This window comes from Synechococcus sp. PH41509 (assembly GCF_020514285.1).
Taxonomy (GTDB): Bacteria; Cyanobacteriota; Cyanobacteriia; order PCC-6307; family Cyanobiaceae; genus Parasynechococcus.
This window is the reverse complement of record NZ_VTLD01000022.1, coordinates 1-107855: the sequence shown is the minus strand read 5'-3', so window position 1 is coordinate 107855 and position 107855 is coordinate 1. Positions and strand designations below refer to the sequence as shown.

The window sequence follows — 107855 nt, the reverse complement described above, 5'->3', positions numbered from 1 at the left end:
GGGATGGCTGGCTCATCGACCGGGAGGGGTTCTGGATCTGCCGGTTTCACCGTGATGAGAAGGCTTGGATCCGTGATCCACGGGTGTTCGTCGATCACGGGCGGGAGATGCCCAGCGGCCAGCCAGCCCTGCTCAAGCGGCGGGAATACCTGCGTCGCGATGCTGCAGAGCAACGCTGGAAAGAGCTTCTGCGGTTGGGCTGGCCTGCCACTGCCCCGGCTTGGGGTGCAGAGGTAGAGCCGTGATCGATAACGCAACCTAAGAGCAAGCAGCTCTCCGATTTTTGTTGCTTTGATAGTTCACTTCAGCCTGAGCCTTCGCCCACAAGCGGGGGCTTTTGATTGGGAAAGCGCCGGGCCCTCGTTAAGCCCAGTGCCAACCCTTTGGGTGCAGCTCTGCAGCCCCGGCGGACACTACCTTCATCCTCTATATCGTCTAGTTCAAGTAGGCACTCTCATCCTTAAGTAATTGTGAACGGATTGCTCTTTTCGCTGTCACCCTCCGCACCGAAAGGAAAAGCGAGAATCATTACCTTTGCGATGCGAGCGTTTTGCTCGTGAGGGTCGGCCCCTCTATAGAGCTGCAGGGGCCTTCTTCTTGTGCCAAGCGAAGCCACCACTCCTCGAACAGGGTGACCTCGCCGCTCCGTGAAGTGCAAATCAAACAGAGCACCTATGTCTTAACCCTGGCCTCCGACAGCTTTACGCATCACCTGCTACTTAAGTGGCATCAACACTTGAGCTTGATCTCACCTCTGGAAAGAGCCTGCGGTTGGGCTGGTTAACCACTGCCCCGGCTTGGGGTGCTGAGGTGGAGCCCTGACTCTCCGGCATAAATAAACCCCGCCATTGCTGACGGGGTGTTGTGTGTGAGGTTTTATCGGGAGATAGATAGCGACATCACCACCCCGTCAATTTCCCATCCAGACCCGTCGTCATCACATGACGCCAGCCCAAATTCAGCCTGCGTCACGATCTGCGCCAATCGCACCGTGTCGCCCTTCTGCAGCTTAATCACCAAACACCAGGGCAACGAGATTTCATGGCCATTGATAATCCGCTGAAAAAAAGATTTGAACTATCAGGTCGACGTGTTGCGACACCTGCTTCGAATCGCAGTATTTGGATGTTTTTTACCCATTCATCATTGAATGCTGATATTGATTTTTTATTGGCCTCATCACCCCGATCACAGTGAAGTTGCAGAAGTTCTGGGTCTCCCTCTAAGAAGTCATCTCTGACTTCTTGCCACCCTTTTTGCTCTGCCCTGACAACGCTTATTGGCATTGCCATCAAGATCACTCCAAAAACGAGCAGGGAGGACTTCCAATAGCCGCGCTTGAAATCTTCGATAGGGGCTTTCATGTGGTCTATTCCGAATGGCTGACTGCTCTCATCGTGAGCAGAGATTTCAGGCCAGGCCACAATTTTCACGACCCCCTCGGGCCCTTCCCCACCTTCCACTTGTCTCGCCACCACTGCATCCCATACCTCACCGCATCCAATGAGTGGTTCTCGCAATCGTCAGCAATGCGTTCCACATCCCGCGGATGACGGGGCAATGTCGGCCAGGTCGCCATTAACCCCTCACACGCCTTCGTCCACAGCAGCCACGGCGTCTCCGGATCACGCCCCGCGGCCTGCAACATCGTCCTGACCAATTCCAATCCATTGGCCTCCCGTTGGTTCATCTTTCACGCCCTCACCAACGGACACCCAGCAGCCTTGAAGTCGCCCGTCGTTGACCCCCGATCACTCAGTGCAAGGTGAGTGCAAATGCCTGAGCGCATGAAAAAACGGACCCCGGAAAGCCCGAGATCTCTTGGTTTAACTGACGCCCCCTGATGGATTCGAACCATCGACCGACTGCTTAGAAGGCAGTTGCTCTATCCAGCTGAGCTAAGGGAGCAAGCGATCTCATTTTGGCAGGCTGCTTCAGGCGGGCTGGATTCCCATGCCTTGTGCCTCCTAAGCTGATGGGCTCTTGGTCGGCATCAATGGCGCCGCGTCGTCTCAGCGACAGCGAGAAGCAGGATCTGGTCGGTCGCTACAAGGCCGGCGAGTCAACAGCTGCTTTGGCTGAGGCCTATGGCTGCAGCCCCAATACCGTCAGCCGCACGGTGAAGTCACTGCTGCCAGCTGATGCTTATGCCGCGCTGAAAGCCACTCGCCTCAAGGGATCGACGGCCTCTCCCCCGTTCAAGCCCGTTATTCAGGCTGAACCGGAGCCCCCTGCTGTTGCATCCCCACAGAAGGAGCCCGAGGATGACGCCCTCATAGGTGAGGAAAGCAGTCTGGCCCTCGATGACGCTGATGATTTCGGCGAGGACGCTGAAGAAGAGCTCAACGAAGACGACGACATCGGCATCACTGAGACCTTCACAGAGCTCGTGCCCCTCGCCGGTGTTGGTGACCTCAGTGATCGACCGCTGAATCAGGCGCAACCGTTCAGTGTCGATTTGCTCCCTGACAGCGCCTACATGCTCGTCGACAAGGTGGTCGAGCTGGATGCCCGGCCCCTCAAGGAGTTTCCAGAGTTGGGCTTCCTGGATGACGCCGAGCAGACACGCCAGGGACTTTGTCTGTTTGCGAGTCCTCGAGAGGCCAAGCGCCAGTGCGGTCGCAGTCAAAGGGTGATCAAGGTCCCCGATACCGCTGTCTTTCAGCGCACCAGCAGCTATCTGCTTGCCCGAGGCATCACACGGCTGGTGTTGGATGGAACGCTGATCGCGCTTGACGCCTGAGCGATTCAGCTGAACACCACTAATCGAAGCGATCGCGTTGATCGGGAAGCAAGACAGCGGTGCTTGTTCCGCCACTGATCACGCCGATCACCAGCGCTATCCCCACGAGAAAACCGGTGGGAAGAGGAACGGAGCGCTGACCCCCAAGCTGGAGCGCTTGGCGATCCTGAAGGTTCTGCGCTCCAAGGCAGAGCAGGAGCAGGAGCAGCAGACCACTCCCCAGGCTGATCAGCAGAAGACGAAGGCGAATCAACACAGCACAACCGTCGACAGGCTCAGTTTGACGTGCCCTGGTGCAGGAGGGAATACAGCCGTCGTCTTGACAGACCTGTGGCCTGGGCCAGTTGCCGTGCCGCGTCACTGGCGGTTGCGCCGGCATCCTGCAACTCCTGCAGTTGCTTGAGCAGGTCACTGTCGTTGGGTTCCTCCGGCTCTGCCGGTTGTGCTCCCCCCAGCACAACAGTGCATTCCCCCTGCGGAGGGTGATGCTGAAAGTGCTGCAGGGCTTGTTCCACCGTCGGCCCCACCTGCTCTTCGTGGCGTTTTGTCAGTTCCCGTGCCACCTGAAGGGAGCGGCTTCCTCCGCAGTGGTGCTGAAGTTCCGCGAGCAGCGTGATCAGTCGGTGTGGTGCCTCGTACAGCACGGTGGTTCGGCTTTCGTTGCTGATGGCTTCGAGGCGGGCCCGTCGCTCTTTCCCCTTGGCAGGCAGAAATCCTTCGAAGCAAAAGCGTCCGCTGGGCAATCCGCTGCTCACAAGAGCAGTGGTGGCTGCGCAGGGCCCTGGAACGCAGATCACCGGATGGCCGGCCTGGTGCGCAGCGGCCACCAGTTCTTCTCCGGGGTCGCTGATGCCAGGTAGGCCTGCATCACTGATCACGGCGAGGCTTTGACCTTCAGCCAGAAGATCCAGAAGTTGGGGCAAGCGTGTGCGGGTGTTGTGCTGATGAAAGGACACCTTGCGGCCGCTGGCGCCAAGGTTGCTCAGCAGCTGTCCGCTGTGGCGGGTGTCTTCACAGGCGATCACATCGACGCTCTTGAGCAGATCGCGGGCTCGCGGGGATAAATCCCCAAGATGACCAATGGGGGTGCCCACCAGATAGAGGCTGCCGCCGCTTGGTTCATCCCGCTGCATCACAATGGCGACCGCCTCTGTTGATCATGATGCCCAGCTCTGCCGTCCTCCCCGCTGGCGTTAACCAGGAGGCTCTGCTGGCGGAACTTCGTCGCCTCAGCTGGGGAGCCGCCGACATCTTGCGGGCCTATGCACGCGGTGAGCAGCCCCCGCATGGTTTTCCCATGGCCTTGAGTGTTGATGAAGGCGGAGAGGGTCCGGTGTCTGCGGCTGACCTGGCCGTGAACAAGTGGTTGCTGGACGGTCTGTCCAGCTCTTTTGCTGATGCTGACTGGACGCTGTTGAGTGAGGAGACCGCCAAGGAGCAGCTCACCGAAGGCCAACCGCTACCGGCGGAGTGGCTCTGGATCCTCGATCCCCTTGATGGCACCAAGGATTTTCTGCAGGGCACAGGCGAATACGCCGTTCATCTGGCTCTGGTGCGCGACAAGCGGCCGGTGATCGGTGTTGTGCTCCTGCCGGAAGCCGATGAGCTGTGGATCGGCCTCGTTGGTGAGGGTGCCTGGTGTGAAGACCGTCAGGGTGAGCGGTCGCCGGTTCGCTTCAGCGAAAGAACCGCGGTTTCGGATCTGATCCTGGTGGCCAGCCGCAGCCACCGCGACGACCGTCTGGTGAAGCTGATTGATGCCCTCAATCTCGGCGGTTCCAAAGCAGTGGGCAGCGTTGGCTTCAAGGTGGCCACGATCCTGAGAGGCGAAACCGACCTCTACGTCTCCCTATCCGGCAAGAGCGCTCCCAAGGATTGGGACATGGCGGCTCCGGAAGCGGTTCTGCTGGCGGCCGGTGGTCGCTTCACGCATGCGGATCAGGCCGACCTCACCTACAACACCGGCGATGTTCGTCAGGCTGGCTGTCTGATCGCCAGCCATGGAAAAGCCCACGCCGAGCTCGGAGAGCGTGCGACGCGGGCCATGGCCGAGATTGACCCCGGTTTTCAGGTCTGAGACCTGATCAGCTGAGCGGTGCTACCGGGGTGGGCTGAGACTCCACCTCGGAGGTTTCGCCGGCCTGGGGCACACCGCGCAGTGTGAGGTTGATGCGTCCGCGATTGTCGATTTCTCGTACCCGCACGGTGACTTCGTCGCCCACCTTCACGACATCCTCGACCTTTTCCACCCGCGCTTCGGACAGCTGCGAGATGTGGATCATGCCTTCCTTGCCAGGAAGGATCTCCACAAAGGCACCAATCGGGATGATGCGGGTGATCGACCCGGAGAACACCTCGCCTTCGTTGACCTTGCGGGTCAGGCCTTCGATGATCTTCTGGGCTTCCTCAGCTGCAGCACCATCGTGAGACGCGATGGTCACGATGCCGCCGTCCTCGATGTCGATCTTGGTGTTCGTGCGTTCGGTGATGCCCTTGATGGTGCGTCCGCCGGGACCGATCACGGTGCCGATCAGCTCAGGATCAATCCTGAAGCTGAGCAGGCGCGGGGCGTGAGGAGAGAGGTTGTCCCGCGGAGTGTCGATCGCCTCGAGCATCTTCTCGAGGATGTGGAGTCGCGCTGGGCGTGCCTGATTGACGGCTTCGGCCACCGTCTTCACTGGCAGGCCGGTGATCTTCATGTCCATCTGCAGGGCTGTGATGCCCTTTTCGCTTCCGGCCACCTTGAAGTCCATGTCGCCGAGGAAATCCTCGATTCCCTGGATGTCGGTGAGGATCCGCACCTCATCGCCCTCCTTGATCAGACCCATGGCAGCGCCACTCACGGGGGCCTTCAACGGCACACCAGCGTCCATCAGGGACAGGGTGCTGCCGCAAACAGAACCCATGGAGGTGGAGCCATTGGAGCTGAGCACTTCGCTCACCACACGCACCACATAGGGGAAGGTGTCCTTCTCAGGTAGAACCGGAAGAATGGCCCGCTCGGCCAACGCTCCGTGGCCGATTTCACGACGACCGGGTGAGCGCATCGGCCGGGTCTCACCGACGGAGTAGGGAGGGAAGTTGTAATGGTGCAGATACAGCTTCTCGGTATTGGGATGGAGGTCGTCCATCTCCTGGGCATCGCTGGGAGTGCCCAGCGTTGCGGTGGACAGCACCTGGGTCAGTCCGCGCTGGAACAGACCTGAGCCGTGCACTCGGCGCGGCAGGACTCCGGCCATGGCACTGATTTGACGCACTTCGTCGAGGCCACGTCCATCGACGCGCTTGCCGTCCTTGAGGATCTGTTGACGCATCAACGTCTTGGTCAGCGCCTTGAAGCTGTTGCCGAGCAACTTCGAGCTGCTGGCCAGAGCCTGGCGGACGGCATGGTCGTCCTTGAGGGCTGCGATGGCTTCTGAAACCTCGCCCTTCACTTTCTCAAGGGCTGTATCCCGTTCCTCCTTGCTCTGATCAAATTTGCTGAGGACAGCGCTGATGGCTTTGGTGCATTGCTTGGCCAGATAGGCGGGAACTGTGCTGTCCTGTTCGGGGGTCTCCGGCTTCACCTGGGTGATGCCCAGATCCTTGAGGAGTTGTTCCTGAGCCTTGATGAGTTCGCAGATCGCTTCGTAGCCGAAATCAATCGCTTCGATCACATCCTGTTCCGGCAGCTGGTTGGCACCGGCCTCGACCATCACCACGCCGTCAGGGGTTCCGGCGACCACGAGGTCCAGATCACCCCGTTCAATCTCCCGGTAACTCGGATTGAGGACGAAATCGTCTCCCAGTAGACCCACGCGCACCGCCGCCATGGGGCCGTTGAAAGGGATGCCTGCCAGAAGGGTGGCAATGGAAGCGCCCGTTACCGCCAGAACATCGGCGGGGACCCTTTCATCGAGGGACAAGCAAGTGGCCACCACCTGCAGGTCATCTCGCATCCAGCTGGGGAATAAGGGCCGCATGGGGCGGTCAATCAGCCGAGCCGTGAGGGTGGCCCGTTCTGGTGGGCGGCTTTCACGACGCATGTAGCTGCCGGGAATGCGCCCAGCCGCATAGAGGCGCTCTTCGTAGTCGCAGATCAGTGGCAGAAAATCAATGCCCTCACGGCCCCCGGAACGGGTTGCTGTGACAAGCACGGCGGTGTCGCCACACTCCACCAAGACGGATCCTCCCGCCTGAGGGGCAAAGCGCCCGGTGGTCAGTCGAATCTCACGTCCGTCAAAGGAGATCGACTGGGTTTGTCCTTGCACGACGTCTTATGTCCTTTTGTCAATGCCAAGTCTGACATTTCATGGCTGCTCTTCACAAGAAAGGGGAGGTCAAGCCTCCCCGAGACAACGCCATGGCGAGAAATGGATCACCAGCTGGACTTGACCACGCCGGGCAATTCTCCTTTGTGGGCGCGCTCACGAAGCTGGTTGCGGCAAAGGCCGAAATCCCTATAAACACCGCGGGGCTTGCCGGTGGCCCAGCAGCGGTTGCGAACACGGATGCGCGCGCTGTTGCGGGGAAGAGCCTGAATCTTGCGGTGGATCTCCAAACGATCCATCGGATCTTCGGCTGCATTAAAAGCTGCCATCAGTGCTGAGCGCTTCGCCGCATAGCGCTCAACCATTTTCTTGCGCTTCACATCGCGAGCGATCATCGACTTCTTGGCCATGCAGCGGGGGGCAGCGAGCGATTGAATCGTCAACGATACACGGGCGCCCTCTCTGCTTCAGCGACCCATCAATTGCTGAACCACGGGCAGCTGACTGGTGTCACGCACGATCAGCACAAGGGTGAGACCCACAAGAAGAAGAAAACCAGATTGTGCAAAGGCCATTTGAATCCGTTCCGAAACAGGACGACCGCGAACGGATTGGATCGCGAGCATCATCATCTGCCAGCCATCGAGCAGTGGCAGCGGGAGGGAATTGAGTACCGCCAGATTGATCGAAATGAGTGCTGAGAAGAGCACCAACCCCGATCCCCCCTGCTGGCTGAGCTGAGCGCCCATTTCAACGATCTTCACCGGACCACTCACCTGGCCTGCCGTGGCTCTGAAGTTGGTGAACAGACCGGCGTAGCCACGCACGGTTTGCTGCAGCAGTTGGGTGAACTGCGAGCCGGTGGTGAGAAGGAGTTCCCCGGGATGACGCACTGGGCGCATCGCTCCGCTGATGTTGGCCTGCAGTTGGGCCCCGATTTTTCCCATGCCCTGCTGATCGTCGGGGATCAGTTCAACGGTGGTCGTCTCGTCCCCCCGTTTTCGCTCCACACGGATGGATTGTTGCGGTGCTGATTTCACATCCCGCACCATTGCCTCGACGCCGCGTTGACCTGCAGTTAGGGGATTGGTGTTCAGACTGAGGATCTGGTCGCCGGCACGGAGGCCGGAGCGGGCGGCGGCACCACCGGGTTGCACCTGAACCACCAGGACCCCCGGTTCCGGCGCGGCAGGGACACCGACAAAAGCTGCCTGACCCAACAGCACCACCAGAGCCAACGCCAAATTGGCCATCACCCCAGCTGCAACCACCAGGGCTTGCTGGGGGATCGGCCTGTTGCGCAGCAGATCCGGATCATCCGCCGGGATCGTGCTGTCTTCGTCGTCGTCAGGGAAGGCGACGAAGCCACCAAGGGGAAACAGCCGAAGGGCGTAGGTCACACCGCGACGTTGCCTCTTGATCAGTGCAGGACCGAAGCCGATCGAGAAGCCGCTGACGCGGATGCCCTGGAGCGTGGCTGCAAGGAAATGTCCTGCTTCATGCACCACGATCAGCAGAGCAAGGACCAGGAGGGCCGCCAATACGTTCATATCCCCGTCAGGATTCCGGTCGGATCATTCTGGCTGGAGTCGCTCTCGGCCGACGTAAGGCACTAGGGCTTTGGGCAGCAGAACGCTGCCGTCTGCCTGTTGGCCGTTCTCCAGCAGGGCCGCCATGGTTCTGCCGATGGCCAGACCGCTGCCGTTCAGGGTGTGGACCAGTTTCGTTGTCTTGCCTTCTTTGGTGCGGATGGAGGAACGTCGCGCCTGGAAATCGCCACAGACGCTGCAACTCGAAATTTCCCGGTAGGCACCCGCCCCAGGCAGCCAGACCTCGAGGTCGTAGGTCCGGCGCGCTGAGAATCCAAGGTCGGCGGTGCAGAGGTCTAAGACTCGATAGGGGAGCTCCAGGGCTTGCAGCACAGCTTCTGCATCAGCGGTGATCTGCTGGTGGGCTTCCTCGGAGTGATCCGGATGTGCAAACCAGTACAGCTCCACCTTGTTGAACTGGTGCAGGCGAATCAGGCCTCGGGTGTCGCGGCCGTAGCTGCCGGCCTCACGGCGGAAACAGGGGCTGTAGGCGGCGTAGCGCAGCGGCAGTTGATCCGCCGGGATGATTTCGTCCCGATGTAGGGAGGTCACCGGCACCTCGGCGGTCGGTGTCAGCCAGAGGTCGTCATCCGCGCAACGGAAGCTCTCCTCAGCAAACTTGGGCAGCTGTCCCGATCCGGTGAGGCTGGCGCTGTTCACAAGCACCGGGGGCAGCACTTCCCGGTACCCCTTGCTCGCATGGAGGTCGAGCATGAAGTTGATCAGGCCACGCTCCAGGCGTGCTCCCTGGCCCAGCAAGGTGACGAACCGGCTCTGAGCGATGCGGACGGATCGTTCGGTATCGAGCAGCTGCAGGCGTTCAGCGATCTGCCAGTGCTCTTCCAGGTTGTCTTCAACCCGTGGGCTGCCCCAGCGGCGCACCTCAATGTTGTCCTCCTCACTGCGCCCGTCAGGGCAGTCTTCGGCCGGCAAGTTGGGGAAACCAAGCAGCTGTTGCTTGAGCTCACTCGACAGCTGCTTTTCCTCGTCCTCAAGAACCGCCACCTTCTGCTTGATGGCATTGCCCTTTTGGCGCAGTTCGGCGACGTCCTCGCCTTTGGGATCAGCACCTGCCTTGATCCGCTGGCCGACCTCTTTGCCGATCTGATTGCCTTCCGCCTGGAGGCTGCTGCGTTGTTGCTCCAAATCACGCTGCTGCTGAGCGATCAGCTGCAGTTTGGTGAGATCAACGGCCTTACCTCGACGCCCCAGTTGCTGGGCGATCGTTTCGGGGTTGTCACGCACAAGGCGCTGATCGAGCACGGTTTCATGGGGGTCAGCGCCGGCAGCCTATGGCAGGCCGTTTCAGAGCACCTGGCCAACCATCACCGCTGCGATGCCTGAAAACAGGGTGATGCCAAGGGCGGTAAGGGGGCTCTGACCCTGGGCAACGGCCATGGTGGTGATCACACCAGCGCCGAGGCAGGCCACGCACAGCTGGGTGGCGATGTCGTTGTGGCGCTCCACGTGGGTCAGGCAATTGTTTGGACCGTAGGGAGAGTGCTGACTGCCGCCTTGAACCAGCGCCACGTTCGTTACGCCGCGTCAGGCTTCGTTACTTCCAGCAACAGAGGCGGGGCGGGCGCGGCCGCCGGCCGCCCACTGTTTCAGCTTCTCCAGCTGTTCGCTGGCTGTGCGTGAGAGGGGGATCAGCTGGGAGGCGGCACCAATCAGATCCGGTTCCGTCAATTCACGGTTGTCGGCAAAGGCCAGGTGCATCGCCTCGATCACGGTTTGCTCCAGCTCGGCTCCAGAGAACCCATCACTGCGGCTCACCACGGTCGCTAGGGGAAGCTTCAGCCCAGGTCGTCTCTGTTCCAGATGCAGCTGAAGGATGCTGTTGCGTTCAGCGCTGCTGGGCAGATCAAGCATAAAAATCTCATCGAAACGCCCCTTGCGTAGCAGCTCTGGTGGAAGTTTCTCGACGCCGTTGGCCGTGGCGACGACGAACACCGGTGACTGTTTCTCCGCCATCCAGGTGAGCACGTTGGCCAGAACCCGCTGGGTTGTGCCGCCATCGCTGCGGCCATCTCCCCCGAAGCCCTTGTCGATTTCATCGATCCAGAGCACGCAGGGCGCCATCGCTTCAGCGCGTTGGATCATTTCGCGGGTGCGTGCCTCGCTGGCCCCCACCAGACCTGCGAACAGACGCCCCACATCCAGACGAAGCAGCGGCATGGACCAACTGCAGGCGATCGCCTTGGCGGTGAGTGACTTCCCTGTTCCCTGGGGACCAACAAGCAGCACCCCACGGGGGAGAGGCAGTCCGAAGCGCCGCGCATCTTCCGAGAATGCCCTGTGCCGTTGTTGCAGCCAGGTTTTGAGACCCTCGAGGCCACCAATGGCTTCCGTGCCCGCGTCGCTGCGGCAGAACTCCAGCACTTCACTGCGGGCAATGGTCTGGCGTTTTTCCTCGAGCACGTCTTGAAGATCGTCCGGCCCCAGCTGGCCGCGGCGGGCCAGGGAGCGGGCAGCGACCTGGCGAACCCGCATCTCACTAAGCCCACTGCAGGCCTGCGCCAGTTCATCCAACACATGAGCTGGGAGGGGACTGCCGCTGCTGGTGCTGATGCTGCTGATCAGTCGGCGCAGGTCGTCGTTGTCGGGAAGGGGGAGATCCAGAAGGGTGAGGCTTTCTTCGAGATCTCCTGGGGGTGTCCATTGCCCACAGCACAGCACCAGCGTGTGTGGTGTAGTGCGTAGCGATCCTTCGAGATTGCGCAGCATCCGGGCGACGCCAGGGTCATCGCAAAAGCGATGAAAATCCTTGGCGAGCAGCAGGGTCGGACTGCCCGCATCCCTTTGCTGGAGCCACTGCAGCATGGCCATCGGTTGACGGCTTCCCTGGCCGTCGGCATTCACCGGCCCGCTGATGCCATCGATGAAATTCCAGCAGACCAGCTGGCGTGCAAGTCGCTGAGCGGCTTCAGCCAGCAGGCTTTCAACCCGTGCTTCCTCGTTGCTGCGGACCCAGATCAGTGGCGTGCGTGCACGGACCAGAAGGTCGATCTGGTGTCCCCAGGCTGCACTGCTCATTGCTGCTCCATCCGCTGTTGGAGCTGTTCAAGGGCCTGCCAGCGGGGATCAACCTCCTTCGATGTGGAGTCTGAGATCACGGGCTTCAGGTTTAGGCCCGGTGGGCCTGGACAGTGATCACCGCAGTGATTCACGACGGGCAGCATCAGATTGAGCTGCTCGAACGCCCATCGCTGGGGATCGAATTCGCCGCGTGGATCGAGAACATCCACCAGACCTTCCATCTGGGCGACCTCTTCAGAATGCTCTAGCTGGTCGGCCGTTGGTGGGGCTGCGCCCAGCCAGATCAATTCAGAGGGGGTGCAGCTGAGGTTTTGATTGAACTGGTTCAGACAGCGATCGCAACAGAGGGTCACGATCGTGCTGAGTTTCCCCTGAACCGCCAAGACGTTGCCGCGGTGCTCTGCTGAGACATGGCCTCGCACTGGTGTGAGAGAGGGGAGCTGTTCGAGCTCTCCCTGAACCTCCCAGACCTTCGGTGTGCCCAAGGCCCGGAGCTCCTGGAGGGGAACAGGCTCCAGTGCCTCGATCACTTGCCCTTCGGTTCAAACGGCAGCCGTGATCCGCCCGAGGTGGCCGAAACCGTCACCGTTTTCTGAGCCATTTGCTGGTCCAGGATTTTCTGGAGATTCTCGGGCAGTGCCTCTTTGCTGAGGATGAAGGTCTGCAGTGCCTGGAACACGTTGGCAATCAGCATGTAGAGCAGAACGCCGGCCGGTAGGGGGAAGAACAAGAACATTCCCGTGATCATTACGGGGGTGATTTTGTTGGCCGTGGATTGCTGGGGGTTCGCAGGCATCCCCATACCCGACAGCAGTTGCGACAGGAACAGAGTGATGCCGAAGCCGGCGACGAGAATGGCGATATCCCAATTGATCGCACCATCGGCATAGAAGCCGACCTGGCCCAGGGCTTTGATGAACAGGAAGCCGCTACGGGCTGCCAGGCCTGGAATCTTTGCTTCAACGGTGGCATCGCCGGCCGCGAGTGCGGTGATCGTTCCGTCATCGCTGACGCTCACGATGTCATCACCCTTGGTCACTTCCCACCTCGGCGCGAAGCGTCCAGAGTTTTCAACACCTGTGAGAACGTCACTGAAGGCTCGGCCATCCTTCGTGTGAAGGTTCACCGTGGCACTGTCGCCAACGCCGATCTTTGTGCCCCTCGGCAGGCTGGCAATCACCGGAACGTGGTCGGTTTCGCTAATGAAGATCGAATGGCTGGCGCTGTTGAACGGCTTGGGTTCAACCGCAGCGATCTGGTCCGCCGGCATCACCTTCATGTTCAAGGTGTACGGAACGTCCGCGAACGGCGAACCCCGCAGCGTTGCAAACAAAGCGAACAGGATCGGCATCTGCACTAACAGCGGCAGACATCCCGCCAGGGGGCTGCCGAACTCCTTCATCACATTGCCCAGTTCCTCTTGCTGCTTCTGAGGGTTGTTGGCAAACCGGCTCTTGATTTCAGCCTGGCGTTTCTGAATCACGGGCTGAGCGATACGCATGCGCCGGGCGCTGCGAATCGATCCTGCGCTCAGGGGATAGAGCGCGATCCGAATGACGAGAGTGAGGGCGACGATGGCCAAGCCATAGCTGGGCACCAATCCGTAGAAGAAGTCCAGGATTGGAATCAGCAGGTTGTCGGAGATGTATCCGATCACGTTGAAGAAACGGGGGGGCGGGACGTTGTGAGGCCAGTGTGCATGAACAGCTGCACTCAGGCGGCGAAACCTTCAGTCGATTTCTGCTGCGCATTTGCAGCCCGGCTGCTGATTCGCTCGAGGATGTAGGCCTCCATCTCCCGGAAACGAGGCATCGAGCGCATTTCGAGCCTGGCGCCATCCTGGAGAACCAACACCATGTCTCCCCAGGCGCCAAAGCCTCTGGGAACGGTGCGGACCTCGGTGATCTGGGAATAAACCACTTGGGTTTTGTCTTTTCCCATCCAGCCGCCCGTCACCGAGATCCGGCGACTGGTGATGCGGAAGCGCAGCCACAGGGCACGCACAACGGCGCCGATGGTGAAGGGAAGACCGATCAGCGTGAAGCCGAGCAGAATGTTGAAGATCAGGTCTCCGCGGGCTGGTCCACCGTCGTAGTGGACATCTTCCTGAATGCTGGTCATGGATCCAGTCCGGCGCTTCTCAGAAGACTGTCGCATTCTTCGAGCAACTGTGTGGGTTCGGCTTCCGCGGCTTCTGGACGAAGGCTGATCAAAAGCCAGCGCCCTGCCAGATCGCTACGTCGTTCGAAACGTCGACGCAGGTGCGTGTGCAGAAGTCGCCTGAGGCGGTTCCGCTTGACAGCGCGCTTGCTCACCTTGCTGCTGATCACCAGAGCGCAGCGGCAGGACTGATCCTGGATGCCCCGCATCTCTCGACGAAGCAGATTGGAGTCTCCTGCGGCAACGCGCAGAACCATCAAGGTTCCGTGTTGGCGCTTTGAGGATCGGTGCAAGCGGTTGAAGCATCGATGCCCGCGCAATCGCATGGAGGCGGGAAGGACCATCAACCAATCCTGTTGAGTGGGGTCGAAGACGGGATGAACCCCCTGGATTCATCCCCAACGATCAGGCTGCGAGACGAGCGCGGCCTCGTTTGCGACGCGTACGAATCACGCGACGGCCGGTGTGGGAGCGCATGCGTACACGGAAACCCGAGACGCGCTTCCTCTTGCGGCTTGTTCCTCCGAGGGTGCGCTTAGTCATGGACGTCTCCTGGCTACCGGCCGATCTGAATCTGGGATTTTATCAGTCAGTCCACATCAATCAGCCAGCTGCCGCGGTAGCCGGACATCGGCACATCTCCGGGAGCCTGCACCAGGGCGTTGAACTGATACATGCGCTTCCCCTGGGGATTGAACAACTTGATGGAAAGCGAGTAGTCGCCGTCTGAAGGCAGCGGTGTGTCGGGGAAGACCTCAATCGCTGTCTGGTCTTCGTTGACCTGGATGACGGCTGGGATCTCTTCGAGGCACTTGCTCCGGCTCATCATGCCGCCAACGGTGGTACGGCACAGGCGCATGCGGTGGGGTTTCAGCTTGGAGTCGAAGTAGTCCGGCACGGTGACGGTGAGTTTGAGGATCGCTGTCTTGCGGTCCTTTTCACGCAAGGTCAGAAACCATTCAGAGCGGTCGCTCTCGATGTTGGAGGTCTGGTAGTAGTACAGCTTGCGGTAGTCGCGGTCCGTGTCCCAGCGGAATTCCATCAGTCCAGGAGTGCCCTGGGCGCGCGCGGTCTGCTCTGAAATGCCGGTCAGTGTTGAGCCAATCAGCAGAGCCGCTGCAGTGCCGGCTCCAGCGAGCAAACGTCGTGTAGTGGAACGGGCCATAGGAAACGTCTCGATAAATGGGATTCTCCTGAGTCCAATCGCTGGGCGGTGAATTCAGGGGCCGGAGGGTGATCTGTCAGTTGTGACCAGATCTATCTGGTCGCAGCCGCTGTGCATCGCCTTGATAGGGGTGCATGGGCGTCTGGTCCTGAGGGATCCAGGCGTGGGCCAGAACACGGATGCAGCGAGGGAGATCTCCTTGGACGGCCATTTGTTGGCAGTCCAGCAAGGCCACCGTGTCCCAGCCGGGGCGCCGCCGGGCGATGGCGGCTGGGAAGCAGGCGTCCAGGTCGGCCGTAACCGAGAAGGTCACTGACACCAACTGGTCTGCGGTTAGCCCATTGAGATCCACCAGGGCGTCCATCAACGCGCTCACAGCCGCTTGGATGGCGTCCGTGCTGTTCTCCGTGCAGGTGGTGGCCCCACGCAGGCCTCTCAGAACGAGGGGAGAGCTGGTCATGGGCGGTAAAGCCAGAGCACCTGACCGCTTCCCATCAACTCGATCGACAGGCGCTGCTGAAGTTGATGCAAGAGCTGGGATCCCGGCAGCAGACCGCTGAGTTTGCGGCGTTGTTTGCCCAGGGTGACGGGACGGATGTCGTCCTCGTCGAGATCTGCCAGCTGCGCCGCGAGGCGCAGGGCATGGTCTTCGTCCCCGAGTTCATCAACCAATCCCAGGGCCTGCGCCTGTTCACCGCTGAACACCCGTCCATCGGCGAAGCGCTTCACCGTCTCCAGCTCAAGGTTTCGCCCCTTCGCCACAACGCCCACAAATTGGCCGTAACTGCTGTCGATGAGTTCCTGAAGCAGAGCGCGTTCCGCATCGCTGAGCGGGCGATCAGGGGAAAGGATGTCCTTGAACGGACCACTCTTCACTGTGTCGAAGCGAATTCCAATCCGTTCGAACACCTTGGAGAGGTCGTTTCCCCGCAGGATCACACCGATTGAACCGGTGATCGTGCCTGGATTGGCAACGATCTTCTCCGCTGCGACGCCGATGTAGACACCACCGGAGGCGGAGATGTTGCCAAAGCTGGCCACCACGCGACAGCCCTGTTCTCTGAGCCGCAGGAGGGCCGCATGAATTTCCTGGCTGTCTCCAACCGTGCCGCCTGGGCTGTCAATTCGCAGCAGCAAGGCTGGAAATTCCCTCTGCTTCACCTCCCGCAGAGCTTTCAACACCCGCTGCCGGGTGGCACCCGTAATGGGGCCGTCAACAACGATGCGAGCCATTCGTCGTCGGGATTTGCGCCGCCAGGGCCAGAACATGTTGCGCATCTGCATCACTCCAGATCTTAAAAAGAGCACCCAAGCGCCCATTCATGCCGTCACTGCGACTCTGGTTTCTGATGGTGCTGCCCTTCGCGCTCTGGGGAACCGCCATGACTGCCATGGCTCCTTTGCTCGATAGCGCTGGCCCATGGCTTGTCGCTGGCTTGCGACTGGTCCCAGCAGGTTTGGCCCTTCTGCTCTGGGGGCAGTGCACCGGTCGTGGCCTGACGATCGATCCCCGAGACCTGCTTTGGTTCCTCCTGTTCACCTTGGTGGATGCCACCTTTTTTCAAGGGCTTTTGGCGCGGGGGTTGGAGGGGACTGGTGCGGGTCTCGGTTCTGTCTTGATTGATTGCCAGCCTCTGCTGGTGGCCTTGATGGCTCGCGTCCTGTTCACGGAGTCGATCAATCCCATCGGCTGGATGGGGCTGGCCATCGGTCTGGCAGGCATCGTCTGCATCGGTTTGCCCGCTGAGCTGCTGGGTCACTGGTGGCTGCTGGCTGACCCTCCAGTGGTGCAGCAGCTGTTTCAGCCCGGCGAGGGCTGGATGTTGCTGGCGGCCGTCGCCATGGCGGCTGGGACGGTATTGATTCGCTTTGCATCACGCCACAGCGATCCGGTCACCGTTACGGCATGGCACATGTTGCTGGGGGGACTTCCTCTGCTTTTGGTCCATGCCCTGCAGCGAACTGATGCTGGTCTGGCCTGGACGGCAACAGACTGGACGCGTATGGGCTACGCGAGCCTTCTCGGAAGCGCTTTGGCCTATGGGTTGTTCTTCTGGTTCGCCAATCAACGCGACCTCACCAGTTTCAGCAGCCTGGGATTCCTGACACCGGTTTTCGCGCTGGCCACCGGAGGTTGGTTGCTGGGCGAGCGCCTTGATCTGCTCCAGTGGATTGGTGTTGTGATGGTGCTGGTGTCGGTGATCTTCGTGAGTCAAAGGCGAAGAATCTGGGAGCCGCTGTCGATCACGGACGCCTCTTCATGACGGCTGCTCCGCTCCACCTCGTCGTTGTCAACACGCCAATCGGGGCCCTCGGCAGTGGCGAGGGAGGTGGTGTGGAGCTCACCCTGCGATCGCTGGTTCAGGGGCTGGTACGGCGTGGTCACAGGCTCACCGTTGTGGCCGCCAAAGGCTCAACACTTCCCGACGACTGCAGCGGTGTTGAGTTGCTGGAGGTGGAGGGTGTGAATCAGCCGAGCTGGCAGCACGCCGCAGAGCTTGCACCGGTCGAGATTCCCCGCAACGGTCTTTTGCCTGCTCTCTGGGAGACCGCCCTCGATGCAGGTCAATCAGCCGATGCCGTGATCAACGGTGGCTATGACTGGCTGCCGATGTGGCTGACGCAACGGGTCAGAGCCAAGCTCTTTCATCTCATCAGCATGGGGGATGTGGCTGCGGTGATGCGCGATGTGATCGAAGCTGTCGCCGCCTGGGACCCCCATCGCCTCGCCTTTCACACGCATCGCCAGGCCGCTGATTTTCAGCTGCCAGCTCCCGCAAAAGTGGTGGGCAACGGATTTGATCTGACCAATTACACCTTTCAGATCCAGACCAATGGTCCCCTGGGTTGGGCGGGTCGCATCGCTCCCGAAAAGGGTTTGGAAGATGCTGCTGCTGCCGCTGCTGCCCTGGGAGAACAGCTTCTTGTTTGGGGGTTTCGTGAGGATGAGGCCTATGCCCGGCAGGTGGAGTCGAGCGTTCCCGCAGGCACGATCGATTGGCGCGGTTTTCGATCGACCACAGAGCTGCAGCAAGAGTTGGGGTGCTGCCGCGCTCTGATCAACACCCCGAAATGGAACGAGGCCTACGGCAATGTTGTGGTGGAGGCCCTGGCCTGTGGGGTTCCGGTTGTTGCCTATGACCGCGGCGGACCCGGAGAGCTGGTTTGTTCAGGCCGCACGGGCTGGCTGGTTCCTCCCGACGATGTCGACGCTCTTACGGAGGCCCTGCGACATGTCGGCAGCATTGAGCGCTCCGCCTGCCGCAGCTGGGCTGAGGCCCATGCCTCCTGCGAGGTCTTTAGCCAGCGTGTTGAAGCCTGGATTCGAACAGGACTGATGGCGGATGTCAGCATCACCCCCAGGCGCTGAGAGTTCCTTGTCGGTCAATGTTTCAGGACGACAGCGACGCCAGATTCTGGCGCTTGTTCTGGCTCTGGGACTCGTGGTCACGCTCTGGGGGCTGGGATCCACCGGCGTCGTGGATGAAACACCGCCATTGTTCGCAGCAGCGGGGCGGGCCATGGCCGACACCGGCGACTGGCTGACGCCTCGGGTCAACGGCTTGCCTCGTTTCGATAAACCGCCCCTGGTGTACTGGCTGATGGGGTTCGGTTACGCGCTGCCCGGACGTGAAGTTTGGGATCCTCTCGGAAGTTGGGCGGCAAGACTTCCTTCCGCCTTGGCCACGGTCGGGCTGATGCTTGGCCTCGCCGATACCTTGCTGCGCTGGCCGTTCCCCGGTGATGCGCGTCCCCGCTGTACGGCACTGATTGCATCGCTGGCATTTGCCTTCTCGCCCCTGGTGCTCGTCTGGAGCCGCACCGCGGTGAGTGATGCCCTGCTGTGTGGCCTGCTGGGTCTCAGCCTGTTGCTGCAGTGGCGGCGTTTTGCCGCCCCTCAAGAGGTGGCGTGGTGGCCGGCTTGGGTGATCCTCGGTTTCGCGGTTCTGGCCAAGGGGCCGGTCGCTGTTGTGCTTTCAGGACTCGCTCTGCTGATGTTCGCAGCGTTGCGACGGGATCTCGTTCAACCCTGGCAGAGGCTGCGACCGTTGCCTGGGTTGCTGCTCACCGCCCTGATCAGTCTTCCCTGGTACGCCCTTGAGCTGCTGGTGGAAGGACAGCCCTTCTGGGACAGCTTCTTCGGCTACCACAATCTTCAACGGTTCACGTCCGTGGTGAATGATCACCTTCAGCCCTGGTGGTTTTTCGGCCCGGTGATGCTCGTGGCTGCGCTGCCGTTCACGCCATACCTGTTGTTGGGGCTGGCGCGGGTGCCTCGATCGCGGACCGCCCCTGAGCATTCGCTGCATCAATTCGCTGCCTGTTGGCTGTTGGCGGTTCTGCTGCTGTTCACCACAGCAGCCACCAAGCTCCCCAGTTATTGGTTGCCCGCCATCCCTGCAGCGGCCCTCCTGGTGGCCCAGGCCACGCTGGGCTCATCCCGTTGGCAACGGCTGGCCTGGGTCACCAGCCTGGCTCTGATCGCCGTCCTGGCTGGTGGCTTTTGGCTGGGATCGCTCTGGGTTCCGTTGATCGACGATCCAGAGATGCCGACGTTGTCGGTGGATCTGTTGGTCAGTGGTCTTTTGGGACATGCCGCCATCTGGTTCAGTGCAGCAGCAACTCTTGGGGCTTTGCTGTTGCAGCAGCGACGCTCCGCTGGTCAGGCGTTGCTGGCCATGCAGGCCTGCCTGTTGGGCTTTCACCTCACGGCTCTAGTGCCGATTGCCGAACTCGCAGACCGTCTGCGTCAGCGTCCGGTCCGCGACGCTGCTGCATTAATGCTGTCGCAACAGCGCAGCCGAGAACCGATGGCCATGGTTGGAGCCATGAAGCCTTCGCTGCACTTCTACACAAGACAGGTGATCTTGTATGAGGGGCAATCCGATGGCGCCCTGGTCAACATTGCGGATCGCCTGGCCCATGAACAGCGGCGGGGCTGGCGGGGATACCCCCTCGGTAGCCCGGGTGCATCCAGCACCGTGCTGGTGCTGATCGATCGCGGCACGGCACAACGTGATCACTGGAACGACCTGCAACCTGAGCTGCTCGGTCAGATCGGGATTTACGACGTGTGGCGTCTGGACCGCAGTCGCCTTGAGCAACGGGCAAGAACCCTGCAGGACGAAGGTGTTGAGGCCGACTGGCGAGAGCCGCGTCCTGAGCGGTACTAGTCAGAGGGCCGAGTGCTTGGCTGAATATCCAGTTGCGTTGAAATCTTCTCTGTAGTACTCGACAACTTCTCGGAAATTCTTTTTTGAAAAGTTCCCAAGACTGGCTATGTCAGGTGATTTATTTGTGCGCTTGAGCTTGGATTTGATGCGTAGAATTTTTGAAAGAATAGCGAAGTCGGTGTTGATGTTTTCTACTCTTCCGATGAACTGAGGTTTGCCTTTTTGGAGCCAATGTTTTTGGTGTTTGAAGAAGAGTATTTTCTTTAGTTTTCCATCGGTGAGATCGTTGATGATTGAGTCGTAGTTTGAATTGCTGGTGATGAGGTGTAGGCGGTATTCCTTGGATGAGCTAAGGGATTTTGAATCTGCTCGCTCCAGCTGTTTGCGTATGGCGTTGGCCACTTTTAAGTTGTAGTTACAGGCGGATATGAAGCGTCGAACCGGATGTCTTGCAAAGGTGAACCGGAAGTAATTTTCTAGGTCGTCTGGTAGGTCGTTAACTTTGTGGTTTCGGTGATGGTGTTTGTATCCCAGGGCTTTTTCAATTGATTGACCTGCGCACTTCGGAATGTGCAGGAAGATCGCATTGTATTTGGGTAAGAATAAACTCATTTTCTTTGGGATCTAGGGGCTAAGTAAGGGTTTGTCTGTGGCAAAAACCGCAGTGCCCCCAGAGCTTCATTTCGCCGTTGGGTGCCGGTCTACCGCAGTCAGGGCAGGCCCCCATGCCATGGACATCCGTGCGGCTTGGATGTTGGGCCCAAATGCTGGCTTCACTTTCCAAGACAGGGGCTTGAAGGCAGTGGTGTTGCTGAATGCGCAGATCACGCACCGCGTGGCCGGCTTGATGCAGGGCGCTGATGAGCTGTGGTCGGTTGTAGAGGAGTGCCTGGCGCCACTGGGGATGGCTGGCTCCAACGGTCAGCACCCCACGTTGGAGGGATAAGGGCCGGCAGTGGGGAGCCAGTTGGGCGCCTGCCACCCGGGGCCAGTCCTGCCACAGCGCGGCCAGATGATCGTCCTTACGCCACTCCCTCTGAAGCGCGCCCAGACAGGTTTTCAAAGGTTCTGCAGGCGGCGGGGGCGCTGATTGGAGCAGTTCCAGGCCCGGCAGACGCCGCCGTTGGGAATCAGGTGCAACCGCCATGGCTTAATCCTAGGCAGAACCGTTGCGAGAACCTCGCTAATCTCAGCGCGTCTGAGGCCAAGTAATGGGTTTCTTTGATCGGCTGAGCAGGCTGGTTCGCGCCAATGCCAACGCTGCTGTCAGCGGTATGGAGGACCCGGCCAAGATCCTCGACCAGTCCGTCTCGGACATGCAGGCGGATCTGGTCAAGTTGCGTCAGGCCGTTGCTCTCGCGATTGCAAGTCAAAAGCGTTTGACCAACCAGGCTGAACAGGCCGCTGCCCAATCGAAGACCTGGTACGAGCGCGCCGAGCTGGCTCTTAAAAAGGGAGAGGAATCCCTCGCTCGTGAAGCACTCACCCGTCGTAAGACCTTCCAGGAGACGGCGACGTCACTGACATCCCAGGTGCAGGCCCAAGACGGGCAGGTGGAATCCCTCAAGAAGAGTCTGGTCGCCCTCGAAGGAAAAATCGCCGAGGCCAAGACCAAAAAAGACATGCTCAAGGCCCGAGCGCAGGCCGCTAAGGCTCAGCAGCAGCTGCAGAGCGCCGTCGGCAATATCGGCACCGATTCAGCCATGGCTGCCTTCGAGCGGATGGAGGAAAAGGTGGAGGCCATGGAGGCCACCGGCCAGGCCGCGGCTGAGCTGGCCGGATCTGATCTTGAGAGCCAGTTCGCAGCCCTGGAAGCCGGTGGTGGTGTTGATGAGGATCTCGAAGCGCTGCGAGCTCAGCTGAAGGGAGGCCCTGAAGCGGTCGCTCTGCCGGCGGCCGATGCGGCCGAGGCTGTGAAGCCCGTGCAGGTGGAGGAAGTGGATGCCGAGCTCGAAGATTTGAAGCGATCCATCGACAAGCTCTGACCATCCGGGGAAAGTCATCCGCTTTTCCATAGGATCTGATCAGTCATTTGAGTGCCTTGGCTGGAGCTGTTGCCGATTTCACCGATGCTGGTTTTGAAAGTGAAGTGCTGAAGGCTTCCGGCACGGTCCTCGTCGATTTCTGGGCTGCCTGGTGTGGCCCCTGTCGACTAATCGCCCCATTGATGGATTGGGTCGCGAGCGACTATGGCGATCGCCTGAGCGTTGGAAAGATCGAAGTTGATGCCAATCCGAAGACCCGTGACGCCTATCAGGTGCAAGGGATTCCCACGCTGATCCTGTTCCGTAATGGTGAGGTGGTGGCGCGACATGAAGGTGCCATCGCCAAAGCGCAGCTGCAGTCCTTCCTGGATGCCAACCTCTAAGCGGCTCGCGTCGCTGGGCAACGCCGTTTTCGCCCGCGTTGATGCTGCCAAGCATGCCTACCTGGTCGAGGCGTCGTCATCTGCGCGTCCAGATCTGGTGGATCTCTCTATCGGATCATCCGATCTTCGGCCACCTACGGCCCTGCTCGAAACGATGGCCTCAGCGGTCATGGATCCCAGCAGCGGTTCCTATTGCCTTCAGACCGGTCTGAGGCCTCTGCATGCCGCCGTCGCGGACTGGTGTCGCCATCGCTTCGATGTCGCTGTGGATCCCGAGCAGGAGGTTCAGTTCCTGGTGGGATCCCAGGAAGGAACCGCCCATCTGCCGCTGGCGGTGCTCGATGCAGGTGACGCTGCCCTGCATCTGGACCCCTGTTATCCATCCCACACCGGTGGGCTGCATCTTGCGGCAGCTAGTACCAAGGCCTTGCCGCTTTCCCCGGAACAGGACTGGCGACCGGATTTGACGGTCATCACCTCCCAGCTCTGGGATCAGCTCAAGTTGTTCGTGCTGGGCTATCCCCACAACCCTTCAGCCAGGGTTGGGGATCAGGAAGACCTCAACCAAATCATGGCCACCGGTGCCCGGCACGACGTGGTGATCGCTCACGACAATCCCTATGTCGATCTCGCCTTGGATGGGCAGCCTCCCTGCCTGTTGCATGCTCCGAACTGGAGGGCGTCCGGCATTGAATTTTTCTCCCTGTCGAAGGGCTGGTGCCTTGGAGGGTTCCGGCTGGGTTTCGCGGTTGGCGCAGCACCAGTGATTGCCGCATTGCGTCGCACCAAGGCTGTCATCGATTTCAATCAGAGCCTGGCTCTGCAGCAAGGTGCGATCCAGGCGTTGCAAGCCTTCCCTGATTGGCCGCAGCAATTGCATCCGATCTATCGCGAGCGCAGGGATCGTGTGGTGGAGACTCTCACTGCACGTGGATGGTCGGTTCCCTCTCCAGAGATGGCGATGTACCTGTGGTTCCCCTTGCCAGCCGCGGCCTGTGGTCAGGGCTGGAGTGATGAGGATGCCGCCAGGGAACTGCTCCAGCGCAGCGGTGTCGCGTTGACCCCGGGGTCGGGTTTCGGTGCCGGCGGTCGCCAGTGGCTGCGTATGGCGCTGGTGCGGCCCGTTAATGAACTGGTGGAGGCCGCATCGCGTCTCGCGGATGCAATGGATGACTGATCGATGGATGACCAAGCATCGACGCCCTCAACGGGGTGGTGGTCGTTTGATGGCGATCTACCGCCGTATTGCAGGTGCATCAGCGCGCCCATGGACCATTCGTCGTGTGCCTGTGTGCAGCAGTACAGAGGACTTGCTGGCGGTTTGGTTGCAGGATCAGCCCTCGTTGACGGGGCCGCGCGCTGTGATCGCCACCCACCAGCGCAGGGGCATCGGTCAGTGGGGTCGAACCTGGCTTTCCCCTGAAGGTGGTGTCTGGATCAGTGCCGCTTTGCCCTGGAGGAGTCATGCGTCTGGTCAAGCCGGTCTCCTGGGCTTGGCGCTGGCACTGTCTGTGACGCAACGGCTTGAGCAGCGGGGCCTTTCGGTTCAGATCAAATGGCCCAATGACCTGCTGGTTCAGGGCCGCAAATTGGCCGGTCTTCTCCCGGGGGTGGTGCAGCGTGGTTCCCAGCTGCGTTTGCTCCGTATTGGACTGGGCCTGAATGTGCGGAATCCTGTTCCTGGCGAGGGCATTGCCCTGCGGAGGCTTGAAGGGCAGCAGGCTGCGGATCCGATCCGTTGGACAGCGGAGGTTCTGCTTGCCTTGGATCACTGTCACGGCCTTGGAGGCGATGGTGCCTGGTGCATCGATGGAGTTCAGGCCCGTCTCTGGTCGGATCATCTCCTTCATCCTCAGGATGGTCAGATCTGGCAAATCACTGGCCTTGAAAACGATGGTGCTCTTCGGTTGCGTCAGGGTTCAAGGACCGAAAGCTGGCGCCGCTGGCCCTGAGTTCCGCCGCCGTCCATAGGATTTGTCCTAGACGATGTCTCATCCAGTGCTCAGCTGGTTAGCGGCGATCTGGATGCTGATCCCACCAGCGGTTGCTCAGGGTTTTGACCAGTCTCTTGATGCTCTGGAGCGCCAACGGGTGATCACTCCCCAGGAGCGCAGGATGCTCCAGCGCGGTGGTGCTCCAGCGGTTCCCATGGGCCGCAGCCGTTTCGAAGAAGCCTGTCGCAGTGGGGCTCTGTCGCGTCGGGAGTGTGCCTCCGGTGTGGCTAGGCGTTCGCCTGGGGCACCATCCTCTGCCCGTGTTCGCTTGATCCCCTCCAAGCAGCCGCTGCGTATTCCCGTGTCAGCGCTTCTCGCCCGCGATGGCGGCTCATTCCGGTTGGAATCCGTCTTTGCGGTCACGCCGCGTCCTCTGCCAAGCCCTGGAAACGGCAATAGCCGACTGCTCTTCCCTGTTGCTGGAGACGCCTTCAAGAGCAGTGGGTTTGGCTGGCGTCTGCATCCGATCCTGGGGAGTTGGCTGATGCATGCCGGTCGGGATTTCGCGGCACCTGAGGGGACTCCCGTCGTGGCGGCTCTCTCGGGCCAGGTTTTAACCAGTGGTCTTGCGGGGGGCTATGGCGTCGCCATCGAACTGGAACATGCCGATCCATTGCGTCGCACGCTCTATGGCCACCTCTCGGAGATCTATGTACGACCCGGTCAGCAGGTGCGCCAGGGAGAGGTGATTGGACGCGTTGGCAGCACAGGTCTCAGCACGGGTCCGCATCTACATTTCGAGTTGCGCACACCATCGCGGGCTGGTTGGCAGGCCGTTGATCCAGGGGATTTGGATCTGTCCTCTGTGATGAGTCTCGAAAATGATCCTGTCTCGGTGCTGCTTGGCCAGGTGTTGCGCAGCCTTGAACGGCAGCAGCCCTGAGAGCACCTGAGCGAAACATAGGTCTCAGCTCGCTTGTTCCCTGAGGATGAATCCAACGCCGCGGACGGTGTGGATCAGGGCTGGAGCATCGTCCAGTTCGACTTTTTGACGCAGATAGCGGATATAGACATCGAGAAGGTTGTCGTCCCCATAAAAGTTTTCTCCCCAGACCCCATGCATGATCTCCTGACGTTCCAGCACCCTGCCGGCACCTCGCATCAGGAAATTGAGCAGGTCGTATTCCTTCACGGACAGTTTGATGGATCGATCTCCACGATTCACATCCCGGGTCCGGGTGTTCATGGAGAGGTCGGCGACCTGGAGAACTTCGTTGACGTCGGATCCATTGGCAGGCCCTGAGAACGTTTCGGCGCGGCGGTGCATGGCACGCAGCCGAGCCATCAATTCGTCGATGGAAAAGGGCTTGACCAGGTAATCATCAACCCCGGCATCCAGAGCTTTGACCCGATCTGTGATTTCGTCGTGCCCCGTGAGCATCAGGATTGGGATGGTGATTCCCCCGGCTCGGATGCGCTGACAGATGTCGATGCCGCTGAAGTCCGGCAAGTTCCAATCAAGGATGATCAGATCGGGAGAGGGTTCGGAGCGGCTGCGGATCAGGCCGCTCGCTCCATCAGAAGCGACATCAACGTCGTACCCCTCGACATCAAGCTCCAGACGAAGCAGATCGGTCAGTTTGTGTTCGTCGTCAACAAGAAGGACACGGAGACGGGGCTGGGATTCCAGTGACATCCGGCCTCAAAACCTCAATCCACTCTAGGCACAGAAAGTAATTTCAAGGGTTTTGTCCCTACATTGAAATCGGCTGCTTTTCGGTATGTCGTCACCAGGAGCCTGGACAGAGGATCGAATCCGAGCACTCCGAGAGCAGGAAGACCTCCCGTTTGTTCGTGCTGATGCTTCGGGAATCGTGCAGGAAATCAACGAACCTTTTAAGGCCATTTATGGCTGGACCGAAGCAGCTCTACTCGGTCAATCCCTCGGTCTGATCCTGCCTCCAAGCTTTCGCGATTCCCATCACGCCGGGTTTGCTCGTTTCAAACTGACGGAGGTGTCGAAGGTGCTGAATCACCCGTTGAAACTGGCAACGTTTTGCTCGGATGGGCATGCCATTGAGAGTGAACATTTCATCGTGGCTGAGAAACACGATGACGGCAGCTGGTCGTTTGCAGCGACGCTGCGACCGTTGATGGAATCGAGCTGAGATGAGCCGTCTGGCATGAACAGCTCAGCCTCCTCTTCGTCATCCTCAAGTGACAGTGAACTGATCGCGCAACTGCGGCAGTCCCTTGGAATGCTGCAGGTCGCTTTCGATGCGGCCAGCGAAGCCATGGTGATCGTCGATGTAGATCGCAGGATCCATTGGGCCAATCAAGCCTCTGCTGAACTGTTGGTGGGAGGGGTTCCGATTCAGGTGGTGAATCAAACCCTGGCTGATGTTCTGAAGCTCAGGCCCTTGGATCCTCACTCCAAAACAGCTCTTCAGCTGTTGGATCCTCAGATGCCTTTGCCGCGAACTTCTGGAGAGAGTCGTTGTCATGTGCTGTCTCGTGATGGAGATGGATCACAGGTGCAGTTGTTGCGTTGGCGGCCGGTCGAGTTGATTCAGTCGTCGTTCCTGTTGCTGTCGTTGCGCGACCTCAGCCCTGAGGAACGGGCTCTGGTTCAGCAGCAGCGCTTCATGACTGATCTGACCCATGAGCTGCGCACGCCCCTGGCGATCGTGAGCGGAAATCTGCAACGGATGGCTCGGTTGAAGAACCTTCCCAACGCAGTGAGCTCCCGCCTCACGATGGCTCGAGAGGAAATGGCCCGGATTCAAAAGTTGCTCGGTCATCTCTCGCTGCTCACGCGCCTGGAGGTGGATCCGGATCTGGTCTGCTGTGGCGACCACCCCTTGGGGCCTCTGCTTCAGCGCTGGTCTGACGCTTCCCGAGAGTTAGCTCCGAATCTCAAGCTGCAGGGTTTGGAATGTGGGGATGACGTGGTGGTCCAAACCGATCCAAGGGCCTTGATGCTGGCGTTGGATCAGTTGCTCGACAACGCTTGTCAGCACGGCGATCGATCCATGCCGATTGAGCTCACCTTTGCTGGGGGCGACGGGCTGGAGCACTGCATCCTGGAGTTCACCAGTCAGAGCCTTGATGCCCCTGTGGCTTCCGAGGATCTGGAACGGTGGTCGTCACCTTTTTTCCGGGGCAAGCCTGACCGGGATGGCGACAAGGTGGTGGGCCCTGGTTTGGGGCTCGCCTTGGCGCGCGAACTGGTCAGTGGGTGTGGAGGAATGCTGACCCTCCACCAGCAGCCCTCATCGCAAGGAACATCGACGATCGTGCGGTTGCTTCTCAGGCTCAGGGCATCGAAGGCATCCGGAGCAGTTGAGGCAGTTGTTCGAACAGATCCGGCTTGAGCACGTAGGCCTCTGCTCCGTTGGAGAGAGCCTCGCGTCGCTTGTCGTCATCATTGAGAGCCGTCACGATCACCACCCTTCGGGCTGCTCCTGAGGCTGCCTTCCGCTGCAGCTGTTTCAGACAGGTCAAGCCGTCCATGCCCGGCAGCATGAGGTCCAACAGCACCAGATCAAAGCTGTCGGAGCCTGCTGCGTCGAGGAAGTCTTCTGCGGAACCGAAGCTGAAGCAGTTGTGCCCCTCATCGGTGATTTCAGCGCAGATCAGTTGCTGAATGCGCGGGTCATCCTCAATGAGTGCAACACGAAGAGCCTTAGGGGTCTCTTCCATTACTGCTCGAGCACTGCACTCATTGTGGTCATCACTTGAGCACCCGACCATCCTGGAACTGCGCAATGCGCTGCGCTCGGGCCGCTACATCGTCCTCATGGGTGACCATCACCAAGGTGATGCCCTGCTGGTGAAGTTCATCAAACAGCTCCAGCACCTCGGCGGTGGTGCTGGAATCAAGGGCGCCAGTGGGTTCGTCCGCCAGCAGAAGGCTGGGGCGATTGATAATGGCCCTGGCGATGGCCACCCGTTGTTGCTGCCCTCCGGACAGCTGGTTGGGCTTGTTCTCTAGACGCTGCGCCAGGCCAACGCGGCTCAGGGCCGCTTGGGCGCGCTCAATGCGCTCGTCCTTCGGAACTCCCGCGTAGATCATCGGCAGCATCACATTCTCCATGGCGCTGGCATGACCAAGGAGATGGAACTGCTGAAAGACAAACCCGAGCGAGCGGTTACGGACGTCCGCTAACGCATCGTCGTCCAACTGTTCAACGGCCACTCCATTCAGCCGGTAAGACCCACGAGTGGGCCGGTCGAGACAGCCAAGAATATTCATCGCCGTGCTTTTGCCAGATCCACTGGCTCCCATAACCGCCAGGTAATCCCCCTCCCGGACGGTGAGATTCAGTTGATCAAGTGCTTTGACCTCGAGATCACCGGATCCATAGATCTTGCTGATTTCATTGAGTTCAGCGACTGCAGCTTGTAATCCCTTAGCCAAGGCCTTTCAAGCTGGACAGAGCGATGGCTTGCTGCAGCAGTGGTGTGCCTGAAACTGCTGTGTTGGCCCACTGGAAGAGGGGGTTGGAGAGGATCCCTCCAACAGCGGTGATCGCCACACACCCAATCAGAGCAACACGCAGAGGCTGCATGCCCATCAAGGACCAGTTGACCTCTGGGTAGGCCTTGACGACATCGGAAGCTTCTTGGGGCTCCTTCACCACCATCATCTTGATGACGGAGATGTAGTAGTAAATCGAGACCACAGAAGTGACCAGGCCCACCACCACCAACAGGTATTGGTGGTTCGCCCAACCAGCAAAGAACAGATAGATCTTTCCGAAGAAACCGAGCATCGGTGGGATTCCACCCAGGGAGAGCAAACAGAGGCTTAGGCCAAGAGTGATAAGGGGATCTTTTTGGTAGAGGCCGGCGTAATCCGAGATCCGATCACTGCCCGTGCGGATGGAGAAGAGAATGATGCAGGCAAAGGCCCCAAGGTTCATAAACAAGTACGCCGCCATATAAAGAACCATCGCGGCGAAACCGTCTTCGGTGCCGCAGACCATGCCGATCATCACGAAGCCGGCCTGGCCGATGGAGCTGTAGGCCAGCATTCTCTTCATGGAGGTCTGTGCCAGAGCCACCACGTTTCCGAGGGTCATGCTCAGAACGGCCAGCACTGTGAATAACAGCTTCCACTGGCCATCGAAGGCACCAAAACAGCCAACGAGGATGCGGAGAGCCAAAGCAAAACCCGCAGCTTTGGAGCCCACGGAAAGGAAAGCCACCACAGGGGTTGGAGAGCCTTCGTAGACGTCAGGAGTCCACTGGTGGAAGGGAACAGCAGCGATCTTGAAGGCAACGGTGGCCAGCACAAACACCAATGCCAATGCGGCGAGAGGAGTGGTGCTGGTCTGCAGGGCGAGTCCGATGGTGTCGAGGCTTGTGCTGCCGCTTAGGCCGTACAGCAACGAAGAGCCATAGAGAAAAACAGCAGCAGCTGCCGAACCCACCAGTAAATATTTGAGCGCTGCTTCGGAGCTGCGGGCATCCCGCTTCATGTAGCCCGACAGCAGGTAGCTGGCCACGGAGAGCGTCTCCAGTGAAATGAACACACTCACCAGATCTGTTGCGCCGCAAAGCAGCATCGCGCCGAGTGTGGCTGCGAGAAGAATGGCGGCGTATTCGCCAACAGGCGTACCGCTTTTCTCGGCGTAGCGCCAGCTGATCAGCAGCGACAGCAGGGTGGACAGGGCGATGACAGCCCTGAAGGCCACAGCAAGGTTGTCGGCGAGAAAGGCCCCGAGGAACGAGGGCTCGAGCGGCGCATTCCACTGCAAGGCCAGCAGGACAAGGGAGCTGCCCAGGCCGAGGTAGCAAATCGGGGGTACCCAACGTGTGGCGACCTTTTCACCGGCCAGGTCCACCAAGAGGGTGGCAATCATCGCCAGAAGCACTGCACCTTCAGGCAGTACGGCGGAGGCATTGAGAGACAGATTCAGCAGCTCACCAGGGGCAGCCATGGCCTGGGTGGCGAGAAGGAATGCACCCATGTCGGGCATGGCAGCCTGGAACCGTTGCGCTGCGGCGACTGTAGCGGCGCTTGACGCGCAGACGGACATGCACAGCGATGCTTGGTGCGATAAAGAAGGAGAACGGTTCACTTGCCGCTAGTGGCGCACACCCTCGTCATCGTTGAAAGCCCCACGAAGGCCAAGACCATCCGTGGCTTCCTTCCCAAGGGATTCAAAGTTGAAGCCTCTATGGGGCATGTCCGCGACCTTCCCAACAACGCCAGCGAGATTCCGGCATCTGCCAAAGGGCAGAAGTGGGCCAACCTTGGCGTGAACACGGAAGCGGATTTTGATCCGCTGTATGTGGTCCCGAAGGACAAGAAAAAAGTGGTTCGGGAGTTGAAGGACGCCCTCAAAGGTGCTGATCAGTTGCTGCTGGCAACGGACGAAGACCGGGAAGGAGAGAGCATTAGCTGGCACTTGCTGCAGCTTTTGGCTCCAAAGGTGCCTGTAAAGCGGATGGTGTTCCACGAAATCACCAAGGAAGCCATCGGCAAAGCGCTGGATCAGACCCGCGATCTCGATATGGAGCTGGTCCACGCTCAGGAGACCAGGCGCATCCTCGATCGCCTCGTGGGTTACACCCTTTCTCCTCTCCTCTGGAAAAAGGTGGCCTGGGGGCTCTCCGCGGGACGTGTGCAGTCCGTTGCGGTTCGGCTTCTGGTGCAACGGGAGCGGGCCCGCAGGGCCTTCCGCAGCGGAAGTTACTGGGACCTCAAGGCCCAGCTCGAGCAGTCGGGCAGTGCCTTTGAGGCCAAGCTCACTCACGTGGGTGGACAGCGCATCGCCACCGGCAACGATTTTGATGAAAGCACCGGTGGGCTGAAGGCGGGCAGTGCCGTTCGGCTACTCAGTGAGAGCGAGGCCAAGGCGTTGGCTGAAACCGTGCGATCGAACGCCTGGACGGTGGATGCGGTGGAGGAGAAGCCCACCGTGCGCAAGCCTGTGCCCCCATTCACCACGAGCACTCTTCAACAGGAGGCCAATCGCAAACTGCGGCTTTCAGCGCGGGAAACCATGCGCTGTGCCCAGGGCCTCTACGAACGGGGCTTCATCACTTACATGCGCACCGACTCGGTGCATTTGTCTGATCAAGCGATCAATGCATCGCGCAGCTGTGTTGAGAGCCTTTACGGCAAGGAGTATCTGAGCAAGGGGCCGCGGCAATTCAGCACCAAAGCTCGCAACGCCCAGGAGGCTCACGAAGCGATTCGTCCCTCAGGCGAAAGCTTCCGCACCCCCGGCGAAACAGGCCTCGATGGGAGAGACCTGGCGGTCTACGAACTGATTTGGAAGCGCACCGTTGCCAGTCAGATGGCCGAAGCAAGGCTGACGATGCTGTCGGTGGATCTCAGCTCAGGAGAAGCCAGTTTCCGATCCAGCGGCAAGCGCATTGACTTTCCCGGTTTCTTCCGCGCCTACGTGGAGGGAAGTGATGATCCGGATGCAGCACTTGAAGGTCAGGAAGTGTTGTTGCCGGCACTGAGCGTTGGGGATGCACCAGAGCCGAAGGCTGTTGAGCCGCTGGGTCATCAGACCCAACCCCCGGCACGGTTCAGCGAGGCTTCCCTCGTGAAGATGCTGGAAAAAGAGGGCATCGGTCGGCCGTCGACCTACGCCTCGATCATCGGAACGATCGTTGATCGTGGTTACGCCACACTCCTGGGCAATGCACTTACCCCCAGCTTCACCGCTTTTGCTGTGACGGCGTTGCTGGAAGAGCATTTCCCCGAGCTGGTCGACACCAGCTTCACCGCTCGGATGGAGAACACTCTGGATGAGATCTCCCACGGCAAGGTGCAGTGGCTTCCCTATCTGGAGGGCTTCTATAAGGGTGATGAGGGTCTTGAAACCCAGGTTCAGCAGCGGGAAGGGGACATCGATCCCGGTGCATCTCGCACCATCGACCTCGAGGGTTTGTCCTCCGTGGTGCGCATCGGCCGTTTTGGCGCCTACTTGGAGGCCAAACGCGTCAGCGACGATGGTGAGGAGGAGCTGATCAAGGCCACCTTGCCCCGGGAGATCACCCCGGCTGATCTGGATGAAGATCAGGCCGAACTGATCCTCAAACAGAAGGCTGACGGCCCCGAATCCATTGGCGAGGATCCGGAAACGGGTGACCTGGTCTACCTGCTGTTCGGTCAGTACGGCCCGTATGTGCAGCGGGGGCAGGTGAGTGATGAGAATCCCAAGCCCAAACGCGCGTCCCTTCCCAAGGGACAGAAGCCTGAGGACCTCACCTTGGAGGATGCGCTTGGACTGCTGCGGTTGCCGCGTCTTCTGGGCGAGCACCCGGATGGTGGGCGCATTCAGGCGGGGCTGGGCCGCTTTGGCCCCTACGTGGTTTGGGATAAGGGCAAGGGCGAGAAGGACTACCGATCCTTGAAGGGAGATGACGATGTTCTGGGGGTGGGACTGAGCCGTGCTCTCGAGTTGCTGGCCATGCCCAAACGTGGTCGGGGTGGACGCACCGCCCTTAAAGACCTCGGCAAGCCGGAGGGCAGTGATGAAACGATTCAGGTCTATGACGGCCCCTACGGCCTTTATGTCAAGCAGGGCAAGGTGAATGCTTCGCTGCCGGAAGGCAAGGGTGCTGATGATGTGACCCTCGAGGAAGCGGTGGAACTGCTCGCCGCCAAGGCGGCCTCGAAAAAGGGCGGTCGCAAAACCGCCGCCAAAAAAACAGCGGCAAAGAAGCCAGCAGCCAAAAAGCCTGCGGCTAAAAAACCCCCCGCCACCACAAAGACCGGTCGTCTTAGGGCCAGTGCGGTGCGGGTGATCAAGCCAGCTGAAAACTGATGCCCCGTCTGCTTTGGATGCTGCCCGTAGGGCTTCTGCAGGCCTGTGCAGGGACACCGGTCGCCGAGCAGTTGGAACGTTCCTTTGCGGTGCCTGAAGACAGGCCGATGCAGGTTGCGCCAGTTCAGGCTTCCAAGACCAGCCCAACGGGGGACCTTCCCACTGGATCGGCACCTGAGGTTGCATCCCCTGCAGAGCCGAACTCCCCAACCCCAGCGATCTCAGCCCCTGTTTCTCAGGATTCGCAGGAGCTAGTGCGGGAGACAACACCTCGGCCAACCGCATCACAACGTCTGCCCCAGGCGCCTTACCGGATCACCATCCGTTTGGCCGGAGCCGATCCCGCGGCTCCTGCTGAGGCCGTCACCCGAGCGCTGCGTGAGGCGGATGTCGGCTTTGCGGTTGAACGGATTGAGCGGGTCGAGCCATGACTGCAGAAACCCCCCGGTTGAGTCGCCAGCAGGCACTGAGGCTGGTTGAGGGGGCTTATCTCGCTGCCGCGACGGGTCTGATTTGGCTGGCTCTTTACTACCTCCCGGTGGGTGGTGCTCTCTTCCGCCTGGCCCTGCCTCTTCCACTGATCCTGCTGCAGTTGCGCCGTGGCAGCCGCTCCGGTGCCGAGGGTCTGTTGCTTTCTGTGCTGCTGCTCACAGCGCTGATGGGTCCATTGCGTGGCCCACTTCTGCTATTCCCTTACGGGCTCTTATCACTGTGGCTGGGCTGGAGCTGGTGCCGGGGTGTCAGCTGGTGGCTGAGCTGGTCGGGCGGAGTCGTTCTTGGAACAGCAGGCTTCCTGGTCAGAGTTGTGGTGCTCTCGTTGCTGGTGGGAGAAAACCTCTGGGTCGTCATCACCCGTGCAGGTGCTGCTCTGCTCGACCGAGTGATCGTGGCGCTTCATCTTCCGATCACCCCCGATCTCACCCAGGTTCAGTTGATGGCTCTTCTCTTGGTGGTGGTTCAGGAGGTCATCTACGTCCTTTCGCTGCATGCTCTGGCGTACTGGATTTTTCCCCGCCTGAGATCACCGATTCCTGAGCCTCCGAGGCTGCTGCATGGACTCGTTGCCCTCGACCCCCTCTGATCCGTCCGTGTTGCCCCAGGGCTGTCAACAGCTGGGACGTCTCGGAGTAAGGCCTCTGCATGAGGAGTCCCTCCATCCTTGGAAGTCCAGGGATCAATCCGTGGATCTGTTACTGGTGCTGGCTGCCACGCAGACGGCGGAGCATGAGGGAATCTCTGCCGCAGGCTCCACTGCGGCCTCGCGTCGCTTCACGGCCCTTGCTGATGCGGAGCTCCTGATCCAAGGGCCGGCTGGGCATCGCAGTTGGCCTCTCCCGCCGCTGCCCGCTGGTGTCTCCCCCGCTCTGCTCAGCCACGTGGCGGCGCGCCGGTTGAAGTTGAAACCGCAGGTGGCGGCCCTCGGCTTAACGCAGAGACCCGATTTTCCCCACCTGGAGATTGAAGCTCTCGATCAGGGGCCATCGGCGTGTCTGTCGAGCGGTGCGGCGATGCCGTTGCCGCGGGTGCAGCACCTTTGGCGACGTGGAGAGCTTCTGGGTAGGCGGTTGCAACGCCCCCTAGTGCTCGCGGAATGTGTTCCGGGAGGGACAACAACCGCGCAAGCTGTGCTGACGGCCCTCGGCGTTGAGGTCGCTCATCTGATTAGTGGCAGTGCACGCCACCCCCCTCAGCAGCTCAAGCAAGAGCTGGTGACCAAAGGGCTGCAGCGCGCATCCCTCGGCGCGCATCCTTGCCCCGAGCAGATTCTTGCCGCTGTCGGTGACCCCTTTCAGGCCTTTGCCTCAGGGGTACTGGTGGGAGCCGTGTCGGCGGGACAACCGCTGTTGCTTGGTGGGGGGTGCCAGATGCTGGCTGTTCTGGCACTTGCGATGCAGGCCTTGACTGCAAGCCAGCGGGAACGCCTGGCGGCTCAGGTGCTCATCGGCACAACCGGCTGGCTCGCTGATGAGGGAGTCGCTGCAACGAGCCAGTCCCCCTTGGGGGGGCTTGTGGATGCCACCGCCGGCCTTGTTGATGCTTCGCTGTCAGTCCTGGCCTGTGGCGTCCGTTTTCGTAGCAGCACCCATCAGCCGTTGCTTGACTATGAGCGGGGATACGTGAAAGAAGGTGTGGGGGCCGGTGCACTGTTGCTGCTTGCCCAGCTGCGCGGATGCACTTGTTCCGAACTGGTGCGGGATTGTGAGCGTGCTTTGGAGCAGCTGCTCAACCGCCCCGTAACGTCAACGCCATGAACGTCTGGAGTGAGCGGTTGGGTTCCCTGAGCCGGCGCCATGTGCTCCAGATGATCGGGGCGACGGGGTCAGTCGTGCTGGCCGGCTGTCGTCAGGCGACAGCGGCTCCAACCCTGATGGCCCCGGCTGGAGTGTTGCCGAAACCGTGGGCTGATGCCTTGCCTAAACCATGGCGGTTGACTCTTGCTCCATCGCAGCAGGACTGGAAGCCGCAGGATTGGGCCCGCGCCGATCTGCTGGTGATGGGGGATGGGTGGCTTGACGCCCACCCGCCTGAAACGCTGCAGCCCATTGCGTCTGAACCGCTTTCCCGTCAGTTGGATGGTCAGGCCAAGTCTTTGCTGGAAGCGCTGGGGGGGGCGCTCCAGGGTCGGGTGTTGCCGCTGGCCGTTAGTCCCTGGGTGATGTTGCTGCGGGATGACGGCGCCTTGGCGCAGGAGGGTTGGCCCTTGTTGCTGGATTCCGCCTTGGCAGGGCGTGTGGTGCTGCCCGCCAGCCCCCGACTGGTGATGAGCCTGGCGGACCATTTAGGTGGGGGGAAGGCTTTGAGCCAGCTCCGTCGACAGGTGCTCACATTTGATGATCGTCAGGCCAGCAATTGGCTCCTCAAGGGCGATGCCCGGGTGGTTGTTCTCCCGCTCAACCGCTGCATTGCTCTGCTGAGACGGGATCCGCGTCTTCGGGCTGTTCTGCCCGAATCCGGCGCACCCTTGCACTGGACCGTTCTGCTTCGACCGGAAGCCAGCCGCGAGCCGGTGCCCCAAGGCTGGGTTGAACAGGGTTGGCGGGATCCCCTGCGCCGCCGCCTCGTTCAGCTGGGCTGGCGTGCCCCAATCACGTCGTCAGATTCGATGCCAGGGGCAATGGCGGATCAAAACGCTCTGCCTGCTCGTCTTCAGCCATTGTTGTTTCCTCCTTCCGACACCTGGTCACGCTGTTGGTCGCTGCCGCCGCTGCCGCCGCAAGGGAGGGAGGAATTGGAACGCCTCTGGAGTGATTCAGCTCCATAGACGCCGTCGCGGTGAAGCCACCAACCGTTGGTGGGTGTCCGCCAACAGATCAGGGATGGGCAGTTGATGTGGGCACCGGGGCAGGCACTCCCCACAGCGTTCACAGGCCGAGGCATCGTGCTCTTCCCACCAGTGGCCTGCACGGCCGATCAGGTTGTAACGCTCCTGTGCAAAAGCGGTGAGCTCATGGCCGATGGCCAGATTGCGCAGACGCAAGAGTTCGGGAATCGGAACCTGCTTTGGGCAGGGGAGGCACGCCTGACACTGCTTGCATTGCTCTTGGCCAAGCCGCGCTTCCTGTCGCACCTGTGCCGTTAATAAGGCCTGTTGCTCTGCATCGCTGAGAGGGCCATCCTCCTGCGCCAGCCTTGCAGCGAGTTGGAGATCATCGGGAACAGCAGCACCAACAGTCAGGGTGCTGATGCCCTGTGCCAGCAGGAATCTGTAAGCCAGTTGCAAGGGCGCAAAAGGGGTGCAGTCCTCCACCAGTGTTGGGCTTGGTGCCTGCAGGCGCCCTCCTTTGTCTGCTGGGGAGATCGCCATCACTCCAAACCCATGGCTCAATGCCCACTGGGCTAAGGGCAGCCGCTTGGGGTCAAGCCAATGCAGGTGCAGGCTGCAGAAGGTGAATCGCTGGCTACGCAGCGCCCGATCGATCAGCGGATTGCTGCCATGGCTGCTGAAGCCCACCTGGGTGACGCGGCCGCTGTTGAGAGCCCAGTCGAGAAGTTTGGAACCATTCCCCATCAGAGCCCAGTCAAGGTGTTCCTCACGGTTGATGCCATGGACGGCAAGGTTGTCGAGGTGTTGGCAGCCCAGGCGCTCCAGGATCTGGTCAAGGCGACGTTGCCCCTCCTCGAAGGTCAACCCCGGCAGCAGTTTGCTGGTGATCACCCAGTGGTCTGAAGCTCTCCGGGCGGTCTGGCGAAGAGCCTCTCCCAGAAAACGCTCGGCAGGTCCGTAGGCAGGGGCGGTTTCAAGGTGGTTGATCCCCGCTGCCGCTGCCGCGTTGAGCACCTCCGCCATCTGGGAGCCTGAGTCGAGGGCTCGCATCGTTCCCAGGCTGAACAGGCTGACGGGGCGGCCGCTACCAAAGGCGCGGGTTTTCACTCCTCCGAGGGCGCTTCGTTGTCCTGGTTGCGCAGATGGCGCACCAGTGCCGCTGGGCTGAGGTCGTCGACAAAACGGCTGAAGGCACTTTGATCTTCGGCATCGGCCTCCGCATCCACCGGAATTGATGCTTCAGCGACGACTTCCTCCAGCATCCAGATGCTGCTCCCAGTTCTGATCGCCAGCGCGATGGCGTCGCTGGGTCGGGCATCCACTTCAATCAATTCCAGCGCTTCGTCTTCGGCTAATTCCCCTTCGTCCAGATCAGGACGAAGCTTTAAGACTGCGTGAAAGGTGCTGTCTTCGATCGCATGGACAATCACGCGCTCCAGCTCGAGCCCTCCAGCCACCAGCAGCGCTGCCATCAGGTCATGGCTGAGAGGCCGGGGTGGTGCTCCGTCCTGCAGTCCGGCCATGATGTTGTGGGCTTGCGCCTGGTCGATCCAAATCGGAACTTGACGTCGGCCGCTTGGATCCCGCAGGAGCACCATGGGGGTTCGGTTGGCGGCATCGAGGGCGATTCCGGCGACGCTCATTTCGACCATGTCGGCGGCGCGGCTCTATCCGATTATGGCTACTTAGCTGCTGCGAGCGATGTTCACCGGGCTGGTGCAGTCAGTAGGAAGGATTGAGCGTCGTGCTGGGGCTGTCGTGGTCTGGGGCTGTGCTCCCTTTGCTCCCCTAGCGCTTGGCGATAGCGTCGCCGTTGATGGCGTCTGCCTCACGGCTGCTGAGCTGCTTGCGGATGGCTTCCGCGCTGATGTGAGTGAGGAGACTCTGCGCCGCACAACGCTGGGACGAAAAGCGGATCGAGGCGGAGCTGTGAACCTCGAGCCCGCGCTTCGGCTGAGCGACCGTCTCGGGGGGCATTTGGTGAGTGGCCATGTGGATGCCACCGGTGAAGTCACCTGTGTGGAGACCCTCCCCCATTCTTGGGCGCTGTCGATCCGCTGGTCTGAAGCCCGATTTGGCCGCTACATCTGTGAGAAGGCCAGTATTGCTGTGGACGGCATCAGCCTCACAGTGGCGGAGTGTTCAGCGGATGGAGCCACCTTCTCCCTCGCCGTCATTCCCCACACCTGGGATGCAACAACCCTGAGGAACCTGGCCGTTGGAGACACCGTGAATCTGGAAGCCGATCAACTGGCCCGTTATGCCGAGCGTCTGCTCCATGCCGATGCTTCTGATGGCCGCAGCACGGAGGAGGGCCTGACATCCGACTGGCTAGCCGCTCACGGCTGGTCCTGATCCATCTGCTGAAGAACGATCATTCCGGAGTCCCGCTGGAGCTCAATCTTGAATTCCTGTCCAGGCTCAAGGCCGAGCCGACGGGTGTAGGCGTGGCCGATCAGAAGATTCCCATTGCCATGAACACGGGTTCGGAAGTCGGCCTGCCGACCACGACTCCCGCCTGAAGTGCTGCTACTGCTTTTCGGCAATTGCCATCCCTGGGCTGCCGCTTTGGCCTCCACCAGGGCGCGATAAAAACTCTTTTTGAGTAGACGTCCACTCGGGCCGACGTAGCCACAGCCGCGGGCGATGTCGTCTTCCGGCCGATTGCTGAGCGATCTGGCCTTGTCGAGCAGTTCCTTGCCGACCAGCATTTCAGGATCTAATTCAATTGAATTCTGGCCATTCCCACCAATCAAGGCAAGGGATCAGAGCAGATAAAGGATCACGAAAAGAATCACCCAGATCCCATCCACGAAATGCCAGTACAACTCCGCTGCCTCCAGGGGGAAGTGGTTGGCTGACGTCACGCGGCCCTGCGGTTCTCTCGCTTGCCACCAGACAATCAGGATCATCAGTGCGCCGAGGGTCACATGGAGACCATGAAATCCCGTGGCGGCGAAAAAGGTGCTGGCGAAGAGGTTGTCTGTTAGGCCGAAGGGGAGCGTGAAATATTCGACCATCTGACTCACCAGAAAGGCCAGTCCGAGGCCTGCGGTGATCAGAAGCCAGCGTCGGCAGCGCCTGTGGTCGTCCTGGCGGATGGCCTGGCCGGCACGGTGGAAGGTGGCACTGCTCACTAGCAGCAGAACGGTGTTCAGGATCGGTAGGGGCAGCTCAAGTTCATAAATGGCCCCGTCCGGTAGTGGGTTCACGGCTTTGAAGGTGAGGTAGGCCGCAAAGAAGCCGGCGAAAGTCATGGCATCCGCCACAAGAAATGTGGCGAGGCCGAACATGCGGTGATCGGGATGCTCGGCATGCTCCGTATGGCCGTGGTCCTGATCCTTGGTGGTCACTGTGGTGGTCATTTGCCGCTGCTCCAGAGGTCACGACCGCTGGTTGCGGTGAGGTCAAGCTCGTCCGGTGGTACGCCATAGCCATAGGGCTCTTCCACGAGAGGGGCTTCGCCGATCCAGTTTTCAACTGGTGGCGGAGAACTGGTCAGCCATTCGGGAGTGAGCGCTTTCCAGGGGTTGTCTCCTGCGATATGGCCGCTCAGGGCACTGTGGATGACATTCCAAAGGAAGGGCAGGGTGCTGATGGCCATCAGCAGGGCTCCGACGGAGCTGATCTGATTGATCAGGGTGAATTGGGGGTCGTATTCAGCAACGCGTCGCGGCATGCCGTTGAGGCCCAACCAGTGCTGCGGGCCGAAGCACAGATTGAAACCGATGAAGGTGAGAGCACAGTGCAGCCGACCAAGATCCTCATTCAGCATTCGGCCAGTGAATTTGGGGTACCAGTGGTAAATCGACGCGAAGATCACAAACACCGAACCACCGAAGACGATGTAGTGGAAATGAGCGACGACGAAGTAGGTGTCGTGGACATGGATGTCGAAAGGCACCTGGGCCAAGGCGACGCCTGTGATGCCTCCAAGCACGAAGTTCACAATGAAGCCGCAAGAAAACAGCATGGCGCTGTTAAGGCTGATGCGTCCGCCCCAGAGTGTTGCCAACCAATTAAAGAATTTAATTCCGGTTGGAACAGCAATGAAGGCTGTTGCAATGGTGAAAAACAGTCGCATCCAGGGAGGTGTTCCGCTGGTAAACATGTGGTGGGCCCACACGATCAGGCCCAAAACAACAATGGCCATGATCGAGTACACCATGGTCACGTAGCCGAAAAGCGGCTTGCGGGCATGAACCGGCAAGATTTCGCTCACCAAGCCAAAGGCTGGCAAGACCATGATGTAAACGGCTGGGTGGGAATAGAACCAGAACAGATGCTGGTAGACGACAACATTTCCTCCAAGGGTTGGATTGAAAAATCCTGTGTGGGCAACAATATCGAAACTCAGTAACACCAATGTTCCGGCGAGAACCGGTGTTGAGAGAACCACAAGAATGCTGGTTCCCAACATCGCCCAGCAATACATGGGTAGCTGCATCAACTTCAGGCCGGGGCGACGCAGCTTGAGAATGGTGGCGATGAAATTAATGCCTCCGAAGATCGAGCTTCCGCCAAGCAGCAGCACGCTCAGGATCCAGATGACTTGTCCTGTGGCTGGCGTCGTGATGCTGAGGGGTGGATAAGCGGTCCAGCCAGATTGAGCAGCACCCGTTAGGAAATAGCTGGTGATCAGCATTAATCCGGCTGGAGGAATCAACCAAAATGCAACAGCATTAAGGCGTGGGAAAGCCATGTCCCGCGCTCCAACATAGAAAGGGATTAAATAGTTCCCAAAGGCACCATTCACCACAGGGACGATCCAGAGGAAGATCATCACAGTGCCGTGGAGGGTTAAAACCTGGTTGTAGACATCCCGTGCCATGAAGTCGGAAACGGGGCTGGTGAGTTCCGTTCGAATCGCACCCGCCAGTGCTCCGCCAATGAGATAAAAAGCAAAGCCGCAAACGAGGTACTGCAGCCCGATCACCTTGTGATCAACGCTGAAGCTGAAATACCGCAACCATCCGCTGGGTTGAAGACGTGGGGGACTGGATGTTTCAGGGGGCAGGCTGATGGTCATGTCAGGCATTCGCGATGTTGATGGGTTCTTCTTCCGGTGCTGCTTTGGCGTTTTGTTTGTACCAGTTGTTCCAGTCTTCTGGGCTTTCCACCACGACGGTGGAGCGCATTCCGCCGTGGTAAGGGCCACAGAGTTCGGCGCAAACAATCGGATAGCGTCCCGTGCGGGTTGGCGTAAAGCTCAGCTGGGTTGGTTGGCCTGGAATGACATCCTGTTTCAAGCGAAATTCAGGGACCCAAAATGCATGAATCACATCTTTTGCTTCCATGCGAAGGGTGATTGGTCGATCGGATGGAACATGAAGCTCGCCTGAAGTGATATCTCCCTCTGGGTAATGAAAGAGAAAGGCAAATTGCATGGCCGTCACTTCAACGGGTAGGACATTCGTTGCTGCCGCTGAGTCAATCGATCCGGAACTGATGCCTCCCCAGATCTGCTCCTCGTGGGCCCCACCCATGTGGTCATGGGCCAGTGGAACCATGCCACCCATCCGGTCGTAGATGTCGTAGCTGTACAGGCCAACAAACAGCACGACAACAGCTGGAACTGCTGTCCAGAAAATTTCAAGGGGAAGATTGCCCTCAATGGCTAACCCATCACCCAGTTGACCGCTTCGCCGTCGGAATCGAATCAGGCTGAAGACGAGAAGACCAGTAATTCCAACAAACAGAATGCTGCCAATCGTGAACAGAACCTTAAACAGTTCGTCGTAAATTGGCGCGTTCGCGCTCGCGTCGATGGGAAGGAGGTTGATGTTCTGACCGATCCAAAGACCGCCCAAAGCAAGGACCATCCCAATCACTAACGTGAGAATGGCGGATGGGATCTGCACCCGATGAATCCCAGGTTTTCATTAGCGTATGGGCCTGGCTGCGTATCTCCATGAAGTGATTGTTAAGGCCTCATTTCTGTCAGGGAAAGGGGATGATCTTTCCCCCTTTTGTTTCGCAGATGGCCATAAAGCATGACGCCATGTTCTGCATCGCTACGGTCCGAGCAATCCCTTCTGGGTTGCATCGGATGGAGCTTGTTCGATGATCCTTTCTTCAATGTCGACCCTTCGTCGACATCTTGGTTTGTTATCGGCGCACTTGGTAGTCGCCGTGATCGCTTTGGTGGTGATCGGTGGTGCGACGCGCGTGATGGAGGCCGGCTTGGCCTGTCCCGACTGGCCTTTGTGCTTTGGCTCATTTCTGCCGGGTCGCCAGATGAATGTTCAGGTGTTTCTGGAGTGGTTTCATCGCCTTGACGCTTTCGTCGTTGGCATCGCCCTGGTGGTGATGGCTGTGACGACGACGGTTCGACGGCGTCAGCTCCCTGCATGGCTGCCCTGGCTGGCGGCTGGCCTGATGGTTCTTGTGGCCATGCAGGGAGGGCTGGGTGCTTTGACGGTGACGCATCTGCTCCCATCGGATGTCGTGACTGCCCACTTGGCTCTTGCTCTCACGCTTGTTGCACTGCTGAGTGGGTTGACGCAACGCCTGCTTCATCCCGCTGCCGTCGCCGCTCCGCTCTGGTGGCGCATCTCGGCACTGCTTGGACTGTTGTCGGTCTTTGCCCAATGTCTTCTCGGTGGTCGACTAGCCACCTCTTGGGCAGGGCAGCGTTGCCTCGCTGGGGGCGAGGCCTGTCACCTGGTTCTCTCCCATCGCGTCACGGCGATGCCGGTGGCCGTTGTTCTGCTGGGCTTCGCGGGGGCGGCACTGCTGGCTGGTGGTTGGGCCCGCCGCCAGTGGCCCTGGCTTGCTGGGGTGGTTCTTCTGGTGCTGACTCAGGTGGCGCTGGGTGTCCTCACCCTTCGCCTCGGTCTCTCACAACCCGCGGTGACCGTTGCCCACCAGCTCGTGGCTGCCCTGTTGATCGCCCTGATGGCGGCGCTTCTGGTCCGATCTCCGGAGGGCCGCCCCTCACCGTCCCGTTCCGTCGTTCTCGACGACACCTCGTTGGAGGCCTGTCATGGCTGAACTCACAGCAATCGTTCGTCCGACCCGTGAGGAGGTGGTTCCCTCCCGCAAGCGGGTGAAACTTCCGGCCTGGCTGGAAGTCGCCAAACCGCGACTCATCCCTCTGCTGCTTGCCACCACCCTGGGGGGAATGGCTCTCAGTGAGGGCTGGCCCCTCTCCTCGCCGCGGCTGGTGTGCACCCTGGGTGGAGGAGCTCTCGCTTCAGCTGCCGCTGGAGTGCTGAATTGCCTCTGGGAACAGGATCTCGATGGCCGGATGGCTCGTACCAGCGGTCGGGCGCTTCCCTCCGGCCGGCTTTCGCCCACCAGTGCGTTCGCCGGAGCCATCGCCTGCACTTTGGCAGCGGCGATGTTGCTGGTAAGTGGCGTGAACTGTCTCGCTGCCGGACTGTCCCTGCTCGGTCTTTGCAGTTACGTCCTGCTCTATACAGCTCTGCTCAAGCCGCGGACGTCACAGAACATCGTCATTGGTGGCGTTGCCGGGGCGATCCCACCCCTTGTGGGGGCTGCTGCCGCCACCGGTCATGTTGGCCTCGGGGGCTGGTGGCTGTTCGCTCTTGTGATGGTCTGGACGCCAGCCCACTTCTGGGCGTTGGCACTGTTGTTGCGCGAGGACTACCGCGCTGTTGGTATTCCGATGCTGCCGGTCGTCAAAGGGCCTGTGGTGACAGCGCGGGCGATCAAGACCTACGGCTGGATCACCGTCCTGCTGAGCGGTTTGGGAGTGTTCGCCCTGCCCTCCGGTGGTGTCTTCTACGGTCTGATGCTGCTTCCCTACAACGGTCGGCTGCTGCAGCTCGTCGACCGACTTTCTCTTGATCCCGACAGCCTTCTGAATGCCAAGGCTCTGTTCCGTTGGTCGATTCTTTACCTGTTCGGTCTGTGCCTGCTGCTGATTCTCAGTCGAACGGATCTTGCATCAGGCTTTGCTTACCAGGTGATGCAGCTTCTCTCCCTGCTCATGGGGATTCAATGAACACTCTTTAGATTCCCTGGATTGCCCGAGGATGTCCCTGACGGTGCCTGATGGCGTTGATTGAACTGCGGAAGATTTCCAAGGCCTACGGCTCGGTTACGGCTCTATGTGAGCTTGATCTCACCGTTCCTGAAGGGTGCCTCTACGGGCTTCTTGGCCCGAATGGTGCCGGTAAAACAACGGCCATGCGCATTCTGGCCACCCTGCTCGCCCCCGATGGCGGTTCCGTGCGTGTGGGCGGTGTAGACGGGTTGGCGGAGCCAAGAGCCGTCCGCCAACTCATGGGTTATGTGGCCCAAGAGGTAGCTATTGACAAGATCCTGAGCGGTCGAGAACTGCTGCAGCTTCAAGGTGATCTATATCACTTGCAGCGGAAGGATCGCGAGACCCGAATTGCTGATCTGATTGAACGCCTCGCCATGGGCGACTGGATTGATCGCCGCTGCGGTACCTATTCCGGTGGCATGCGTCGGCGGCTCGATCTGGCGGCAGGTTTGCTGCACTGTCCCCGGTTGCTCGTGCTTGATGAACCCACCGTTGGATTGGACATCGAGAGCAGGAGTGCCATCTGGCAACTGTTGCGTCAGCTGGTTCAGGAGGGCACCACTGTTCTTCTGAGCAGTCACTACCTGGAAGAGGTGGAGGCACTTGCTGATCAGATGGCGATCATCGATGACGGTCGGGTGATAGCTGAAGGCACTCCGGACCAGCTCAAGCAAAGGCTTGGGGGTGATCGCGTCACCCTCCGGGTCCGAGAGTTCAGCACTGCTGAAGAGGCGGCCAAGGTGCGTGCGCTGCTTGAACCGCTGAATGGGGTGCTTGAGGTGGTGGTGAACCGAGCTCAGGGGTTTTCCCTCAACCTGGTGATTGAAGGTGGGCCTGTGATCGACCAGCTTCGTCACACCCTTGATGGTGCAGGCCTCCCTGTCTTTGCCTTGGCCCAGAGCCGTCCAAGCCTCGATGATGTCTACCTTCAGGCAACAGGACGCACCCTGATGGATGCTGAACTGGCCATCGCAGGCCAGCGCGACGTCAAGAAGGAAAAGCGTCAATCCATGCGTTGAGTGCCAATGATGACCTCCCCCACAGCATCAATTGCTCTCCAGCAGCAGCAATCCGGAGCCTTTGCTGAGCTCAGCCAGGAGACGTGGGCCCTCACCCGGCGTTTGTTTCTTCAGTTGATGCGTCGTCCCTCGACCTTGATCGCTGGGATTCTGCAACCATTGATCTGGCTGATTCTGTTCGGCGCGCTTTTCGCTAATGCCCCCGAGGGTCTACTGCCAGGTGGGATGAGCTATGGCCGTTTTCTTGGCGCCGGAGTCATTGTTTTCACGGCATTCAGCGGTGCCCTGAACGCCGGCCTACCGGTGATGTTTGACCGCGAATTCGGCTTCCTCAATCGTTTGCTTGTGGCACCCCTGCGAAGCCGCAGTTCCATCGTGCTGGCGTCGGTGATCTACATCACCGCCCTCAGCCTGCTTCAGAGTTTGGTCATCATGGGGACGGCAGCCCTGCTCGGCTACGGGTGGCCTGGCGTCAGCGGCCTGATCTTGGTGTTGGTGACGCTGCTGCTCCTGGTTTTTGCCGTGACAGCGCTCAGCCTTGGATTGGCGTTCGCGTTGCCGGGCCACATCGAGTTGATCGCCGTAATTTTTGTGGCCAACTTGCCCTTGCTCTTCGCCAGCACGGCCCTGGCTCCTTTGTCCTTCATGCCGACCTGGCTGGGGTGGCTTGCGGCCTTGAATCCTCTTACCTTCGCGATTGAACCCATTCGAGCGGCCTACCAAGGTCCTTTGGACCTGTCGGCAGTTTTGTTGGAGGCCCCCTACGGGAATGTCACCGGCACCACTTGCTTGCTGATCCTGCTGCTCCTCACCATCGGGCTGTTCCTTGTGATTCGCCCGCTGCTCAACCGCAAACTCTCCTGAATCCGTGCTTTCTTCTCCGTTTCAGCAGCCGTCGCGTCGACAGAATGCTCTGGCCCTTCAGATCCAGGAGGCCAGGACCACAAGCGATGAGGTCTTGCTTTTGCGCCTGATTAGTCAGTGGGTTCACCGCTATGGCTTTAACAGCTCTGCTGATCTTGACCTGAGCTTGCCTGAGCCGACGGTCTCTGATCGTGAGTTCAGCCCCACAGCAGTTGATGCCAGCGTGGCTCCTGCTTTTGAACCGTTGCCGATGTCGGTTGCTGAGGAGCCTTCCTTCGCTTCTGAAACCGTGGCAGTGGAAGAATTGGTGATTGAGGAAGAGGTCGTGGCTGAGGAGGAATTGGTGATTGCGGAAGAGCTACTAGCCGAGGAAGAGGTCGTGGCAGAGGAAGAGGACGTAGCCGAGGAAGAGGACGTAGCCGAGGAAGAGGCGTTGGTTGATCGGACGGCTCTCAAACAGAGCTTCACTGCTGGTCCTGTTCCGGCTCCCCCCATCACGACACCGCGTTCGCTTCGGCGCTGGCTCCCGCGTCGGGAGGATGACGGTTTCCAGAAGGCTGCCTGAACACCATGATTCCGAACCCTGAATCCCTGGATCAGGGGCTGATCGTTTCGGTCCAGGCACCCCAGGGATCGCCGATGCGCGATCCCGATGTGATCGCTGCCATGGCAGATGCCGCCTTGCGCAATGGTGCGGTGGGCGTGCGCCTGGAAAGCCCTGAGCACATTGGTGCGGTGCGTCGTCGCTGCCCGGAAGCCTTGATCATCGGCCTTTGGAAGTGCACCTTTCCCGACAGCGCCGTGTACATCACTCCGGGTTGGAAGGAGATTCAGGCGGTGTGGTCTGCAGGCGCCGATGTGATCGCCATTGATGCCACAGCCCGACAGCGTCCTTCGGGGCAGGATCTGGCAGCGTTGATTCAGCGCACCCGCGATGAGCTGCGGGCTCCCCTCATGGCTGATGTGGATTCGCTCGAGAACGGTCTGCGGGCGGCTGAACTGGGCTGTGACTGGGTTGGAACCACGCTCTACGGCTACACCGAGGCGACAGTGCAGCAACGACCCCCTGCGCTTGATCTTCTTCCCCAGCTCCGCGCAGACCTTCCCAGCTCTGTGCGCCTGATCTGTGAGGGGGGAATTTCCTCACCGGCCGACGCCCGTTCAGCGTTGCAGGCCGGTGCAGACACCGTGGTCGTTGGGACGGCGATCACCGGAGTGGATCTCCAGGTGACCGCTTATCGCAAGGGAATGATCAGCTGATCACATCATCCCGGGCATGCCCATTCCACCCATTCCACCCATGCCAGGCATGCCCATGCCACCCATACCGCCCATGCCACCCATGGGGTCGCCGTCGCCGGCAGGCGCAGGTGCTGGGGGTTCTGGCTTGTCGGCGATCACAACCTCGGTGGTGATCAGCAGGGAAGCGATCGAAATCGAATCCTGCACAGCCAGGCGCACCACCTTCGCGGCGTCGACGATGCCTGCAGCCATCAGGTCTTCATAAGCCCCACTGAGGGCGTTGAATCCCTGGCCACTGCTGCGCATGCCCGCGATCACAACGTCGCCGTTCTGCCCCGCATTGGTGGCGATCTGATGAATCGGTGCGGTTAGCGCCCGTTGAACAATCTCAACACCGGTGCGTTGGTCGCTGTTGAGGGATGCCGCCAGCGAGTCCAGGCTGTCAGCAAGTTGCAGCAATGTGCTGCCGCCTCCCGTGACAATGCCCTCTTCGATGGCGGCACGGGTTGCATTCAGGGCATCCTCGATCCTCAGTTTGCGGTTCTTCAATTCCGTTTCCGTCGGGGCACCGACCTTGATCACGGCAACGCCACCGGCCAGCTTGGCGATCCGCTCACTGAGCTTCTCGCGGTCGTAGTCGGATTCGGTGGCATCTAGCTCACGTCGGATCGCGCTAACGCGTTCGCTCACGGCCTGGCGATGGTCGTCGGTGGCGACAATCGTGGTGCTCTCCTTGCTGATGGTGACGCGGCGCGCTTTGCCTAGATCCTCGAGGGTCACCTTGTCGAGGGTCATCGCCTTGTCCTCGCTGATCAGCGTTCCGCCGGTGAGGATGGCGATATCGGCGAGGGCTGCCTTGCGACGTTCTCCGAATGAGGGAGCCCGAACAGCGGCCACCTGCAGAACCCCACGGCTCTTGTTCATCACAAGCGTTGCCAGAGCCTCGCCTTCCACTTCTTCCGAGAGGATCAACAGAGGTGATCCACTTTTTTGAACGGTCTCCAGCACGGGGACCAGATCTGTGATCGTGCTGATTTTGCGATCTGTCACCAGGATCAGTGGGTTTTCGAATTCACAGACCTGACGATCGGGATCAGTGACGAAGTAAGGGGAGCTGTAGCCGCGGTCGAAGGCCATGCCTTCGGTGATTTCGAGTTCCGTTGCCAAGGATTTCGATTCCTCAACAGTGATCACCCCATCGGTGCTCACCTTGTCCATCGCCTCCGCAATCATCTGGCCGACTTCTTCGTCACCCCCGGAGCTCACCGTGGCTACCTGACGAATGGCATCGCCGGCGACGGCCTGGCTTCGCTCGCCCAGTCCCGCAACAATCTGTGCTGCTGCTTTCTCCATGCCACGGCGGAGTTCCACGGGGCTTGCGCCAGCAGCTGTGTTGCGAAGTCCTTCCCGCACCATGGCCTGAGCCAGGATGGTTGCGGTCGTGGTGCCGTCTCCGGCTTTGTCTTTGGTCTTTGATGACACCTGCTGCATCAGCTTGGCGCCGAGGTTCTCGAACGGATCATCCAGTTCGATTTCGCGTGCGATCGAGTCGCCGTCGTTGACGATGTCGGGTGCGCCGAATTTCTTTTCGAGCACTACGTTGCGACCTCGGGGGCCGATCGTGACGCGCACTGCATCGGCGAGTGCGTCAACACCCCGCTCAAGGGCGCTGCGGGATTCGTCAGAGAAAGAAAGGAGTTTGGCCATAGTCGCGGGGACGCCGTTGGTCACTGTCCCATAGCGATGTGGCGCCCGTGGAGAGGTCTTGTGGTGGGGAAAGCCGAATGGTTCGAGTCGCCTGGATGCCTCCTGGAAACGAACTCATTAGGGTCCGGTCATGGCTGAATCGGGAGCGCTCTTTTTTGTCCTGATGGCGGGGCTGGCGGGCTCAATGGCCCTGGTTTACGTCCCCTTGCGCATTTTTTTGACAGCGACAGCCCGCAGCCGTCGCCTTCGTCTGCTCCAGCGCATCCGCCGCTTGCGTGATCAATTGGCCCAACCCCTTGATCCCTGATCTCCTCGGTCAGGCCATCACCATGCCGCCGTCCACCTGCAGCACTTGGCCTGTGATGTAGGCCGCGGCTGGGTCGGCAGCAAGAAAGCGCACAGCACCGGCCACCTGCTCCTGGGTGCCGAAGGTTCCCAGCGGGATGTCCTTGAGGATGCCCTCCGCATCGAGATCCTTGGTCATGTCCGTGGCGATGAAGCCTGGAGCTACTGCATTCACGGTGATGCCACGGCTGGCGAGCTCCTTCGCGGTGCTGCGGGTCAGACCGATAACGCCGGCTTTGGCGGCGGCGTAGTTGGCCTGGCCAGCGTTGCCCATGAGCCCCACAACAGAGGTGATGTTGATGATGCGGCCACTTTTCTGCTTCAGCATCGGGCGTGCCACAGCCCTCGTGCAGAGGAAAACACCACTGAGATTGAGGTCGATCACTGCTTGCCAATCGTCGGTTTTCATCCGCATCAGCAGGCCGTCCCGTGTGATGCCGGCGTTGTTCACCAACACATCCAGGCGCCCACTGCGTTCAAGCACCTGTTTGATCAGGCCATCCACCTCTGCCTCGACAGACACATTGGCTTGCAGGGCATAGGCCTGGCCCCCTGCGGCAGTGATCGCAGCGACCACCTCGTCCGCTGCAGCGGCGGAATTGGAGTAGTTCACAACGACTTCTGCACCCACTTCACCCAGGGCTAGGGCGATGGCCCGGCCGATGCCGCGACCTCCTCCTGTCACCAGGGCGGTCTGACCGGCAAGAGAAGCGCTGGGAGACATGGAGGAACCTTTGATCGCAGGATCGTACGGAGCCGCCGTCATCAACCTCAACCCGGCATGGTTTCAATTGTGTCGACGGCCTCCCCAAGCAACGCTTGAAAGGTGGCGAGTTGGGTCTTGCTCCCCAGCACGATCAACAGCTGTCCCGGTGCCATCTGAGTGTCTCCGCCTGGATTGGCGATCAGCTTTCCCTTTTCCCGGATCGCTAGCACCATCGCCCCACTGCGGCGGCCCAGCTCCAGTTCAGACAGGCTGCGCCCACGAATCTCCATCAGGTGAAGGGGGTCGTGACTCAGCTGGAATTCCTCGATCTCGTAATCGGAGCCGGCCAGAAGCTCCATGAAGTTGAGTGCCAGGGGCCGCAGAGCCGAAGCCGCCATCACGCGACCACCAGCCACATAGGGACTGACCACCACAGTGGCGCCGGCTAGACGCAGCTTCGAGGCGGCTTCATCGCTATTTGCGCGGGCAATCAAGCGGCAATTCGGTCGTAGATCCTTGGCGCTGAGGATCACATAGAGATTGGAGGCGTCGCTCGGAAGGGCTGCAACCAGGCTGCAGCAGCGTTCGAGCCCTGCGTCCAACAACGTTTCGTCCAAGGTTGCATCTGCCTGCAGCACACGCATCCCCTTCATTTCAGCCACAGCCCTTCGGTTGGGATCCGTCTCGATCACCACGAGAGACACCCCATCGCTTTGGAGCTGGGCCGCGATTTCCTGCCCGATACGGCCGTAGCCGCAAAGAATCACATGGTCGTGCATGCTTTCCAGCATGCGGTGAAAGCGGAATTCACGCAGTTTGAGGAAATATCCCGAGTCCTTCAACCCGAGAACGCGTTGGATGGCCAGTTGAACAACCACCAATCCACCAACCACGATCAGCACGGTGACCAGGCGCCCTTGGGGTGAAAGGGCTTCCACTTCGCCGTAGCCGATGGTGCTGATCGTGATCAGCACCATCCAGAGGCAATCGCCCCAGTCCCAGCCCTCCGTGATCCGATATCCCAGGGCACCGGCGAAGATCACGGCACTGAGGGCACTGATGGGGCCCCGCCATGGAGCTGTGATCAGCTTCAGGTGACCTCTGGCTCTGCGGCGCCTCATTGGACGTCCTTCAGAAACCGAGAGCCGTCAGAACTTCACTGCTCTTCAGCGTGGTGAGCTCATCAGGGCGGGCGAGACAGCGGATCTCAGCGCGCTCGGGGAGGTCCATTGCTGCTGCTCCAAGGGCAACAAGGGGTGTGCCGCAATAGGTCGCCAGGCGCTGTGAAATTGGGCAGCTGCTGAGCACGACATCGGCACAGGCAATCAGGGCTGCACGCTTGGCCAGGCTGAGTTTCGCCGGAAGCACCATGCTGCGCAGCGCCGGTAGGCGGCTTTTGATGGTTTCTGGAAGCTTGTGCCATTCGGCTGCAGGCCAGTCATGACCTTGGCCTGTTGGGGACAGCAGCAGCAGAGGACCATCACCGCGGGGCAATGCTTCTCGGGCTTCATCGAGCACATCGCCCGCCAGGGGCAAGCGGAACTGATCAGCCTTTAGTTCAAGGCCCAGGGCCTGGAGGTAAGGAGCCAGACGCTGCGCAGTCCAGCCCTGGTCGATACTGAGCCTGTCGGTGCAGGCAAACCCTTCAGATCCCAGCCGTTTGGGGATATGACTCATCGACAGCATCAGGTTGACCTGTTGACCTTCAGCAAAGTTGATGCACACCTGGAAGTCAGGTTCCCGCACACAACCGAGCAGATTGGCCCAGTCCGCAAGGGTGGGGTTGGCCTCGAAACTGAACGGCAACAGCTTTTCGAGGCATGGCAAGAGCTTCCAAGGGGCTGCCTGCTGAGGATCACACGCCACCTGCAACGTGGCGTTGAGCTTTTGGCAGATCTCGGCCAGTGCTGGTAGACGGTCCAGCTGGTCTTCGAGCGAACCCGGGCTTAGGGCAAGAACTCGCATGCAGCGCCGCCATCCATGGTGCGAACTGATTTTATGGAGGTCGTTTACGCCTGCCCGCGGCAGGAGTCGCTTGTGCATCTGTTGATTGCTGCGGCAGGAAGCGGTCGGCGCATGGGTGCGGATCGGAACAAGCTGCTTTTGCCGTTGGCCGGACGCCCTGTCATTGCCTGGACCCTTGAGGCGGCCTTGCGCTCTGAGCGGATTGAGTGGATCGGCATCGTCGGCCAAGAGGTCGATCGAGACGCCATCCTCTCCGTGCTGGATGCACCCAGCAAGCCGGTGCAATGGATTCAAGGGGGCAGCACTCGGCAGGAGTCGGTTCTGTGTGGTCTGGCGGGACTGCCGGAGCAGGCCCGCCATGTCTTGATTCATGACGGAGCCCGCTGTTTGGCTGAACCGGATTTATTTGACCGTTGTGCTGCTGCCGTTGAGGCCGGCACGGCCCTGATTGCCGCAACACCGGTCAGTGACACGATCAAACGTGTGGGATCCGATGGTTTGATTCGAGACACGCCTGACCGATCGGAGCTCTGGGCGGCGCAGACACCGCAGGGCTTTGCCGTCGATCAGCTGCGTCGCGGTCACGCTGAGGCGGTGGCTCAGGGCTGGACGGTGACCGACGACGCGTCGTTGTACGAGCGTCTTGGTTGGCCTGTGCAGGTCTTGGATGCTGGACCTGCCAACATCAAGGTCACAACGCCGTTTGACCTCACCGTGGCGGAGGCGGTTCTCGCCCTCAGGTCAGCAAGCTGAGCAGGCCTGTCTGGCCGTCGAGGCGTGCCATCTCTCCTATGGGCAGCGCAGCGTTGCCTGCTCGGTGACCAACGGGCAGGTCCATCACCCTGGGAATGCCGAGGTCGGCAGTGCGGTCTTCAAGAACCTGCTCGAGGTTGAAGCATTCCGAGGCATCTCGCGGTTCATCTCCGCACCCTTCGAAATTGCCAAACCCGAGACCTGCCAAGCCTTGCAGACTGCCATTGAGCCTCCATTGGGTCAGCATCCGATCAATCCGGTAGGGGGCCTCCCCGACATCTTCCAGCACCAAAATGGCTCCCTCGAGGGGGGGGACGAAGCGGCTCCCCAGCAGGTGGGTGGCGACGGTCAGATTCGCCGCGAGCAGGGGGCCTGTCGCCACCCCTCCGCCACCACCACGTCCTTGTAGTGCCGGGACGGTTTGACCGAAGAGCAGGTTGCGCAATCGGTCACGACTCCAGTCCGGCTCCTCTGCAAGCGTTGTCAGCAAAGGGCCATGGATGCCGCCAGCGAACCCTGCTGCCTGGCGGGCCCAGAGCAGGGCTGTGACATCGGAGAAGCCCAGCAACCAGCCGCTCTGCCAGCTGATGGGCTGCTCCAGCAGCCGTGCAGCACCCCAACCACCGCGGGCACAGGCGAGAAGCGCCGCGGCTTCGACAGGATGCAGATCGGCGTAGCGCGCCTCGTCCCGACCGGCGAAGTAGCCCCACCGTCGTGTGGCCAAGGTTTGGGGTTGAACGTTGAGGCCCCAGCTCTGCAGAACAGCAATGCCCTGCTGCAGCTTGATGTCGTCTTGCAGTGCTGAACTGGCGGCGACGCAGGCCACACGGTCTCCTTCTCGCAGCGGAGCCGCCAGGGTGACACGCCTCACGCTCCCCATCCCCTGGCCAGAACAAGTCCGAGCCAAAGCAGGGTTCCAGCCTGGACCTGTTGTGAAAAGTGCCGTCCGTAGGTGCCCATGGAGGCGTTCTGGTTGTTCAGGGGGTTGCAACTGATCTGCATGAAGATGCTGGCAATCACCCAGAAGGGCCAGAACGGTGCTGGGATCTGAGCCGACCAAGCTGCAAAGGCGAGAGCGATCGCTGTCACCAGATAGCAGCCCCGCACCACAGGCACCACTCGGGATCCGAGGCTCAAGGCGCTGCTGCGCAGGCCGAGGCTGGCGTCGTCACGACGGTCGGCCATGGCATAGACCGTGTCGAAACCAAAGGTCCAGACCACGGTCGCGAGCCAACTGCACACCAGAGCAGGACTCCAGCTCAAGGAGGCCGTTGCAGCGGCCCAGGGGATCAGCACCGCGAAGCCCCAGCACAGCGCCAAGATGGCCTGGGGGAAGGGGAACCAACGTTTCGCCGACGGATATCCGAGGATCGGTAGGACGGCCATGCATGCCAAGGGCAGGCAGATTTTGAGACTGGTGGCCGGAAGACTGAAGACAACAGCCAGGCTGACGACCAGCAAAGACAGCAGCAAAACCAACGCTGGGCCTCGCTGCAGGACGCCTCTGGCTAGAGGACGGCCTTTCGTGCGTTCCACCTTGCCGTCGAACCTCTGGTCCCACAGGTCATTGGCGATGCAGCCTGCACCGCTCACGGCCAGGCCTCCCACCAGGATCTGCAGGATCAGTACAAGCCCGGGGGGGGCTGCTGGATTCAGCCAGAGGGCCCAGCCCGCTGGGATCAACAGGATCAGCCGTCCGGTGGGTTTGTTCCAGCGGAGCAGTTCAATCCAGGGCTGAAGACGGGCAGAGCGGCTGATCACAATCAACGAGATTTGAAGAACCCTAGTCAGGGTCTTATGGCTCCGGCTGTGAGTGGCAGAGTGGATTTACCTCCCTCTCTGACGTTGATGCTGGATGCCGAGGCCCCAGCCAAGCCATCGGAACAGAACAACGGTTTGCCCCAGGCGGCGAATGCAGATCTGCGTCGAATTGCAGCGATCGATATCGGAACGAATTCCTTCCATCTACTGGTCGCAGCCATTGATCCAAAGCTGCGCACCTTTCGCATCATCCAGGCTGAAAAGGTCACCACACGTCTGGGGGAGCGTGATCCCGGTACCGGTGAACTGACCGCGGCGGCGATGCAACGAGGGTATGAAACCCTACGCCAGTTCAGGGATCTCGCCGCTAGTCATCAAGTTGAGCAGATCGTTACGGCGGCGACGAGTGCCGTCCGAGAAGCCCCCAATGGCCGTGATTTTCTCCAAACCATCCTCGATGACCTCGGGATGGATGTGGATCTGGTCAGTGGCCCTGAAGAGGCCCGGCTGATCTATTTGGGTGTGCTTTCAGGAATGCCTTTTGGCGATCGTCCGCATCTTTTGCTCGATATTGGAGGAGGCTCCACTGAACTGATCCTTGCGGATGGTCGCGATGCCCGCGCCCTCACAAGCACCCGTGTCGGGGCTGTGCGTCTTCAGCGGGACTTCATCAAAGAAGATCCGATGCCCCCAAAACGTCGATCGTTTCTGCAGGCGTTCATTCAGGGATCTCTGGAACCTGCGGTCGACAAAGTGCGTCGCAGGATCAAACCCGGTGAAACACCTGTTCTGGTGGCAACCAGCGGTACGGCGATGGCCATTGGTTCTCTCGCGGCGAGTCAAGAGGAGCGTCCACCGCGCAAGCTTCACGGGTATCGACTCACCCGGCGGCGTCTGGACCAGGTGGTCGATCGCTTAATCACGATGACCCCTGCTCAACGGCGGGATTTGACTCCCATCAATGATCGGCGGGCCGAAATCATTGTTCCCGGTGCGCTGATTCTGCAAACCACCATGCAGATGCTTGGTGCTGACGACCTAGTCCTCAGTGAACGGGCCCTCAGGGAAGGTCTCATCGTCGATTGGATGCTTCGTCACGGTCTTCTGGAGGATCGCTTCAGCTTTCAGAGCAGCATTCGACAACGCACCGTGATTCATCAGGTGCAGCGTTTCGCGGTGAATCAGAGCAGGGCAGAACGGGTCGCCAGCCATGCCCTCCAGCTGTTCGACGCCACGCGGGGGGTGATGCATGACGACAGTGGCGAAGGCCGCGAACTGCTTTGGGCTGCAGCCATGCTGCATACCTGTGGCCAGCACATCAACATCAGCGCTTACCACAAGCATTCTTGGTACTTGATTCGCCATGGTGAACTGCTGGGCTATTCAGAAGCGGAACATCTGATGGTGGCGGCGATTGCTCGCTATCACCGCCGCAGCTTGCCCAAGAAGCGCCATGAGTCGTGGCAGGTCCTGGCGACCCGAGAAAACCGTCGTTGCGTAAATCAGATGGCCATCTTGCTGCGCTTGGCTGCTGCTCTGGATCGCAGGCCAGAACCAGTGATCTCAGCACTGCGCATTCATGCAGTGAAAGGAGTCCTGCATCTGGAGATCGTTCGCGAGCGGGTGAACCAGAACGTCAGTCTTGAGCAGTGGAGTTTGCAGAGCTGCGCTGAGGTCGTACGGGAGGCCGTCGGGGTCGATCTGCGCATCAGAGTTCAGGATTGAGTCGGATCCAGCGGATGTCGTCAACAGCCCCAAGGGTTCTTGTTTCAGTGTTTGGCGACGTCAGCTGCACGAGATCGGGCCGGCCGGCGTAGATCTCAACCAGCTCTGGATCTTCAATCCTGCGTTCACCGTGCAGAAGCCCTTCGAATTCCACAATCCCCTCACGACGCAGGGCGATCCAGCTGGGTTCGCTGCTGCTGATCGTGAGACCTGTTTGCGCTGTCGGCGGCGCTGGGACGATGAGTGACTCAAGCTCACCCTCCAATTCGACATCTGTTTTGGCTTCAGGAGGCGAAGCCGGCTCGTTCACGACGAGCGTTCGACTCGCAGGTCTCAACCCTTGGGCGAAGCGCGAAAGTTCTGAAGCGTTGCTCCACACAACCACCCCCAGGCCTGTCAAACCGGCTAGGGCTACAAGAGGGAGAAGGTTGACTCTTTCCTGTTTCTGCGGGGCGATTCCTCGAGTTGTGGGTCCAGGAGCCTGCTGTTTGGTCTTGCTGGTGGAGAGGGGGCCGATAGCCTGCACCATGGCGTCGGCATCTAAACCCAGATGGGAGCTGAGCCGACGCACCATGGCTTTAATAAAGACAGGTTCTGGCAGTGCGTCTTGATCGCCTCGTTCGAGTGCGATGAGTTGCTCCACTCCCATGTGCATCTGGCTGGCCAGCTGGTCCTGTGTTAGCCCGGCTCCAGACCGTGCTTCAGCCAACTGTCGCCCCACTTGGACCAGGCCCGCATCTTTGCTCTGGTCTTCCGTAAGACTCCGCTCGTGCATGGATGAGTAAGTCGACCTAGTTCCTGGCGAAACTTAAGCCCAATTGATAATTCAGTCAGCCCCTTGGTGAACCCCAAGACTCGATGGCAGCAAAAAATATGGGCGATACTGGATTCGAACCAGTGACCCCTTCCGTGTGAAGGAAGTGCGCTACCACTGTGCTAATCGCCCGCACAAATCGATCTTAAACCACCGCCTATTGGGTTTTCGGACGGAACAGGTGGTCGTGGTCAGGGGAGTAGAGACGTGAGCGTTGAGGGCCACCGGCGAGAGCAGGACTCACCAAATAAAGCGTGGTTCGAATCAGATTGCGTTCTCGACTGGTCGCAGCCATCTCCCTCAAAGGGACCACCGTGAGCATTTGATCAGGCCAGCTCACCCGATGTCCGATCGCCACGGGAGTGTCGGCTGGGTAGTGATCCAGAAGGGTGGTTTGCACCTCCTCGACATGTCTTGCGCTGAGGTAAATGCAAAGGCTGGCGCGCAGGGTTGCCAACCTGTCGAGCTCTTCCCGTTCCGGCACGCCGGTGCGTCCTCCGGCGCGACTGAGCACGATGGTCTGCACCACTCCTGGAAGCGTGAGTTCGCTAGCGAGTCCAGCTGCTGCGGCTTGGTAGGCACTGATTCCAGGCACCACCTCCACGGGGATGTCTGCGTCACCCAAGGCACAGATCTGTTCATTGATGGCGCTGTAGAGCGCCGTATCGCCGTCATGGAGCCGGACCACCCTTTTGCCATGGCGGTAGCGAGCGATGAGCAAAGGGATCAGCTCTTCGAGCGTTGTCGTGCTGGTGCGGATCCGTTCGCAATCGGCTGGAGCCAGATCGGTGATTGCAGGACACACCAAGGAATCTGTCCAGACGAGAACCTCAGCCCGTTTGAGCCGTTCAGCAGCGCGAAGGGTAAGCAGGTCTGGAGCACCTGGGCCTGCTCCAACGAAACTGACAACTTGACTCAACTGCGTTGGCCTGATGGATCAGGCAGGGGTCGCTTTCGTCCATATAGCCACCAAAGCCCGATCCCGCCGAGAGCGACCAACGTGCAACTCATCAGTTGGGCGATGCGGATGCCCCCTTCGCATGCGGGGGGAAGTGAGCCGATGCAGAGGGGATCGATGCGAAGACCTTCAATCCAGACGCGGCCAAGGCTGTAACCGACCAAGTAAACGCAGCTCATAGCGCCCGCTGGGAGGATCCCTGGGGACTTCATGCCGCGGCGGAAGAGCAGCAGCAGGACTGCGAAGAGCAGCAGATTCCACACTGATTCATAGAGAAATGTCGGGTGGAAAAATTCCGAAGTGCCGTAAGTAACCGGGCGGCTCTGCACTGGTATGAACAGCTTCCACGGCAGATCTGTTGGAACGCCAAATGCCTCAGAATTGAAGAAGTTCCCCCAGCGACCGATGGCCTGCCCCAAGGCCACAGAAGGAACCAGAACGTCAAGGACATCCCAGAAGGGTTGTTTGCGCCAGCGGCAGAACAGGATCAGCGTGAGTGTTCCTGCAAGCAAAGCGCCGTGGATGGCGATCCCTCCCTCCCATATGGCAAGGGCCTTGAGCGGGTGCGATGCGTAGTTGTGCCACTCAAATGCCACGTAGTAGATGCGTGCCCCGATGACGGAAAACAGCACCAGCACAGGCAGCAGATCGCTGATTAAGCCGTTCTCAAGATGTCGGAGCTTCGCCAGGCGACTCGAGAGGTTCAAGCCGATCAGCACTGCCGTGGCAATGAGCAGGCCGTACCACCGAAGCGGCAGAAACCAGTTTTCGGTTTGAGGCAAAAATTCCCCTGGCGACTGAAATGTCGCCAGGGGAAACAGGGCTTCAACAGCCATAGAAATCAGAAGTTGGCTTCAGCTGCCTGAACTTTCTCAATCTGCCTTTTCTTCAGCACCAACATGATCTGTGCGAGCGCCACAGCGGCGAAGAAAGCAAGCATTCCGTAGATGCGAACGGGGTTCTGGAGAACAATTTCTGCATCCACTTGACCGAAGCCGCCCACATTGGGGTCATCGGTCAGAGCAGCTCCCGCTTCGATGCTGTCACCAGCCTTGACCAGAACTTCGGGCCCGACTGGAATGGTTTCGCTCACGCTTTCGCCATCTGCCGTAGTGATGCTGACCACGCTCGCGCCGTTATCACCGGGCTCGATAGAGGCGATGGTGCCGCTTGCTGGTGCAGTGAAGATGGTGTTGTTGCTCTTTTCACCGGTTGGATAAACCTGGCCGCGACCGCGGTTGCCACCGACGTGGATCTGGTACTTACCGAAGTGGATGTTGCTGTCGGTGGCTGGATCAGGGGAGAGAACAGGGAAGACAACTTCCTGGTGCTGGTCACCGGGAATCGGGCCCACCAGCAGGATGTTCGGTTGGTCTTCGCTGTATTGAGTGAAGTAGACCCCTTCCGTTTCCTCCTTGATCTCATCGGTCCAGCGGTCCTGAGGGGCGAGGGTGAAGCCATCGGGAAGCATCACAACGGCGCCGACCTGGAGGCCTACATCGCTTCCGTCGGCTCCGATTTCCTGAAGACCCTGCTCATAGGGAATCTTGACGCTGGCGGTGAAGACGCTGTCAGGTAGAACTGATTGGGGAACTTCGGCCTGGGTCAGCTTTTTGGCCAGGTGGCAGTTGGCGCAAACAATTTTGCCGGTGGCTTCCCGGGGGCTTTCGTAGTTTTGTTGAGCCCAGAAGGGGTATGCCCAGCTGGCTGACGGGGCAATTAGCAGGGCCAGTCCGATGACCAGCGATCCAAGGAGAAGCGAGAGGTAACGACGCATGGGACGGTGAGGGGATGCAGGCGTAGGGGAGGGAAAGATCAGGCCCACCAGGGCTTATCACCAGTTCGGAAATCGGTTTCGGTCCACTGGCTCATGAACACGTTGTCGTTCTCAACGCTGACGTTGGCCAGGGCCAAGGAGAGAGGGGCAGGGCCACGGACCACCTTGCCGGTGGCGTCGTATTGGCTGCCATGGCATGGACACATGAACTTATTTGCACCGCTGTTCCAAGGAACGACACAGCCGAGGTGGGTGCAGATGGCATTGATGCCGTAGCTGCCGATGGCGTCTTCACCTTCAACAATGAGGTAGGTCGGATCGCCTTTGAGTCCCTGAACAAGGCTGCGATCACCTTCGGGGTGGCTGGCAAGCCAGCCACTGGCTGTGATCGCATTGCCCAGCTCATCCTTGGCGCTGGTGCCACCACCGCTGCCAGCGGCCTTGGGGGGGATGAAGTAGTTCGCCACCGGATAAAGGGCTCCAAGGGCCACACCGGTCACGGAGCCAAACGTCAGCAGATTCATGAATTGCCGACGACCCATTCCGGGCACATCGCTCGAGGAGAGTTGGGTCATGGCGGACGTTCATCCAGCTCGGATTGCCGACCATTATGGATGCTTAAGTGCCTGTCAAGCTTTGCAACGACTGGTGTCTTCCTGTACCTGCCGCATCAGCTTCTGTGCTTGAAATCACCAACGCCGTGCCCCAGCCGCCAATCAGCGTCGATGAGGTGATTGGCTGTCTACGCCAGCGCTGGCGGGCTACCTACGACCTTCAACTGGTGGTTCGACGCCGCCGTTTGTACCTCCAGGTGATGTGGGCCTATCTGGAGCAACAGTCGTTTCAAATGGACCTCGAGGCCTATCGGCAGCATCTCGGTGAAGTGTTGGATGTTGTGAATCGTCTTGGTTTGGCGGGTGAGGTGCGGGATTGGCTCGCTTCCACCCGTGATAAACCGCGTCTGGGCAAGGCGCTGAGTCTTCCGCTGCAGGCGTCAGGACCAGAGGCTGAAACGCTGATCAAGGAGTTTCTGGTCTGAGCGATTCGGTCAGAGCCACCAGGCCAACTCCGATCAGAAACAGCGCCGTGATGGCTCCAGCGAGTAGCAACATCGTGATGGGATCCGTGGACGGCGTCAGCACGGCTCCAGCAAGGGCGGATCCCAGCACAACCCAGCGCCAGGCGCCAAGCATCGGCCGCCAGCGCACCAGCCTCAGGGCACCCAGGAGCAGCTGCAGTACCGGCAGCTGAAACGCCAGCCCGGTCGCCAGCATCAGCAGAAGAACAAAGTCCAAGTAGCGCTCGATTGACCAAAGCGGCTCAACGACATCTGCGCCGTAGCTCACGAGAAAACGCAGTGCGGCCGGCACGAGGGCCCACCAGGCGAAAGCCAAGCCAGCCATGAAGAGAACAGCTGACCCAGCAACGGCGGGGGCTATCAGGCGCCGTTCGCGGACTGTCAGGCCTGGCAGAACGAAAGCCAGGATTTGGAACAGCACATAGGGAAGGGCCAAGGTGAGTCCGGCATAACCGGCCACCTTGAGCGAGACGAACAGAAACTCGCCTGGGGCGAGCTGGAGGAAATGAATGCCGCTGGCTGGCGCCTCGAGCAGCCGCACCAGCGGCTTGACGCCCAGTAGGCAGGCCAGCGCACCGATCACTACGGCCAACAGGCTGCGCAGCACGCGTTGACGCAGTTCTTCCAGGTGGTCCACCAGGGGCATCTCCACCTCATTCGGCAGATCAGCATCACCAGGAGCCCTCCCAATGCGAATGGGTGGTGGTGGCTGCAAGGCTGGGGGACCGTCGGGGCGCTCAGACACGGACGCGGGTCGGGCGGCGCAACAGGTCAGCCCGATTGTGGGCTCAGGCTAGGGGCAAGCAGCCGTTGTTCCGCTCGCTGGGGCTCACCCCAGCGGATTTCAGCTTGACCATGGCGCACTGTGCCTGGGGCGGCACCGGGAATCCTTTGCAGTTGATCGGTTGGAACCATCACCACTGCCACCTGCTTGTTGCCACGAGCTCGACTGAAATAGGCGGCCAGATCCGTCGCCATGGCCAGATCTGCTTCGTCGGCAAGTCCGTTGGAGCTTTTCAGCACCACATGACTTCCTGGACATTCCTGGGCATGGAACCAGAGGTCACCGCTTCGGGCCTGGCGAAGCGAAATCCAGTCGTTCTGGCGATGGTTTCGCCCCACCTGAACCGTGAGCCGTCCCGGGGTGATCAGTTCCAAAGGACTGGGCTGATCTTGTCGACGCTGTAGTCGAGCGTCGCGACGGCGCTCCTTGGGCTTCAACAGTTGTTCGAGCTCCTCCCGCAGCTCATTCAGGGCGGAGAGTCGTGCCTTGTAGTCCTGCCATTCCGCGCTCAGTTGATCCTCGATAAACGTTTCGCTCTCAGTGATCAGTTGAAGACGTTGCTGATGGTGCTCAAGCCGTTGCTCGAGGATCGGGCGTGATCGTCGCAATTTTTTGGCACGGCGATACAGCGATTGGGCTTCATCCACCTGGTCTCGGCTTGGGTTGCCAAGGCAGAGGAGAGCATCCGCCTGGCTCTGAAGGACCCCGTGTCCGTCAGTGGCCTCGAGGCGATGGCGTTGGTCATCGTGGGCGGTCTGTTCTTTGCTGCGCCATCGCTCCAAGCGTTGTCGTAGCTCATGGCTGACCCTGGCCAAGGCGCGATATTCCAGGCACTGCTGGTGAAGAGAACCCAGCTTGAGAGCTAGCGAGGGTTGTGCGTTGACATCAGCATCGGGAGATCCCCACACCCTGTAGCTCCCGTCGTTTTCAACCACTAGGGCGAACTGTTCAAGTTGGAGTTGGTCCAACCAGAGACACCAGCGTTCATAGAGGTCTCGCCACTGGTTGGTCTCCAGGGTGTCCACAGGTTTGTTCAGGTCGTCACCGGCGAGCTGTGCTGCCAGGGCTGGACTAATGCCCTGGTAGGTCTGCTGAAAGGCCTTGCGCAGGGGAATCGGGACGAGAGAGAGTCGAGCCTGCCAGCGTTCAAAGCTTTCCGTTCGATCGGGTGCCAAGCCCTGAAGGGTTGGTGGTGGGCTGTAGGAATCACCGGTTGAGAGAGGGCGCACGCGGGATTGATGCTCACGAACCTGTCTTCCCAGAGCAATGATGCGGCGTTGCTCATCGAGGAGCAGCAGGTTGCTGTGCCTGCCCATCAGCTCAAGCACGAGGATCCTGTGAATCGGTTCACCCGGACGCTGGGCGAAACGGAATTCCACGACTCGTTCAAATCCGCTCTGGTGGAGTTCGACGAGAGCCAGCTGGCGGAGGCTGTGCTGCAACTGTTGTGCGAAGGTGCTGCCGCTGCCGCTGCGCGGGGGAGGGTTGACCTCGACCAGCCGAGGGGCCTCGGCTTGCCAGCTGAGTTCCAGCCATACCATCCCTTTCAGGCTGCGACAGCCCAGTTGAATCGTTCCCGGGTCAGGTTGTTGGGCCTTTTCGAAACGGCTGGGCACCAGCCTTGGACGCAGATCCCAGAGCACCGCGCGAAGCGTGGTGAGATCCATGGGCTGAAGGCTGGTGGAGGCGATCACCGGGAGCACCGGGTGCGGCAGTGGAGCTTCCTACTCTGCTGACCCACGCAGACGCCGCGATGTCCACCAGTGGAAAGCTCACCTTGATCACGGGGCCGAGCGGTGTCGGCAAGGGAACGCTGGTGAATCAGCTTCTGGAACGCCATCCCAAGATCTGGTTGTCTGTCTCGGCAACCACGCGTTCCCCGCGTCAGGGCGAGCAGGACGGCATCAACTACTTCTTCCACAGCCGTGCTGGTTTTGAGGCCTTGCTGGCTGAAGGGGGTTTTTTGGAGTGGGCGGAATTTGCGGGGAATTGCTATGGCACACCTCGCCGTCCTGTTGAGCAACAGATGGCTGGGGGGCGCCCCGTGCTCTTGGAGATTGAGTTGGAGGGAGCTCGCCAGGTGCGTCGCAGTTTTCCGGACGGCTTCCAGATTTTTCTGGCTCCCCCCAGCTTTGAGGAATTGGAGCGACGGATTCGTGGGCGAGGAACCGACTCTGAGGAGGCCATTGAGCGCCGCTTGATCAGGGCTCAAGAGGAGCTCAAAGCTCAACATGAATTCGATGCTGTCGTGACCAACGATGATCTCGAATCAGCTTTGCAGCAGGTGGAGACGCTGATGGAGTTGAGCTGATTCCGACGTTGCTGCTTGGAACGTTCAAGGCATAAAAAAAGGGAACCCGAAGGTTCCCTATGTAGGTGAAAGTTCACCAGGTGAATCACATTGGGTGAAACAGAAGATCGGGGAAGAAGCGATTCCACTCGATCAGGATTCCGGCAGTGGCTGTGAACCAGATGGCTGCAACGACAGGTGCGGCTGTAAGAAATTTGTTCATTCTTGAGAAGGCAATGTTTGAAGTCGTATTAATCAGCGAGGTGAAACAGTCACCTTGCTGTCGTCTTCGAGCAGCTTGCCGCTGGTGAATTCACCAAAAGCAGCCAGCGGCCAAGTGGCTGCTGCCAAAAGGCTCTTGATAGCGATGCTGCGATCGATGAAAATTTCGTAGTTGGCGGCATTTTTGCCGCGGGTGGCTTTCAGGTACTCACGACCAGCCCAACCAATGCATCCGGTGATGTACAGGAACATGATCCCAGGATAGACAAAATCCCCGGCATGGCTCCAGCGACCATCAACGATCAGATGGGGAAGTCCATCTGCTCCACAAGATGCTTTGCTGTACATCTCGAAGCGAGCTTTGGCCTGAGGCGTTGTGGCAGCAGCTGCACGCTGCTGGAAGCGAGCACTTTCTGAGCAAGGTGTGAGGCCAGCCACATCCGCCTTCGCGACGGGGGCGAAGCCGAACACCAGGAGTGCTGAAAGCACGACGGCGAAGAGACGACGCATCGGAACGATTCCTCTGAACGGTGCCCCGAAAGGGCAAGATGTCACAAGTCGGAGAGTAGGGGAGGGGCATCACTTCGATGCATGCGGTGCTTGCCCTCGAAACAAGTTGTGACGAGTCCGCTGCTGCGGTTCTGCGTCGTGATGACGACGGTCGGATTGAAGTGCTGGCCTCACGGATTGCATCCCAGGTGGAGGAGCACGCTCGCTGGGGTGGCGTTGTGCCCGAAATCGCCTCCCGTCGCCATGTTGAGGCCCTGCCTGGGTTGATTGCGGCGGTTGTTGATGAGGCTGGTCTGGCCTTGGGTCAGCTGGATGCCATTGCAGCCACGATCACGCCGGGGTTGGCCGGGGCTCTGATGGTGGCGTCGGTGACCGGCCGCACTCTGGCGGCATTGCACCGGCGTCCCTTTCTCGGCATCCACCATCTGGAGGGCCATCTGGCCTCGGTGATGCTTGGAGAGGACCCTCCTCAGGCTCCCTATCTGGTGCTGCTGGTCAGTGGAGGTCACACCGAACTGATTTTTGTGGCCGTTGACGGGGGCATGAAGCGACTTGGGCGAAGTCATGACGATGCCGCTGGCGAAGCCTTCGACAAGGTGGCTCGCTTACTGGATCTTGGTTATCCCGGAGGCCCAGCTATTCAGGCTGTTGCTGAAACGGGTGATCCAACATGCTTCAAGTTGCCTAAGGGTCGGATTTCATTGCCGGGCGGGGGGTTCCATCCTTACGACTTTTCGTTTAGTGGGCTCAAGACCGCCATGCTCCGCACGGTCGAAACACTCCGACAGACAGCGGATCCACTGCCTCTTGCAGACCTGGCCGCCAGCTTCGAACAGGTGGTGTCAGATGTTCTTGTGCAGCGCAGCCTCCGCTGTGCTGAAGACCACGGTGTTGACCAACTGGTGATGGTGGGCGGTGTCGCGGCGAACCGCCGCCTGCGCCAGTGCATGCTTGAAAGCGGGCAGGAGCGGGGAATTGCTGTCTCAATCGCTCCTCTCGCGTACTGCACCGACAACGCCGCGATGATCGGTGCAGCGGCCTTGATGCGCCTGGGCCAGAACACAGGCTCGACGTCTCTTGAATCCGGGGTCGCCCCTCGCTGGCCCTTGGACCAGGCCAATGCTCTTTATGCAACAGATCCACCCTTTTAAGAAATCCTTTTAGGCTTGTGCCTACTCTTCGGCACCAACGTCGTGGACCAACCCGAATCCAGATCAGATTCTCCGGCGCCAGTGGAGGCTGAAGAACTGAATGCTTGGAAGCGGGGCTTAACTCCTCAGGCTGAGATCTGGAACGGTCGCCTGGCGATGATCGGCCTGTCTGCCGGGATCGCTGTCGTTCTGCTGGTGCGTGTGTTCAGCGGAGGCTGATCAGCTCCGGCCCCGTAGGGCTTGAGCCAGCTCATTGGGTTTGAGGCTCACGGCAACAGCCTGATCTTCCTCGATGCGATCCGACTCCACCAGGGCCAGAAGGGATTGATTGGTCGTCACCATCCCGTCGAAGCCGCTGCGTTCCATGATTTCCTCCACCTCATCGAGGGCACCCCGTTGGATGTAGTCCTTGCAGGCGTCTGTGTTGATCAGGATGTCGTGATAAGCCGCCCGCTTCCCATCGGTGGTCTTGATCAGTCCCTGGGCAATCACCCCGATCAGTGCTTCGGACAACGACCGGCGCACGCTCTCTTGCTCTTCAGGGGGATACATGCCAAGGACCCGTTCCACGGTCTTGACCGCTGAATTGGTGTGAAGCGTTCCGAAGACCAGATGGCCTGTCTGCGCGGCTTCGAGTGCCGTGGATAGCGTCTCTTGATCTCTAATTTCGCCCACCAAGATCACGTCCGGGTCTTCCCGTAAGGCAGCCCGTAATGCGTTGTGGAACTTCAGCGTGTGCAATCCCACTTCGCGATGACGGATGAGGGACTTACGACTTTCGTGCACAAATTCCACGGGGTCCTCGATCGTGAGGATGTGTCGAGCTTCGTTGCGGTTGATCCAATCGATCATGGCCGCCAGCGTCGTGCTCTTGCCAGACCCTGTCGGTCCAGTCACCAGGATCAGTCCCTTCGGACGGGCTGCGAGACCTTCCAGCACGCTTGGGAGATTCAGCTGCTCCATGCTGAGGATTGTCTGCGGAATCAGGCGCAGCACCATTGCCGGCCCCCGCAGCGAATCCATCAGGTTGATGCGCACGCGCACGAAGGCGAAAGCATGGGAGCCGTCAAATTCCTTGTCGCTGATGAAGGCATCGATTTGCTGAGGCGTCAGGATTTCCTGGAGCCATCCTTGGAAAACATCGGCATCGGTCACGGGCCATTCCGTGCCCTGGATGTCCCCTCGGGCTCGGTAGCGCGGGACTTCTCCAACCCCCAGGTGCACATCGGAATGGCCAGCTGCATGGGCGATGCGAACGATCTCTTCCAGGCTTGGAGAACCATCCTTCGCCGCTTTCGACCCCGGGCTCCGGACTGACGTCTTGGGGGTCCGGTCTGACGTCGGACGCGGCGGGAAGCTGGGGGGGAAAACCGGCTGAGCCACGGTGATGGCGAGAGATTGCCCTTCAGGATCGTCCCGATGCTGAGGCTGGCAAGGTTTTCTCACTGTTCTCTCCGGGTTAACGCCCGTAAACTCCAGCGGTCCGTCTGGATGGAATGGCTGAACAGCCCCGCATCACGATCGTTCTGGGAACGCGTCCGGAGGCGATCAAGCTGGCTCCGGTCATTCGGATGTTCCAGGCCTGTGATGCGCTGAAGACCCGGGTCGTCCTGACCGGTCAGCACCGCGAAATGGTGGCCCAGGTGATGGATCTATTTCATCTCCAAGCGGATCAGGATCTCAACCTGATGGCGCCCCGCCAAACCCTGACGCACGTCACCTGTGCAGCCCTTCAAGGGCTGCGTGAAGACTTTCAGGCCTATCCCCCGCAGTTGGTCCTGGTTCAAGGGGATACCACCACGGCCTTTGCCGCTGGCCTGGCAGCGTTTTACGAGCAGATTCCAGTTGGGCATGTGGAGGCTGGTCTGCGGACCGACAATCTCCTGGACCCCTTCCCTGAAGAAGCCAATCGTCGACTCCTCTCCCAGATTGCGACACTTCACTTCGCGCCAACGGCAAAGGCGGAAACCAATCTGAAGGCATCCGGTGTTGTCGGGGAGATCTCCGTGACTGGAAACACAGTGATCGATGCGTTGTTGCTGATGGCGGAATCGGCGCCGGATATCCAGTTCGATGGCCTCGACTGGGCTCAACAGAGAGTGATCCTGGCCACCGTGCATCGGCGTGAAAACTGGGGTGAGCGTCTGCATGACATCGCTGCAGGCATGCTGCAGGTGCTGGAGCGGTACCCCGATACGGCGCTCCTGCTTCCCATGCATCGCAACCCCACGGTGCGTGAACCGTTGCAGGCTCTTTTAGGTAGTCATCCCCGTGTCGTTCTGACCGAACCTTTGGATTACGACCGGCTTGTTGCAGCGATGAAAGGCTGCTGCCTGCTCCTTACCGATTCCGGCGGTCTCCAGGAGGAGGCACCTGCGCTTGGCAAGCCTGTGCTGGTCTTGCGGCGAACCACGGAACGGCCGGAGGCCGTTGATGCGGGAACGGCTCGGCTGGTGGGCACCGATCCCAATGTGATTGTGGAAGAGACCTCGCGTCTGCTTGGGGATCCCAAGGCCTATGAAGAGATGTCCCGCGCCAATAATCCCTTCGGCGATGGTCACGCCAGTGAACGCATCCTTGAGTGTTGTCGCCGCCACCTCGGAGTCTGAGGCTCTTCTGAGCAGCGATGGCTGCTACCGCTGGTGGCTGCGGCGCTGCCTGGGCGCTGGGGAGGGTTGCCTGCTTTTCATCGGACTGAACCCCTCAAGGGCTGATCGAAAGCGCGATGACCCGACCCTGCGTCGTTTAATCGCCTTCACAAGGCAATGGGGATATCGGGAGTTACTGGTTCTCAATTTGTTTGCCCGTATTTCACCGACACCGGCGGCGTTGCTGCGAGTGAAGGACCCTATTGGTGGGCAGAACGACGTCGTCCTGAAGCGCTGGCTCAACCACTGGTCCCTGACGCCTGGGATCGATCTCTGGTGCGGTTGGGGTGTGAATGGAGCGCGACTGGAACGGGCTCAGATCGTTCTTGCACGGATACAGCGGTTGCTGCCTAATCGCAGACGATCTGTTCCAGATTCGCCGCATCCACTGATGTTGGGACGGACGGCCTCGGGACAGCCTCGCCATCCGCTCTATGCCCCTCGACAGGCCTGTCTTCACCCTTTTCTCTGGGCAGACCCTGAACCGATCCGTCATCCTGTGAGGAACCAGACGGATGTCTTCCCGAACTGATGTCCCGTACGCCTCGCCGTTATGCCGTTCATCTCCACCTTGTGGGAGGGCAGACCGAACGGGTGTTCTTCCCGAAACTCGAGACCTTTCAGGAGTGGTATCAAGGGCTGGTCAATGCTGAGAACCAGGGCGGCTTCGTCAACGTTCCCATCAGTGATTTGGAGGGTGAATATCTGGTCGTTCGGCCTCAGGCCGTAATCGGCGTGCGCGTGGAACCCCAGTTTTCCTCCGTCGATGACGCCTGAGCGTCTGGGCCTCCTCTGGGGCGTGACTGTGTTTTCGGGTGCCTCGGCGCGCCTTCTGGCAGCGATAACTGGATGGCCTGGGGTGGTCCTGCTTCTGCTGTCTGGGCTGCTGATTGGTCGGTCTGGTTTGGGTTGGGTGGAACCCCTCGACCTTGGCTCTGGGCTCGGGACTGTGGTGGGTCTGCTGGTCAGCCTGGTGCTGTTTGACGGCGGACTCAATCTCCGTTTGCCCGGTGACACGATCAAGGCCACGGTGCAGCGCATCGCAGCCCTGCGTCTGTTGATCTCCTTAGGAGGTGGTCTGTTGGCGGCCCATTGGCTTGCCGGCCTCAGCTGGTCGCTCGCCGCTGTATTCAGTGCCATCGTGCTGGCCACGGGGCCAACGGTGGTCACCCCATTGGTGCGTCAGATTCGGCTCTCACCGCCTCTGGGTGAAGTTCTTGAGGCTGAAGGACTGGTGCTCGAGCCCATCGGCGCTGTTTTAGCCCTGTTGCTGTTGGAACTCTCCCTTGGCAATCTGCATGGCTGGCGTGAGGTCATGCTCGGCCTCTTGTATCGATTGGGTGGCGGTGTGCTGATCGGCGGGAGCGTCGGCTGGCTCTTGTCAGAGGTCCTGAGACGACTCAATCCTGATCAGTTGAAGGGGTTACCGCTTCAGCTCAGCCTGGGTTTGCTGTTTCTGATGTACGGCGTCAGTGAATGGCTGCTGCCGGAATCAGCTCTTCCCGCTTCGGTGGCAGCAGGCATCGTCGTCGGTCGCCGTCCAGGACCGCACACCGCTGAATTGGATGGTCTGATTCAGGAATTGGCGCAGTTGGCGATCACGATGCTCTTTCCGCTTCTTGCGGCTGACGTGTCTTGGGCTGAACTCAGCCCGCTCGGTTGGGGCGGGATTCTGTGTGTGCTGTCGTTGATGCTGGTGGTTCGCCCAATCGGAGTTGGTGTGGCCACCATCGGCCTGCCCTACAACCTTGAGCAACGCCTGTTTTTGGGTTGGCTCGCTCCGCGAGGAATCGTCACTGCATCAGTGGCCTCACTGTTCGCTATTCGTCTCGAGCAGGCCGGCACTTTGGGGGCTGGACGCCTTCAGGGGCTGGTGTTTCTGACAATCCTGATGACCGTTGGTCTGCAGGGACTTACGGCTCAACCGTTGGCTCGGGCGCTCGGTTTGGTCAAAGTCGATGACGTTGAGCCAGTGTCAGCTGAGGCAGCGCCGCAAACGCGGCAGGTCCTCACCGATTCGGGCCAGCAGTGACCATGTTGTGATCAAATCGGGTCCTTGAAGGCTCCCCAGCAAGGCGGCACGCAGGGATTTCATTACTACGCCCTTTTTTACTCCGGCTGCTTTGGCGGCATCCCCCAACCAGACCTTGGCCTGATTGGTATCGATGCCATCCCATCCTTCGTTCTCAAGGCGCTCAATCAGGTTGCTGATGACAGCTTTGGCTCCGTCTACAGCCAGTTGCCCAAGAGCATCCTCTTGAAGTTCAGGACATTCAAAAAATGGTGCCGCTTGATCAACTCCGTCGTTCAGCAGGGTGAGCGACGGGCATAGCAAGGCACAGAGGTCGAGACTCCAACTGCTGCTGGGTTGGTTCCAACCGCGTCCAGCCCAAAGTGGCGTCAGCTCCTTCAGGAGATGCTCCGATGTCCAGCCATGGAGAACCTGGGCATTGAGCCAGTTGAGCTTGTCCCAGTCGAAGCGGGCACCGGCTTTGTTCACACGCTCAAAGCTGAAGACGGCAGCGGCCTCGCCCAAGCTGAATCGTTCTTCCATTCCCTCCGGAACGGACCAACCCAAAAGGGTCATGTAGTTGGCAATGGCGTCAGGGGTGTATCCCATGGCGCGGAAGTCATTGATGGACGTCACGCCATCCCGTTTGGATAGTTTGCGTCCCTCAGCATTGAGGATGAGAGGGGCGTGGGCAAAGGTGGGTAACGGCAGACCCAGCGCTTCGTAAAGGAGCAGTTGCTTGGCCGTGTTGGCAATGTGGTCTTCACCGCGGATTACGTGGGTGATCTCCATTGCGGCGTCATCCACCACCACCACAAGGTTGTAGAGAGGGTCCCCGATCTGATCCGCCGGCGCGCGACGGGCAATGACCATGTCACCACCGAGGTCAGAGCCACTCCAGCTCATGGCTCCACGCACCAGATCGTTCCAGCGGATCTCGGCGGCGTCATCAATCCGAAAGCGGATCACCGCTTCACGCCCTTCTGCTTGAAAGGCCTGTATCTGATCCGGTGTCAGATGCCTGTGACGGTTGTCGTAGCGCGGAGCCTGGTTGGAGGCTTTTTGCGCATCGCGCATGGCCGTGAGTTCCGATTCGCTGGCGTAGCAGCGGTAGGCCAATCCTTGATCGAGCAGGGACTGAATCGCTTCACGATGCTGGGAGACCCGTTCGCTCTGGATGACGGGTTCCTCATCCCAGTTGATCCCGAGCCATTGCAAGCCCTCAAGGATGTTCTGGATGTATTCCGGTTTTGACCGCTCTTTATCGGTGTCTTCAATGCGGAGCACAAATTTTCCCTGCTCATGCTTGGCGTAAAGCCAATTGAAAACAGCTGTGCGCGCCGTTCCAATATGAAGCGTGCCCGTTGGGCTTGGGGCCAATCGAACGCGCACCATCGAGAGTCTTGGTGGTGAGAACGGGACCGACGGGATTCGAACCCGCAACTTCCGCCGTGACAGGGCGGTGCTCTAACCGGTTGAACTACGGTCCCAGATCAAAGCAAGCTTTTTAGGAGTGTTCCTCAGAACAGCTTGATCTGTGTCGCCTTGGCGACCTGATCAGTATCAACCGTCGCCCTGCCCTCCGTCAACAACTGAAGCGACGAACAAGCTTTATTTGTTATCAGATCGCTGCCATTAAAAAAATCCCGACGACTGTGTCGTCGGGACAAAGCAGCTCACATCGGTTGAAGACCAAAGGAGCGACGTTCAGGGGCGGAATCCAGCTGGTTCAATCAGCCGAACCTGATTGCCACGAGCGGTGAACTCACGCCCTTGATCACTTTGAACGACCACACGGCCGCCAGATTTGACGCGTATCACTCGGGCTCGGACCCAGCCAAGGGCGGCTGACTCCAACACCTTCACAACATCACCAGGTTGAAGATCCAACTCCATGCTCAGAACCGGGAAACTGCACGAGGGGAACATCGGACGCGCCGTGGAGGACTCGAACCCCCGACATCAGGTTTTGGAGACCTGCGTTCTACCAACTGAACTAACGGCGCAAGGCGATGAACCCCTAAGCCAACGTTGTTGGCAACTGATTGAACGAGGTCGAAACCTCAGCGATCGAAGCGCTGCTTCACGCGGGTGGCCTTACCCACCCGTTCCCGCAGATAGAAAAGCTTCGCCCTGCGTACTTTACCGCGCCGTTCCACCTTTATGGAAGCCACTTGAGGGCTATGAACCATGAACACTCGCTCGACACCGATGCCTTGGAAAATCCGCCGCACTGTGATGGTCTGATTGAGGCCTCCATGGCGTTTGGAGATCACTACGCCCTCGTAGGGCTGCACGCGTTCTTTGTTGCCCTCACTGATCCGCACGCCAACACGAACCGTGTCACCCACGTAGATCTCAGGAAGATCATCCTTCTGCTGAGCCGTCTCAAAGCTGCGAATAAGAGCCTCGGCGCTCAGCTTTTTTGTTGGAGTGCTAGCAGCCTTGTTGGGCTTCGCCTCTGAGGCCTCAGGTGCTGTATCCACAGCCGCTTCGGTGTTCTCGTCGGTCACCACTGTGTCCTTCGAATCGGCTGCCATCCCAGCTCCGCGTTGAATCGCCAAACTATGAGTGTACCTTCCGGCGCCATCGTTCGATCAGGAGCACAGCGCCTGTGATCAGCATCCATAACAGGCCGACGGCGTTGAGAAGCACGACGACCGGTTCCAGTGTGGATCCAAGCCATTCCCCTTCATGCACCACCATTAGCCAGTGCACCTGCTCGCGGCTCGCTCCGAACCAATCACGTGCCAATCGATAACTCACGCCGGAGAACACCGTCACCAGCAATGGCGCCAGAACGAATGGTGCAACGCTTCGGTGCAGTTCGCGCAAGCGCACAAGCAGCGTCATGACCGGCATCAATTCGGTTGCTGTTGATAGCGTGACGGATATTCGGTTGAGCCATGAATCTCTTTGCTGATCTTCTGGCATCCACCCAGGCGGCGCAGGCGCAGGTAACAGCAACGGGGCCTCGGATTCAGAAACGTCGAGGTGTTGAGATCAAATCGGCGCGAGAGGTCAAGATCATGCGCCAGGCCAGTCTCATCGTTGCCACCGTGCTCCGGGAGGTGATGGGAATGGTGGAGCCCGGTCAAACCACTGGGGATATCGATGCTTACGCCGAAAAACGCATTCGGGAAATGGGCGCGACCCCGAGCTTCAAGGGATATCACGGGTTTCCAGCGAGCATCTGCGCCAGCATCAATAACGAAGTTGTGCATGGCATTCCCAGTCCGAAGCGGGTGATCCGGCAGGGTGATCTCCTGAAAGTTGACACCGGTGCGTACTTCGAGGGCTACCACGGAGACAGCTGCATCACGATCTGCGTGGGTGATGCCCCCGAGGAAGCTCAGACGTTGAGCCGTGTTGCCAAAGAGTCCTTGATGGCTGGTCTCAGCCAAGTCAAAGCGGGTAACACCTTGTTGGATATTGCGGGAGCCGTTGAGGACCATGTCAAGGCCAACGGTTTCAGTGTTGTGGAGGATTACACCGGCCACGGTGTTGGCCGGAACCTGCACGAAGAACCCTCCGTGTTCAACTTCCGCACCGATGAGCTTCCCAACGTCACCTTGCGTCCGGGCATGACCCTGGCCATTGAGCCAATCCTCAATGCTGGAAGTAAGGCATGCCGCACACTCCGGGATCAGTGGACTGTCGTCACCCGCGACGGATCGCTCTCCGCGCAATGGGAACACACTGTTCTGGTCACCAGTGACGGTTGCGAGATCCTCACTGATCGCGGCGACTGAGGATCTGGCTGTAGATCCTTCGTCCGAGTTCGGTCAGGGGCATCAAGACATAGGTCAGTGGGTTTGGGGTCACGATCACCAGGCGAAACCCCCAGCCGGCTTGGCGCAGCACTTGTTCAGCAACGAAATCGGCTCCCATGACTCCAATGGGATTGAGCGACGAGCGAAAGGGGCCGAGCACAAGCTTGCGCAGGATTAGGGCTTCGCGCCCTGATCCATCCAGCACAGCACCACGGATGCTCACCAGCTGTCCCAACATTCGTTTGGTGAGTTCGTACACCGGACTGACGGCAGGCAGAATTTCCGCTTCCGAGGTGTTGACCCACACCTCTTTTGGACAACCCCGGGATGAAGTTCTGCTGATGGCCTCAAAACGCTGCATCAGCCGCCAGCTGCTCAGGGTGTTGATCTCCAGGGCTTGATTGATCACGTCAGGGCTTTGATTGCCCTGAGGATTGATTCCATGGTTAAGAACTAGAACATCGATGTCCGCCAGATCGGCGTCCAGGCTGGCTTCGTTACCGCAGCTCCAGCTCACCCAGCGGTGGGGGCCATCTGTTTGCTCTGGGGGTGTCTGACCGTGCGTGAAACCGATCACGTGGGCGCCTGCGTCACGAAAGCAACGGGCGAGGGCTATGCCCAGAGCTCCGCGGGCGCCTGTGATGCCGATGGTTCGGCCATGGAAGGGGGACTGGGCCATGGGGCCAGCTTGGGGCATCCTTGAAGCGCCTGGACCAGGAATGAATCACCAGCTGTGTCAGATGCTGCCCAACTGGTTCTGTTTGCTCCCTATTGCGGTGGTGTCAGTCGTGAGCAGGATCTCGCCGCAGCCCTGCAGATCCTGGGTCGCGGTGAACTGCAGGGGCGGCGTCCTGTTGCCGGAATGGATGGATACCGTTATCAACTCCGCTGGAACGGACTTGCTGCACCCCTGGAGAGGCTGGAATGCGAGCTCCGTTTTGCCGGTCATGCCGAGGGGGATGTTGACTTCTCCCTGGTGACTCATCAACTGGTGGCCTGGCTGATGGATCGCTCCCAGCCGCAGCGATCGGAGCCGGACCTTCCCGATGGGTTCTGGCAGTGGCTGTTGATTGAGCGCAGTGATGCTCCTGAACAGGCCTAGATTCATTGATGACAGGCATCACCTCTATGGGAACGACACTGTTGATCGGATCGTGCGAGCCGTTCAGTGGAAAGTCGGCCCTTGTTCTGGGAATTGCCCAGCAGCTTGCGCGAGCCGGACAGCAGATCCGCTTCGGAAAGCCCTTGGCCACAAGCCTGGATTGGGATCCAAACCAGGGGCCCTTGCCGCAACCCCTCATCGACGATGACGTTCGCTTTGTTGGTGAAACGCTGAATCTGCCGTCGGAGCGTCTGATTCCATCGATGCATCTGCTATCTCCGACAACAGCTGCCCAGCGCCTTGGCCTCGGCGAGTTGGATGCAGGCGAAGGTTTCGCTGAACTGCGGCGGCAAATACAGGCCAATGAAGGACTCACCCTCTTGGAGTGTGCGGGAAGCCTGCAGGAGGGGCTGCTGTATGGCCTCAGCCTGCCGCAACTGGCGACAGGTCTTGATGCCAAGGTCGTGCTGGTGCACCTGTGGCAGGACAGTCGCAGCGTGGATGCTCTTCTGGCGGCCAAGCAGACCCTGGGAGATCGCCTGGTCGGTGTGGTTCTGAATGCTGTCACGCCCGAGGAGGTCGAGAGCTTGGAGCGTCAGGTGGTTCCTGCTCTGCAGGGCCTGGGCTTGCAAGTGTTCGGGGTCATGCCGCGTTCCCCGCTACTGCGCAGCGTCACCGTCGGTGAGTTGGTTCGAAGGCTGAATGCTCGGGTGATTTGCTGCAAAGAAAGGCAGGAACTGCTGGTGGAAACCCTGAGCATTGGCGCGATGAATGTGAATTCGGCCATGGAGTTCTTCCGAAAACGACGCAACATGGCTGTTGTCACAGGGGCTGATCGCACCGATATCCAGTTGGCTGCGCTTGAGGCTTCAACCCAGTGCCTGATCCTGACTGGAGCTGGGGAACCTCTCCCTCAACTGATCAACCGCGCTGAAGAGCTGGATGTGCCTCTGCTCAAGGTGGAGCACGACACGCTCGCCACGGTGGAGGTGATTGAGCAGGCCTTCGGTCATGTGCGGCTGCATGAAGCCGTCAAGGCGACCTATGCCTTCCGTCTTGTGGAAGAGCACTGCAAGCTGGATCAGCTCTTCAGTGCATTGAATCTGACCGTTCAACACGCCTGATGGTTGCTAGCTTCCGATGACATCAGGCGGCGGGTTTTCCTTGGGTCAGTCACTGGATCTGCCAGCTCTTGATCGGGTTGACACCCTTGCGCAGGAACTTGCACTTTTGCAGGACAAAAGTCAGCGCAGGATCGCCATCCTTGGTAGCCGCCATGTCCCCGTTGTGGCGGTTCATCTGATCGAGTTGGTGGCACGCTCACTCGTTCAGGAAGGCCATTCCTTGGTGACTTCAGGATCACAGGGGGTGAATGCTGCGGTGATTCGAGGGTGTCTTGAAGTTGATCCTTCCAAGCTCACCGTGCTGTTGCCCCAGAGTCTCGATCGACAGGTCCCTGAAATCAGAGATCTCCTGGACCGGGTTTTGCACCTTGTTGACAAGCCCGAGCAGGACGATCTGCCTTTGCCAATGGCCAGCAGTTTGTGCAATCAGGAGATCATCAATCGATGTGATCAGTTGATTTGTCTCGCGTTTCATGACAGTGAAACGCTGCTTGCAAGTGCACGAACAGCAGAAGATATGGGGAAGGTCGTAAGTCTTTTGTACTTCGACTGATCAGCCAGCTGCGCTAATCACGGCTCGCAGCCCCTCGACGTAGCAGACGCCGACGGCCGTCACCCCAGTCGCCCAACACAATCCCCTCAAGGGAGGCACATTCCCGACGTAGGCGAACAGATAGACAAAACGGATGCCTGGCCAGATCCATGCTGAGATGATTGCACTTGGGCTGCTGACACCACTGATCAGACACAACAGCATCGCAGGGGCCCCCAGGGTCAGTGCTTCCCAGCTGTTCTCCTGGGCCCAGACGGCACGCTGACCAAAGGCGGGCAGCCGTTCGAACATCGCCCTTGGTGCCTGTAGATCAGCCATGGTGAAGTCTGCTTTAGCCCTTCCGGCGCCGGTAAGCACGATGCTCACCATCACGACGGCTCCCATCAGACAGAGGGCCCAGGCAAACGCAGGAGTCATCGACTTCGATCAGATCTGGCGACCATAACGGGCCTTGGCTGACTGAAATCTTATGGGGGGCGGCGGCTTTCTAAGCTGGACGATCGACGCACTCGCGACATGGCCAGTACGTATTCCTTCGACGTGGTCTCTGACTTTGACCGTCAGGAGCTGGTGAACACCCTCGATCAGGTGCGTCGAGATGTGGGTAATCGTTATGACCTCAAGGATTCCAACACTGAGATTGATCTGGAAGAAACAGAGCTGGTGATAACCACGGCCAGTGATATGACACTTCAAGCTGTGGAGGATGTGCTTCGAACCAAAGCGACCAAGCGCAATCTTTCCCTCAAGATTTTTGATTTTCAAACTCCTGAAACGGCGGGGGGTAATCGGGTGAAGCAGGTGGTGAAGCTGCGTAAGGGCCTCAGTCAGGAGATTGCCAAAAAACTAAGTAAGATGGTGCGTGACGAACTGAAGAAGGTAACGGTGGCGATCCAGGGTGAAAGTGTGCGGATCACGGGCAAGAACAAGGACGATCTTCAGGCTGCTATTCAGCTTGTAAAAAGCAAAGAAGATGAACTTGATGTACCCCTCCAGTTTGAGAACTATCGCTGATCACAAGGATGCAGGGTCTGCTGTTGAGGTGATACCAAACCGACGAACTGCTTTGGCTTTGTGACAATGACCAGGTCTGCCATAACAAAGGCGTGGGGGTTCACCGTCAAAGCCGTAGAGAGCGCGGTTCTGACACCGTGAAGATCCCTCTTGATTTAGGGGAGGTCGGATTCCATGCCTCAAGCTCATGGTTGCAACATGTTTTCAAAGACATGTTGTGGTAGTTTGAAAAAAATTCTTTTGTTTGGTGAGCAGTTTCGCTATCGCAGTTCGTGTTTTCGATGGCGAAGCTCCCTACTTGCAGTCTTTCATTAATCATCACCGTCGTCTTGGTGTTGAAGCTTTTTATCCTGTGATTGCTCCAGGGGCGGCGCCGTTATGTAGGGATATATTCGCTAAAAATGGAATAGAATTCCATGAGTCTGAAGGGCAGAGGATTGGCAGTGTTAAGGATCTGATTCGAGAGGATTATGTTGCTGTTATCGATGCTGATGAATACCTGCATCCAGATCTATTTCGATTTCTTGACGAAGAAAATGTTGAATCTCTCCTGATGCCGTGGAGGTTGACGGCATCTATGGATGATGATTTCTTTGAGTCTGCTCAAAAGAGATTTTTTGTTTTTCCCCAGGTTAAATCAATCGTGAAAACATCTGCACTCAAGCGGCTTCGTCTTCATGCCTCCATCACCCGTGGATCAGGGCGTTGCCTTGGGGTTGCTGAGGGGCAACAATTTCCTGTTCAGCATTACTACCTCCGCGGTCTTGATGATCTTCTATTAAAAGAAGGCGGAGTGGTGAAGCGAACTCTGGCACAGAGTTCAGGACGCAAGCAAGTGAATCTGGATTCGGATGTTGACTCGATGGATTTCCCGAGCCGTCATGCTCGTGTTGCATTTCTATTGAACGTTCTCAATTCGATGCCCGAACAGATTGATCCCTACTGCATGTCTTTGGATCGGTCCATGTTGAAGCATCTTCGTGACAATGTTGATGGTGATCCAGAGGCGGCCAAGCAAGAGCTTCGAGAAAGCGTTGTGAAGATCCAAAAGGTCTATCGCAAACGTACGATTGCCCGAGAAATTGGGGCAACGCAGCAACTGCTTGCTTCTGATCCACATAAGATCAGCTATCAGAAAAGAGTGCTGAAATTGCTTCGGCTTGATTTTAAGTTTCGTCAGTCGTCGCTTGGCTTTTTTGAAAATGCTCGGGATTCGTTGTTGATGTTTAGAGATGGCTCGTAAGCCTGCATTGTGGTTGTTGGCTTGCACTCTCAATCTGGTAGTGCGAATCATCATTCAGGGAATGATCGAATGATCTATCTGCAATCGTCCTGGTCTCGTGATCGTCGACCGTCAATAATCCGGGCGAGTTCCAGCACATAGCCAGCGGTGCACCAGCGGCCGTGGCTACGAGATCGGTTCTCTGCATCAGAGCGGATCTCTGCGGTTTCGGCCATCAGCAGATCGAGTTCTCCCTGCGGCAGGTCATAGAGCTCCTGCAATTCCAACTCCCGGTTGAGCAGATGACTGCGAAACCATTTGCGGGTTTGTTCCTGGGGGGGGATGTCTCTACTCAAAGTGCACTGCAGCGTGGATGTGCCATTCTCCGGCTATGCAGGTTCTCACCTGGGCCCAATTTGATCAGGCTGTGCAGCTGCTGGCTTCACGGTTTGCAAAGTCAGCGGTGACCGGGGTTTACGGGGTCCCTAGGGGGGGACTGTGCCTAGCGGTGGCGCTGAGTCATGCCATCGATCGCCCCATGCTGTCATCACCAGAACAATCGGCGTTGATAGTCGATGATGTCTATGAAACTGGGCGCACGTTGAAGGCGTTGAAGGCTCAGGTTCCGCAGGCATCCTTTGCTGTATGGGTGAGCAAGGGCTGCACGGATTGGTGGACGGCAGCGGTGGTTGCAGAGTCTTCGGAATGGGTGGTGTTCCCTTGGGAAAACCTCGAACAGGCTCGTGCAGATGAGCACGCCTACCGCGCCTCTCATGGGCTGTAATGAGCTCCTTGCACACGATTTATCTGGCGTCTCCCTACGGCTTTTCGGCCCAGTGGAAGCGGTTGTTGTTGCCAGAGTTCATCAGGGCGTTGGAAAACCTGGGGCTCGAGGTTTGGGAGCCCTTTGCGCGAAATGGTCAGGTGAACTTGGCGGAACCGGGTTGGGCCTATCGCGTTGCCCAGCGGGACTTGCAGGATGTGCGTGATGCCGAAGCCTTATTCGCAATCGTGAACGGAACGCCACCTGATGAAGGGGTGATGGTGGAGCTTGGGGCCGCGATTGCTCTTGGTAAGCCAACCTTCTTGTTTCGGGACGATTTTCGTCGCTGTACGGATTCAGAAGAGTATCCGCTCAATTTGATGCTGTTTGCAGGCCTCCCAGAGGTTGAATGGTCTCAGTACGTTTATAGCGATTTGTCTGAAATCAGTGATCCTCAGAAAGCCTTGGCGCGCTGGGCTCAGTCTTGATTTTTGTCTGCATGTCAAGGGCATGATTCTGTAGTTCGTTGTCGGCTGGCTGGCAGCATTGATAGAGCTCTTGCTTTGCCGGAAAGTCTTTTTAGTGCTGGTTTGAGCGACGAGAGTGTGGGTACAATGTTTTTGGGGATCAATTGAATTCATCCATTCGAGACTTATTTGGTTCGGAGCTGGACCGCAATTTTGCTCTGTTTCATTGCTTAGTGGTCAAAGAAATCTCAAAATTCTTTCTCTGAAGTGTTGTTTCATTGATTTAAATCTGTTGCTGCGATTTTTGATCGGTGTTTGGTGCAGCAAGTTGAAATGGTGCTGGGAGAAGTTGGTCAAGCTGCATGGTGCCAACCCCGTCGATGCTCACATGGGCATCACTCGGCAGGAGTTCTTGCATCACCTGACGGCAAGCGCCGCATGGCATGCGTGAGCTAGGGGAGGCATCGGTCTGGGCATCGATACAGCTCACGGCCAGTGCAATTGGTCGTTTGCCAAGGCTGATTGCGGTAAACAGCGCGACGCGCTCCCCACAGATGCTCAGCCCATAACTGGCATTTTCCACGTTGCAGCCGTCGATCACGCTGCCGTCTTCGCACAGCACGGCGGCACCCACATGGAAGTTTGAATAAGGGCAGTGGGCACGCTTGGCTGCCTGCCGAGCCTGCGCCAGAAGCGACTCAGCGTTGTTCACGGCAGGAGCCATGGGCTTTTTCAAGAAGGCTGCTCAGGGTTTGAGTTCCACCGGATTGGGTTAGGCGCGATTGCTGGCTGAGTTTGAAACCGTTTTTTGGATCAATGATCAAATCGCCGCTCACCGCGACACGACTTTCGCTGGCTGGCCTTGTGGCGACTCCTCCACTGTTGAATTGGAGAGGGCCCAAGGGGGCTTCGTAGGACCAGTGATAGGTCATCCCTGAGAGTTCACTCTGTTCAACCCCTGAACTGCTGAACCGTTCCACCAGAGGTGTGAGCCTGCTCTCAATCACTGTCGCTGGTTCAATGCTCGGTTTGCCACCCCGATCAATCCGGAATTGCTGCTGCTCAAGCTGACGAATGCCAGGAATGGGCTGACCTGACCACCGACTCTCCACGGTCTGGATCGTGCAGACCAGTGGAGGTGGAGGAAGTGCTGAGGCCAGCACCGCGGGATCAGGCCACGGCCGCGAAGCTTTCGCGGAAGGCGTTGATCGTGGCTTCGATGTCGGCGTCGGAGTGCGCCAGGGAGGTGAAACCTGCTTCGAAGGCGGAAGGAGCGAGATAGACGCCCCGTTCGAGCATGGCGCGGTGCAGCCTGCCAAAGCGTTCCGAATCCGTGGCTTTGGCTTCCTCGAAGTTACGCACCGGGCCTTCGCAGAGGAAGAAGCCGAACATGGCGCTCACGCTGGCGGTTGTGATCGGTACGCCGGCGGCCTGGGCTGCTTCCTTGATGCCCGCCACGAGCTTTTGGGTTGTGGCGGTCAGCTTCTCGTAGGCACCGGGCTGCTTGAGCAATTCAAGGGTCTTGATACCTGCAGTCATCGCTAAGGGATTACCGCTGAGGGTTCCGGCCTGATACATGGGGCCTGCAGGCGAGACCATTCCCATGATGTCGGCGCGGCCGCCATAGGCGCCAACGGGCAGACCACCACCAATCACCTTGCCCATGGTCGTGAGGTCTGGGGTGACACCGAAATGGGCTTGGGCGCCGCCGTAGCTGATCCGGAATCCCGTCATCACTTCGTCGAACACGAGCAGAGCTCCGTTCTCCTTGGTGAGTTCGCGTAGCCCCTCGAGGAAGCCTGGTTCCGGCTGAATGAAACCAGCGTTGCCGACGATCGGCTCGAGAATGACGCCCGAGATGGCGTCGGGGTTCTCGGCAAACAGAGCTTTAACGGCCTCTAGATCGTTGTATGGAGCCGTCAGGGTGTTGGCGGTGGTGCTGCGGGGCACGCCTGGAGAATCGGGCAGACCAAGGGTTGCAACTCCCGAACCAGCCTTCACCAGGAACATGTCCGCATGGCCGTGGTAGCAGCCCTCGAACTTGATCACCTTGTCGCGGCCGGTGTAGGCGCGCATCAGGCGCAGCACAGCCATGCAGGCTTCCGTACCGCTGTTGACGAACCGCACCATCTCAACGCTGGGAACAGCGTCGATCACCATCTCGGCCAGAGTGTTTTCCAGGGCACAGGGTGCTCCGAAGCTGGTGCCCTTCTCGATCGCCTCCTGCAGTGCTGCGATCACCTCGGGGTGGGCGTGGCCGCAGATTGCAGGCCCCCAGCTGCCGATGTAATCGATGTATTTATTTCCATCCACGTCCCAGGCGTAGGGACCCTTGACCCGATCGAACACGATCGGCTGACCGCCGACCGACTTGAACGCCCGCACAGGGGAGCTGACACCTCCGGGCATCAGGGCCTGTGCTGCTCCGAAGATGGCTTCGGAATGGCTGGTGTTCAACGCGGGAGCTGTCACTGGAACCGACGCCAAAGGGCTGATGCAAACCGTGCAACATCCTGACTCAGGAACGTCCAGTTCTGTTTGCTGTGTTTCTTAAATGCCTACTTCGCAAGCTTTTTGATGCGTAGTCTTGGGTCAGATCGAGATCGCTGTGAGCCACGACTGGTCAGTTCTGGAGAGGGATCTGCGCCGCTGTCTGCCCCCTCGGGCCATCGTGGCGAAGCGTCAGGAACTGCTGAGTTACGACTGTGACGGACTGACGCTTGAGCGTCATTGCCCACCCCTCGCGGTGCTGCCAGAAACCACCGATCAGGTTGCCGCCATCCTGCGGTGCTGCCATCAACACGGTGTTCCATTCGTGGCTCGCGGCAGCGGTACCGGCCTATCGGGGGGAGCGCTGGTGGATCAGGAAGCGCTCTTGGTGGTTACCAGTCGGATGCGTCGGGTGCTCGAGCTTGATTTAGCCAATCAGCGGGTCACAGTTCAGCCTGGGGTTATCAACAGCTGGGTGACGCGGGCTGTGGCGGGTGACGGGTTCTATTACGCCCCGGATCCATCCAGTCAGGTGGTCTGCAGCATTGGCGGCAATGTGGCAGAAAATTCAGGCGGGGTGCACTGCCTTAAGTACGGCGTGACCAGCAACCACGTGCTGGGGCTTGAGGTGGTGTTGCCCGACGGAACAACCACCCAGCTGGGCAACGGGCTGGCGGAATCCTGCGAGTTGGATCTACGTGGTGCCTTCATCGGTAGTGAAGGGACGCTGGGCATCGCGACGGCCATCACCCTGCGCCTGCTGCGGGCGCCGGAGTGCGTGAACGTGCTTTTGGCAGATTTTGCCACGATGGAAGCTGCGGGGGAAGCGGTGCGATCTGTGACCGCGACAGGTCTGCTGCCGGCCGGGATGGAAATCATGGACAACGTCACCATCAACGCCGTGAATGATTTTTTCGGTTACGACGAGTACCCCCGTGACGCTGCAGCGGTGCTGTTGATTGAGCTGGATGGCCAGGACGCTGAGGTTCAGGCATCAGCAGAACGGGCCGATGAGCTGTGTCGGGCAGCGGGGGCCCGTGGCCTGCGTCGGGCCCAGGACCCCACGGAGTGCGCTGTGCTCTGGAAAGGTCGTAAATCTGCCTTCTCAGCGGTCGGCAAAATCACGCCCACCTACTACGTGCAAGACGGTGTGGTGCCTCGCAGCAGCCTTCCATCGGTGCTTGCAGAGATTGAAGGGCTCAGCCAGGAGCACGGCCTGCCCGTGGCCAACGTTTTCCATGCGGGTGATGGCAACCTCCATCCATTGATCTTGTATTCCCTGGATCAGCCCGATGTGGAGCGGAGGGTGAAGGAACTCGGTGCCGCCATCCTGCGGGTGTGTCTCGACGCCGGGGGCAGCATCAGCGGTGAGCATGGCGTCGGGGCCGACAAGCGTTGCTATCTCGACTGGATGTTCGGCCCGGATGATCTGGAAACGATGGGTCTGTTGCGCTCTGCTTTCGACCCCGACAACCGCGCCAATCCAGGCAAGGTGCTTCCCACGCCGCGCACCTGTGGTGAATCGGCCAAACGCATGGTGACGCTGCCAGCAGGCGTGGAGCTCTACTGACTGCGATCAGAACAGCAGGTCATCGTTGTCGTCATCGGATGGAGGCCAGTCGAGGTCAACGCTGACCGGTGCGTGGTCACTGGGTTGCAGGTTGCCGCGTATGCCTTTGTGGATGATGCAGCTCCGGGCTAGCCCCAGCAGTTCCTCGCAGAGATAAATGTGATCGATGCGCCAGCCGCGGTCCCGGTCCCAGGCGCCGCTGCGGTAATCCCACCAGCTCCAGTGGCCGGAATCTGGCTCGAAGACTCTGAACACGTCCTGAAGCCGCTCCCCAAGGGCGGCACGAAGAGCACTGCGTTCAGCATCGCTGGCCATGATGCCGCCGGTTTGTCGGTCTGGGTCGGGAAGATCGCGTGCTTCAAGCCCGATGTTGAAGTCGCCGACCATGCACAGTGGTTCGCCGCGCTCCTGCTGGGCCTCGAGGTAACGCTTTAGGCAACCAAGCCAGGTCAGTTTGTAGGGATATTTCTCTGATTTCAGGCTTGATCCATTCGGCACATAGAGGTTGAGCACGCGGACGCCATTCAGCAGTGCGCTGATCACGCGTTTTTGTTCGCCGAGATCAGCAGCTTCAGACTCGTCAGGGAGCTCCCCAACGAATCCGCAGCGCACATCCTCCAAGGGGTCGCGGCTGATCAGGGCGACGCCGTTGTAAGCCTTTTGGCCATGGATGTGCACGTGCCAGCCGGCAGATTTGAAGTCCTGCAAAGGAAACAGCGGGTCATCCACCTTGGTTTCTTGCAGACAGAGAAGATCCGGTTGCTCGTTTTCCAACCAACTGAGCACCTGATCCAGTCGCGTGCGAACGGAATTCACGTTCCAGGTGGCGATCTGCACGGTTGATCCGGTAGTGAAAAAGACCCTTAGCATCAGCCCACCCCGAAATCCGCTGATGTCCTCCCGTCTTGCGGCTGTCGCACAACTTGCTCTGCCCTGCCTGATCGCAGCGACCATGCCTGTTGGCGCAAATGCCCAGGTGGATGCGCCTTATCAGAACCGCGAAGAACGCGAGATTTACGGAGAGTCCAATGACAACGGCTCAGTTCTCGATGCCGCCAATCCCATGGATCTGCTGAACAGGATCAGACGTTCGACGGCCATGGATGACGCCACGCCACCCTCCGATGCCATTGATGAGGCGCTCAAGGCCTTCCAGAACCAGCCCGAATCGCCGTAGCGCCCAGCTGTTCCGTGGAGGCGTTGCGTGCAGCGCTCAAACCCAGTCGTCCTGCCAGAACATCGATCAATGGTTCGATTCGTCCGTTTGAATCCTGCCGTTGACGGGCCTGCTTCAGCAGAGCATCAACATCTTTTGTACGACCTAGGTCTTGCTGCAACAGCGCAAGGGCCAGCAAGGGCCTTGAGTTGGTCGGTTCCTCTGCAGCCAGTTGGCGATACAGGTTGACCGCTGCCTGTTGGGATCCGCCCTGACGTAGAAGATCGGCCAGAAGCAGACCGATCTCTAGACGTTGGCCAGGCTCCAGGCCCTTGAACCGGGCGGTGAGCTCAGCTGTGGCCAGATTTTGGCGTCCCCGCTGCTGATCCAGGAGCACGAGTAGTTGCAACACCTGCGGATCATTCGGATGCAGGCGCAAGAGTTGGTTGAGGCTGCGTCGGGCTGCCTCAGGCTGGCCATTGAGGCGTTGCAGCTCCGCTTTGAACAGGGTGAGTTCGCGGGGGGTGGAACGCGCTGTGATCCACGGTTGCAGTGCTACTTCGGCCTCCTGCAGACGTTCCAGCGCAATAAAACGTTCCAGAAGGAGAAAACGTTCTGCCTCGCTGAGCTCCTCCTGGAGTTGGAGTTGCTGCATCAGCGTTTCGATCTGCAGATCTTCAGTCAGACGACTCCCGCGCGCGCGGGTTTCCGGAGCCATAGAGGCAGCCGCGATCCAACCGACCAGTGCCGCCCCAACCATGGACACAAGCAGCAACAGGATTCGGCGCGGGCTCGGCATCCGATCTCGAATCAGATCTTTCAGTCTGAGGGGATTGCTGTGGGCTGGCTACAGTCTTCACAAGGGCTTTTGACTCCGCCCGGATCTGGATCAATGCGCGCCCATCCGATTCCCCCGGTCACAGAGCCGTTGCAATACCGGGCCATCGGTCTCGTCCGGGGTATCTACGCCCCGACCGATCCCGAGCAACTCACCCGCGGCACGTTGACCGATGCCACGGGAGTCCCCCTGGAAACCGTTGTGCTCGGTCGAGTGCTCACTTTGATCAGGAGGCATTTGCCCTTGGATCAACCGCACCTTTGGGTGGTGTACCCCAGAAGCCGCGAAAGTGATCATCTGCATCTTCAGATCGCCGGGGTCTGGGAACCCAGCACTCTCGCTCCAGACCAAGCCGATGCCTCGGACACCTTGCCTGAGGGAGACGACTATTTCTCCATCAGGGGGGAGTTGATCTTCACCAAGCCGGAGACCGGCGAAATGGTTGTGAAGGTGCGGCAGCAGGCCCGGGCCGACGGCCAACGACCGCTCCCCTTCAAGCTCCAGATCAAGGGCGAGCTTCCCCTGGAACACCTGCGCCACTTCGTCAGCCTTGACCTTCGCCGGCAGGGACAGGAACTTCACCTGGAACAGCACGAGGTGATTGCCCCGATGCCGACGCGTGGCGGCAAATCCAAGGGAGGCCGAGGTCGTGCCACCTCCCGCGTTCGGAGCTGATGGCGGAGGAGGGGCAGGGGTCCACGGGAGCTTTGCGAGCCGGTGTCGCCGTTGCTGGCATCACCGTTCTCGGAGCCTTTGGCCCTGCCTTGGGTCTGTCCTCCGCTTGGATTGTGGTGGCTGTTGGTGGTGCCCTGGTCACCCTCAGTGTTGATGCCGCCACCTGGCAGGGCATGGGTGGTCACATCCTGGCCGAAGCCTTGCCCGGTGGTCAGGAGCGTCTGCGTCGGATTGCGGTGCATGAGGCGGGCCATGTCCTGATTGCGGAAGAGGAGAAACTTCCGGTGCAGCAGGTGCTGGTTGGAACCCTGGCCTGTGTGCGTGCGGGGCTGCGCAGCAGTGGTGCCACTGAGTTCACTGTGCCGGACAGTGTTCGCATGCCCCTCGAGGATCTGCGGCGTTGGAGCCGGGTCCTGCAGGCCGGCATCGCCGCGGAGACCGTGGTCTTCGGTCAGGCCCGTGGTGGTGCAGATGACCGCGCTTTGCTGGGAAGGCTCTGGGGACTCTCTGGCCATGACGTGGCCACCGCTCAGCGGGAGCAGCGTCGGGCCCGTCGGGAGATCGAGCAGCAACTGCGTCAGCAGCGTCAGGCGCTTGACCGTGAGGCGGGTGCGCTGTTGGAGGCGGCCCCGCGTCTGGGGCGATGAGTGCTCTCTGGATTGATGCGCCAACGGGTTTGGCGGGGGACATGCTCCTGGCGGCACTGCTGGATCTGGGCGTGGACCAGTCCCTGGTGGAGTCTTCTCTGGAGGCCCTCGGTTTGGCAGGGTGCTACCGCATCACCAGGCAGGAGGCGCGCAGCGGTGGTCTGCGGGGGATCCGCGTTGATGTGCAGGGGCTCGAGGATCAGCCTCCCCATCGCCACTGGTCGGAGATCCGCGATCAAATCCATGCAGCTGCCTTGGCTCCATCGCTGAAGCAAACCGTTCTTGCCGTGTTCACCTGCCTGGCGGACGCCGAAGCCACGGTGCATGGGACCTCGGCGGAGGCTGTTCACTTCCATGAAGTGGGGGCCATCGATGCCCTTGTTGATGTGGTGGGGGTCTGTGCGGCAATTGAAGCTCTCAACCCTGCTGAGATTGTCTGTTCCCCGTTGCCTGCCGGGAGCGGGACGGTGTCAACAGCCCATGGCCTGTTGCCCGTCCCCGTTCCTGCAGTGCTTGAACTGGCGCGTCGTCACCGCATTCCGCTTCTACAGGGTGGTGGCCTGCCCACGGGTGAATTGGTGACGCCCACGGGTCTGGCCTTGGTGTCGGTGCTGGCGGATCGCTTTGTGGCCCCTGATGTTCTGGTGGCCGAAAAGATCGGCGTCGGCCTCGGCCATCGCCAACTGGACCGCCCCAACTTGGTGCGCTTGGTGTTGCACAGCCCAGCGGCGAATGCGGTGGAAGGTCCCCGTTGGGAGTCGTTGGTCGTGCAGGAAGCCTGGATCGATGACGCCACCCCAGAAGAGGTTGCGGTCTTGACCAATCGCTTGCGTGAGGCGGGAGCGATCGATGTGGCGGTGCAGCCGTTGCTGATGAAAAAGGGCCGCAGTGGTCAGTCCATAACTGCGTTGGTGCGGGATGGTGATGCCGACGAGATGCGCAGGCTTTGGCTCAGTGCTGGCAGCAGCATTGGTTTGCGGGAGCGGCGCCAGGGACGCTGGGTGTTGCCGAGGCGCCATGGTGTGCTCGACACCCCCTGGGGCCCCCTCGCCGCCAAACAAGTGCGGCGCCCGGATGGCCGTTGCACCGTCAAAGCCGAAGCTGATGCCCTGGAGGCTCTTCAGGCCAGCACTGGGTGTGGTCTTGACGAGCTGAGGGCCGCCGCAGCTGCTGCACCGTTTGTCAGCACGGAAGACTGGGCCTGATGGGCAAAATCCTCCGTCAACCCAAGCTCTGGATCACGCTGGCCAGCCTGGTGTTCATCGCTGTGGCCATGGCCCAGCAGGCTGGCCAGCTTCGCCAGCTGAGCCTGGTGGCCAATGGTTGGTGGTGGCTGTTGCTGGGTCTGGGCCTGACCTGGCTCAGCATCCTGATCAATGGTTTGGCCTGGAGCGAGCTGCTGGTCTGGTTGAGGCACCCTCCCCAGGGCCTTGCGGTGGTGCCGCTGTTTGTGCGCACCAACCTGCTGAAGTACCTGCCAGGTGGAATCTGGCATCTGGTGGAGCGGGTCCGGGTGCTACGCCCGGTGATTGGCGGTGGACCGGCCCTGGCCGGTGTGATTCTTGATCCGCTCCTGATCGTGGCGGCGTCCGTTCTTGTTGTGGTTGCTGGTGGATGGCAGCAGGGCCTCGCACTGCTCGCTCCCTTGCCAGCGCTCCTGATGATTCCGCGGTGGCGGGAGCCGCTCCTGCGTCGGCTGGAGCGTTCGAAGGCGGCGCAGTTGCAGTCGGCTGGCGGCGGGCCATTGGAGAGTGAGGGGAGCGGCCGCGGCGGCTACCCCTGGCGGCCACTCACCCTTCAGCTGCTGTTTGTGCTCTGCCGCTTTGCCGGGTTCTGGTGCAGCGTGCAGGCCTTTGGCATTCGCAGCCCAGCGCCATTCAGCTGGCTCGCAGCATTTGGCCTGGCCTATGCTGTTGGGCTGGTGGTCCCCGGTGCACCTGGTGGTCTGGGGGTCTTTGAAGCCACCTTGTTGCTTCGGTTGGGTACTGCCGTGCCGGAAGCGCAGTTACTGGCCGTCGTGCTCAGTTATAGGCTCTTGTCCACCCTTGCGGATGTTGCCGCCAGCGCGGCACTTGTAGCGGATCGGCTGGTGGAGCAACGTTTGAAACGTTCATGCTGACCCCCTGGCTGTTGTGGTGCTGAGTCGTCGCCGGATGCTGCAGCTGCTGTTTGGCACCGGTCTCAGTGCCGTGGCTCTGCCCTTGAGCGCTGCCAGGCGGGCGGCGCTACGGGTCGGTTTGATCAGTGATCTCAACAGCAGTTATGGATCTACCAGCTACATCCCTGCCGTTGATCAGGGGCTGGACCAGCTGATTGCCCTTCAGCCGGATCTGGTCGTGTGTGCAGGGGACATGGTCGCGGGCCAGATGCGAGGACTCACGGGGCTGCAGCTCGATGCGATGTGGCGCGGGTTTGAAACGTCGGTTCTACAGCTGCTTCAGACGGCCGGCATCCCGCTGCTGCCAGCGATCGGGAACCATGACGGTTCACCGGATTTTCCGGCTGATCGTGCCGCTGTTTCCCGGTTCTGGACCCCGATCCGTTCACGATTGGGATTGGCGTTTGTGGATGCCTCTCAGTTCCCTTTTCGCTACACGGTGCTGCAGGACGGGATCTTCTGGCTGGTCTGGGATGCCAGCTCAGCCCGTGTTCCTGAGGATCAGCTGGTTTGGGCACAACAGCAGTTGGCCAGTACGAAGGCACAAAACGCTCGTGCACGGTTCGTGGTTGGTCATCTGCCCCTGTTCGGTGTTGGTCAGGGCAAGGATCGCCCTGGTGAAGTATTGGACCGGGGGAGCGCGCTCCAGGCCCTGATGGAGAACGCCGGCGTGCAGGGCTACATCAGTGGTCACCATCACGCTTGGTTCTCCGGTCGCCGTGGCCAGCTCGATCTCATCCAGCTCGGTGCGCTGGGCAGTGGCCCCCGGCGCTTGCTGGGCGGTGGAACTTCAGCTCAGCAGACCTTCACGTTGTTGGAGATGGATGGGGTGAGGGGCGACATCAAAGAAACCACCTATGCCGTTTCCACGGGACAGCCGCTGTCCTGGTCGACACTCCCTCCCCGTCTCAACACCCGTGCCGGGGAGCTCCAGCGCAATTCCTCAGAGAGGTTGCTGCGGGGATGACGAACCGTCCCTGCTGGAGGCTTGATCCAGCGTCGGCACCAGAGCCATTGCGGCGATCAGCCCCAGCACGAGGATCATCAGGGCCGGCAACAGTGCTTCGGCCAACCGTTCATCGCCGGCGTATTGGAACACTCGCACTGAGAGGGTGTCGAAGTCGAACGGCCGCAGGGCAAAGGTGAGGGGAAGCTCTTTCACTGTGTCGACAAAGACAAGCAACAAGCCGACGGTGATAGGCCCGCGCAGCAGAGGCAAGTGCACCCGTTGGAGCACGCTTTGCCAGGGGGAACCCATCCCCGTGGCTGCTTCATCGAGGCTTGGGCTGATCCGCTCGAGTGCAGCGTCTAACCCCCCTTTTGCTACTGCCAGAAACCGGACGCTGTATCCCCATAGGAGCAGAAGCAACGGGGCGACCTGCCAGGGGGCTCCAGTGAGCAGCAGGGCTAGAGCCAGCACGGTGCCGGGGATCGCATAGCCCGTTCCCGCCAGGAAGGTGAGGCTTTTCAGCCATCGGGCATCAGACCAGCGTTTGGCGATGGCCAGCACCAGAGCTGCCGCAACCGCCATAACGGCGGCAGCCAGTGCCAGCAGGAGACTGCGCGCACTCAGGCTGATCAGATCGTCGTTCCAGCCGTTTTGGAGCTGATCCAGGTTTGTGGCGGCCCACAGCAGTGGGGTTCCCAGGCTCAACACAGGAGGGATGATCGCCAGCAGTTGAGCCACCAATGCCCGTGTTCCATTCAGGGGCCAGGCCGTTGAATCTCCACCGGCCACCCCATCACACCAGCGCCGACTGCGGCTGCGCAGGCTGCGTTCACAGATCACCAAACCCAGCACGATCACCAACGTGATCAAGGCCAAGCTGATGGCTCCAGAAGGATTGCCGTCGGATTGCCAGGTTTCGAGGATGCCCGCGGAGAGGCTTGGTATCCCGAGGAGCTGAACAGCACCGAGTTCATTGACAACTTCCATCCCCATCAGGGCGACACCGGCTCCGATCGCGGGAAGAGCGATCGGCAAGGCAACGCGACCGAAGGCGGACCACGGGCCGACCCCCAGGCTGCGACACGCCTCCAGCTGACGCCGGCCGCTGACGGAGAAATTTTCGGTGCTCAGCAGAAACACGTAGGGGTAGGTCGTCAAGGCCATGACAGTGATGCCCCAGCCCATGCCGTGAATGGTCCAGCTGTGGCGACTCCCCAGATCGATCAGTGTTGCTGAGAGCAGATAGGCCGGTGTTGCCAGCGGAATTAGCTGGGCAATCCGCAGCCATTGCCGGCCAGGAAAACGGCAGTTGCACAGCAGCCATCCATTGGTCGTGCCCAGCACGGTGCCCAATGTGGCTGTTCCGAGCAGCAGCTTGATCGTGCCCAGCACCTGGCGCATCCCATCGGGGCCAAGATCGGTGAAGCCGCTCTGCAGGGTTTGCATGGCCTCCTGCACCAACGTCAGCACCGGCCAGATGGCAATCAGGGCTGTGATCGAAGCGAGCAGAAAGAGGGCCAGCCGGCTTGGGCTTGGAACAATCCGGTTGGTCAGCAACTTCAATTCAGCGATGGGCCGGACACCGTCGTTGCGACATTGCCCTGGAATGAGTCTGGCGATAAAGGGGGTGGCTCAGGCAGACGATTAGCAAACCATTCATTCCAGCGATCAGTGCTTCCGATGGCGGACAAGGCGTTGATGGTTGGTCAGCCCAGGACGTGCAAAACGCACACCAGCATCGATCATTTGGCACACTCATAAGCTCTGTCCGTTCCCAAGCTGCACTGATCTGTGGAACAGCTGCTCCCGATGGAGCCGACGGTTGAGTTGAACGGTGTCTGGCATTGCTACGGCAATGCTTCCGAGGGTTGGACCCTTCAGGGGGTCGATCTTCAAGTGGCGCAAGGGGAGCTGCTGGGTTTGCTCGGCCCCTCCGGTTGCGGTAAAACCACCCTGCTGCGCTTGATTGCTGGCTTTGAACGCCCCCAGCGGGGCACGGTGAAGCTGGCTCAGCGCACCGTGGCTGGGGAAGGGGCATGGATGGAGCCAGAACGCAGGGGTGTTGGCATGGTCTTTCAGGACTATGCGCTGTTTCCTCATCTGAATGCCTGGCAGAACGCCAGTTTTGGTCTGCCCCAGCGGCACCCCAACCCTGAGCGGGTGGCCTGGCTGTTTGAGTTGCTGGGGTTACATGGATTGGAGCAGCGTTACCCGCACCAGCTGTCCGGTGGTCAGCGTCAACGGCTGGCCTTGGCGCGAGCCCTGGCCCCAGCTCCAAGGGTTGTGCTCCTGGATGAGCCCTTTTCCAGTCTGGATGTGGAGGTGAGGCTGCGACTGCGAAGTGAGCTCGCTTCTGTGCTGGACGCCTGTGGCGCCAGCGGCGTGATCGTCACCCATGATCCGGGAGAAGCCTTGGCGATCTGCGATCGCGTCGCTGTGATGAGGGAGGGCGTTTTGCATCAATGCGCCTCTCCTCAGGACATTGTGCGATCACCGGCGACGCCGTTTGTTGGCTCCTTCGTGCTTCAACGCAACTTGATTCCCGTTCAGTCGCGGGAGCGAGGGCAGTTGTCCTGTCTGCTGGGCGATCTGGATGAAGCGAAGCCCATGGTGTTGGCTGACCGCCGAGCATCCGGTGATTGTTGTGTTCTGGTAGACCCTCACGACATCAATGTCATCGCTGATGCCGAAGGAGAGGCCAGTGTTCTGGGGCGTGAATTTCTGGGCGATGCATGGGAATACCGAATCCGAATCGCCGATGTATTGGTCCGTGCCCACTGTCCGATTGATCAGGAGCATCCTCCACAAACCCGTTGCCGGCTCACGTTCAGGGATGGGGCCAGAGTCACGTTGCTTCCGCATGCCGACGTGAGCTGAGCCGAGGAGCGGCCGCCCCAGTGGCCGCGCATGGCCATAAAAAATCCCCCATCTCAGTGGGGGATTCAGTAAGAGCTGTCGACGTGTTCAGCGTTGGTGATGACGGACAGGAATCGGTACAAGGACAGGCTGTCGCAGGCCTCCTCCACCGTTGTCGTCATCGGAGTCAGCCAGAAGCCACAACAACAAACTTGCAAGAACAAAGACTGTTCCGAGCAACAGCGGTTCGACCATTGAGGTGTCTTCCATGGCACGCACAATAAGCAGCATTCATGGGTTCTGCTGAATCAGCTGAAACCTTTTCCAGCATCAGGTGCAACACATGCCTGGAGTTGCTCCCGCAGGGTCTTGTGGTCGATGTCACGGCCAATCAGCACCAATTGGTTCTTGCGATCGCCGGTCCAATCGGTGTCGTCGATGGAAAATCGTTTGCCTGCCAGATGGAACACGTGGCGTCGTTCGCTTTCGTTGAACCAGAGGATTCCCTTGGCTCTGAACACCTCCTGGGGCATTTGGTTGTCGAGGAAGTTCTGGAACTTGCGCAAGGAGAAAGGTCCATCACTCTGGAAGGACACGGAGGTGAATCCCTCGATCGCCTGATGATCCGCGTGATCACCATGGCTGTGGTCATGGTGATGGCTGTGGTCGTGGTGATGATTGTGGTCATGCCCGTGCCCGTGCCCGTGGTCGTGCCCGTGCCCGTGGTCGTGGCCGTGCCCGTGGTCGTGCCCGTGGTGGTGGTGATGGCTGTGGCCATGACCGTGATCGTGGTCGCTGTGATTCAGGCTCGGATCGTCGGAGGGGGCACTCACCTTGTCTGATTCGAACAGGCCGACACTGAGCAGCAAGGCCAGGGGTACATCCCCTTTCACAGATCGCAGGATGCGGGCATCGTTCTTGACATCTCTGAGTTTCTGCTCAACGGCCTCAAGCCGCTCCTCGGAGACGAGATCACACTTGTTCAGCAGCAGGATGTCGCCATAAATCACTTGGGCTCTGCCGACTTCCGTCTCGAGCACGACTTCATCGAAGTTTTCTGCATCGATCAAAGTGATGATCGAATCAAGGCGGGTCTGATCGCGCAGTTCACTGCCGAGGAAGGTCATCGCAACCGGCAGGGGATCGGCCAGACCGGTGGTTTCGACGACGATGTAGTCGAGAGGTTCAGGGCGTTCAATCACCCGTTCCACCGCCTCCATCAGTTCGTCGTTGATTGAGCAGCAGATGCAACCGTTGCTCAGCTCCACCATGTCTTCATCGGTGGTGACAATCAGATCGTTGTCGATGCCGATTTCGCCGAATTCGTTCACCAGCACCGCAGTCTTCACTCCCTTCTGATTGGTCAGGATGTGGTTCAGCAGCGTGGTCTTTCCTGCTCCGAGGAAGCCGCTGAGAATGGTGACGGGGACGTTGGAGGTGGCTGGTGCAGTGGTCATGCGCAAGGACCCTCAGCACTCATGCTGGCAACAGTCCGTCGATTGCGGTGGCCAGTTCCACATCAAGACTGCTGAGGCCACCGAGATCATGGGTGGTTAGATCGATCGACACGCGGTTGTAGACATTGCTCCAGTTCGGATGGTGATTTTTGGATTCGGCCAGTAGGGCCACCTGTGTCATGAATCCAAACGCCTCCACGAAGCTCTTGAATTGCAGATCGCGGTGCAGCCGTTCCCCCTGCACTCTCCAGTTGGGTAGTTCTGTGGCGAGCGCCGAGATCTGGGTGGCGTCGAGACGTTCAACCGTCATGCGATCTCTGATTAACCCCTCCATCGTGGCGGGATCGTGGCCCCTAAGGGAGGTCCCTGTCGTGCTGCCCAAGATCAATGCAATAGGCCCAGAATTTTTGGACCCAACGCGGCTTGGGATGGAGGTTGGCAACGCTCAGCACCGCCATAGAAATGATTCCGAGCACGACCGCAAACGCTGGATCGATCCAAACCCAGAACAGGACGATCAAAACGCTGATTACAACAATCCGACGAACCTGTCCGAATGTCATGGAGCTGACCCTCAATCACTTAAGTCATGCAATCGATCAATCATCAGATCGGTGTCTGTATCGATGCCGTTATCTGTTTCCCAGGCATTGGGGTCATGTCGTACCTGAATGGCTTGATTGATCCGTTCTGCATTGCGAAGACTCAACAGGGTTTGAGGCTTGGCTGAGGAGTTCTGCGTCGTGGAACGAGGTGCCGTGACGCTGGATGGTTCGCCGAAAAGGTGGCAGGCGATCGTTCTGTTGTGAGCAGCGCTGCGGTGCTCCCAGAGGTACACGGCTTGCCAGGTGCCTAGCAAAAGCTGTCCTCCACTGACGCTCAGGCTGAGGGTCTGGCTGGTCAGTGCTGTTCGGATATGGGCCGGCATGTCATCCGCTCCTTCGTCGTTATGCAGATAACGGCGGTGTTCTGGAACGGCATCCGCCATCCATGCATCAAGGTCCTGCAGAACCCGTGGATCTGCGTTTTCATTGATCGTGAGGCTTGCACTGGTGTGCAGACACGTCAGGTGCAGCACGCCCTGGTCAAGGCCCGTGCTGCGGATCCAGGCGTTTAACCGATCGTCCAGACGGGTGAATCCCCTCCCAGGGGTTTGGACTGAGATCTGATGCAGGATCTGCTGAACTCCCACCGCTCTCCAGCGTTCTCTTCTTACTTTGCGTGCTTCAGCTCCGTCTGACCCCATGGCCAGTCCCTCTGCCCCCGAACTGACGCTGCTTTTTGACGGGGGCTGTCCGTTGTGTGTGCGTGAAGTTCGTTTTCTGCAGCGGCGTGACCGTCAGGGCCGGCTGGAATTTGTCGATATCGATGCTGCGGATTACGACCCTGAGGCCCATGCCGGCATCAGCTACCGAGTTGCCATGGGCCGCATTCATGCCATTGCGGGCTCCGGTGAGGTGCTCCGGGATGTGGCGGTCTTCCGCGAGGCGTATCGCCTGATTGGTCTGGGGTGGCTGTACGTACCGACCCGCTGGCCGGTGATCGGCGGCGTGGTCGATTGGATCTATGGGATTTGGGCGTCCCGGCGGCTTCAGCTCACTGGGCGAGCGGATTTGGAGACCCTGTGCCGAGGCCGATGTGAGTTGAACTGACCGGCTTACCGGATGGTCGACGGCTGTCGATAGATCAGTTTGAGCGGCCAAAGAGCCATGGGAATGGCGAGCCCAAAGGCTGCGCGCAGCATCAGTCGGCGCATCGATGCAGGAAGACTGAACTGCTTCACCATGCCCTGCATCGCAGCTTCGATGCCACCCCCAGAGTCGTTAAATTGATCGAAAGGAGAGCGAGATGGCTTCTGCCGCAACGGCTTGGGGGCAGCTAGGAGCCCATTTGCGTGAAACACAGCTGCTGGGTTCGATTCAGAGCACCCTGTATTGGGACCAGAACACCCGCATGCCCTCTGGTGGTGCACCCTGGCGAGGTGAGCAGCTCACGCTTCTGGCGACCCAGCTTCATGCCCGTCAGAGCTCCGCGGCCTATGCGGATCTGCTGGCCGTAGCTCGTGAGCATTGGAACTCCGGTGAACGATGCCCCGAGCAGGGCCGCAATTTGGATTTGCTGGAGCAGGACCTGTGCAGACAGCAGGCTCTCGATCCAGCCCTGGTCGCTGCATTGGCGACGGCCAAAGCCAAGGGGTACAACCTGTGGCAGCAGGCTCGAGCAGCGTCTGATTTCAGTCTTTTTGCACCGGCGCTTCAGACGTTGATTGACCTGCGCCAGGAGCAGGCCAACCAGCTGGACGAGCTTCGATCGTGCTGGGAAACCCTGGCTCAACCCTTCGAACCGGACCTTCGGCTTGAGCGTCTCGAGGCTCTGTTTGCTCCGTTAAGGCAACGGTTGCCGCAATTGGTCGCTCAGGCATCCACCCGCCCACGTCCACGATCAGCGGACTGGGATCTCGAGGAGTCGAGCCAGCAGCAGCTCTGTGATGAGCTTCTCGGTGCCTGGGGCCGCAACCCCGCCATCACCTGTATGGCCCGCTCTCCCCACCCCTTCTCCATCACGTTGGGACCGGCGGATTACAGGATCACCACGCGTGTGGTGCCAGGTCAGCCGTTGTCGTGCTTCCTGGCCACCGCTCATGAGTGGGGTCACTCCCTCTATGAACAAGGGCTCCCGGACCAGAGCCATCAGTGGTTTGCCTGGCCGCTGGGTCAGGCCACCTCGATGGCCGTGCACGAAAGTCAGTCGTTGTTCTGGGAGAACCGCGTTGCCCGGAGTCGTCCGTTCGCGGAGCAGTGGTGGACCCGTTTTGCTCAGGCTGGAGCTCCCTTCACCTGTGCCCAGGACATGTGGCAGGCCATGAACCCCATCTCGCCCGGCTTGAACCGCGTTGAAGCTGATGAACTCAGCTACGGCTTACACATCCTGATCCGCACTGATCTCGAGATCGCTTTGCTCGAGAAGGGCTTGGCCGTAAAGGATCTTCCCGGCGAGTGGAACACGCGTTATGGGGAGCTCTTGGGGGTTCGCCCCATGAATGATGCGGAGGGATGTCTTCAGGATGTGCACTGGAGCGAAGGCTTGTTTGGCTATTTCCCGTCGTACCTGTTGGGGCACCTGATCAGTGCGCAATTGAGTGAAGCGATGACGGAGGCCATCGGTGCTCCTGAAGACCATGTGCATCGCGGCGATGTCACGCCCCTACTGGATTGGCTCCGTGAGCACGTGCACCCGCTGGGACGCAGTGTGAATGCGGAGCAATTGGTTGAAAAAGTCAGCGGTCGCCCCTTGAGCACTGAAGCCTTCCTTGGCTATTTGGAGAGCAAACTTGATCGCTTGCACCAGGCGTCCCAGCCTCTACAGGTTTGATTGGCCGAGGCGGCCCGTAGGATGCGCCGCGCTGTCCATCGCCGTTTATGGCCAACCTCGATCAGGCACCCAGCCGCAGCATGCCCAACCTGCTGCACGTGCTGCCGGCCTTCGCTGATGAAGCCGAACTTCGTCTCAACACGATCGTGGAGCTCAACTCCAACACGATCAACAAGTACGAGCTGATCACTGAAACAGGCCATCTCAAGCTGGACCGCGTCGGTTACTCCTCTCTGGCTTACCCCTTCGCCTACGGGTGCATTCCCCGCACCTGGGATGAAGACGGTGATCCTCTCGATATCGAGATTGTTGGTGTCACTGAGCCCTTGATTCCTGGTTCGATTGTGGAAGCCCGAATCATCGGGATCATGACTTTCGACGACGGTGGCGAAGTTGACGACAAGGTGATCGCTGTTCTTGCCGATGACAAGCGCATGGATCACATCAAGAGCTGGGAAGATCTCGGTGATCACTGGAAGAAAGAGACCACCTATTACTGGGAGCACTACAAGGATCTGAAGAAGCCTGGTACCTGCACTGTGAACGGTTTCTTTGGAACTGAAAAAGCCATTGAGATCATCAAGAGCTGTGAGGCCCGCTATATGGCTGAGATCGATCCCAAGCTGGTGGACTGAACAATCCAGTTTTCGGCTGCTGATCGGGCGGGGGATTTCCCCGCCTTTTTCATGTCTCAGCGCTGGAACATGTTCACCAGGACGGCACGGCGTGCCTGGGGGTGTTGCGGGTGACCGCAGTGGGCGCCGCGCTGCGATGAGAGCACCATGTCTCCTGCCTTGGCATACAAGGCGATGGCTTCAGCCCCTTGGAGCTGACTGAATTCAAACGGTCCCAGACCGTGGCGTTTGTTGTAGCGGGCATTGCGCCACCAGAGCCGTCGTCGGCGTTGGGACTTGGGCACAAAGCAATAGGGACCATCGGCCAGCGATTGCACATCACTGAGGTAAACGAAGGATTTGAATTTCAGGGAGCGTCCATCGCAGTGGTAGCTGCGCGTGTCCTGAACACCCCTGTTGATGTAGAGATTGCGGCACTTCACCCGCAGACGATTGAAGCTGCTTGCCAGAAGCAACCGCTGAATCATGGATTCCTGAAGACACTCTCGGATGCTGGAGTTCAGGCTTTCTGAGAGGCGCTCTGGATGAAAGATGTCGATCATTCCCGCATCGCTGCCGCTGCGGCCATCGGGGCGTTTAACCCGGTAGTTGATGACGGCCCGATCCGCATCGCGGAACTGGTTGTAGCCCTTCAGCACACGGTGATCGGGAAGATTGAGATAGGCCTGGGAGGCGAGGCGACCGTGATCTCCTGATTCGATTTCTTCGAGCAGCTCGCCAACATCCCTGTTGATCGATGCGATCAGTTCAGGAGGTGCAGCTTCACGTAGGCAAATGATCCCCCGTCGACGCAGCGTCCAGGCGGCGGCAAGAAAGGTTCTGCGGTTGTTGAGGAGGTCGGAGAAGCGAAAACTGATCGACTGGACCTCCTGGCTGAGGGCATTGCCGTCGAGAAGGGTTGGCCGTGCCGGTGCGATCGCCGTGGAGGTCAACACGCAGGAAAGAGAGTTGGAGAAGGGTACCGCTAGATCGCTGGTCTCATGCTTGAGACCAAAAAGAATCTGAAGAGTTTGGCTTGGTCACTCGGTGCTGCGGTTTTTTCTCGCACTGATGAATACGTTGAGACCAATGGGTCTTGTGCGTCTCATGAGGTGGTCGTTGGCTCCGGTGCTGGTGGGTGGTGTGTTGGCGGGATCTGGGCTGCCGTTGCTCCCCGCTAACGCTGCTGAAGTGGCGTTGCAGCGTGTTCCGCGTGAGTCACGCATTGTTCTCGACCTCAGCAATCGACGCATCAGTCTTGTGCGGGGTGAGCAGCGGCTTGGATCGTGGCCAGTGGCCATCGGAGATCCCAATACGCCCACCCCCAGGGGGGAGTTCGCCATCCTCACCAAAAAAGTTGATCCCATCTACGTGACTCATAAGTCGGGTCAACGGCGGGAGTTGCGCGGACCTACCAGCCCCATCGGTGATCGTTACATGGCCTTTCACCGCAATGGGCGCGGTGAGTTCGGAATCCATGGAACGGCATGGCCGCAGTGGGTTCAGATCCGTGCGGCCGTCAGTCTTGGCTGCGTGCGCATGCTCAACAGCCACATCCGGCAGCTGTTTGATGCAGTTGATGTGGGCACACGCCTTGAGATTCGAAGTTGATCAGGCTTCGGGACGAACGGTGTCGAAGATCTCTTTAAGGATCTCTCCTGCACCCTGATCTTTGAGGGTGTGGGCGAGGGAGAGGCCGATGGCTTCGGGGTCGCTGGCGGGGCCGCTGGCTTGGTCGCGAATCAAGCGTTTGCCGTCGAGGCTGGCCACCATGCCTATGAGGATCAGTTGATCGCCTTCGAAGCGGGTGTTCACGCCGATGGGAACCTGACAGCCGCCCTCCAGTTCCCGCAGAAAAGCGCGTTCGGCCAGGCAGCGCTGGGAGGTGGGCATGTGCTCCAGCACCTTGATTGCCTCCATTACTTCAGGCTTGCCCTCCACGCATTCAATGCCCAGTGCTCCCTGGCCAACGGCGTGCAAGGAGATGTCGCCCGGGATCAGTTGGTGGATCCGATCGGCAAAGCCCAGGCGGCCAAGACCTGCTGCAGCGAGGATCAGGCAGTCGTAATCGCCGCTGTCCAGCTTCTCCAGCCGGGTGATCACGTTCCCCCTCACGTCCTTAAAGATCAGGTGGGGGTAGTGGTGACGCAGCTGGGCCAGGCGCCGCAGGGAGCTGGTTCCCACCACAGATCCTTCCGGAAGCGTGTCGAGCTTGTAGGCCTGGTTTTTGGCATTCACGACCAGTGCGTCAGCCGGGTCTTCCCGCTCGGTGATGACACCGAGCATCAGCCCCTCAGGAAGGTTGGTGGGAAGGTCTTTCAGGGAGTGGACGGCGATGTCCGCACGATCCACCAACATCTGGGCTTCCAGTTCCTTTGTGAACAGGCCTTTGTCGCCGATCTTGGCCAGGGCAACATCCAGGATTTTGTCGCCCTGGGTCGCCATGGCCTCCACGGTGATTTTTAAGCCTGGATGGGCCTTTTCCAGTTCCGCTTTGACCCAATTGGTCTGCACCATGGCCAGCTGGCTGCGTCGTGAGGCGATGCGCAGTTCGGTGAGGGCCATGTACAAGGCGAATCAGCCGCCCAGCCTACGCTTTTGGGCAGTTCTCCATTGATTGGAACCGTTGAGGTTGTGAAGCTTCGAAAGAGAAGCCTGTCTATGTGAAGAACGCGTAACATTCTTGTGCCGCGTAGGACCCTCATGCCAGGCCCCGTTGTGAATGGCGTTCGTCAGGTTGGAGCGATCGGCTCGGTTGCCCCTGAACCCCAGGAGCAGGACACCATGCTCCCCTTGGTGGCCGAAGGATGCATTCGTTTGATCCTGTTGTGCAGTGGTGACGTCCTGATGGCGCGGCTTCGGCACACCACCGATCGTGATGGTGACCACGCCTATCAGTTGCTTCGGCCGCGTCTGGTTCGCTCGGCTGTAAAACCTTCTGAAGATGGTCAGCTGCGCTGGGTGCTTCAGCCTTACCTGGCGGGACTGACGTCCCAGCACAACCTTGTGCTGTTCAAGGCGGCAGTCGCTTCTGTGCTCGAGCCAGATCCTCGTCTGCTTCAGGCCTATGCCTCGGAGACGCGTCAGGAATGTCCTCTTGAGGAGACACCGGTGGAGCGCTTGAAGCGTGCCTTTCAGGAATTTACGGAGACCTTCGAAAGTCCTTCGTAACTGATGCCCTGAATTTTTATTTTCTCCAAAGGAAAACCCCAGTCTCAGACTGAGGTTTGATCTCTTCCGTGTGAGGAGGGCGTCTCAATTCCCTCACGGTAGTTATAGGAGCCCATCGGGGCTTTGAGCTAGGGGGGGATGTACTTATGTATTACTCCCGAGACTGTTCGATGACAGCCTCGGGTTTGTGACCTACTTGATGTATTCCTTGAGCACCCCATTGCGGTTGGGATGGCGCAGCTTGCGCAGGGCCTTGGCTTCGATTTGACGGATCCTTTCGCGGGTCACATCAAAAATCTGGCCGATTTCCTCAAGGGTTTTCATGCGTCCGTCGTCCAATCCGTAGCGGAGGCGAAGCACATCGCGCTCGCGGGGGCTGAGGGTTGCCAAAACTCCCTCGAGGTCTTCACGTAACAGGTTCTTGGCGACGTCTTGTTCGGGGTTCTCGATATCTGCTTCGATGAAATCGCCCAAACGGGAATCCTCTTCTTTGCCGATGGGGGTCTCAAGCGAGATCGGCAGCTGAGCACTCTTGGCGATGAACCGCAGTTTCTCGATGGTCATTTCCATCGATTCTGCGATTTCCTCTTCCGTTGGCTTACGACCAAATTCCTGGGAGAGAACCTTGGTGGTTTTCTTGATCCTGGAGATCGTTTCGTAGAGGTGAACCGGTAGGCGAATGGTGCGGCTCTGGTCCGCGATCGCTCGCGTGATTGCCTGACGAATCCACCAGGTGGCGTAGGTGGAGAACTTGTAGCCCTTTTCGTGATCGAACTTTTCAGCTGCTCGAATCAGGCCAAGGCTGCCCTCCTGAATCAGATCCTGGAAACTCAGGCCCCGATTCATGTACTTCTTGGCAATCGAGACAACGAGGCGCAAGTTGGATTGCACCATTTTTTCCTTGGCTCGTCGGCCCAGCATTAACCGACGGCGGAAGCGGATGAGCGGCATCTCAACCAACGCGGCCCATTCTTTTTTGTCAGGTTCCCGGCCGTTGTCGCTTTCAAATTGAGACGCCAGCTCTTCGAGGTAGAGGAGATCCGCGATTTTGCGAGCGAGTTCAATCTCTTCGTCGGGACGCAGCAGGCGGATCCGTCCGATTTCCTGCAGATAGACCCGAATGGAGTCTTCGGTGTAAACGCCTTTGGGGCCGATTTTGATGCTGGCCAGGGCTTTGGCCTTAGCTTCCTTTTCAGCAGCGGCTGTTTTGGCCTTCTCTTCAGCTGTTGGTTGAGCTGTAGCTGCCTTGGCGGTCGATTTCTTAGCTGTTGATGCCTTGGTGGTGGTCTTCTTGGCGGTTGCTGCTTTCTTTGTCGTGGTTTTTGCCTTGGCGGTTTTGGCGGCTGCTTTCTTCGTTGTTCCGGAAGACTTGGCCTGATCCGCTGCTGCAAGCAGTTCATCTGCCGCGGCGCTCAGGTCCTTCGCGCTTGACTTGCTGGCTCGGCGGCGCGCGGGGGCTTTTTTGGGTTCTTTGTTGGAGACTTCCTTGACTGTGCCGTCAGCATTCGCCAGAAGAACGATGTCCGGCTTTGCAGCTTTGGTGGCAGCTGGGGTCATGGTGAAAGTCGAAGTCGGATAAAGGGGGGACGCAAAAGCGGCAACACCACACCAAAGGGTTCAGGCCCAAAAAGCCTGATCTCCTGTCAAAACGGAAGAGAACGACGCAGCTGACGCTGAGACGGAGATCATGAGCTGATGGTGGTGTCCGCGAGTCGACGAAACGCTTGGACTAGTTGTCTGTGCTGCCCGGGGTGGTCTCAGACCGGTCAAAGTGGCAAGGAAAAGACCTTGACTTCAGACTCTGTGTCTTCCCTCTGGATCGAGCGCAGGGTTGGCAGAAAACGACCAACCTGTCCAGGTTAATGAAGTCTTCCGAAGTTTGCAAGGTCCTGTCGCATCCAAGGCGCTGCGTTGATGTCTGGCTTGAGGCCGGGCGGGAGGGGCGGTCCTTCAGCTACTCCGCTGATCCGGCCATGGGATTGATGCCAGGAGACCTTGTGCGGGTGCGCCTCAGAGGTCGTGCCATGCATGGGTTGGTGGTCGCGGAGCGGGAGTGGGGAGCGGATGAACCCCCAGAACTGCAGCCGGTGGAAGCACTCCTGCAGCGGGCTGCTGTTGACCCAGATTGGTACAGCTGGTTGGAGGGGGTGGCGGACCGCTGCCACCTGAGCGCCTTTCGCACGTTGAAGGCGGCTCTGCCGGCGGGATGGATTGGTCAGGCCGGTCAGCGCTCGCTGGCGGGAGGACGTCAAATGTGGTGGGTGCAGGGCTGTGATCCCCTCGATGACGTGGGCCAACCCAGCCCCCGCCAGCGGGAACTTCTGGCTTGGTTGAAGGCCCAAGGTGGTGGCGGCTGGCAACGGGATCTTGTGGCTAGTGGGTTTGGTGCTCATTTGCTGACCCCCCTGGTTCAACAGGGTTACCTGGTGCGTGAGCGTCGGCTGGCTGAGGACAAGGTCGCTGCGGGTGCTGATCTCCGGGAGCATCCCCAGGCTTTGACCGCTGAGCAGCATGCCGTGGTCGATGCCTACCAACAGCTTTCTCCCGGGCGTGGACTGTTGCTGTGGGGAATTACGGGTTCCGGCAAGACCGAGGTGTACCTCCAACTCGCGGCCCAGGAGCTGGAGCGGGGCCGCCATGTCTTGTTGCTGACCCCCGAGATCGGTTTGATTCCCCAACTCGTCGATCGCTGCCGTAAGCGCTTCGGCTCACGCGTCGTGGAATACCACAGCGGTTGTGGTGACGCTGAGCGGGTCCGGACCTGGCGCCGCTGTCTTTCCGCGGAACAGCCATTGGTGGTTGTTGGAACTCGCTCCGCCGTGTTTGTTCCTCTAAAGCCGCTTGGGTTGATCGTTCTTGATGAGGAGCACGACAGCTCCTACAAGCAAGACGCTCCGATGCCCTGCTATCACGCCCGCGACTTGGCCTTGGATCGGGTCGTGATGCAACAGGCACGGCTTGTGCTGGGCAGTGCCACACCGTCGCTTGAGAGTTGGGTTCAATCTGGCTCCGAGGGTCCCTTGACCTTGGTGCGCTTGACCCAGCGCATTTCGCGGCAGGCCCTACCTCCTGTGCATGTGATTGACATGCGCCATGAGCTGGCTGAAGGGCACAAGCGTTTGGTGAGTCGTGCCTTGATGGACCGTCTTGCGGTGCTGCCGGAGCAGGGCGAACAGGCGGTGGTTTTGGTGCCACGTCGGGGATACAGCCCTTTTTTGAGCTGCCGCAGTTGCGGCGAGGTGGTGATGTGCCCCCATTGCGATGTGGCTCTCACCGTCCACCGTGGACAAGGTGGACGCCAGTGGCTGCGATGCCATTGGTGTGACCATCGTGAGGAGCTGGAGAGCCGCTGCAGTCACTGTGGTTCCACGGCCTTCAAACCCTTTGGAGCGGGGACGCAGAAGGTGTTGGAACTCCTCTCTCAGGAACTTGAAGGCCTTCGCTTGCTCCGTTTCGATCGGGATTCCACCGGGGGCCGTGATGGTCATCGACGCCTGCTGGACCGCTTTGCCGCCGGGGAAGCGGATGTCTTGATCGGCACCCAGATGCTGGCCAAGGGCATGGATCTGCCGCGGGTCACCCTGGCGGCGGTGCTCGCGGCGGATGGGCTTCTGCATCGCCCCGACCTTCGCGCAGGTGAGCAGGCGCTGCAGTTGTTATTGCAGTTGGCGGGCCGAGCTGGCCGAGGCGAGCGACCGGGGCAGGTGCTGGTCCAGACGTACAGCCCGGAGCATCCGGTGATCCAACACCTGGTGGATGGACGTTATGAGGCGTTCCTTGCCCAGGAAGTGGCTCTTCGGAAGGAGGCCGGCTTGGTGCCGTTCAGTCGCGCTTGTCTGTTGCGACTGTCTGGAGATTCTCCCAGCAAAACAGCAACGGCGGCAGCGGTGCTTGCTGAGCGGATCCGGCCGATGTGTCAGAGCCAGAGTTGGTGGCTGCTGGGGCCTGCCCCTGCCCCGGTGGCACGCGTGGCAGGACGGAGCCGATGGCAGCTGCTCTTGCATGGACCGGCGGGCTCCTCTCTCCCGTTGCCTCCTGGGCAGGACCTCTGGGATGGCTTGCCCCGGGGTGTGGCGCTCACCGTGGATCCTGATCCGCAGCAGCTTTGATCAAGAGGGCAGTTCCGGGAAGCCAAAGCCCAGCTTCCGCCGCACGACCTGCAGGAGCATGCTGGACGTCAGCAGCATCAGAATTACAAGCCCACCAAGGCCGAGAGGATTCCAGCGCCAGCCCCGCCAATTGATCTCGGTGGTTGTTCCGGAATGCGCTGTGCTTTGAATCCGCCCATGGTTGAGGCTTAGATGCAGCTCCAGTCCAGGAATCTCGGGCAAATCGCTGAGGTCGACGATCAGTTGCAAGTGCTGCTGCACCCCCAGCAGCCAATTGCGTTCCTCGAGCTTGAGCACTGGTGCAGGGAGCGAGATGCCCGCCGCGTGGCCAGCCACCTCAACCACAGCGGCCATCTGCTGCGCCAGATCATGCGATGACGCAACGCCGCTACTGATCTGCTGGTGTCCAGGCCCCGACTGCTTGATCTTCAGCCCGGACACCTCCCGTTCCAAATCGCGTTCAAACTGGTCTTGCCATGGCAGCGAGCGTTCCTGGGTGCTCTGCACGTCCCAGGTGAGGGCCAGTCGATCCGGACCGCGAAGCTCGAGATCGGCCTGGATCCGTACGCAGCCACTCAACAGCAGAGTGATCCCCAGCAGAACCGCCAGGACCAGCACGGCGAATCCGGCCGCCGGTGGTCGCGTCGGCCCCGTCGGTGGCGGAGGCGGTGGTTCGGGGCGCCGGGAGCGCCGCCGTCGCATGGTGCTCGGCTGCCCGCTGCCGGAGGCATTCATCTCCAGTTGCGGCATCGTCATCGACCAGCGTTCCGGACGATCCAGGCTGGGGGCCTCGAGAATCTCGAGTAGTTGTTGCGCTTGCTGGCGCAACTTGGGATCTCGGCAGCGACTGAGCAGACGACAGGTGGCGATGGCCTTGTCGTCTTGCCCCTGCCCCATCCAGGCGGTGATCATCAAGTAACGCAGCCGGGGCCCCTCGGGACTGTTGGGC

At 59.6% G+C, this 107855-nt stretch carries 127 protein-coding genes and 4 tRNA genes (1 of these 131 running past the window's edge); 58 read left to right on the top strand and 73 right to left on the bottom strand.

Annotation, left to right across the window (positions count from 1 at the left end; translation table 11 throughout):
- Positions 1–245, top strand: partial view of a DUF1651 domain-containing protein gene (locus FZZ88_RS08005; protein ID WP_166017483.1) — the 3' portion only. Its footprint begins 4 nt before the window's first position; only the last 245 of its 249 coding nucleotides appear in the window; its start codon lies off the left edge, out of view; the stop codon is at positions 243–245.
- 768 nt (positions 246–1013) lie between these two features.
- Here the strand turns inward: FZZ88_RS08005 and FZZ88_RS08000 are convergent.
- The 3 genes from FZZ88_RS08000 to FZZ88_RS07990 form a co-directional block, all read right to left on the bottom strand.
- Entirely contained in the window at positions 1014–1433 is a 420-nt protein-coding gene (locus FZZ88_RS08000; RefSeq protein WP_166017482.1) for a hypothetical protein, read from the bottom strand.
- On the bottom strand, positions 1430–1648 hold the full coding sequence (locus FZZ88_RS07995) for a hypothetical protein (RefSeq protein WP_166017481.1): 219 nt from the start codon (positions 1646–1648) through the stop codon (positions 1430–1432). Before FZZ88_RS07995 ends, FZZ88_RS08000 begins: the two co-directional genes overlap by 4 nt.
- Positions 1649–1834: 186 nt before the next feature.
- Positions 1835–1908, bottom strand: a tRNA-Arg gene (locus FZZ88_RS07990).
- A gap of 88 nt (positions 1909–1996) precedes the next feature.
- On the opposite strand from FZZ88_RS07990, the gene FZZ88_RS07985 reads away from it, so the two are divergent.
- On the top strand, positions 1997–2743 hold the full coding sequence (locus tag FZZ88_RS07985) for a helix-turn-helix domain-containing protein (protein ID WP_166017480.1): 747 nt from the start codon (positions 1997–1999) through the stop codon (positions 2741–2743).
- 19 nt (positions 2744–2762) lie between these two features.
- Here FZZ88_RS07985 and FZZ88_RS07980 read toward each other — a convergent pair whose 3' ends face one another.
- Together FZZ88_RS07980 and rsmI are read right to left on the bottom strand one after the other, a co-directional pair.
- Positions 2763–2999, bottom strand: coding sequence for a hypothetical protein (locus FZZ88_RS07980; RefSeq protein WP_115095031.1), 237 nt, complete (start codon positions 2997–2999; stop codon positions 2763–2765).
- Positions 3000–3018: 19 nt separating this feature from the next.
- On the bottom strand, positions 3019–3876 hold the full coding sequence (rsmI, locus tag FZZ88_RS07975; protein ID WP_166017479.1) for a 16S rRNA (cytidine(1402)-2'-O)-methyltransferase: 858 nt from the start codon (positions 3874–3876) through the stop codon (positions 3019–3021).
- Between the two features lie 26 nt (positions 3877–3902).
- On the opposite strand from rsmI, the gene FZZ88_RS07970 reads away from it, so the two are divergent.
- Positions 3903–4820 (top strand): 3'(2'),5'-bisphosphate nucleotidase CysQ, encoded by a 918-nt coding sequence (locus FZZ88_RS07970; protein ID WP_166017478.1) that lies wholly within the window; start codon positions 3903–3905, stop codon positions 4818–4820.
- Positions 4821–4827: 7 nt separating this feature from the next.
- Here the strand turns inward: FZZ88_RS07970 and FZZ88_RS07965 are convergent, their stop codons facing one another.
- From FZZ88_RS07965 to sppA, 14 genes are all read right to left on the bottom strand, one after another.
- A complete protein-coding gene (locus FZZ88_RS07965) occupies positions 4828–6993 on the bottom strand; it encodes a polyribonucleotide nucleotidyltransferase (protein WP_166017477.1) in 2166 nt (721 codons plus the stop codon).
- Positions 6994–7100: 107 nt separating this feature from the next.
- Positions 7101–7403 carry a 30S ribosomal protein S14 gene (gene rpsN / locus FZZ88_RS07960; RefSeq protein WP_166017656.1) on the bottom strand — a complete coding sequence of 101 codons (303 nt, stop codon included), beginning with the start codon at positions 7401–7403 and terminating at the stop codon, positions 7101–7103.
- A gap of 57 nt (positions 7404–7460) precedes the next feature.
- Positions 7461–8543 (bottom strand): RIP metalloprotease, encoded by a 1083-nt coding sequence (locus FZZ88_RS07955; RefSeq protein ID WP_166017476.1) that lies wholly within the window; start codon positions 8541–8543, stop codon positions 7461–7463.
- Positions 8544–8567: 24 nt separating this feature from the next.
- The gene (gene serS, locus FZZ88_RS07950; protein WP_166017475.1) at positions 8568–9845 is read right to left on the bottom strand and encodes a serine--tRNA ligase; all 1278 of its coding nucleotides are present in this window, start codon (positions 9843–9845) and stop codon (positions 8568–8570) included.
- Between the two features lie 42 nt (positions 9846–9887).
- Positions 9888–10112, bottom strand: coding sequence for a hypothetical protein (locus tag FZZ88_RS07945; RefSeq protein ID WP_166017381.1), 225 nt, complete (start codon positions 10110–10112; stop codon positions 9888–9890).
- Between the two features lie 15 nt (positions 10113–10127).
- Complete coding sequence (locus FZZ88_RS07940) at positions 10128–11618, bottom strand: AAA family ATPase (protein WP_166017474.1); 1491 nt, start codon at positions 11616–11618, stop codon at positions 10128–10130.
- Positions 11615–12151, bottom strand: coding sequence for a DUF177 domain-containing protein (locus FZZ88_RS07935; RefSeq protein ID WP_166017473.1), 537 nt, complete (start codon positions 12149–12151; stop codon positions 11615–11617). Before FZZ88_RS07935 ends, FZZ88_RS07940 begins: the two co-directional genes overlap by 4 nt.
- Positions 12148–13278: a membrane protein insertase YidC gene (yidC, locus tag FZZ88_RS07930; RefSeq protein WP_166017472.1), complete on the bottom strand. Its 1131-nt coding sequence runs from the start codon at positions 13276–13278 to the stop codon at positions 12148–12150. The genes FZZ88_RS07935 and yidC overlap by 4 nt, the downstream gene beginning before the upstream one ends.
- A 56-nt stretch (positions 13279–13334) precedes the next feature.
- Positions 13335–13742: a PH domain-containing protein gene (locus tag FZZ88_RS07925; RefSeq protein WP_166017471.1), complete on the bottom strand. Its 408-nt coding sequence runs from the start codon at positions 13740–13742 to the stop codon at positions 13335–13337.
- Positions 13739–14125, bottom strand: a complete 387-nt coding sequence (locus FZZ88_RS07920; RefSeq protein ID WP_115095038.1) for a ribonuclease P protein component — start codon at positions 14123–14125, stop codon at positions 13739–13741. The genes FZZ88_RS07925 and FZZ88_RS07920 overlap by 4 nt, the downstream gene beginning before the upstream one ends.
- 61 nt (positions 14126–14186) lie before the next feature.
- Entirely contained in the window at positions 14187–14324 is a 138-nt protein-coding gene (rpmH, locus tag FZZ88_RS07915; RefSeq protein ID WP_115024114.1) for a 50S ribosomal protein L34, read from the bottom strand.
- Between the two features lie 46 nt (positions 14325–14370).
- Positions 14371–14946, bottom strand: a complete 576-nt coding sequence (locus FZZ88_RS07910; protein ID WP_166017470.1) for a DUF2808 domain-containing protein — start codon at positions 14944–14946, stop codon at positions 14371–14373.
- 76 nt (positions 14947–15022) lie between these two features.
- Positions 15023–15406 (bottom strand): chorismate mutase, encoded by a 384-nt coding sequence (aroH, locus tag FZZ88_RS07905; RefSeq protein WP_166017469.1) that lies wholly within the window; start codon positions 15404–15406, stop codon positions 15023–15025.
- Positions 15403–16215 (bottom strand): signal peptide peptidase SppA, encoded by an 813-nt coding sequence (gene sppA, locus FZZ88_RS07900; RefSeq protein ID WP_166017655.1) that lies wholly within the window; start codon positions 16213–16215, stop codon positions 15403–15405. The genes aroH and sppA overlap by 4 nt, the downstream gene beginning before the upstream one ends.
- A 53-nt stretch (positions 16216–16268) precedes the next feature.
- Between sppA and FZZ88_RS07895 the strand changes: the two genes are divergently transcribed.
- The 3 genes from FZZ88_RS07895 to FZZ88_RS07885 are packed head-to-tail and all read left to right on the top strand — an operon-like array spanning position 16269 to position 20120.
- Positions 16269–17210: a DMT family transporter gene (locus FZZ88_RS07895; RefSeq protein ID WP_166017468.1), complete on the top strand. Its 942-nt coding sequence runs from the start codon at positions 16269–16271 to the stop codon at positions 17208–17210.
- Positions 17207–18316 carry a glycosyltransferase gene (locus tag FZZ88_RS07890; protein WP_166017467.1) on the top strand — a complete coding sequence of 370 codons (1110 nt, stop codon included), beginning with the start codon at positions 17207–17209 and terminating at the stop codon, positions 18314–18316. The genes FZZ88_RS07895 and FZZ88_RS07890 overlap by 4 nt, the downstream gene beginning before the upstream one ends.
- The gene (locus FZZ88_RS07885) at positions 18291–20120 is read left to right on the top strand and encodes a glycosyltransferase family 39 protein (RefSeq protein WP_166017466.1); all 1830 of its coding nucleotides are present in this window, start codon (positions 18291–18293) and stop codon (positions 20118–20120) included. Before FZZ88_RS07890 ends, FZZ88_RS07885 begins: the two co-directional genes overlap by 26 nt.
- Here the strand turns inward: FZZ88_RS07885 and FZZ88_RS07880 are convergent, their stop codons facing one another.
- Together FZZ88_RS07880 and FZZ88_RS07875 are read right to left on the bottom strand one after the other, a co-directional pair.
- Positions 20121–20732, bottom strand: a complete 612-nt coding sequence (locus FZZ88_RS07880; RefSeq protein ID WP_166017465.1) for a sulfotransferase family 2 domain-containing protein — start codon at positions 20730–20732, stop codon at positions 20121–20123.
- 19 nt (positions 20733–20751) lie between these two features.
- Positions 20752–21267, bottom strand: a complete 516-nt coding sequence (locus tag FZZ88_RS07875) for a DUF721 domain-containing protein (protein ID WP_166017464.1) — start codon at positions 21265–21267, stop codon at positions 20752–20754.
- 64 nt (positions 21268–21331) lie between these two features.
- Between FZZ88_RS07875 and FZZ88_RS07870 the strand changes: the two genes are divergently transcribed.
- The 5 genes from FZZ88_RS07870 to FZZ88_RS07850 are packed head-to-tail and all read left to right on the top strand — an operon-like array spanning position 21332 to position 25365.
- Positions 21332–22105: a PspA/IM30 family protein gene (locus FZZ88_RS07870; RefSeq protein ID WP_166017463.1), complete on the top strand. Its 774-nt coding sequence runs from the start codon at positions 21332–21334 to the stop codon at positions 22103–22105.
- Between the two features lie 56 nt (positions 22106–22161).
- Positions 22162–22488: a thioredoxin gene (gene trxA, locus FZZ88_RS07865; protein WP_166017462.1), complete on the top strand. Its 327-nt coding sequence runs from the start codon at positions 22162–22164 to the stop codon at positions 22486–22488.
- Entirely contained in the window at positions 22475–23665 is a 1191-nt protein-coding gene (locus FZZ88_RS07860) for an aminotransferase class I/II-fold pyridoxal phosphate-dependent enzyme (protein WP_166017461.1), read from the top strand. The genes trxA and FZZ88_RS07860 overlap by 14 nt, the downstream gene beginning before the upstream one ends.
- On the top strand, positions 23649–24440 hold the full coding sequence (locus FZZ88_RS07855; RefSeq protein ID WP_226423703.1) for a biotin--[acetyl-CoA-carboxylase] ligase: 792 nt from the start codon (positions 23649–23651) through the stop codon (positions 24438–24440). The genes FZZ88_RS07860 and FZZ88_RS07855 overlap by 17 nt, the downstream gene beginning before the upstream one ends.
- A gap of 34 nt (positions 24441–24474) precedes the next feature.
- Positions 24475–25365: a M23 family metallopeptidase gene (locus tag FZZ88_RS07850; protein WP_166017460.1), complete on the top strand. Its 891-nt coding sequence runs from the start codon at positions 24475–24477 to the stop codon at positions 25363–25365.
- Positions 25366–25389: 24 nt separating this feature from the next.
- Here FZZ88_RS07850 and FZZ88_RS07845 read toward each other — a convergent pair whose 3' ends face one another.
- The gene (locus FZZ88_RS07845) at positions 25390–26118 is read right to left on the bottom strand and encodes a response regulator transcription factor (protein ID WP_166017459.1); all 729 of its coding nucleotides are present in this window, start codon (positions 26116–26118) and stop codon (positions 25390–25392) included.
- Between the two features lie 85 nt (positions 26119–26203).
- Here FZZ88_RS07845 and FZZ88_RS07840 point away from each other — a divergent pair, with 85 nt between their 5' ends.
- Positions 26204–26590: a PAS domain-containing protein gene (locus FZZ88_RS07840; protein WP_166017458.1), complete on the top strand. Its 387-nt coding sequence runs from the start codon at positions 26204–26206 to the stop codon at positions 26588–26590.
- A 90-nt stretch (positions 26591–26680) separates the two neighbouring features.
- The gene (locus tag FZZ88_RS07835; protein WP_230332858.1) at positions 26681–27796 is read left to right on the top strand and encodes a PAS domain-containing sensor histidine kinase; all 1116 of its coding nucleotides are present in this window, start codon (positions 26681–26683) and stop codon (positions 27794–27796) included.
- On the opposite strand, the gene FZZ88_RS07830 is transcribed toward FZZ88_RS07835, so the two are convergent.
- From FZZ88_RS07830 to FZZ88_RS07820, 3 genes are read right to left on the bottom strand one after another with little or no spacing between them, the layout of a single operon-like run.
- On the bottom strand, positions 27738–28124 hold the full coding sequence (locus tag FZZ88_RS07830; protein ID WP_166017456.1) for a response regulator: 387 nt from the start codon (positions 28122–28124) through the stop codon (positions 27738–27740). The two genes, FZZ88_RS07835 and FZZ88_RS07830, sit on opposite strands and share 59 nt — an antisense overlap.
- 31 nt (positions 28125–28155) lie before the next feature.
- Positions 28156–28842: an ABC transporter ATP-binding protein gene (locus FZZ88_RS07825; RefSeq protein WP_166017455.1), complete on the bottom strand. Its 687-nt coding sequence runs from the start codon at positions 28840–28842 to the stop codon at positions 28156–28158.
- Entirely contained in the window at positions 28835–30406 is a 1572-nt protein-coding gene (locus FZZ88_RS07820) for an NAD(P)H-quinone oxidoreductase subunit N (protein ID WP_115024090.1), read from the bottom strand. Before FZZ88_RS07820 ends, FZZ88_RS07825 begins: the two co-directional genes overlap by 8 nt.
- Before the next feature lie 111 nt (positions 30407–30517).
- On the opposite strand from FZZ88_RS07820, the gene topA reads away from it, so the two are divergent.
- The 5 genes from topA to FZZ88_RS07795 are packed head-to-tail and all read left to right on the top strand — an operon-like array spanning position 30518 to position 36479.
- On the top strand, positions 30518–33217 hold the full coding sequence (topA, locus tag FZZ88_RS07815; protein ID WP_166017454.1) for a type I DNA topoisomerase: 2700 nt from the start codon (positions 30518–30520) through the stop codon (positions 33215–33217).
- The gene (locus FZZ88_RS07810) at positions 33217–33648 is read left to right on the top strand and encodes a hypothetical protein (RefSeq protein ID WP_166017453.1); all 432 of its coding nucleotides are present in this window, start codon (positions 33217–33219) and stop codon (positions 33646–33648) included. The genes topA and FZZ88_RS07810 overlap by 1 nt, the downstream gene beginning before the upstream one ends.
- Entirely contained in the window at positions 33645–34298 is a 654-nt protein-coding gene (locus FZZ88_RS07805; RefSeq protein WP_166017452.1) for a DUF2232 domain-containing protein, read from the top strand. The genes FZZ88_RS07810 and FZZ88_RS07805 overlap by 4 nt, the downstream gene beginning before the upstream one ends.
- The gene (locus FZZ88_RS07800) at positions 34270–35469 is read left to right on the top strand and encodes a nicotinate-nucleotide--dimethylbenzimidazole phosphoribosyltransferase (protein ID WP_166017451.1); all 1200 of its coding nucleotides are present in this window, start codon (positions 34270–34272) and stop codon (positions 35467–35469) included. The genes FZZ88_RS07805 and FZZ88_RS07800 overlap by 29 nt, the downstream gene beginning before the upstream one ends.
- Complete coding sequence (locus FZZ88_RS07795) at positions 35466–36479, top strand: ABC transporter substrate-binding protein (RefSeq protein WP_166017450.1); 1014 nt, start codon at positions 35466–35468, stop codon at positions 36477–36479. Before FZZ88_RS07800 ends, FZZ88_RS07795 begins: the two co-directional genes overlap by 4 nt.
- Here the strand turns inward: FZZ88_RS07795 and FZZ88_RS07790 are convergent.
- A complete protein-coding gene (locus FZZ88_RS07790) occupies positions 36468–37589 on the bottom strand; it encodes an aldo/keto reductase (RefSeq protein ID WP_166017449.1) in 1122 nt (373 codons plus the stop codon). The genes FZZ88_RS07795 and FZZ88_RS07790 overlap by 12 nt on opposite strands.
- The gene (locus FZZ88_RS07785; protein ID WP_166017448.1) at positions 37586–38134 is read right to left on the bottom strand and encodes a bifunctional nuclease family protein; all 549 of its coding nucleotides are present in this window, start codon (positions 38132–38134) and stop codon (positions 37586–37588) included. Before FZZ88_RS07785 ends, FZZ88_RS07790 begins: the two co-directional genes overlap by 4 nt.
- Before the next feature lie 49 nt (positions 38135–38183).
- On the opposite strand from FZZ88_RS07785, the gene FZZ88_RS07780 reads away from it, so the two are divergent.
- A complete protein-coding gene (locus FZZ88_RS07780) occupies positions 38184–38837 on the top strand; it encodes a riboflavin synthase (RefSeq protein WP_166017447.1) in 654 nt (217 codons plus the stop codon).
- On the opposite strand, the gene FZZ88_RS07775 is transcribed toward FZZ88_RS07780, so the two are convergent.
- The 4 genes from FZZ88_RS07775 to FZZ88_RS07760 are packed head-to-tail and all read right to left on the bottom strand — an operon-like array spanning position 38822 to position 42343.
- Positions 38822–39193: an AbrB-like transcriptional regulator gene (locus FZZ88_RS07775; RefSeq protein WP_166017446.1), complete on the bottom strand. Its 372-nt coding sequence runs from the start codon at positions 39191–39193 to the stop codon at positions 38822–38824. The genes FZZ88_RS07780 and FZZ88_RS07775 overlap by 16 nt on opposite strands.
- A gap of 54 nt (positions 39194–39247) precedes the next feature.
- The gene (locus tag FZZ88_RS07770; RefSeq protein WP_166017445.1) at positions 39248–39847 is read right to left on the bottom strand and encodes a cytochrome c oxidase subunit 3; all 600 of its coding nucleotides are present in this window, start codon (positions 39845–39847) and stop codon (positions 39248–39250) included.
- On the bottom strand, positions 39844–41511 hold the full coding sequence (gene ctaD / locus FZZ88_RS07765) for a cytochrome c oxidase subunit I (protein WP_166017444.1): 1668 nt from the start codon (positions 41509–41511) through the stop codon (positions 39844–39846). Before ctaD ends, FZZ88_RS07770 begins: the two co-directional genes overlap by 4 nt.
- 1 nt (position 41512) lies before the next feature.
- On the bottom strand, positions 41513–42343 hold the full coding sequence (locus FZZ88_RS07760) for a cytochrome c oxidase subunit II (RefSeq protein ID WP_166017443.1): 831 nt from the start codon (positions 42341–42343) through the stop codon (positions 41513–41515).
- Positions 42344–42545: 202 nt separating this feature from the next.
- Between FZZ88_RS07760 and FZZ88_RS07755 the strand changes: the two genes are divergently transcribed.
- Genes FZZ88_RS07755 through FZZ88_RS07730 form a run of 6 tightly spaced genes read left to right on the top strand, consistent with a single transcriptional unit; the run spans position 42546 to position 47639 of the window.
- Positions 42546–43475: a COX15/CtaA family protein gene (locus tag FZZ88_RS07755; RefSeq protein ID WP_166017442.1), complete on the top strand. Its 930-nt coding sequence runs from the start codon at positions 42546–42548 to the stop codon at positions 43473–43475.
- The gene (locus FZZ88_RS07750; protein WP_166017441.1) at positions 43468–44451 is read left to right on the top strand and encodes a heme o synthase; all 984 of its coding nucleotides are present in this window, start codon (positions 43468–43470) and stop codon (positions 44449–44451) included. The genes FZZ88_RS07755 and FZZ88_RS07750 overlap by 8 nt, the downstream gene beginning before the upstream one ends.
- Positions 44452–44501: 50 nt before the next feature.
- Positions 44502–45515, top strand: coding sequence for an ATP-binding cassette domain-containing protein (locus tag FZZ88_RS07745; protein WP_166017440.1), 1014 nt, complete (start codon positions 44502–44504; stop codon positions 45513–45515).
- Positions 45516–45524: 9 nt separating this feature from the next.
- Positions 45525–46379: an ABC transporter permease gene (locus FZZ88_RS07740; RefSeq protein ID WP_166017439.1), complete on the top strand. Its 855-nt coding sequence runs from the start codon at positions 45525–45527 to the stop codon at positions 46377–46379.
- 4 nt (positions 46380–46383) lie between these two features.
- On the top strand, positions 46384–46944 hold the full coding sequence (locus FZZ88_RS07735) for a hypothetical protein (RefSeq protein ID WP_166017438.1): 561 nt from the start codon (positions 46384–46386) through the stop codon (positions 46942–46944).
- 5 nt (positions 46945–46949) lie between these two features.
- Positions 46950–47639: an N-acetylmannosamine-6-phosphate 2-epimerase gene (locus FZZ88_RS07730; protein WP_166017437.1), complete on the top strand. Its 690-nt coding sequence runs from the start codon at positions 46950–46952 to the stop codon at positions 47637–47639.
- Here FZZ88_RS07730 and groL read toward each other — a convergent pair whose 3' ends face one another.
- The gene (gene groL, locus FZZ88_RS07725; protein ID WP_166017436.1) at positions 47640–49328 is read right to left on the bottom strand and encodes a chaperonin GroEL; all 1689 of its coding nucleotides are present in this window, start codon (positions 49326–49328) and stop codon (positions 47640–47642) included.
- A 130-nt stretch (positions 49329–49458) separates the two neighbouring features.
- On the opposite strand from groL, the gene FZZ88_RS07720 reads away from it, so the two are divergent.
- The gene (locus tag FZZ88_RS07720) at positions 49459–49635 is read left to right on the top strand and encodes a hypothetical protein (protein ID WP_166017435.1); all 177 of its coding nucleotides are present in this window, start codon (positions 49459–49461) and stop codon (positions 49633–49635) included.
- A gap of 9 nt (positions 49636–49644) precedes the next feature.
- Here FZZ88_RS07720 and fabG read toward each other — a convergent pair whose 3' ends face one another.
- Genes fabG through FZZ88_RS07705 form a run of 3 tightly spaced genes read right to left on the bottom strand, consistent with a single transcriptional unit; the run spans position 49645 to position 52344 of the window.
- Positions 49645–50397 carry a 3-oxoacyl-[acyl-carrier-protein] reductase gene (gene fabG / locus FZZ88_RS07715; RefSeq protein WP_166017434.1) on the bottom strand — a complete coding sequence of 251 codons (753 nt, stop codon included), beginning with the start codon at positions 50395–50397 and terminating at the stop codon, positions 49645–49647.
- Positions 50398–50444: 47 nt separating this feature from the next.
- Complete coding sequence (locus FZZ88_RS07710; RefSeq protein ID WP_166017433.1) at positions 50445–51500, bottom strand: TrkA family potassium uptake protein; 1056 nt, start codon at positions 51498–51500, stop codon at positions 50445–50447.
- A gap of 10 nt (positions 51501–51510) precedes the next feature.
- Positions 51511–52344 (bottom strand): glycosyltransferase family 9 protein, encoded by an 834-nt coding sequence (locus tag FZZ88_RS07705; RefSeq protein WP_166017432.1) that lies wholly within the window; start codon positions 52342–52344, stop codon positions 51511–51513.
- Between the two features lie 72 nt (positions 52345–52416).
- Between FZZ88_RS07705 and ispD the strand changes: the two genes are divergently transcribed.
- The gene (gene ispD / locus FZZ88_RS07700) at positions 52417–53097 is read left to right on the top strand and encodes a 2-C-methyl-D-erythritol 4-phosphate cytidylyltransferase (RefSeq protein WP_166017653.1); all 681 of its coding nucleotides are present in this window, start codon (positions 52417–52419) and stop codon (positions 53095–53097) included.
- Here ispD and FZZ88_RS07695 read toward each other — a convergent pair.
- Both FZZ88_RS07695 and FZZ88_RS07690 read right to left on the bottom strand, forming a co-directional pair.
- Positions 53081–53977 (bottom strand): LD-carboxypeptidase, encoded by an 897-nt coding sequence (locus FZZ88_RS07695; protein ID WP_166017431.1) that lies wholly within the window; start codon positions 53975–53977, stop codon positions 53081–53083. The genes ispD and FZZ88_RS07695 overlap by 17 nt on opposite strands.
- The gene (locus tag FZZ88_RS07690) at positions 53965–54858 is read right to left on the bottom strand and encodes a 4-hydroxybenzoate polyprenyltransferase (RefSeq protein WP_166017430.1); all 894 of its coding nucleotides are present in this window, start codon (positions 54856–54858) and stop codon (positions 53965–53967) included. The genes FZZ88_RS07695 and FZZ88_RS07690 overlap by 13 nt, the downstream gene beginning before the upstream one ends.
- A gap of 87 nt (positions 54859–54945) precedes the next feature.
- Here FZZ88_RS07690 and FZZ88_RS07685 point away from each other — a divergent pair, with 87 nt between their 5' ends.
- Positions 54946–56583 carry a Ppx/GppA phosphatase family protein gene (locus FZZ88_RS07685; protein ID WP_166017652.1) on the top strand — a complete coding sequence of 546 codons (1638 nt, stop codon included), beginning with the start codon at positions 54946–54948 and terminating at the stop codon, positions 56581–56583.
- Here FZZ88_RS07685 and FZZ88_RS07680 read toward each other — a convergent pair.
- The 6 genes from FZZ88_RS07680 to petC form a co-directional block, all read right to left on the bottom strand.
- Entirely contained in the window at positions 56567–57358 is a 792-nt protein-coding gene (locus tag FZZ88_RS07680) for a RodZ family helix-turn-helix domain-containing protein (RefSeq protein WP_166017429.1), read from the bottom strand. The two genes, FZZ88_RS07685 and FZZ88_RS07680, sit on opposite strands and share 17 nt — an antisense overlap.
- A 99-nt stretch (positions 57359–57457) precedes the next feature.
- Positions 57458–57529, bottom strand: a tRNA-Val gene (locus tag FZZ88_RS07675).
- Between the two features lie 25 nt (positions 57530–57554).
- Positions 57555–58316 carry a precorrin-4 C(11)-methyltransferase gene (gene cobM, locus FZZ88_RS07670; protein ID WP_166017428.1) on the bottom strand — a complete coding sequence of 254 codons (762 nt, stop codon included), beginning with the start codon at positions 58314–58316 and terminating at the stop codon, positions 57555–57557.
- The gene (lgt, locus tag FZZ88_RS07665; RefSeq protein WP_166017427.1) at positions 58313–59191 is read right to left on the bottom strand and encodes a prolipoprotein diacylglyceryl transferase; all 879 of its coding nucleotides are present in this window, start codon (positions 59189–59191) and stop codon (positions 58313–58315) included. Before lgt ends, cobM begins: the two co-directional genes overlap by 4 nt.
- Positions 59192–59196: 5 nt before the next feature.
- A complete protein-coding gene (petA, locus tag FZZ88_RS07660; protein WP_166017426.1) occupies positions 59197–60132 on the bottom strand; it encodes a cytochrome f in 936 nt (311 codons plus the stop codon).
- Positions 60133–60170: 38 nt separating this feature from the next.
- A complete protein-coding gene (gene petC / locus FZZ88_RS07655; protein WP_115024049.1) occupies positions 60171–60707 on the bottom strand; it encodes a cytochrome b6-f complex iron-sulfur subunit in 537 nt (178 codons plus the stop codon).
- 104 nt (positions 60708–60811) lie between these two features.
- Between petC and FZZ88_RS07650 the strand changes: the two genes are divergently transcribed.
- Positions 60812–61171, top strand: coding sequence for a DUF3067 family protein (locus FZZ88_RS07650; protein ID WP_226398343.1), 360 nt, complete (start codon positions 60812–60814; stop codon positions 61169–61171).
- On the opposite strand, the gene tatC is transcribed toward FZZ88_RS07650, so the two are convergent.
- Together tatC and FZZ88_RS07640 are read right to left on the bottom strand one after the other, a co-directional pair.
- Positions 61152–61856 carry a twin-arginine translocase subunit TatC gene (tatC, locus tag FZZ88_RS07645; protein ID WP_206339220.1) on the bottom strand — a complete coding sequence of 235 codons (705 nt, stop codon included), beginning with the start codon at positions 61854–61856 and terminating at the stop codon, positions 61152–61154. The genes FZZ88_RS07650 and tatC overlap by 20 nt on opposite strands.
- Positions 61857–61981: 125 nt before the next feature.
- A complete protein-coding gene (locus FZZ88_RS07640; RefSeq protein ID WP_166017651.1) occupies positions 61982–63661 on the bottom strand; it encodes an NFACT family protein in 1680 nt (559 codons plus the stop codon).
- Between the two features lie 86 nt (positions 63662–63747).
- On the opposite strand from FZZ88_RS07640, the gene gmk reads away from it, so the two are divergent.
- Positions 63748–64305 (top strand): guanylate kinase, encoded by a 558-nt coding sequence (gene gmk, locus FZZ88_RS07635; protein WP_166017650.1) that lies wholly within the window; start codon positions 63748–63750, stop codon positions 64303–64305.
- 85 nt (positions 64306–64390) lie between these two features.
- Here gmk and psaJ read toward each other — a convergent pair whose 3' ends face one another.
- Both psaJ and FZZ88_RS07625 read right to left on the bottom strand, forming a co-directional pair.
- Positions 64391–64507 (bottom strand): photosystem I reaction center subunit IX, encoded by a 117-nt coding sequence (psaJ, locus tag FZZ88_RS07630; RefSeq protein WP_006850741.1) that lies wholly within the window; start codon positions 64505–64507, stop codon positions 64391–64393.
- A 32-nt stretch (positions 64508–64539) separates the two neighbouring features.
- Positions 64540–65016, bottom strand: coding sequence for a Photosystem I reaction center subunit III (locus FZZ88_RS07625; protein WP_115024045.1), 477 nt, complete (start codon positions 65014–65016; stop codon positions 64540–64542).
- Positions 65017–65093: 77 nt separating this feature from the next.
- Between FZZ88_RS07625 and tsaD the strand changes: the two genes are divergently transcribed.
- A complete protein-coding gene (gene tsaD, locus FZZ88_RS07620; protein WP_166017425.1) occupies positions 65094–66167 on the top strand; it encodes a tRNA (adenosine(37)-N6)-threonylcarbamoyltransferase complex transferase subunit TsaD in 1074 nt (357 codons plus the stop codon).
- 42 nt (positions 66168–66209) lie between these two features.
- Positions 66210–66386: a high light inducible protein gene (locus FZZ88_RS07615; protein WP_166017424.1), complete on the top strand. Its 177-nt coding sequence runs from the start codon at positions 66210–66212 to the stop codon at positions 66384–66386.
- Here the strand turns inward: FZZ88_RS07615 and FZZ88_RS07610 are convergent, their stop codons facing one another.
- Positions 66387–67550 (bottom strand): type IV pilus twitching motility protein PilT, encoded by a 1164-nt coding sequence (locus FZZ88_RS07610; RefSeq protein WP_226423701.1) that lies wholly within the window; start codon positions 67548–67550, stop codon positions 66387–66389. It abuts the gene before it with no gap.
- 113 nt (positions 67551–67663) lie between these two features.
- Between FZZ88_RS07610 and wecB the strand changes: the two genes are divergently transcribed.
- The 4 genes from wecB to FZZ88_RS07590 are packed head-to-tail and all read left to right on the top strand — an operon-like array spanning position 67664 to position 70847.
- A complete protein-coding gene (wecB, locus tag FZZ88_RS07605) occupies positions 67664–68776 on the top strand; it encodes a non-hydrolyzing UDP-N-acetylglucosamine 2-epimerase (RefSeq protein ID WP_166017422.1) in 1113 nt (370 codons plus the stop codon).
- Positions 68745–69347 (top strand): DUF1643 domain-containing protein, encoded by a 603-nt coding sequence (locus tag FZZ88_RS07600; RefSeq protein WP_166017649.1) that lies wholly within the window; start codon positions 68745–68747, stop codon positions 69345–69347. Before wecB ends, FZZ88_RS07600 begins: the two co-directional genes overlap by 32 nt.
- Positions 69347–69592 carry a hypothetical protein gene (locus FZZ88_RS07595; RefSeq protein ID WP_166017421.1) on the top strand — a complete coding sequence of 82 codons (246 nt, stop codon included), beginning with the start codon at positions 69347–69349 and terminating at the stop codon, positions 69590–69592. The genes FZZ88_RS07600 and FZZ88_RS07595 overlap by 1 nt, the downstream gene beginning before the upstream one ends.
- Complete coding sequence (locus FZZ88_RS07590) at positions 69582–70847, top strand: sodium:proton antiporter (RefSeq protein WP_166017420.1); 1266 nt, start codon at positions 69582–69584, stop codon at positions 70845–70847. Before FZZ88_RS07595 ends, FZZ88_RS07590 begins: the two co-directional genes overlap by 11 nt.
- Here FZZ88_RS07590 and gltX read toward each other — a convergent pair.
- From gltX to FZZ88_RS07560, 6 genes are all read right to left on the bottom strand, one after another.
- Positions 70791–72221 carry a glutamate--tRNA ligase gene (gene gltX, locus FZZ88_RS07585; RefSeq protein ID WP_166017419.1) on the bottom strand — a complete coding sequence of 477 codons (1431 nt, stop codon included), beginning with the start codon at positions 72219–72221 and terminating at the stop codon, positions 70791–70793. The genes FZZ88_RS07590 and gltX overlap by 57 nt on opposite strands.
- A 21-nt stretch (positions 72222–72242) precedes the next feature.
- Positions 72243–72316 (bottom strand) — tRNA-Asp (locus tag FZZ88_RS07580).
- 217 nt (positions 72317–72533) lie between these two features.
- A complete protein-coding gene (locus tag FZZ88_RS07575) occupies positions 72534–72722 on the bottom strand; it encodes a hyperconserved protein Hcp (protein ID WP_006043540.1) in 189 nt (62 codons plus the stop codon).
- Between the two features lie 37 nt (positions 72723–72759).
- Positions 72760–72832: transfer RNA gene (locus FZZ88_RS07570), tRNA-Trp, on the bottom strand.
- Positions 72833–72889: 57 nt separating this feature from the next.
- The gene (gene rplS / locus FZZ88_RS07565) at positions 72890–73366 is read right to left on the bottom strand and encodes a 50S ribosomal protein L19 (protein ID WP_166017418.1); all 477 of its coding nucleotides are present in this window, start codon (positions 73364–73366) and stop codon (positions 72890–72892) included.
- A 25-nt stretch (positions 73367–73391) separates the two neighbouring features.
- Positions 73392–73679 (bottom strand): PepSY domain-containing protein, encoded by a 288-nt coding sequence (locus FZZ88_RS07560; RefSeq protein ID WP_115024033.1) that lies wholly within the window; start codon positions 73677–73679, stop codon positions 73392–73394.
- A gap of 53 nt (positions 73680–73732) precedes the next feature.
- On the opposite strand from FZZ88_RS07560, the gene map reads away from it, so the two are divergent.
- Positions 73733–74578, top strand: coding sequence for a type I methionyl aminopeptidase (map, locus tag FZZ88_RS07555; protein ID WP_166017417.1), 846 nt, complete (start codon positions 73733–73735; stop codon positions 74576–74578).
- Here the strand turns inward: map and FZZ88_RS07550 are convergent.
- On the bottom strand, positions 74559–75296 hold the full coding sequence (locus FZZ88_RS07550; protein ID WP_166017416.1) for an SDR family oxidoreductase: 738 nt from the start codon (positions 75294–75296) through the stop codon (positions 74559–74561). The two genes, map and FZZ88_RS07550, sit on opposite strands and share 20 nt — an antisense overlap.
- Before the next feature lie 36 nt (positions 75297–75332).
- Between FZZ88_RS07550 and ebsA the strand changes: the two genes are divergently transcribed.
- From ebsA to FZZ88_RS07535, 3 genes are read left to right on the top strand one after another with little or no spacing between them, the layout of a single operon-like run.
- Complete coding sequence (gene ebsA, locus FZZ88_RS07545) at positions 75333–75701, top strand: type IV pilus biogenesis protein EbsA (RefSeq protein ID WP_166017415.1); 369 nt, start codon at positions 75333–75335, stop codon at positions 75699–75701.
- A gap of 26 nt (positions 75702–75727) precedes the next feature.
- Complete coding sequence (locus tag FZZ88_RS07540; protein WP_166017648.1) at positions 75728–76825, top strand: phosphotransacetylase family protein; 1098 nt, start codon at positions 75728–75730, stop codon at positions 76823–76825.
- A gap of 16 nt (positions 76826–76841) precedes the next feature.
- Positions 76842–77378, top strand: coding sequence for a DNA recombination-mediator protein A (locus tag FZZ88_RS07535; RefSeq protein ID WP_166017414.1), 537 nt, complete (start codon positions 76842–76844; stop codon positions 77376–77378).
- Here the strand turns inward: FZZ88_RS07535 and FZZ88_RS07530 are convergent, their stop codons facing one another.
- Positions 77379–77795, bottom strand: a complete 417-nt coding sequence (locus tag FZZ88_RS07530) for an MAPEG family protein (protein WP_166017413.1) — start codon at positions 77793–77795, stop codon at positions 77379–77381.
- Between the two features lie 99 nt (positions 77796–77894).
- Between FZZ88_RS07530 and FZZ88_RS07525 the strand changes: the two genes are divergently transcribed.
- Together FZZ88_RS07525 and FZZ88_RS07520 are read left to right on the top strand one after the other, a co-directional pair.
- Positions 77895–78392, top strand: a complete 498-nt coding sequence (locus FZZ88_RS07525) for a YajQ family cyclic di-GMP-binding protein (RefSeq protein ID WP_166017412.1) — start codon at positions 77895–77897, stop codon at positions 78390–78392.
- A gap of 247 nt (positions 78393–78639) precedes the next feature.
- Entirely contained in the window at positions 78640–79635 is a 996-nt protein-coding gene (locus FZZ88_RS07520) for a glycosyltransferase family 2 protein (RefSeq protein WP_166017411.1), read from the top strand.
- 74 nt (positions 79636–79709) lie between these two features.
- Here FZZ88_RS07520 and FZZ88_RS07515 read toward each other — a convergent pair whose 3' ends face one another.
- The gene (locus tag FZZ88_RS07515; protein ID WP_166017410.1) at positions 79710–79970 is read right to left on the bottom strand and encodes a hypothetical protein; all 261 of its coding nucleotides are present in this window, start codon (positions 79968–79970) and stop codon (positions 79710–79712) included.
- Positions 79971–80152: 182 nt separating this feature from the next.
- Here FZZ88_RS07515 and FZZ88_RS12260 point away from each other — a divergent pair, with 182 nt between their 5' ends.
- Together FZZ88_RS12260 and FZZ88_RS07505 are read left to right on the top strand one after the other, a co-directional pair.
- A complete protein-coding gene (locus tag FZZ88_RS12260; RefSeq protein ID WP_370629774.1) occupies positions 80153–80398 on the top strand; it encodes a hypothetical protein in 246 nt (81 codons plus the stop codon).
- On the top strand, positions 80398–80865 hold the full coding sequence (locus tag FZZ88_RS07505) for a nucleoside 2-deoxyribosyltransferase (RefSeq protein WP_166017408.1): 468 nt from the start codon (positions 80398–80400) through the stop codon (positions 80863–80865). Before FZZ88_RS12260 ends, FZZ88_RS07505 begins: the two co-directional genes overlap by 1 nt.
- Before the next feature lie 262 nt (positions 80866–81127).
- Here the strand turns inward: FZZ88_RS07505 and FZZ88_RS07500 are convergent, their stop codons facing one another.
- The 3 genes from FZZ88_RS07500 to hemL are packed head-to-tail and all read right to left on the bottom strand — an operon-like array spanning position 81128 to position 83316.
- Positions 81128–81568, bottom strand: a complete 441-nt coding sequence (locus FZZ88_RS07500; protein WP_166017407.1) for a cytidine deaminase — start codon at positions 81566–81568, stop codon at positions 81128–81130.
- A complete protein-coding gene (locus FZZ88_RS07495) occupies positions 81543–82007 on the bottom strand; it encodes a hypothetical protein (RefSeq protein ID WP_226423699.1) in 465 nt (154 codons plus the stop codon). Before FZZ88_RS07495 ends, FZZ88_RS07500 begins: the two co-directional genes overlap by 26 nt.
- A gap of 7 nt (positions 82008–82014) precedes the next feature.
- On the bottom strand, positions 82015–83316 hold the full coding sequence (hemL, locus tag FZZ88_RS07490) for a glutamate-1-semialdehyde 2,1-aminomutase (RefSeq protein WP_166017646.1): 1302 nt from the start codon (positions 83314–83316) through the stop codon (positions 82015–82017).
- 136 nt (positions 83317–83452) lie between these two features.
- Here hemL and FZZ88_RS07485 point away from each other — a divergent pair, with 136 nt between their 5' ends.
- Complete coding sequence (locus FZZ88_RS07485) at positions 83453–84904, top strand: FAD-linked oxidase C-terminal domain-containing protein (protein WP_166017645.1); 1452 nt, start codon at positions 83453–83455, stop codon at positions 84902–84904.
- 6 nt (positions 84905–84910) lie between these two features.
- Here the strand turns inward: FZZ88_RS07485 and xth are convergent, their stop codons facing one another.
- Complete coding sequence (gene xth / locus FZZ88_RS07480) at positions 84911–85741, bottom strand: exodeoxyribonuclease III (protein WP_226423698.1); 831 nt, start codon at positions 85739–85741, stop codon at positions 84911–84913.
- 55 nt (positions 85742–85796) lie between these two features.
- Here xth and FZZ88_RS07475 point away from each other — a divergent pair, with 55 nt between their 5' ends.
- The gene (locus FZZ88_RS07475) at positions 85797–86081 is read left to right on the top strand and encodes a hypothetical protein (RefSeq protein WP_166017405.1); all 285 of its coding nucleotides are present in this window, start codon (positions 85797–85799) and stop codon (positions 86079–86081) included.
- Here the strand turns inward: FZZ88_RS07475 and FZZ88_RS07470 are convergent.
- Complete coding sequence (locus FZZ88_RS07470; RefSeq protein WP_226423697.1) at positions 86047–86859, bottom strand: hypothetical protein; 813 nt, start codon at positions 86857–86859, stop codon at positions 86047–86049. The two genes, FZZ88_RS07475 and FZZ88_RS07470, sit on opposite strands and share 35 nt — an antisense overlap.
- Positions 86860–86952: 93 nt before the next feature.
- Between FZZ88_RS07470 and FZZ88_RS07465 the strand changes: the two genes are divergently transcribed.
- The 5 genes from FZZ88_RS07465 to FZZ88_RS07445 are packed head-to-tail and all read left to right on the top strand — an operon-like array spanning position 86953 to position 91345.
- Positions 86953–87573: a hypothetical protein gene (locus FZZ88_RS07465; RefSeq protein WP_166017404.1), complete on the top strand. Its 621-nt coding sequence runs from the start codon at positions 86953–86955 to the stop codon at positions 87571–87573.
- Positions 87573–88220, top strand: a complete 648-nt coding sequence (locus tag FZZ88_RS07460) for a hypothetical protein (RefSeq protein WP_166017403.1) — start codon at positions 87573–87575, stop codon at positions 88218–88220. The genes FZZ88_RS07465 and FZZ88_RS07460 overlap by 1 nt, the downstream gene beginning before the upstream one ends.
- The gene (larC, locus tag FZZ88_RS07455; RefSeq protein WP_166017402.1) at positions 88217–89425 is read left to right on the top strand and encodes a nickel pincer cofactor biosynthesis protein LarC; all 1209 of its coding nucleotides are present in this window, start codon (positions 88217–88219) and stop codon (positions 89423–89425) included. Before FZZ88_RS07460 ends, larC begins: the two co-directional genes overlap by 4 nt.
- The gene (locus FZZ88_RS07450) at positions 89425–90339 is read left to right on the top strand and encodes a lysylphosphatidylglycerol synthase domain-containing protein (protein ID WP_166017401.1); all 915 of its coding nucleotides are present in this window, start codon (positions 89425–89427) and stop codon (positions 90337–90339) included. The genes larC and FZZ88_RS07450 overlap by 1 nt, the downstream gene beginning before the upstream one ends.
- Before the next feature lie 16 nt (positions 90340–90355).
- Positions 90356–91345: a metallophosphoesterase gene (locus FZZ88_RS07445; protein WP_226423696.1), complete on the top strand. Its 990-nt coding sequence runs from the start codon at positions 90356–90358 to the stop codon at positions 91343–91345.
- On the opposite strand, the gene FZZ88_RS07440 is transcribed toward FZZ88_RS07445, so the two are convergent.
- Positions 91322–92884, bottom strand: coding sequence for an iron ABC transporter permease (locus FZZ88_RS07440; RefSeq protein ID WP_226426158.1), 1563 nt, complete (start codon positions 92882–92884; stop codon positions 91322–91324). The genes FZZ88_RS07445 and FZZ88_RS07440 overlap by 24 nt on opposite strands.
- Before the next feature lie 252 nt (positions 92885–93136).
- On the opposite strand from FZZ88_RS07440, the gene FZZ88_RS07435 reads away from it, so the two are divergent.
- The gene (locus tag FZZ88_RS07435) at positions 93137–94204 is read left to right on the top strand and encodes an ABC transporter ATP-binding protein (RefSeq protein WP_166017400.1); all 1068 of its coding nucleotides are present in this window, start codon (positions 93137–93139) and stop codon (positions 94202–94204) included.
- Between the two features lie 87 nt (positions 94205–94291).
- On the opposite strand, the gene FZZ88_RS07430 is transcribed toward FZZ88_RS07435, so the two are convergent.
- The 5 genes from FZZ88_RS07430 to FZZ88_RS07410 are packed head-to-tail and all read right to left on the bottom strand — an operon-like array spanning position 94292 to position 96886.
- Positions 94292–94474, bottom strand: coding sequence for a hypothetical protein (locus tag FZZ88_RS07430; RefSeq protein ID WP_115024002.1), 183 nt, complete (start codon positions 94472–94474; stop codon positions 94292–94294).
- Between the two features lie 17 nt (positions 94475–94491).
- A complete protein-coding gene (locus tag FZZ88_RS07425; RefSeq protein WP_166017399.1) occupies positions 94492–95640 on the bottom strand; it encodes a GTP-binding protein in 1149 nt (382 codons plus the stop codon).
- 19 nt (positions 95641–95659) lie between these two features.
- Positions 95660–95950, bottom strand: coding sequence for a 4a-hydroxytetrahydrobiopterin dehydratase (locus FZZ88_RS07420; protein WP_166017398.1), 291 nt, complete (start codon positions 95948–95950; stop codon positions 95660–95662).
- 43 nt (positions 95951–95993) lie between these two features.
- Complete coding sequence (locus tag FZZ88_RS07415) at positions 95994–96203, bottom strand: hypothetical protein (protein ID WP_166017397.1); 210 nt, start codon at positions 96201–96203, stop codon at positions 95994–95996.
- Between the two features lie 11 nt (positions 96204–96214).
- Positions 96215–96886, bottom strand: coding sequence for a secondary thiamine-phosphate synthase enzyme YjbQ (locus FZZ88_RS07410; RefSeq protein ID WP_206339195.1), 672 nt, complete (start codon positions 96884–96886; stop codon positions 96215–96217).
- On the opposite strand from FZZ88_RS07410, the gene FZZ88_RS07405 reads away from it, so the two are divergent.
- On the top strand, positions 96885–97292 hold the full coding sequence (locus FZZ88_RS07405) for a thiol-disulfide oxidoreductase DCC family protein (RefSeq protein WP_166017396.1): 408 nt from the start codon (positions 96885–96887) through the stop codon (positions 97290–97292). The two genes, FZZ88_RS07410 and FZZ88_RS07405, sit on opposite strands and share 2 nt — an antisense overlap.
- A 5-nt stretch (positions 97293–97297) precedes the next feature.
- Here the strand turns inward: FZZ88_RS07405 and FZZ88_RS12155 are convergent, their stop codons facing one another.
- Positions 97298–97426 (bottom strand): hypothetical protein, encoded by a 129-nt coding sequence (locus FZZ88_RS12155; protein WP_255453075.1) that lies wholly within the window; start codon positions 97424–97426, stop codon positions 97298–97300.
- A 62-nt stretch (positions 97427–97488) separates the two neighbouring features.
- Between FZZ88_RS12155 and FZZ88_RS07400 the strand changes: the two genes are divergently transcribed.
- Together FZZ88_RS07400 and FZZ88_RS07395 are read left to right on the top strand one after the other, a co-directional pair.
- Positions 97489–99012, top strand: a complete 1524-nt coding sequence (locus FZZ88_RS07400; protein ID WP_166017395.1) for a carboxypeptidase M32 — start codon at positions 97489–97491, stop codon at positions 99010–99012.
- Between the two features lie 47 nt (positions 99013–99059).
- Complete coding sequence (locus FZZ88_RS07395) at positions 99060–99647, top strand: inorganic diphosphatase (protein WP_115023992.1); 588 nt, start codon at positions 99060–99062, stop codon at positions 99645–99647.
- Between the two features lie 56 nt (positions 99648–99703).
- Here the strand turns inward: FZZ88_RS07395 and FZZ88_RS07390 are convergent, their stop codons facing one another.
- The gene (locus FZZ88_RS07390) at positions 99704–100582 is read right to left on the bottom strand and encodes a phytanoyl-CoA dioxygenase family protein (RefSeq protein WP_166017394.1); all 879 of its coding nucleotides are present in this window, start codon (positions 100580–100582) and stop codon (positions 99704–99706) included.
- A 151-nt stretch (positions 100583–100733) separates the two neighbouring features.
- Here FZZ88_RS07390 and FZZ88_RS07385 point away from each other — a divergent pair, with 151 nt between their 5' ends.
- Positions 100734–101237: a L,D-transpeptidase gene (locus FZZ88_RS07385; protein WP_226423694.1), complete on the top strand. Its 504-nt coding sequence runs from the start codon at positions 100734–100736 to the stop codon at positions 101235–101237.
- Here FZZ88_RS07385 and hemC read toward each other — a convergent pair whose 3' ends face one another.
- Positions 101238–102191, bottom strand: coding sequence for a hydroxymethylbilane synthase (gene hemC, locus FZZ88_RS07380; RefSeq protein WP_115095111.1), 954 nt, complete (start codon positions 102189–102191; stop codon positions 101238–101240).
- A 138-nt stretch (positions 102192–102329) separates the two neighbouring features.
- Between hemC and FZZ88_RS07375 the strand changes: the two genes are divergently transcribed.
- A complete protein-coding gene (locus FZZ88_RS07375; protein WP_166017392.1) occupies positions 102330–102797 on the top strand; it encodes a hypothetical protein in 468 nt (155 codons plus the stop codon).
- 192 nt (positions 102798–102989) lie between these two features.
- Here FZZ88_RS07375 and rpoD read toward each other — a convergent pair whose 3' ends face one another.
- Positions 102990–104354, bottom strand: a complete 1365-nt coding sequence (gene rpoD, locus FZZ88_RS07370; protein ID WP_166017391.1) for an RNA polymerase sigma factor RpoD — start codon at positions 104352–104354, stop codon at positions 102990–102992.
- A 305-nt stretch (positions 104355–104659) separates the two neighbouring features.
- Between rpoD and priA the strand changes: the two genes are divergently transcribed.
- Positions 104660–106906 carry a primosomal protein N' gene (gene priA, locus FZZ88_RS07365; RefSeq protein WP_166017390.1) on the top strand — a complete coding sequence of 749 codons (2247 nt, stop codon included), beginning with the start codon at positions 104660–104662 and terminating at the stop codon, positions 106904–106906.
- On the opposite strand, the gene FZZ88_RS07360 is transcribed toward priA, so the two are convergent.
- Positions 106907–107855, bottom strand: a 949-nt coding sequence (locus FZZ88_RS07360) for a DUF3153 domain-containing protein (RefSeq protein WP_230332856.1), incomplete at its 5' end; no start/stop codon positions are given. It abuts the gene before it with no gap.

Bases quoted from the DNA above. Each gene is read 5' to 3' on its own strand.
- FZZ88_RS07575 (WP_006043540.1), bottom strand. From the start codon at position 72,722: ATGGAGTTGGATCTTCAACCTGGTGATGTTGTGAAGGTGTTGGAGTCA.
- FZZ88_RS07730 (WP_166017437.1), top strand. From the start codon at position 46,950: ATGATTCCGAACCCTGAATCCCTGGATCAGGGGCTGATCGTTTCGGTC.
- tatC (WP_206339220.1), bottom strand. From the start codon at position 61,856: ATGCCCCTGGTGGACCACCTGGAAGAACTGCGTCAACGCGTGCTGCGC.
- priA (WP_166017390.1), top strand. From the start codon at position 104,660: ATGAAGTCTTCCGAAGTTTGCAAGGTCCTGTCGCATCCAAGGCGCTGC.
- FZZ88_RS07705 (WP_166017432.1), bottom strand. From the start codon at position 52,344: ATGCGAGTTCTTGCCCTAAGCCCGGGTTCGCTCGAAGACCAGCTGGAC.
- rsmI (WP_166017479.1), bottom strand. From the start codon at position 3,876: ATGCAGCGGGATGAACCAAGCGGCGGCAGCCTCTATCTGGTGGGCACC.
- FZZ88_RS07395 (WP_115023992.1), top strand. From the start codon at position 99,060: ATGGCCAACCTCGATCAGGCACCCAGCCGCAGCATGCCCAACCTGCTG.
- FZZ88_RS07525 (WP_166017412.1), top strand. From the start codon at position 77,895: ATGGCCAGTACGTATTCCTTCGACGTGGTCTCTGACTTTGACCGTCAG.
- FZZ88_RS07465 (WP_166017404.1), top strand. From the start codon at position 86,953: ATGCGCGCCCATCCGATTCCCCCGGTCACAGAGCCGTTGCAATACCGG.
- FZZ88_RS07770 (WP_166017445.1), bottom strand. From the start codon at position 39,847: ATGACCACCACAGTGACCACCAAGGATCAGGACCACGGCCATACGGAG.
- FZZ88_RS07385 (WP_226423694.1), top strand. From the start codon at position 100,734: ATGAGGTGGTCGTTGGCTCCGGTGCTGGTGGGTGGTGTGTTGGCGGGA.
- FZZ88_RS07755 (WP_166017442.1), top strand. From the start codon at position 42,546: ATGATCCTTTCTTCAATGTCGACCCTTCGTCGACATCTTGGTTTGTTA.
- FZZ88_RS07535 (WP_166017414.1), top strand. From the start codon at position 76,842: ATGACATCAGGCGGCGGGTTTTCCTTGGGTCAGTCACTGGATCTGCCA.
- FZZ88_RS07885 (WP_166017466.1), top strand. From the start codon at position 18,291: ATGTCAGCATCACCCCCAGGCGCTGAGAGTTCCTTGTCGGTCAATGTT.
- FZZ88_RS07985 (WP_166017480.1), top strand. From the start codon at position 1,997: ATGGCGCCGCGTCGTCTCAGCGACAGCGAGAAGCAGGATCTGGTCGGT.
- FZZ88_RS07560 (WP_115024033.1), bottom strand. From the start codon at position 73,679: ATGACGCTGCTTGTGCGCTTGCGCGAACTGCACCGAAGCGTTGCACCA.
- FZZ88_RS12155 (WP_255453075.1), bottom strand. From the start codon at position 97,426: ATGGTGAAGCAGTTCAGTCTTCCTGCATCGATGCGCCGACTGATGCTG.
- FZZ88_RS07685 (WP_166017652.1), top strand. From the start codon at position 54,946: ATGCTGGATGCCGAGGCCCCAGCCAAGCCATCGGAACAGAACAACGGT.
- aroH (WP_166017469.1), bottom strand. From the start codon at position 15,406: ATGACCAGCTCTCCCCTCGTTCTGAGAGGCCTGCGTGGGGCCACCACC.
- gmk (WP_166017650.1), top strand. From the start codon at position 63,748: ATGTCCACCAGTGGAAAGCTCACCTTGATCACGGGGCCGAGCGGTGTC.
- FZZ88_RS07505 (WP_166017408.1), top strand. From the start codon at position 80,398: ATGAGCTCCTTGCACACGATTTATCTGGCGTCTCCCTACGGCTTTTCG.
- FZZ88_RS07970 (WP_166017478.1), top strand. From the start codon at position 3,903: ATGATGCCCAGCTCTGCCGTCCTCCCCGCTGGCGTTAACCAGGAGGCT.
- FZZ88_RS07470 (WP_226423697.1), bottom strand. From the start codon at position 86,859: ATGCCGAGCCCGCGCCGAATCCTGTTGCTGCTTGTGTCCATGGTTGGG.
- FZZ88_RS07895 (WP_166017468.1), top strand. From the start codon at position 16,269: ATGCCGTCACTGCGACTCTGGTTTCTGATGGTGCTGCCCTTCGCGCTC.
- FZZ88_RS07720 (WP_166017435.1), top strand. From the start codon at position 49,459: ATGGCTGAATCGGGAGCGCTCTTTTTTGTCCTGATGGCGGGGCTGGCG.
- groL (WP_166017436.1), bottom strand. From the start codon at position 49,328: ATGGCCAAACTCCTTTCTTTCTCTGACGAATCCCGCAGCGCCCTTGAG.
- FZZ88_RS07870 (WP_166017463.1), top strand. From the start codon at position 21,332: ATGGGTTTCTTTGATCGGCTGAGCAGGCTGGTTCGCGCCAATGCCAAC.
- fabG (WP_166017434.1), bottom strand. From the start codon at position 50,397: ATGTCTCCCAGCGCTTCTCTTGCCGGTCAGACCGCCCTGGTGACAGGA.
- FZZ88_RS07375 (WP_166017392.1), top strand. From the start codon at position 102,330: ATGCCAGGCCCCGTTGTGAATGGCGTTCGTCAGGTTGGAGCGATCGGC.
- FZZ88_RS07430 (WP_115024002.1), bottom strand. From the start codon at position 94,474: ATGCTGCTTATTGTGCGTGCCATGGAAGACACCTCAATGGTCGAACCG.
- FZZ88_RS07855 (WP_226423703.1), top strand. From the start codon at position 23,649: ATGCAATGGATGACTGATCGATGGATGACCAAGCATCGACGCCCTCAA.
- ctaD (WP_166017444.1), bottom strand. From the start codon at position 41,511: ATGACCATCAGCCTGCCCCCTGAAACATCCAGTCCCCCACGTCTTCAA.
- FZZ88_RS07590 (WP_166017420.1), top strand. From the start codon at position 69,582: ATGACGCCTGAGCGTCTGGGCCTCCTCTGGGGCGTGACTGTGTTTTCG.
- FZZ88_RS07680 (WP_166017429.1), bottom strand. From the start codon at position 57,358: ATGCACGAGCGGAGTCTTACGGAAGACCAGAGCAAAGATGCGGGCCTG.
- FZZ88_RS07550 (WP_166017416.1), bottom strand. From the start codon at position 75,296: ATGCCCCAAGCTGGCCCCATGGCCCAGTCCCCCTTCCATGGCCGAACC.
- petA (WP_166017426.1), bottom strand. From the start codon at position 60,132: ATGCGTCGTTACCTCTCGCTTCTCCTTGGATCGCTGGTCATCGGACTG.
- FZZ88_RS07540 (WP_166017648.1), top strand. From the start codon at position 75,728: ATGGGAACGACACTGTTGATCGGATCGTGCGAGCCGTTCAGTGGAAAG.
- FZZ88_RS07940 (WP_166017474.1), bottom strand. From the start codon at position 11,618: ATGAGCAGTGCAGCCTGGGGACACCAGATCGACCTTCTGGTCCGTGCA.
- psaJ (WP_006850741.1), bottom strand. From the start codon at position 64,507: ATGAACAAATTTCTTACAGCCGCACCTGTCGTTGCAGCCATCTGGTTC.
- FZZ88_RS07835 (WP_230332858.1), top strand. From the start codon at position 26,681: ATGCTGCAGGTCGCTTTCGATGCGGCCAGCGAAGCCATGGTGATCGTC.
- FZZ88_RS07845 (WP_166017459.1), bottom strand. From the start codon at position 26,118: ATGTCACTGGAATCCCAGCCCCGTCTCCGTGTCCTTCTTGTTGACGAC.
- sppA (WP_166017655.1), bottom strand. From the start codon at position 16,215: ATGTTCTGGCCCTGGCGGCGCAAATCCCGACGACGAATGGCTCGCATC.
- wecB (WP_166017422.1), top strand. From the start codon at position 67,664: ATGGCTGAACAGCCCCGCATCACGATCGTTCTGGGAACGCGTCCGGAG.
- FZZ88_RS07625 (WP_115024045.1), bottom strand. From the start codon at position 65,016: ATGCGTCGTCTCTTCGCCGTCGTGCTTTCAGCACTCCTGGTGTTCGGC.
- FZZ88_RS07500 (WP_166017407.1), bottom strand. From the start codon at position 81,568: ATGGCTCCTGCCGTGAACAACGCTGAGTCGCTTCTGGCGCAGGCTCGG.
- FZZ88_RS07925 (WP_166017471.1), bottom strand. From the start codon at position 13,742: ATGACCAGCATTCAGGAAGATGTCCACTACGACGGTGGACCAGCCCGC.
- petC (WP_115024049.1), bottom strand. From the start codon at position 60,707: ATGACCCAACTCTCCTCGAGCGATGTGCCCGGAATGGGTCGTCGGCAA.
- rpmH (WP_115024114.1), bottom strand. From the start codon at position 14,324: ATGACTAAGCGCACCCTCGGAGGAACAAGCCGCAAGAGGAAGCGCGTC.
- FZZ88_RS07745 (WP_166017440.1), top strand. From the start codon at position 44,502: ATGGCGTTGATTGAACTGCGGAAGATTTCCAAGGCCTACGGCTCGGTT.
- rpsN (WP_166017656.1), bottom strand. From the start codon at position 7,403: ATGGCCAAGAAGTCGATGATCGCTCGCGATGTGAAGCGCAAGAAAATG.
- FZZ88_RS07805 (WP_166017452.1), top strand. From the start codon at position 33,645: ATGACTGCAGAAACCCCCCGGTTGAGTCGCCAGCAGGCACTGAGGCTG.
- hemC (WP_115095111.1), bottom strand. From the start codon at position 102,191: ATGGCCCTCACCGAACTGCGCATCGCCTCACGACGCAGCCAGCTGGCC.
- FZZ88_RS07415 (WP_166017397.1), bottom strand. From the start codon at position 96,203: ATGACATTCGGACAGGTTCGTCGGATTGTTGTAATCAGCGTTTTGATC.
- FZZ88_RS07405 (WP_166017396.1), top strand. From the start codon at position 96,885: ATGGCCAGTCCCTCTGCCCCCGAACTGACGCTGCTTTTTGACGGGGGC.
- gltX (WP_166017419.1), bottom strand. From the start codon at position 72,221: ATGGTGCGCGTTCGATTGGCCCCAAGCCCAACGGGCACGCTTCATATT.
- rplS (WP_166017418.1), bottom strand. From the start codon at position 73,366: ATGGCAGCCGATTCGAAGGACACAGTGGTGACCGACGAGAACACCGAA.
- FZZ88_RS07435 (WP_166017400.1), top strand. From the start codon at position 93,137: ATGGAGCCGACGGTTGAGTTGAACGGTGTCTGGCATTGCTACGGCAAT.
- FZZ88_RS07425 (WP_166017399.1), bottom strand. From the start codon at position 95,640: ATGACCACTGCACCAGCCACCTCCAACGTCCCCGTCACCATTCTCAGC.
- lgt (WP_166017427.1), bottom strand. From the start codon at position 59,191: ATGGCTGTTGAAGCCCTGTTTCCCCTGGCGACATTTCAGTCGCCAGGG.
- FZZ88_RS07995 (WP_166017481.1), bottom strand. From the start codon at position 1,648: ATGTTGCAGGCCGCGGGGCGTGATCCGGAGACGCCGTGGCTGCTGTGG.
- FZZ88_RS07910 (WP_166017470.1), bottom strand. From the start codon at position 14,946: ATGGCCCGTTCCACTACACGACGTTTGCTCGCTGGAGCCGGCACTGCA.
- FZZ88_RS12260 (WP_370629774.1), top strand. From the start codon at position 80,153: ATGCTGTCATCACCAGAACAATCGGCGTTGATAGTCGATGATGTCTAT.
- FZZ88_RS07795 (WP_166017450.1), top strand. From the start codon at position 35,466: ATGAACGTCTGGAGTGAGCGGTTGGGTTCCCTGAGCCGGCGCCATGTG.
- FZZ88_RS07640 (WP_166017651.1), bottom strand. From the start codon at position 63,661: ATGGATCTCACCACGCTTCGCGCGGTGCTCTGGGATCTGCGTCCAAGG.
- FZZ88_RS07880 (WP_166017465.1), bottom strand. From the start codon at position 20,732: ATGAGTTTATTCTTACCCAAATACAATGCGATCTTCCTGCACATTCCG.
- FZZ88_RS07920 (WP_115095038.1), bottom strand. From the start codon at position 14,125: ATGGTCCTTCCCGCCTCCATGCGATTGCGCGGGCATCGATGCTTCAAC.
- FZZ88_RS07820 (WP_115024090.1), bottom strand. From the start codon at position 30,406: ATGCCCGACATGGGTGCATTCCTTCTCGCCACCCAGGCCATGGCTGCC.
- FZZ88_RS07595 (WP_166017421.1), top strand. From the start codon at position 69,347: ATGTCCCGTACGCCTCGCCGTTATGCCGTTCATCTCCACCTTGTGGGA.
- FZZ88_RS07695 (WP_166017431.1), bottom strand. From the start codon at position 53,977: ATGGGGAGCGTGAGGCGTGTCACCCTGGCGGCTCCGCTGCGAGAAGGA.
- FZZ88_RS07955 (WP_166017476.1), bottom strand. From the start codon at position 8,543: ATGAACGTATTGGCGGCCCTCCTGGTCCTTGCTCTGCTGATCGTGGTG.
- FZZ88_RS07450 (WP_166017401.1), top strand. From the start codon at position 89,425: ATGGGCAAAATCCTCCGTCAACCCAAGCTCTGGATCACGCTGGCCAGC.
- FZZ88_RS07840 (WP_166017458.1), top strand. From the start codon at position 26,204: ATGTCGTCACCAGGAGCCTGGACAGAGGATCGAATCCGAGCACTCCGA.
- FZZ88_RS07530 (WP_166017413.1), bottom strand. From the start codon at position 77,795: ATGACTCCTGCGTTTGCCTGGGCCCTCTGTCTGATGGGAGCCGTCGTG.
- FZZ88_RS07810 (WP_166017453.1), top strand. From the start codon at position 33,217: ATGCCCCGTCTGCTTTGGATGCTGCCCGTAGGGCTTCTGCAGGCCTGT.
- FZZ88_RS07850 (WP_166017460.1), top strand. From the start codon at position 24,475: ATGTCTCATCCAGTGCTCAGCTGGTTAGCGGCGATCTGGATGCTGATC.
- FZZ88_RS07410 (WP_206339195.1), bottom strand. From the start codon at position 96,886: ATGGGGTCAGACGGAGCTGAAGCACGCAAAGTAAGAAGAGAACGCTGG.
- FZZ88_RS07800 (WP_166017451.1), top strand. From the start codon at position 34,270: ATGGACTCGTTGCCCTCGACCCCCTCTGATCCGTCCGTGTTGCCCCAG.
- FZZ88_RS07420 (WP_166017398.1), bottom strand. From the start codon at position 95,950: ATGACGGTTGAACGTCTCGACGCCACCCAGATCTCGGCGCTCGCCACA.
- map (WP_166017417.1), top strand. From the start codon at position 73,733: ATGAATCTCTTTGCTGATCTTCTGGCATCCACCCAGGCGGCGCAGGCG.
- FZZ88_RS07400 (WP_166017395.1), top strand. From the start codon at position 97,489: ATGGCTTCTGCCGCAACGGCTTGGGGGCAGCTAGGAGCCCATTTGCGT.
- FZZ88_RS07460 (WP_166017403.1), top strand. From the start codon at position 87,573: ATGGCGGAGGAGGGGCAGGGGTCCACGGGAGCTTTGCGAGCCGGTGTC.
- FZZ88_RS07740 (WP_166017439.1), top strand. From the start codon at position 45,525: ATGACCTCCCCCACAGCATCAATTGCTCTCCAGCAGCAGCAATCCGGA.
- tsaD (WP_166017425.1), top strand. From the start codon at position 65,094: ATGCATGCGGTGCTTGCCCTCGAAACAAGTTGTGACGAGTCCGCTGCT.
- FZZ88_RS07780 (WP_166017447.1), top strand. From the start codon at position 38,184: ATGTTCACCGGGCTGGTGCAGTCAGTAGGAAGGATTGAGCGTCGTGCT.
- larC (WP_166017402.1), top strand. From the start codon at position 88,217: ATGAGTGCTCTCTGGATTGATGCGCCAACGGGTTTGGCGGGGGACATG.
- FZZ88_RS07775 (WP_166017446.1), bottom strand. From the start codon at position 39,193: ATGCTGGTCGGCAAGGAACTGCTCGACAAGGCCAGATCGCTCAGCAAT.
- FZZ88_RS07750 (WP_166017441.1), top strand. From the start codon at position 43,468: ATGGCTGAACTCACAGCAATCGTTCGTCCGACCCGTGAGGAGGTGGTT.
- FZZ88_RS07785 (WP_166017448.1), bottom strand. From the start codon at position 38,134: ATGGTCGAAATGAGCGTCGCCGGAATCGCCCTCGATGCCGCCAACCGA.
- rpoD (WP_166017391.1), bottom strand. From the start codon at position 104,354: ATGACCCCAGCTGCCACCAAAGCTGCAAAGCCGGACATCGTTCTTCTG.
- FZZ88_RS07875 (WP_166017464.1), bottom strand. From the start codon at position 21,267: ATGGCGGTTGCACCTGATTCCCAACGGCGGCGTCTGCCGGGCCTGGAA.
- FZZ88_RS07830 (WP_166017456.1), bottom strand. From the start codon at position 28,124: ATGGAAGAGACCCCTAAGGCTCTTCGTGTTGCACTCATTGAGGATGAC.
- FZZ88_RS07860 (WP_166017461.1), top strand. From the start codon at position 22,475: ATGCCAACCTCTAAGCGGCTCGCGTCGCTGGGCAACGCCGTTTTCGCC.
- FZZ88_RS07710 (WP_166017433.1), bottom strand. From the start codon at position 51,500: ATGAGGCGCCGCAGAGCCAGAGGTCACCTGAAGCTGATCACAGCTCCA.
- FZZ88_RS07890 (WP_166017467.1), top strand. From the start codon at position 17,207: ATGACGGCTGCTCCGCTCCACCTCGTCGTTGTCAACACGCCAATCGGG.
- FZZ88_RS07475 (WP_166017405.1), top strand. From the start codon at position 85,797: ATGTCCTCCCGTCTTGCGGCTGTCGCACAACTTGCTCTGCCCTGCCTG.